Below are 112,824 nucleotides of genomic sequence, written 5' to 3'. Positions count from 1 at the left end.
CGCATGCACCGCTCAACATCCACGCCTCGCTGGAGCGCGTCCTGCGCCTGGCCGAGAGCGAAGGCGGCTGGGCGGTCCGGATCCAGCGCGATTACGACCCCAGCATTCCCGAGTTCGATGGCGATGCCGACCGCCTCACCCAGGCCGTGTGGAACCTGGTCCGCAATGCGATCCAGGCCGGTGCGGGCACCGTCACCCTGCGCACGCGCGTGGAGCACGGCGTGCGCATCACCGATCAGCTGCACCCGCTGGCACTGCGGCTGGAAATCGCCGATGACGGCCGTGGCGTGCCCGAAGACCTGGCCGAGCACCTGTTCCTGCCGCTGGTCAGTGGTCGTGCCGAGGGCACCGGGCTGGGCCTGGCGCTGGCCCAGCAGGTCGCGCGCGAGCATCGTGGCACCCTGACCTACCGCTCGCGCCCGGGCCACACCGTATTCACCGTGCTGCTGCCGATCGGGCAGGGCACCCCCGCCGAGGACACCGCCGCCCATGGCTGACCAGGTCGATACCACCGCCCAGCGCGTCTGGGTGGTCGACGATGACCGCGCGGTGCGCTTCGTGCTGTGCACCGCGCTGCGTGAGGCCGGCTACCGCGTCGAAGGGTTCGACGGCGCGGCGGCCGCCTTGGCGATGCTGTCCGAACAGCCGCCACCGGATCTGCTGTTCACCGATGTCCGCATGCCCGGCGATGACGGGCTGGTTCTGCTGGACAAGCTCAAGGCGGCGCATCCGCAGCTGCCGGTGATCGTGATGTCGGCCTATACCGATGTGGCAAGCACGGCCGGCGCCTTCCGCGGTGGTGCGCAGGAATTCCTGTCCAAGCCGTTCGATCTGGATGATGCGGTCGCGCTGGCGCAGCGGGTGCTGCCCGCGCCGGATGTCACCCTGGCCGAGCCGAGCGAGACCGCCAGCACGCCGCCGCCCGATCAGCGCCCGCAGCTGGTCGGCGATACGCCTGCGATGCGCGCGCTGTTCCGCGCGATCGGGCGCTTGGCGCAGGCACCGCTGTCGGTGCTGATCAATGGCGAGACCGGCACCGGCAAGGAGCTGGTCGCGCATGCGCTGCACCATGAGTCGCCGCGCGTGCAGGGCCCGTTCGTCGCACTCAATACCGCCGCCATTCCGTCCGAACTGCTGGAAAGCGAGTTGTTCGGCCACGAGGCGGGCGCGTTCACCGGTGCCCAGCGCCGCCACATCGGCCGCTTCGAGCAGGCCAACGGCGGCACGCTGTTCCTGGATGAAATCGGCGACATGCCGTTGCCGCTGCAGACGCGACTGCTGCGCGTGCTGGCCGAGGGCGAGTTCTTCCGTGTCGGCGGGCGTGAGCTGATCCGCGTGGATGTGCGCGTGATCGCCGCGACCCACCAGGACCTGGAAACGCTGGTGGCGCAGGGTCGCTTCCGTGCCGACCTGCTGCACCGGCTGGATGTGGTGCGGCTGCGGTTGCCGCCGCTGCGCGAGCGTCGCGACGACATCGCGCAGCTGGCCGAGACCTTCCTCGCGGCCGCGGCACACAAACTGGATACGCCGCCCAAGCGGCTCACTGCCGCCGCGCTGCAGGCGCTGCGCGAACATGACTGGCCCGGCAACGTACGGGAGCTGGAGAACGTGTGCTGGCGCATGGCCGCGCTTGCCGCCGCGGACAGCATCGGCGTGGCCGACGTGGACAGCGCGCTGCACCGCGGTGCCGGTGCGCCGCGCGCGCGCAGTGCTGGCGACCCGGGGCAGTGGGAAACGCTGCTCTCGGCATGGGCGCGCCAGCGACTGGCCGAAGGTGCCGAAGGCCTGCACGCCCAGGTGCGTGACCGGGTCGACCAGGCCCTGCTCGAAGCCGCCCTGCAGATCACCCACGGCCGCCGTGCCGAGGCGGCCGCGCGGCTGGGCATGGGTCGAAACACGCTCACCCGCAAGCTCGGCGCCGGCCGCAGGCGCGGCGGATGAACCGCATGTCCACACCGCGTGTGCGCCATGTCCGGGCCGCTTTCATGGCCTGTGGACGAGCACACGGTTAGTTTGCAATCAAGGAGTCTTCCCATGCGCAGTTCCCATGTCGTCCTCGCTGCGGCGATCGCGGTCGGTCTGGCCGCCTGTGGCAGCACGCCGCCGCCGCGTCCCGCCGCCCCCGTCGTGCCGGTGGTCAGCACCGCGCAGATGGCAGAGGCCAATCTGTCGCCCGCCTCGGCCAGCCTGGTCAGTGGGCGCCTTGCGCTGGTGCCCGATGCACGTGGCGTACACATCACCGGTGTCATCGGTGGCCTGCAGCCGCTGCAGGTGGCCGGGTTCCACGTGCATGAGCGCGGCGACTGCAGTGCGGTCGATGCCAGCAGCGCCGGTGCGCATTTCAATCCAGCCGGGCAGCCGCACGGCCGCAACAGTGCCGGCGCGCACCACGCCGGTGACATGGACAACCTGCGTGCCGATGCGCAGGGACGCGTCAACGTCGACATCCGCCTGCCAGCGGTTACCCTTGGCGGCGGCGCAGCCACCGATATCGCCGGGCGTGCACTGATCGTGCATGCCAATGCCGACGATTACCGCAGCCAGCCGGCCGGCAACGCCGGCGCCCGAATTGCCTGCGGCGTCATCCGGGTCGTGCGCTGATCGCGCCGTCCCACGACGCCGTTTCTTCCAACGCTACCCGCAAGGAGATCCACATGCGCCTGATCCACACCACGCTGTTCGCGGCCATCGCCGCGCTCGGCCTGACCGCCTGCAACAAGCCGGCCGACACCACCCCGGAAGCCACGCCGGCTGCCGAAGCCACCGCGTCCCAGCCGACGGCCGAAGCGACCCCCGAGGCACCGCCGGCGATGACCAGTGAGGCCCATGCCAACCACACTGCCAGTGCCGACCTTGCGCCGACCCAGGGCAATGACGTCAAAGGCAACGTGACCTTCAGCATCGTTGACGGCAAGGTTCATGTGAAAGGCCAGGTCAGCGGCCTGAAGCCGAACAGCGAGCACGGCTTCCACATCCATGAGAAGGGCGATTGCAGCGCGCCGGACGGCGCCAGCGCCGGTGGCCACTTCAATCCGGGCAAGGAAGACCATGGCAGCGTCGCCAGCGAACCGCATCACGGTGGCGACATGCCCAACATCAAGGCTGATGCCCAGGGCAACGCCGTGGTCGATGCCCCGGTCTCGACCAACGTCAACATCGGCAAGGGCGATGATTTCGACATCATTGGCCGCGGCCTGATCGTCCATGCCGACGCGGACGACTACAAGACCCAGCCGACCGGCAATGCCGGCGCACGCCTGGCCTGCGCGGTGATCAAAGCGGCCCCGTAACCCGGGCCGTATCTGACGAAAAACGCCGGCGAACGCCGGCGTTTTTTTTGAACGTTGGTCGAGCCACGCCATGCGTGGCTGCCATGAGCGATATCGATTTTCCCGAGGAGCCGGCCAGCGGCCGGCACTACCGTCAGCGGGCCAGCAGCTCGCGCGCGTCCTGCCCGGCTTCGCAATGTACGAACAGCACCGGCAGGCCGTGCGCTTCCAGCACGGCGGCCATCTGCCGCTGGCGGATCAGGTACTGATCGTAGATGCCCTGCAAGCGATCACAGTCGCCGGTGCCGTGGTTGTAGTACGCGCACCAGCCGGCGGGATCGAACAGCGCCATACGCACTTCGCCGTCAGCGTATCGAAGCAGCGGCTCCGGCGCGGCATCCAGCCACTCTTCCACGTGCGGTGCCATCAGTGCGGTTTCGATCAGCGGCCACAGAATCGCCAGGCCCTGGTTGTCGTACTGCATCGACATCATCGCGGCGAGATCATTCACCGTGAAATAGCGCGCGTGTTCGATCTGCGCGCCGAAGGCGTTCTGGGCCTGCAGCGCGGTATCGGCCTGCGCCATGCCCTGGGCCAGCAGCACGTCTTCCAGCGCCTCGGCCACGGTCTGGGTCTGGGCGACTTCAGTGCCCGTCAGCAGGAACGGGACGACCCGCAGGCCGCCGCCGGTGAGGCTGGCATCAGCCTGGAACGGCAGCGGTACGTCGCCATCGGCGCCGGCACCAAAGGCCAGCACGCGCGGGCCCTGGTTGCGGCCCGGGGCGCGCATCTGCAGTTCTTCCAGGCGCCGGTGCACCGGCCAGCCCGGACGCAGGATTTCCGCCGGATCGAAGTGGGCGCCGGCGAACACGAAGTCCAGCCCGCTCACGCCGGGCACCAGCTTGGCCAGATCGCGGCCGACGCGTTCGGCCAGTTCACCAGCCTGTTCGGAGGACAGCGCGGCATGGCGCGGGGCGTCGCCGCCGGCCAGTTCCAATGCCAGTACGCCAATGGCATTCATGCCGTGGTCGGGTTTGCTCATGGTTTCACGGTTGGCCCATCACAGGGCGGCAGCTACACTTGGCCCCATTATGCCTGCTCCTTCGTGCAGGCCATGTTGCAGACACCCCTCCCATGCCAGGTATCTCCATGCCCAACGCCCGTCCCGTCGCCATCCTCGGCGGCGTCCGCATTCCGTTCTGTCGCCAGAACACGGCTTATTCGGACGTCGGCAATCTCGGTATGTCGGTGCGCACACTCGGTGCGCTGGTCGAGCGCTTCGGCCTGCATGGCCAGCAGCTGGGCGAAGTGGCGATGGGCGCGGTGATCAAGCACTCCAGCGACTGGAACCTGGGCCGCGAAGCCACGCTGTCCTCGGGCCTGTCCCCGCTGACCCCGGGCATCACCATGCAGCGTGCCTGCGGCACCTCGCTGGATACCATCATCGCGGTGGCCAACAAGATCGCGCTGGGCCAGATCGACTCGGGCATCGGTGGCGGCTCGGACACCACCTCCGATGTGCCGATCGTCTACGGCAAGAAGCTGCGTGCGCGCCTGCTGGCGGCCAACCGCGCCAAGAGCACCGGCGACAAGCTCAAGGCACTGACCCGCGGCTTCAAGCTGAGTGAACTCAAGCCGGAATTCCCGGGCGTGGCCGAGCCGCGTACCGGCAAGAGCATGGGCGACCACTGCGAAGACATGGCCAAGGAGTGGAACATCTCCCGCGACTCGCAGGATGAGTGGGCGGTGTCCTCGCACAAGAAGCTGGCCGCCGCGTACGAGCGCGGGTTCTTCAACGACCTGATCGCGCCGTTCCGCGGCGTGGAGCGCGACAACATCCTGCGCGCCGATACCTCGCTGGAAAAACTGGCCACGCTGAAGCCGGCCTTCGACAAGGTCTCCGGCCGCGGCACGCTGACCGCCGCCAACTCCACCCCGCTCACCGACGGCGCCTCGGCGGTGCTGCTGGCCAGCGAAGAGTGGGCGCGCGCGCATGGCCACGAGCCGCTGGCGTACCTGCGTGATTCGCAGGTGGCGGCCGTTGATTTCGTACACGGCGAAGGCCTGCTGATGGCGCCGACCATCGCGGTGCCGGAGATGCTTAAGCGCAATGGCCTGACCCTGCAGGATTTCGATCTCTACGAAATCCACGAGGCCTTCGCTGCACAGGTGCTGTGCACGTTGCGCGCGTGGGAAAGCGAAGACTACTGCCGCAACCGGCTGGGCCTGGAGGCGCCGCTGGGCAAGATCGATCCGGCCAAGATCAATCCGCTGGGCTCCTCGCTGGCCACCGGCCACCCGTTCGCCGCCACCGGCGCCCGCGTGATCGCCACGGCGGCCAAGCAGCTGGCCGAACGCGGCGGTGGCCGCGCGCTGGTCTCGATCTGCACCGCCGGCGGCATGGGCGTGGTGGCGATCGTCGAGCGCTGATCGCCCCGCTGGATGGAACGAAGAAGGCCGCCCAAGGGCGGCCTTCTTTTTTGTATCCGGCGGAGGTGTACACCAGTCGGCTCTGGTCGTGCCGGCCGCTGGCCGGCTCCTCCATACCGTTTCGGGGAGCCTGCCTTTGCGGGGAACCCTCATTCTCCGGGACGCCGCATTCTCAGGGACCCCGCGTTGCCGGCCAGCGGCCGGCACTACCGGGAACCACGCCGCTGTTACGGCAGGCGCGGGTTGCCGAACGCGTCGCGTTCAACGTGCAGGCGATCTTCCTCAGCGTGCATGCGGCCCTGCTCCACGTGCAGGCGATCGTGCACCGTCGCCGGTTCACCCATCAGCGATTGCTCTTCGACGGTGGCGCGCTCGGGGACGATCGGGTCCAGCGGCGTCGCGGTCGAGGCACGGGCCAGCGCCACGCTGTCATCACCGCGCTGCTGGCGCAGCGCATTGGCGAAGCACTGCGAGGCCAGCGCGGTTTCGCCGCGTTCCAGGAACAGCTCGCCCAACGCTTCCCAGGCGGCCGGGCCGGCACCAGCGGCAATCGCGCGGTGCAGGTAATCCTCGGCCAGGGTGTGCTGGCGCTGGCGGGCGGCAATGCGGCCCAGCGCCAGCAGCAAGGCCGGGCTGGAGGGCTGGGTGGTCAACCAGCGCTGCAGGTTGGCCTGGCGCGTGGCCAGCTTCTCCACCGGCATCTGGCCGTAGAGCGTCACCACCGATTCGTCCCAGCGCGTGTCCAGCGCCTGCTCCAGGTTCAGCAGGGCCGGTTCGTCCCAGTCCAGGGCAACCGCCCGCAGGGCATAGGCCGAAACCACGTCCGGATCGCTGCGCAGGGCCTTCGGCGTGGCCTCCCACTGCGCGGCCAGTGCGTTGACATCACCGGCCTCCAGCAACGACTGGGCCGCCAGGCGGATTTCAAGTTCGGCCACGGCGGTGTCCGGCAGCACCTTCTGCTTGCGCAGCGCGCCCAGCTGCCCGTACGCCTCATGCGCGCGATCGGCACGGGCCAGTGCCTCGGTGCGCAGCCACAGGCCGCGCGGCGGCAGCGGCTGGATCGCGGCGATGTCGAGCACGTTGATCGCATCCACCGGACGCTCCTGTGCCAGCAGACGTTCGGCCTGCAGCAGGGCATGGCTGGTGGCGTCTTCGGCGGCCAGGCGCTGCAGATACTGATTGACCGCGGCGTCGTCGTCGCGCGCCTGCGCGCTGCGCACCGCAGTGACCAAGGCGACAGCACTCACTTCCTTGTCTTCGGCGGCGCTGGTCAACAGCTTTTCCGCACGCTGCCAGTGGCCTTGTTCATGGGCCTGCAGGCCCTCGGTCAGGCGCGCACGACCCTGCTTGCGGCGGTAGCGGCCCCAGGCGCGGAACGGCGAGGCCAGCAGGCTCCACAGCAGCCACAGCACCAGCAGACCCACCAGCACCATCAGGGCGACCTGCGGCACGGTGGAGCGGTAGTCGGTGCCGCCGTAGCGGTAGATCACTTCGCCGAACTGCCGCAGCTGTTCGGTGCCGAGCCACTGTGAGGCGATCACGCCCAGGGCGACGGCCAAGAGCAGGACCACCAGAGATTGAAAGGGCTTCATCGATTACCTCCCGTTACGCATCGAGCGCAGTTGCTGCAGGGTGCTGCCCAGTTCGGGCAGCGATGGACGCAGCTCGCAGGCGCGTAGTTGATGCAGTTCAGCACGTTGCTCGCGCAGAGCAGGTGAATCCGGCCACAGCCGCGGCAGCCACAGCGCCACGCGGTCCAGCGCCTGCACGTAGCCGGGTTGATCGCCGCGCTCCACCGCGGCCCGCGCCAGGGTCAGTTCCAGCTGCAGCGAGTCCCACGCGGCCACCCGCTCGGCCTCGGTCAACGGGCCCTGCAGGCGGGTGGGGGTGATGGTCACGAACGGTGCCAGCACCTGGTGCCACCAAGGGCCGCCAACGGCGGTATCGGCCGGGGCGTCGATCTGCTCGGGCAGCGCGGTCAGCGCCTGGGCGAACCGGCCCAGCCGTGCCTGGGTCTGCGCACGCACCCCGGGGCCCAGTGCATCCACGGCATTGCGCTCCTGCATCAGCGCCTGCCGCAGGTTCAGATACTCGCTGCCCTGCACATCGTCCAACGAGGCGGCCGCCAATGCGTACAGGCGTTTGGCGCCGTCGGCGTCATCGGCATAGGCCAGCCGCTGGCTGGCCTGGCTCAGCAACAGCTCGGCCTCTTCCAGCTGCAGCGCCTGGGCACCGTGGCGGGTGCTGTCGGCCAGCTTGGCCAGGTTCTCTTCAAGCAGGGCGTTGCGCTGGCTCAGGCCGAGCATTTCATCGCGCAGCACCCGGTTGGTCGCGGCGGCGTCCTGCACGCGCTGGGAGGTCGAGCGCTGATCGCGGCGCAGCGCCTCGACACTGTCCAGCAGGCCCTGCACCTGCAACTGGGCATTCTCCTCGCGCACACGCTCCTGCGCCTGTCGCGACTGCCACTGCGTCCAGCCCCAGGCACCGCCGCCGGCCAGCACGGCCAACGCCGTGACCGGCACGATCCAGCGCAGGGGGCGGCGCGGAGAGGAAGGCGAAACAGGGTCATTCATACGGGCATCCTTGTCGCGCGCGCCGGGCAATCCGCTTGGCTGGCGAGCGACGTGGCGCACAGCATCGCCCGCCGCCCGAGCCGCCTGCAAGACCGCTCCGGCGCCCTGTTCAGGAAGATGCGGGCGGGATGAGCGCGGCGTGTGCAGCGGCAACCAGCTGCGAAGGCAACGGCCCTGCCGCCAGCTGCACCTGCCCGAAGCCGACCGCGCGCGCCTGCGCGGCCAGCCGCTCGCTGGCGGCCACCACGAGGGCCTCGCGCAGGGGGGCCTGCAGATCGTCCGGCAACTGCGCCAGCAGCAGGGTCAATGCCTCGCCGCTGCTCAGTGCCAGCACCCACGGCGTGGCCGCGTGCCGCAGCCGCTGCAGCATGCGCGGCGCGAGGGGCAGCGCACGGCGGACATAGACGTTGGCCCGCAGCAGCCGGGCACCGCGTTGCTCCAGGGTCTGCGCGATCACCCCGCGCCCGCCGGGCGCGGTCACCAGACCGGCGCGCAGGCCATGCAGATCCGCCAGGGCCGGCAACGCGAGCAGGCCCTCGCTGTCCATCCGCGCCGGCGCGGCGACGCCCTGTGCGCCCTGCCGGTCCAACGCCGCCGCCGTGCCGGCGCCCACCGCAAGCCACTGCCCCGGGTGGGGCGCGGCCAGGTCCACCAGGCGCGCGGCGGCCTTAACCGCCGCCGGGCTGCTGAAGACCACCCGCTCGGCCGCCAGCGCGGCCTCCAGCGCGGCGCGCGTGGCCGTATCAGCGCAGGCCTGCAGCGCCCACGGCGAGAGCGCGATGACGCGCGCCCCGGCGGCAGCGGCCGCACGCCGCAGCGGCGCATGCTGGCCACGCGGGCGCAGCGAGATCAGGGTCCAGGGCGCGACTTTCGTTTCGGTGTTCATTGCGGGCATTATGCGAGCCCTTCGATGTGACGTGATCAACCAGATGTCCGCAACCGATTCCCTGCCGGCGCAGTTGTCCGCGCTGCAGCATGTCCTGGATGCCATGCCGCCGGTGGCGGCCATGCAGATCCGTGTCCACGACTATCGCGACGGCGTCCTGCACATCCATGCCCCGCTGGCGGCCAACGTCAATGACAAGGGCAACGCCTTCGGTGGCAGCCTGGCCTCGGCGCTGACCCTGTCCGGCTGGGCACTGGTGACGCTGCGGCTGCGCCTGGCCGGGTTCGATGCCGATGTCTACGTGGCCGACAGCCACATCCGCTACCTGGCGCCGGTCTACGGCGATCTGGATGCGCAGGCCCAGGCCGATGCGGAAACCGACTGGGACAGCTTCCTGGCCACCTTCGCCCAGCGTGGCAAGGCCCGCATCAGCCTCACCGCCCGGCAGCCGGGCGAGGGCGACAAGGCCGCCGCTGAACTGAGCGGCCGTTTCGTGGCCTTCGCCAGGCGGTAGGATGGGCGCCTTGCCTATTGGGGAATTCGCATGCGTCGTACGCTTCAGATCCTGCTGCTGGCATTGCTCGCGCTGATCAGCGTGAGTGCCCTGGCCGCCGAGCAGAAAACCACCCGGAAGCAGCGCAAGGATCTGGAGGAAACCCAGATCAAGTACGACGCCACGATGCGCTGGGGCACCGTTGAAGACGCGTTGCCGTACCTGGACCCGGAATACACCCGGGTCCACCCGCTGACCGACCTGGAACTGCGCCGCTTCGAGCAGGTGAAGATCTCCAGCTATCGCGCCAGCGACAACGTGCCCATGCCCGATGGCCGGGTAGGGCGCACCGCCGAGGTGCGGGTGATCAACAACAACACCCAGGCCGAGCGCACGGTGCGGGTGCGGGAGATCTGGCGCTGGGACGCCGAAGACAAGCGCTGGCTCCAGGCCAACGGGCTGCCCGACCTCTGGCAGGACCGCTGACGCCCGCCCACACGGGGCTGGACGCCGATTCGCCCGCATGTGCGACAATCGGCGCCCGCTTATCGACCCGTGATCTTAGTGAATTACGAAGAGTTGCTGGCCTTTGCCGGCCGAAACCCGATGTTGTCGATGGCCCTGGTCGGCCTGACCGTGGCCATCATCGTGACCGAAGTCCGCCGTCTGTTCCGTGGCTTCAAATCGCTCAAGCCGGCGGAACTGACCCAGCTGATGAACGCCGGTGGCGCCATCGTGGTCGATCTGTCCTCGAGCAGCGATTTCGAGAAGGGCCATATCGCCGGCAGCCGCAATGTGCAGCCGAGCCAGTTCGGTCCGGAGCACAAGCTGGTCGCCAAGGCCCAGCAGAGCCCGGTCGTGCTGGTCTGCCGCAGCGGCAACGCCTCCGAGACGGCCGCCAAGGCCTTGAAGAAGGCGGGTTTCACCCAGGTCAACGTGCTCGATGGCGGCATCCCGGCGTGGCAGCAGGCCGAGCTGCCGCTGGTCAAGGGCCGCAACTGATCCCCGTCGGATTGCAGCGCACGCCTTGTACGCGGCGCACAGCGCCCCCATCGCAGGGCATGTAACAATCCGTTTTTACAGCATTCATTTTTGGAGCAACAGGAAATGTCCGAAGAGAACACCAACGGCGCCGTCGCGCCGGTCGACGCCGCCACCGGTCCCTCGTTCACCGTCGAGAAGATCTACGTCAAGGACGTTTCGTTCGAATCGCCGAACGCTCCGGCCGTCTTCAATGACGCCGTGCAGCCGGAACTGCAGCTCAACCTGAACCAGCGCGTGCAGCGCCTGGGCGAGAGCGCCTTCGAAGTCGTGCTGGCCGTGACCCTGACCTGCAAGGCCGGCGAGAAGACCGCCTATGTGGCCGAAGTGCAGCAGGCCGGCGTGTTCGGCCTGGTGGGCCTGGACCCGCAGTCGATCGACGTGCTGCTCGGCACCCAGTGCCCGAACATCCTGTTCCCGTACGTGCGTTCGCTGGTGAGCGAGCTGATCCAGGCCGGTGGCTTCCCGCCGTTCTTCCTGCAGCCGATCAACTTCGAAGGCCTCTACGCCGAAACCCTGCGCCAGCGCCAGGAACAGGGCGAGACCTCGCTCGCCGATTCCGAGCCGGCCGGCAACGCCTGATCGGCGCTGCAGTCGTACGGATGAGCAACCACGCAGACAAAATCGCGGTTCTCGGCGCCGGCTCCTGGGGCACTGCCCTGGCCAGCCTGCTCGCGCGGCACGGTCACCCGACCGTGCTGTGGGGGCGCGATGCGGCGATGGTCGAGGCCATCGACCAGCGCCACGAGAACACCCGTTATCTGCCGGGCATTCCGCTGCCCGAGTCGCTGCGCGCGACCACCGACCTGGCCGCTGCCGTCAAGGACGCCGCCTGGATCCTGGTGGTGGTGCCGTCGCACGCCTTCGGTGAAACCGTGCGTGCACTGGCGCCGCTGCGCCCGGCTGATGCCGGCGTGGCGTGGGCGACCAAGGGCTTCGAACCCGGCTCCGGTCGGTTCCTGCACGAAGTGGCGCGTGAGGTCCTCGGGCCGGACGTGCCGCTGGCGGTGGTGACCGGCCCGTCGTTCGCCAAGGAAGTCACCCAGGGCCTGCCGACCGCGATCACCGTCCACGGTGACGCGCCGGACTTCGCCCAGCAGGTGGCCGATGCCATGCACGGCCCGGCGTTCCGCGCCTACACCGGCGATGACATGGTCGGTGCCGAGCTCGGCGGCGCGATGAAGAACGTGCTGGCCGTGGCCACCGGCGTTGCCGATGGCATGCAGCTGGGCCTCAACGCCCGTGCCGGCCTGATCACCCGTGGCCTCAACGAAATGCTGCGGCTCGCCGCGGCGATCGGTGCCAAGCCGGAGACCCTGATGGGGCTGGCCGGCTTGGGCGATCTGGTGCTGACCTGCACCGGCGACCTCTCGCGCAACCGTCGGCTGGGCCTGGCCCTGGGCCGTGGGCAGACGCTGCAGGATGCGGTGCGCGAGATCGGCCAGGTGGTGGAATCGGTGCAGACCGCCGATGAAGTGATGCGCCAGGCGCGGCGTCATGGCATCGACCTGCCCATCTCCGACCGGGTGCGCGCCGTGCTGCACGGTGAGCAGACTCCCGAAGAAGGATTGCGTGCGTTGTTGGCACGCGAGCAGAAGCCGGAGTATCCGGACACGCTGTTCAAGTGAGGCACCCAAAACCCCGGCAGATGCCGGGGTTTTTTTTGGGTCTTCGTCCATCCTTTTCAGGCGCGACGGCGGATGGGTCGGGCGCTGGGCCACGCCAGAACGAAACAACCCGGCACGTGGCCGGGTTGTTTCGTGGCGTACCGACGAGGGTGTCGCCATGCCAACCGCAAAAAAACCGCGACGGCCGTGCAGGTAGAGCCGACCGTTGGTCGGCTGCTGTAAAAGTGAAGCCCGGCGTGAGCCGGGCTTCATGGCGCAGGGGAGAGAGACCGCGCCATCCAACAACGTACCGCGGTGTTGCGTATCGCGTATTACCAGGTGAAGCGCGGACCAACGAACCATTCCTTGTCGCCGCCCTTGGCCAGCTTCACTTCGCCGGCCAGGCCCCAGTTCTGGTTGAGCTTGGCCTGGGCGCCGACGCGGCCGTAGAACTCGCCGTCCGGATTGAGGCCGTGCTTCTTGCTGTAATCCTCGTAACCGGCCATTACGTAGCCTTCGAAGTTCGGGGTGAACGCGCTGCGCACGCCGACTTCGGTGGAGTAGCCGTTGAAGTCCGGGCCGTGCTTCGGGTCGAACTTCTGGTAAGCAACGCGGGCGACCAGATCGGTGGTCGGGGCGATGCCGTAGTTGTAGCCCACACCGACGCGCCACTGGTCGACGTCGTTGCTGCCGCGCTTGGTTTCCTGCGCGTTGTAGTCACCGAAGACATGGAAGTTCGGCGCCACGGCGACCGAGCCCTTCACCGCCCAGCCATCGGCGTCGCCGCCCTTGGCATCGGTGTTCACGTAGCCGCCTTCGACGTAGTTGTACGACAGGCCGTCGGTTGCCGACGCAGCGAACGGCAGTGCAGCGAGCAGACCCAGAGCAAGCAGGGAAGTCTTCATTTTCGGGAACACCTTTTTATTTTTTGGTTTTGTCCGCCAGCAGAGGGAGGGGGAATCGCTGCTGGCGACAGGTGTGAATTATCCGTTAGTCACCCGAATTAGCCCTGAATATCAAACTGAGCAGTACATAAATGAAGCGGCGATATCGGGAACTCTTCGTTCGCTATCTGCTACGCACGCGCACTCCGTCTCATGCGTAACGCGCACACACGACAGGACACCATCGCGATGACGTGCATCGCATGCGTATCGAAGAAAAAAGAGCGCGCGTCCGCAGGCGGACCGGGATCAGTGTTCGCCGTCGCGCAGGTAGTCGAACAGCTCGGCGTCGCCCTTCAGCCCGAGCTTCAACATCGCATCGCCTTTCTGGCGGCTGATGGTGCTGACGCTCTTGTGCAGATGGAGGGCGATCTCCTTGACCGTCATGCCGCTGCCGAGCAGCCGCAGCACTTCCACTTCGCGTGGCGACAAGGGACGGGCTCCGCCTTCCTCGACACTCTCCGTGCCGATTGCGTCAATGCGTTCCTTCAGCGACAGGCTGACGTAGGGCACGCCGCGCTGCACGGTCTGGATCGCCAGCGGCAGCTCATCCATCGAAGAGGTCTTGTCGACCAGGCCAAGCACGCCGGTCGCGACCACCATGCGCAGGATCGCCAGGTTGTTGGACACGCTGAGCATCAGCACCGGCAGCTCGGGAAAACGCCGGCGGATCATGGCGATCATCGCGAAGCCATCGGCCTGCGCGCCGCCGGGCATGGAGTAATCGGTGACCAGCACATCGCACTCGTGGTCGCCCAGTACGGTCATCAGCTCGGCCACGGTACTGGCCTCGGCCACCACCTGGCCAACGCCGCTGGACTCGATCACGGCCTTCGTGCCGATCCGTACGACCGGATGGTCATCGGCGATGATAATGCGCAGGGTCATGGACTAGTATTGCCTGTGAGGCAGCCGTCGGGCCGTGCCGGGATGGGGATGTCATTCTACGGAGATCAGGCAGCATGCGTACCCACGTCATTCGCTGGCTGGTTCTGTTCGTGCTCGCGATGGCGACGGGCATGCAGGTATCCGCAGCTGCGTCACCTCCCTTGCCCCCCCACCAGAGCGAGTGGCTTGGCAGGCACCCTACCATCATCCTGGGCATGTACGACAGCGGTTGGCCGCCGTTCGAGTCCATGCAGAACGGCAAGCCGGTCGGCCTCGGCTACGACTACCTCAGCCTGCTGACCCGGCAGCTGGGAGTGCAGGTGCAGGTGCGGATGTATCGCGACTGGACCGAGGTCCTGGAGGCGGCATGCCGGGGCGAAGTCGATGTGGTGATGAACATCACGCTCACTGCCGATCGCACGCGCTGCATGGTCTACACCCGCCCCTACGCCCAGGCGCCACTGGCGCTGGTGGGCCGCCCCGGCGAAACCCGGGCATCGTCTGATCCTGACCTGCGCGGCCTGCGCGTGGTCACCGAGCGTGAGTTCGTCACCAGCGAAGAAGTACGCTCGCGCTTTCCCGGCGCCCGGCGCGTGACCGCGGCCAGCACCACCGCCGCATTGGCCATGGTCGGCAGCGGCGAGGCCGACGTCTACATCGGCAACGCGTATGTGGCCACGACCCTGATCGCCGAGCGACGGCTGACCGATGTCAGCCTGCTGCGCCCCAGCGACCTACCACCGGAGCGGCTGCACTTTGGTGTGCCCAACGCCAAGCAGCCCTTGGCTGAAGCGCTGGACATGGGCCTGGCCGCGCTCAACGAGGCCGAGCGCGAGCGCCTGGAGCGGCGCTGGCTCCCGACCCCTCGATGGTCGGTGCAGTCCCAGGTGATCCTGGGCAATGCGGAGAGGCGTGTCCTGGCCACCCCCCTGCGCCTGGCTTTCGCGCCGAACGCGTCACCGCTGGCCTTCATCGACAGTGCCGACCGACCCAGCGGTGTCTCGGCCGAGTACCTGCGCCTGCTGCGCACGGTAGGGGCGCAGCTCACGCGGGTGCCGGCGCACGACTGGTTCGATGTGCGCGAGCAGCTGCGCCGCGGCGAGGTCGACGCGATCATGGGCATCCCCAACGATTCGAACTACCTGGGCGACGGCTGGGTGTTCAGCCAGCCCTTCATCACCGTTCCCAACGTCGTGGTGACGGCCAGTGGCAGCGCGTCGGTGCTGGGCGTGCCCGATCTGGATGGCCGCAGCATTCTGCTGTCCGATCCGGAACGGTTGCGCGGGTATGTCCTGCAACAGGCCCCCAATGCGCGCATCGTGCCCGCGCGCAGCGCCGAACTGGCGCTGTCACGGCTGGCCAAGGGAGACGCCGATGCGTACATCGGCAACCTGGCCGTCATCGATCGCATCGTGCGTGATCACTATCCCGCGCAGCTGCACGTGGCAGCGCCGGCGGGATTCAGCGATCGCCTGTCGTTGGCGGTCAAGCGCCAGTACGCACCCCTGGCCACCACGTTCGACCGCCTGCTGGTGAACATGAGCGCGCGCGAGCACGAAGCGATCCGCAGCGACTGGTTGTCGGCCGAGTACCGCAGCGATCTGGACTGGCGCGCGACCGCGCGCTGGGCGGTGCCGCTGGCCCTGGTGCTGCTGACCGCACTGCTCGTCCATGGGTGGGGGCACTGGCGCCTGCGCAGTGAGGTAGCGATGCGCCGCCGTGCCGAGCAGCGCCTGGCCGACGTCACCGACAATCTGCCGGCGATCGTCTACCAGGGCCGTCGCGAACGGGATGGCCGGCTGTCGCTGCCGTACATCGCCGGTGACACCGAAGCGCTGTTCGGGCTCACCGCGGCCGAGGCGATGGCCGATGAAAGCGCGCTGATCGCGCGCATCGACGAGCGTGATCGCGCCAATGTGCGCCAGGCCCTGGAAAGCGCCACGCGGGACTTCGCCCCGGTGGACATGGAATTCCGCACCCGCCCAGGGGGCATGCTGCGCTGGGTGCGTTCGCGCGCGCTGCCCTACGACGCCGAGGACGGGGTGCTGCTGTGGAGCGGCTACTGGATCGATGTGACCGAGGCGCGCGCACAGGCCGACGCGCTGGCGCTGGCCAAGGCGGCCGCCGAGCGCGCCACCGCCGCCAAATCCGAATTCCTGGCCACGATGAGCCACGAGATCCGCACGCCGATGTCCGGCGTGCTGGGCATGGTGGAGGTGCTCTCGCATACCTCGCTGGATGGCGAGCAGCGCCGCATCATCAGCGTGATCGAAGACTCGGCGCAGATGCTGCGGCAGATCCTCGATGACCTGCTGGACTACTCCAAGATCGAGGCCGGCGCGCTGTCCCTGCAACCGCATCCGGTCGCGCTGCGCGCATTGGTTGGCAACGTGCAGCAGCTGCTTGCCCCGCAGGCGGTGGCCAAGGGGCTGGAGCTGCAGATCCAGATCGACGACGCGCTCGCGGCCATGCACCTGGTCGACGGCATGCGCCTGCGGCAGATCGCATTCAACCTGCTCAGCAATGCCATCAAGTTCACGCGCGCCGGCGAAGTCGGCATCGCGCTGGAGGTGCTCGACGGTGATGCCGACGGCGCGCAGCAGCTGCGCCTGACCGTTCGCGATACAGGCATCGGCATCTCGCCCGAGCAGCGCGAACGTCTGTTCGCGCCGTTCGTACAGGCCGACGCGGCGACCAGCCGCCAGTACGGTGGCACGGGGCTGGGGCTGAGCATCTGCCAGCGCCTGGTGGCGATGATGCACGGCACGCTGACGCTGCACAGCGTCCCCGGCGAGGGCACGCGCGTGGAGGTGCTGCTGACCGTACCGGTGGTGCCGGTGGACGAACAGCCCAGTGCCGCCGAAGAACACACGCAGGCGGTGCCGTTGCCGGCCGCATTGCAGCAGCGGCGCATCCTGATCGTGGAGGACCATCCCACCAACCAGGCGCTGATGGGGTGGCGCATGCAACAGCTGGGCCTGCCACACGTGCTGGCCGAGAACGGCGAACAGGCACTGGCGCTGCTGGCGCGCACCCGATTCGACCTGGTGCTGACCGACTGCCGGATGCCGGTCATGGACGGCTATGCCATGACCCGCCGCATCCGCGAGCAGGAGCGTGACCGCGGCGGTGCCCGGCTGCCGGTGATCGCGCTGACCGCCAGCGCGATGGAGGGCGATCTGCAGCGCTGCCGCGAGGCCGGCATGGACGATCTGCTGGCCAAACCGGTGGCACTGGGCGCCTTGCGCCAGGCACTGCTGCAGTGGCTGCCGGACGGGGATGGCCCCCTGGCCGGCGCGGAGCAGGCACCGGGTGCGGATGACGCGCCGCCGGACCGGGCCGCGCTGGTGCGCCGGTTTGGTTCGGAGCATGTGGCCGGCGTGCTGATCGAGAGCCTGTGCACGGCCTCGGCCGAGGATCTGGTGAAGCTGCAGGCAGCCCTGGATGCGCAGGCCGGGCCGGCACTGGTGAATGTGCTGCATCGGCTGGTGGGGGGGCTGGCAACGCTGGGCGCCGACGCGCTGGCGCTGCAGGCGCGCAGCCTGATGGAACGCGTCGACGACGAAGGCGTGGCGGCGCACGCCGAGGCGGTCAGCGCATTCGATGCGGCGTTGCGCGCTTATCTGGTGCAGCTGCAGGCGTCCTGACCGGCGCCCTGCCGGTCATCGCTGCTGCTGCAGATATTCGATCACCTGGCGCCGGCGCTCCGGGTCAGCGGTGGAGTTGACCATGCGCGTGCCCGGCACCGCCTGCGTGGGCGAGCGCAGGAACGCATCCAGGGTCTGTTCGTTCCAGGTCAGCCCTGCATCGCGCATCGCGTTGGAGTATGGATAGCCGGGGACACTGCCGGCACGCCGGCCGATCACGCCATGCAGGTTCGGGCCGAACCGATGCACGCCACCCGGGCTGACGGTGTGGCAACCGGCACAGATCGCAAAGGCGCGCCGCAGGTCCTGCTGATGGGCCTGCTCCGGCGTTTGCGGGGTGCGCGAACACGCCGCCAGCAGCAGGCAGGCCAGTAACGCCAACGTCGATCGGAAAGCAGGGGCCATGGCGCCACGGTCACGTCCAACAGGACGCTCAGGATAGCCAGCGCGGCGGTGCCTGCCGCGCCTGATGGCCTGCGACCGGTGGTCGCAGGCCATGCCGATCACATGCCCGAGTAGTTCGGGCCGCCGCCACCCTGGGGGGTCACCCACACGATGTTCTGGGTCGGGTCCTTGATGTCGCAGGTCTTGCAGTGCACGCAGTTCTGCGCGTTGATCTGCAGCTGTTCGTGCCCATCGCTGCCGACGAACTCGTACACGCCAGCCGGACAGTAGCGCGCTTCGGGACCGGCGTACTCGGCCAGGTTGATCCGCACCGGCACGCTGGCGTCCTTTAGGGTCAGGTGGCTGGGCTGGTCTTCGGCGTGGTTGGTGCTGCTCAGGAACACCGAGCTGAGCCGGTCGAAGGTGAGCACGCCATCCGGCTTGGGATAGTTGATTTTCGCATGCTTGGAGGCTGGCTCCAGGCAGGCGTGGTCCGGGGTGCTGTGGCGCAGCGTCCACGGCGGATTGCGAATGCCCAGCTTGGGCAGCAGCCACTGCTCGATGCCGGTCATCAACGTGGCCACGGTCTGGCCCTTCTTGAACCACTGCTTGAAGTTCTTGGCCTGCTGCAGCTCGGCATGCAGCCAGCTGGTCTCGAACGCCTGCGGATAGGCGCTCAACTCATCGTGCTGGCGATCGGCTACCAGCGCATCGAAGGCGGCATCGGCGGCGAGCATGCCGGTCTTGATCGCGGCATGGCTGCCCTTGATCCGGCTGACGTTGAGATAGCCGGCCTCGCAGCCGACCAGCGCACCACCGGGGAACACCGTCCTGGGCAGCGACATCAGCCCACCGGCGGTGATCGCGCGCGCGCCGTAGCCGATGCGCTTGCCCCCTTCCAGGTGCTTGCGGATGTCCGGGTGTGTCTTGAAGCGCTGGAACTCTTCGAACGGGCTCAGCCACGGGTTCTTGTAATCCAGGCCGACCACATAACCGATCGAGACCTTGCCGCCCTCGGCGTGATACAGGAACGCGCCGCCGTAGGTGTCGTTGTCCAACGGCCAGCCGGCGGCGTGCACCACCAGGCCCGGCTCATGCTTGGCCGGATCGATCTGCCACAACTCCTTGATGCCGATGCCATAGGCCTGCGGATCCTTGCCGGCATCGAGCTGGAAGCGTGCGATCAACTGGCGGCCGAGATGGCCGCGCGAGCCTTCGGCGAAGATCGTGTACTTGGCATGCAGCGCCATGCCGCGCTCGAACGCGGGGCCGGGCTGACCGTTCTTCTCGATGCCCATGTCGCCGGTGGCCACGCCGATCACCGCACCGTCCTCGCTGTACAGCACCTCCGCCGCGGGGAAGCCGGGGAAGATCGCCACTTCCAGCGCCTCGGCCTGCTGCGCCAGCCAGCGGGTGACCTCGCCGAGGCTGACGATGTAGTTGCCTTCGTTGTGGAAGCACTCCGGCAGCAGCGCGTTGGGCGTGCTGCGCGAGCCGGTTTCATTGAGGAACAGGAATTCGTCGCGGGTGACCTTCTGCTTCAGCGGTGCGCCGCGCTCGGCCCAGTCCGGGAACAGTTCGCTCAGTGCCCGCGGATCCATCACCGCACCGGAGAGGATGTGCGCACCGGGTTCAGAGCCTTTCTCCAGGATGCACACCGACAGCTCGCGGCCGGCTTCGATGGCGCGCTGGCGCAGCCGGATCGCCGTGGCCAGGCCAGCGGGACCGCCACCGACGATCACCACATCGAATTCCATCACTTCACGCGGGGGCAGGACGTTGATTTCTTCGCTCATGGGGCTGCGTAACTCGTGGGTAGTGCCGCGGGTTGAACGGCGGCGGTTGCCTGGGAATCGCGCGTGTCACACCACGGCGAAACGGTGGATCAGTGCGCCAGAGTACCGGCACGGCGCATTTAAGCCTAGATCGCCGACGATGACAGCGGTGTCGCCGCGCGTTCGATACCAGGATGCTGCGGCGCAGCATCCGTGCTGCCCCGCCGTCCCTTGGCCGCTTCGCGCACAACGACCACAATGGGAGCCTGTTCCACCGCCACCTGCCGGGATGCCATGTCACTGAATCCGTTCGATCTGTTCGATATCCGTTCGCTGCTCAGCGAGGAGGAGCGCGCGGTGCAGGCGACGGTGGCGCGTTTCACCGATACGCGGGTGCTGCCGATCATCGGCGATGCGTTCGACGACGGGCGCTTCCCGGACGAATTGATTCCCGAGATCGCCGCGCTCGGCCTGCTCGGCTCCAGCCTGCCCGAGCAGTACGGCGGCGGCGGGCTCAATGCGGTGAGCTACGGCTTGATCTGCCAGGAACTGGAGCGCGGCGATTCGGGACTGCGCAGCTTCGTTTCGGTGCAGAGCTCGCTGTGCATGTACCCCATCCATGCCTACGGCAGCGAAGAACAGCGGCTGCGCTGGTTGCCGGACATGGCCACCGGCAAGGTGATCGGCTGCTTCGGGCTGACCGAGGCGCATGGCGGCTCCGATCCGGCGGCGATGAAGACCCGCGCGGTGCGCGATGGCGGTGACTGGCTGATCAACGGCAGCAAGATGTGGATCACCAGCGGACCGGTGGCCGACATCGCGATCGTGTGGGCGCATACCGACGATGGCATCCAGGGCTTCGTGCTGGAAAAGGGCATGGCCGGGTTCACCACGCAGGAGATCAAGCACAAGATGAGCCTGCGCGCCTCGCTGACCGGTGCGCTGTTCTTCGACAACGTGCGCGTGCCCGACCGCAACCGCCTGCCGAACGTGCAGGGGCTGAAGGGGCCGCTGGGCTGCTTGAACCAGGCGCGCTACGGGATCAGCTGGGGTCCGATCGGCGCTGCGGTGGCCTGCCTGGATGAAGCCCTGGGCTATACCAAGCAGCGGGTGCTGTTCGGCCGGCCGGTGGCGGCCACGCAGAGTGCGCAGATCAAGCTGGCCGACATGGCGCGGCGGATCACCACCGCGCAGCTGCTGGCCCTGCAGCTGGGGCGCCTGAAGGACGCCGGCCAACTGCAGCCGCAGCAGGTCAGCCTGGCCAAGTGGAACAACTGCCGCATGGCCATCGACATCGCGCGCGAATGTCGCGACCTGCTCGGCGGCGCGGGCATCACCACCGAGCACGTGGCGATCCGGCATGCACTCAATCTGGAATCGGTGATCACCTACGAGGGCACCGAGACCGTGCACCAGCTGGTGATCGGCCGCGAGCTGACGGGCATCAATGCGTTCTGAGGTCACCTGACCAACGGTCAGGTGCTACACAACGGTCAGGTGCTACACCAACGGTCAGGTGCTACACGGCCGGCAGGTGCCTGTGTCTCCGGTAGGTGCCGACCGTTGGTCGGCACGGCATCTTATTCCCCGCCGGCAAACCCGTTCTGGCGCCATGCCTCGTACATCACCACGGCGACCGTGTTGGACAGGTTGAGGCTGCGGTTGTCCGGTCGCATCGGCAGGCGCAGGCGGCGGCCGTGGGGCAGGCTGTCGAGCAGGTCCTGGGGCAGGCCGCGGGTTTCCGGGCCGAACAGGAAGGCATCGCCGTCTTCGAACTGCTGGGTGTCGTAACGCACGCTGCCGCGGGTACTCAGCGCGAACAGGCGCTTGGGCGCAATGACCTGCAGGGCGGTGTCCAGATCAGGATGGACCTGCAGCCGAGCGTATTCGTGATAGTCCAGGCCGGCGCGCTTGAGCTGCTTGTCGCTCAGGTCGAAACCGAGCGGCTCGATCAGGTGCAGCCGCGCGCCGGTGTTGGCGCAGAGGCGGATCACATTGCCGGTGTTCGGCGGGATTTCGGGTTGGAACAGGACGACATGGAACGTGGGCGTGGCAGTCATCGGCGAAGTGTACGCCGTGGCTGCGGAAGACCGCAGCTGCGGCTTACTGGCGGATCAGGGTCGTGGCGGCGGCGGCGGCGGTTTCCAGGGCCAGGGCCTGCAGGTCGGCAGCCGACGGACGCACCTGCAGGGTCGGCAGGTTGATGATCACTTCGTTGGCCACGGCAGTGGCGGCAGCGGTGAAGGTGGCGACGTAGCCGCGGTCGTTGGTCTGTTCGGCAGCCAGGGCCTGGCGCTGTTCGGCGGTCGGACGCACTTCCACGGCGGCCAGGGTGGTGACGCGGCGGTTGGCGGCCAGTTCGGCGCGGTACTCGGCGATCAGGCCAGCGGTCGGACGGACTTCCACGACGGCCAGGGTCGGGATGTTGCTGGCGCGCTCAACCTCGGCCTGGGCGATCTGGTCGGCCGAGGGGCGGACCTGCACGGTGTCCAGGGTGACGATGGCGGGGGCGGCCTGCACCGACGAAGCAAACGCGGAACCGGCGGCAAAGGCGATGGCGATGGCGAGAGTCTTGGTGTTCATGGCGAGGTCCTGTTTAGTGTTGGTGAGCAGTGGTGTGGTAGTAAGGTAGTACACCGATTCGGGGCGTGCAAGAACAATTTCACTATTCTTGTTGTTGTTCAGCATCCAGTCAGTTTCGGCTTGATCCTTGTTTCCCTTGCCATGTACCAAGCAGGTCGCGTGCCAACTTTTACGCATTGATTTCAAAGGGTTTTTTGCGAAGTAGCGGTGTCCGATGTCCGGACACGTGTCCGCCGCAGGGCCGCGGACCGTCCGCCCGGCCGCGTGCGGCCACGCTCGGATGTGCGGTTCGTGGCGGATCCGCCGCCATCGGCAGGTCAATGACTGTTGGCCGATGCCTTTTGCCCGGGCGGCGCGCTAGCATCCGGCTTCACTTTCATGACCAAGGAACCGGAATGACCGTCCAACTTCGACCGCGTGCCGCGCTGCTGGCTGTAGCGCTTTCCGCCGCCCTGGGCTCGTTCGCGCCGGCACCGGTCCTGGCCAAGCCGGCCACGGCGGCCAAGGTCGACATTCCGTTCGAACAGTTCACCCTGCCCAATGGCCTGCGCGTGGTGGTGCACACCGACCGCAAGGCGCCGATCGTGGCGGTGAACATCTGGTACCACGTGGGCAGCAAGGACGAACCCGCCGGCCGCACCGGCTTCGCGCACCTGTTCGAACACCTGATGTTCCAGGGCAGCGAGAACCACGACGGCGAATACTTCGAGCCCTTCAAGCAGGTTGGCGTGACCGGGCAGAACGGCACCACCAATACCGACCGCACCAATTACTTCGAGAACGTGCCGACCACCGCGCTGGACATGGCGCTGTGGATGGAGTCCGACCGCATGGGGCATCTGCTCGGGGCGATCGACCAGGCGGCGCTGGACGAGCAGCGCGGCGTGGTCCAGAACGAGAAGCGCCAGGGCGAGAACCAGCCCTATGGCCAGGTCTGGGAAAAGCTGACCCGCGCGATGTATCCGGCCGGCCACCCGTACCACCACAGCGTGATCGGCTCGATGAACGATCTCAACGCCGCCTCGCTGGACGACGTGAAGACCTGGTTCCGCACCTGGTACGGCCCGAACAATGCGGTGCTGGTGCTGGCCGGTGATATCGACGTGGCCACCGCGAAGGAAAAGGTCGCCCAGTACTTCGGCGACATCCCGGCCGGCCCGAGCATGGCCCAGCCCAAGGTGGACGTGGCCAAGCGCGAGAAGAGCACGCGCGAAGTGATGACCGACAAGGTGCCGCAGGCGCGCATCTACCGCGCCTGGAACGTCGCCCAGGTCGGCACCACCGACATCGACCAGCTGCAGCTGTTCGCGCAGGTCCTTGGCGGTGCGAAGTCCTCGCGCCTGGACCAGCGCCTGCTGCACCAGGACAAGCTGGTGGACAACATCAGTGCCGGCGCCTACAGCTCGCAGCTGGGCTCGAACTTCGTGATCATGGCCAGCGTCAAGCAGGGCGTGGACCCGGCCAAGGTCGAGGCGATCATCGATGAGGAAGTGAAGCGACTGGCCAAGGACGGTCCGACCGCCGACGAGCTGAGCCGCGGCAAGACCGCCTTCCGCGCCGGCTTCATCCGCGGCATCGAGCGCATTGGTGGCTTCGGCGGCAAGGCCGACGCGCTGGCCGAGTGCACCGTGTACGAAGGTGACCCGGGCTGCTTCCGCAAGTCGCTGGCCACCATCGATGGGGCCACGGCCGCGCAGGTGCGCGATGTCGGCGCCAAGTGGCTGGGCGTTGGCGATCACACCATCGTGGTCGAGCCGGGCGCGCGCGTTGCCCTGGCCGAACTGCCGTCGGAAACGCCCAAGCCGTTCACCGTGCCCGCCGTGGATCCGCGCTTCACCACGCTGCCCAAGCAGGTCGACCGCAGCACCGGCGTGCCGCAGACCAAGACCTTCCCGGACCTGAAATTCCCCGAACTGCGCCGCGCCACGCTCAAGAACGGCACCCAGGTGATCCTGGCCGAGCGCCATGACATCCCGGTCGTGCAGTTCAGCTATGAATTCCCGGGTGGCTTCACCGCCGACCAGGGCCGCAAGTCCGGCACGGCCAACTTCACCATGGGCCTGCTCACCGAAGGGGCCGGCAAGCTCGGCGCGCTGCCGTTCGCCGATGCGGCCGATGCACTGGGCGCCAAGCTCGATGCCTCCGCCTCGCTGGACAGCACCAGCGTGTACCTGTCCGCATTGAAGGAAAACCTGGCCCCGTCGCTGGCCCTGTATGCGGACATGCTGCGCCAGCCGCGCTTCGACCAGACCGAGATCGACCGGGTCAAGGCGACCTGGATCGCCGGCATCCAGCAGGAGAAGGTCAACCCCAGCGCGGTGGCGATGCGGGTGATGCCGACCCTGCTGTACGGCGCGGGCCATCCGTATGCGATCCCGTTCACCGGCAGTGGCAATGAAGTGGACATCCAGTCCATGACCCGCGGAGACCTGGTCGACTTCCACCGTGACTGGCTGCGCCCGGAGCAGGGCACGCTGATCGTGGTGGGTGACACCACGCTGAAGGAAATCGTGCCGCTGCTGGAGCGCCAGCTCGGCAACTGGAAGGCCGAAGGTCCGGCGCCGGAGGTCAAGGCGCCGGTGGATGTGGCCCGTCCGGCGCATGCCCGCGTGTACCTGATCGACCAGCCGGGCGCGGTGCAGGCCAATCTGTTCGCCAGCCAGGTGGTGCCCTCGTCCAGGGACCCGGGTTCGACCCGCTTCGATATCGCCAACGGCGTGCTCGGCGGCGACTTCACCTCGCGCCTGAACATGAACCTGCGTGAGCAGAAGCACTGGTCCTACGGGGCCGGCAGCAGCGCCAGCAACACCCTGGGCCAGCGCCCGTGGGGCGCCCGCGCGCCGGTGCAGATCGACAAGACCGCCGAGGCGATGCAGGAGATGCAGAAGGAAATCGCCGAGTTCGCCAGCGGCGCCAAGCCGGCCACCCCGGCCGAAGTGGCGCGTATCCGCAACATCCAGAACCTGAGCCTGCCCGGCGCCTATGAGACCGCCAGCGCGGTGATGGGCACCATCAGCGGGATCGTGCGTTACCAGCGCCCGGACGACTACGTGGTCCAGCGCAAGGCCGAGATCGAAGCGATGACCCCGGCCCAGGTGCAGCAGGCCGCGGCCACGCTGGACCCGAACGCGCTGACCTGGGTGGTGGTGGGCGACCTCAAGCAGACCGAGGCCCCGGTGCGTGCGCTCAAGCTTGGCCAGGTGCAGGTCATCGATGCCGAAGGCAAGGTGGTCGACGCCCCGGCCACTCCGGCCACTCCGGCCACGCCGGCTGCCGCGGCACCAAAGGCCCGGTGACGCCCAACGCTGGCCGGCCACCGCGCCCGCCAGCCGCTCAGGTGCCGGGGACCCACCCGGCACCTGATCACCCCCGATTCAGTTGTTTCCCGCACACTCCCTTACGTATTCCAGCCAGGCCTTGCCCATGCGCATTCTGCTTCTGTCCGCCCTGATCCTCAGCGTTTCCGCCTGCACCTGGGTGCCGATCGAATCCTCCGGCAAGACGGTCCGCGTGCTGCCGGCCGGTGCGGTTCCCAGCGGCTGCCAGAGCAAGGGCGAAGTGGTGGTGACCGTGAAGAGCAAGGTGGGCTTCTACAACCGCAACCCGCTGCGCGTGCAGGAAGAGCTGGAAACCCTGGCCCGCAACGAGGCGCCCAGCGCCGGTGCCAATGCCGTGCAGGCCTCGGGCCTGCCCGCCGATGGCAGCCAGCGTTTCCTGGCCTTCCAATGCCCGCCACGCTGAACCCTTCACCCCACGCCCGGACCATACGCCCGGGCGTGAATTCGTAAAGGTGCGGTGAAACCCGTGCCGGCTTACAATAGCGCCCCCTTCGCCTGAGCCTTGGCGCTAACTGATGCTCTTCAAGAATGTCTCGATCGCCGGCCTGGCGCACATCGACGCGCCGCACACGCTGACGTCCAAGGAAATCAACGAGCGGCTGAAGCCGACGCTGGATCGCCTTGGCATCCGTACCGATGTGCTCGGCGATATCGCGGGCATCCACGCCCGCCGCCTGTGGGATGCCGACATGCTGGCCTCCGACGCCGCCACGCTGGCCGCTCGCAAAGCCCTGGAAGACGCCGGGATCGGCGCCGACAAGATCGGCCTGCTGGTCAACACCTCGGTCAGCCGCGACTATCTGGAGCCGTCCACGGCCAGCATCGTCTCGGGCAACCTGGGCGTGGGCGACGAATGCATGACCTTCGACGTCGCCAATGCCTGCCTGGCCTTCATCAATGGCATGGACATCGCCGCCCGCATGCTCGAACGCGGCGAGATCGACTACGCGCTGATCGTCGACGGTGAAACCGCCAACCTGGTGTACGAGAAGACCCTCGAGCGCATGGCCCTGCCGGGCGTGACCGCCGATGACTTCCGCAACGAGATGGCCGCCCTGACCCTGGGCTGCGGTGCCGCGGCGATGGTCATGGCGCGCACCGAGCTGGTGCCCGATGCCCCGCGTTACCGCGGTGGCGTGACCCGCTCGGCGACCGAGTGGAACCAGCTGTGCCGCGGCAACCTGGACCGCATGGTCACCGACACCCGCATGCTGCTGATCGAAGGCATCAAGCTGGCGCAGAAGACCTTCGTCGCCGCCCGCGAAGCACTGGGCTGGGCCGTGGAGGAACTGGACCAGTTCGTGATCCACCAGGTCAGCCAGCCGCACACCGCCGCCTTCATCAAGAACTTCGGGATCGACCCGAAGAAGGTGATGACGATCTTCGGCGAGCACGGCAACATCGGCCCGGCCTCGGTGCCGATCGTGCTGAGCAAGCTCAAGCAGCTGGGCAAGCTGAAGAAGGGCGATCGCATCGCGCTGCTCGGCATCGGCTCGGGCCTGAACTGCTCGATGGCCGAAGTGGTCTGGTAACCCATTGGCCGCAGCCTGCTGCGGCGTTGCTTCCGGGGCCGTGTCTGCTGCGCCGGAATTGAACATCGAGGGCCGGTTCTGCCGGCCCTTTTCACAGGTGCGATTGAATGCCCCAGCTGCCCGGTTACCCCGCCCATCCGCACCGCTTCCAGGTGCGCCCCGGCCTGTCGATGAGCTATCTCGACGAAGGCCCGCGCGATGGCGAGGTGGTGGTGATGGTCCACGGCAACCCGTCGTGGAGCTATTACTGGCGCACCCTGGTGGCCGGCCTGTCGGACAAGTACCGCTGCATCGTGCCGGACCATATCGGCATGGGCCTGTCGGACAAGCCCGATGATGCGCACTACGACTACACCCTGCAGTCGCGCGTGGATGACCTGGACGCGCTGCTCGCGCACCTGGGCATCACCGGCCCGGTGACCCTGGCCGTGCACGACTGGGGCGGCATGATCGGCTTTGGCTGGGCGCTGTCGCACCACGCGCAGGTCAAGCGCCTGGTGGTGCTCAACACCGCCGCCTTCCCGATGCCGGCCGCGAAGAAGATGCCGTGGCAGATCGCGCTGGGTCGCCACTGGAAGATCGGCGAGTGGCTCATCCGCACCTTCAACGCCTTCTCCTCCGGTGCTTCGTGGCTGGGCGTGGAACGGAAGATGCCGGCGGACGTGCGCCGCGCGTACGTGTCGCCGTACAACAGCTACGCCAACCGCATCAGCACCATCCGCTTCATGCAGGACATCCCGCTGTCACCGGCCGACAAGGCCTGGTCGCTGCTGGAGCGTTCCGGCCAGACCCTGCCCAGCTACGCCGACCGCCCGGCGTTCATCGGCTGGGGCCTGCGCGACTTCGTGTTCGACCATCACTTCCTGAAGGGTTTCCAGGCCGCGCTGCCGCAGGCGCAGGTGCACGCCTTCGAGGATGCCGGGCATTACGTGCTGGAGGACAAGCACGAGGTCCTGGTGCCGAAGATCCGCGCCTTCCTGGACGCGAATCCGATCTGATCGGCTGCCCCATCCCCGGTAGAGCCGACCGTTGGTCGGCTGCTTCCGCCCCCGCGCCCTGACCCCGGCGCCCCCAACTACGCCGCGATCGGCGCCTGCGGGGCCGGCGAATTGCCGTTGTCATCGGGATGATCATCATCATTGCCCGCCTCGTCCCGCCAGCGCCAGTCGGCCAGGGTCAGCGCCGGCATGCCGTGCGCGATGCGCGCCTTGTCGCACTGCGGGCTGGCCTTGCCGTACTCCCACGAGGCGTCCACCTCACGGCACACGCTGGGGCGGTTGGGGTGGATGCTGCAGCGCGAATACACCCCGATCTCCGCATCCAGCGCCACGCAGTAGACCGGCTTGGACAGGGTGCCGCGCATGCACAGCCGGTGCGGGTCCAGCACCTGGGTGAGCTCGTGCGGGACGCCCCCCGGGGTGACCTCGTCCGATTCCATCCAGTGGAAGGCCACACGGTACTGGGTGCAGCAGGCGCCGCAGGTGAGGCAGGGATGGGGCATGGGGCACCGGCCTTGGGCGGCAGCGAAGCAGGAGGGAAGGGCGCGAATTTTCCACGCCAACGGCCGGCGCGCAAGAATTTTCTGCAGCGGCGACAATGAACGGATGAACAGCGCCATCAATATCGCCGCGCGCCTGCCCGAGCTGGCCCGTGAACGCCCCGACCAGATCGCCATCCGCTGCCCCGGCACGCCCGGGCCCGGCGGCATGGCGCGCTACGACGTCACCCTGGATTACCGCACCCTCAACGCCCGCAGCGACGCGATGGCGGCCGGTCTGGCCGCGCACGGCATCGGCCGCGGCGTGCGCGCGGTGGTGATGGTGCGGCCCTCGCCGGAGTTCTTCCTGCTGATGTTCGCGCTGTTCAAGAACGGCGCGGTGCCGGTGCTGGTCGACCCGGGCATCGACAAGCGCGCGCTGAAACAATGCCTGGACGAGGCCCAGCCGGAGGCCTTCATCGGCATCGGCCTGGCCCACGTGGCGCGCCTGGCGCTGCGCTGGTGCCGCTCCGCACGCCTGCTGGTGACCGTCGGCCGCCGCTGGGGCTGGGGTGGCACCACCCTGGCCCGGCTAGAAGCCCAGGGCGCCACGGTGGCGCCTGCGCTGGCCCCGACCGATGGGGAGGACGTCGCCGCGATCCTGTTCACCAGCGGCTCCACCGGCGTGCCCAAGGGCGTGGTCTACCGCCACCGTCATTTCGTGGGCCAGATCGAACTGCTGCGCGCCGCCTTCGGGATGGAGCCGGGTGGGGTCGACCTGCCGACCTTCCCGCCGTTCGCGCTGTTCGATCCGGCACTGGGGCTGACCTCGGTGATCCCGGACATGGATCCGACCCGGCCGGCCCAGGCGGACCCGCGCAAGCTGCATGACGCCATCAACCGCTTCGGCGTCACCCAGCTGTTCGGTTCACCGGCGCTGATGCGGGTCCTGGCCGATCACGGCCAGCCGCTGCCGAGCGTGCGCCGGGTGACCTCGGCCGGGGCACCGGTGCCGCCGGACGTGGTCGCGCGGATCCGCCGCCTGCTGCCCGACGACGCCCAGTTCTGGACCCCCTACGGCGCCACCGAGTGCCTGCCGGTGGCGGTGATCGAAGGTCGAGAGCTGGAGAACACCCGCCAGGCCACCGAGGCCGGCGCCGGGACCTGCGTCGGCCGCGTGGTCGCGCCGAACCAGGTGCGCATCATCGCCATCGATGACGCGCCGCTGCCGGGCTGGTCGCAGGCCCGTGTGCTGGCCGCCGGCGAGGTCGGCGAGATCACCGTGGCCGGTCCGACCGCCACCGACAGCTACTTCAACCGCCCGCAGGCCACCGCGGCGGCGAAGATCACCGAGACTCTGGCCGACGGCGGCACGCGCGTCGTACACCGGATGGGCGACGTCGGCTATTTCGATGCGCAGGGCCGGCTGTGGTTCTGCGGCCGCAAGACCCAGCGCGTGGAAACCGCGCACGGCCCGCTGTACACCGAACAGGTCGAGCCGGTGTTCAACGCACTGGACGGCATCGCCCGCACCGCGCTGGTCGGCGTCGGCGCGCCGGGCCGCCAGCGGCCGGTGCTGTGCTACGAACTGCAGCCCGGCACCGTCGATTCGCCCGCCCTGGTCGAGCGCCTGCGCCGGGAAGCGGCGGCACACGCACACACCGCACGCATCGCCCATTTCCTGCTGCACCCGGCCTTCCCGGTCGACATCCGCCACAACGCCAAGATCGGCCGCGAGAAGCTCGCGGTCTGGGCCACCGCGCAACTGGAGCAGCACGCATGAAGATCCTCGTTACCGGTGGCGGCGGCTTCCTTGGCCAGGCCCTGTGCAAGGGGTTGGTCGCGCGCGGCCACCAGGTGCTGGCGTTCAACCGCGGCCATTACCCTGCGCTGCAGGCGATGGGCGTGGGCCAGATCCGCGGCGACCTGGCCGATGCGCAGGCGGTGATGCACGCGGTGGCCGGGGTCGATGCGGTCTTCCACAATGGCGCCAAGGCCGGTGCCTGGGGCAGCTATGACAGCTACCACCAGGCCAACGTGGTCGGCACCGACAACGTCATCGCGGCCTGCCGCGCGCACGGCGTGGGCAAGCTGGTCTACACCTCCACGCCCAGCGTGACCCATCGCGCCACCCATCCGGTCGAGGGCCTGGGCGCCGATGAGGTGCCCTATGGCGAGAACTTCCAAGCGCCGTATGCGGCCACCAAGGCCATCGCCGAGCAACGCGTGCTGGCCGCCAACGATGCGCAGCTGGCTACCGTGGCGTTGCGGCCCCGGCTGATCTGGGGCCCGGGCGACCAGCAGCTGGTGCCGCGCCTGGCCGAGCGCGCCCGTGCCGGCCGCCTGCGCTTCGTCGGCGATGGGCAGAACAAGGTCGATACCACCTACATCGACAACGCCGCACTGGCCCACTTCCTCGCCCTGGAGCACCTGGCCCCGGGCGCGGCCTGCGCCGGCAAGGCGTACTTCATCTCCAACGGCGAGCCGCTGCCGATGCGCGAGCTGCTCAACAAGCTGCTGGCCGCCGTGGACGCCCCGCCGGTGACCCGGTCGATCAGCTTCAGGACCGCCTACCGGATCGGTGCGGTCTGCGAGCGGTTGTGGCCGCTGCTGCGCCTGCGCGGCGAACCGCCGATGACCCGCTTCCTGGCCGAGCAGCTGTGCACGCCGCACTGGTACAGCATGGAACCGGCGCGCCGGGACTTCGGCTATGTGCCCCGGGTCAGCATCGAAGAAGGGCTGCTGCGGCTGGCATCTTCATCGAACGCACAGGAATCCATCACTCCCTGAACACCGCGGGTTGGTGAACATGGACCCACGCCAACTCCGGCACGCATCAACGCGAGGGTCGACATGCTGCATTACGCCGTCATCTTTTTTGTCATCGCCATCATCGCGGCGGTACTTGGTTTCTCGGGCATTGCCGGCGCTGCCAGCAACGTCGCCTGGATCCTGTTCGTCGTCTTCCTGATCCTGGCGGTGGTGTCGATGTTCCGCAAGCGGACCTAGTGTCCGGCGCGTCCCACGCCACCTCTCTCCGGCGTGGGACGCGCTGCGGAAACCACGACGGCCTGACATCGGCGACGATGATCAGGCCGTCGTTGCGATGGAGCTGCGCAGATCGCGCTCGTGGGCATGCCGGGCCATCGCCAGTTCCAGCAGCCGCGTGATCAATGCGGTGTAATCCAGCCCGCTGGCGGCCCACAACTTCGGGTACATGCTGATGCGGGTGAAGCCGGGTAGCGTGTTGATCTCATTGATCACCACTTCCCCAGCCGGGGTCAGGAATACATCCACCCGGGCCAGGCCCGCACAGTCCAGCGCCTGGTAGGCCCGCACCGCGATCTCCCGGATACGGGACTGCTCGGCATCGGTGATGGCCGCCGGCACCACGATGTCCGCACCGCTTTCGCTGATGTACTTGGTGTCGTAGGAATAGAAATCATCGTGCACGACCACCTCGCCACAGACGCTGGCCTCGGGGTGTTCATTGCCCAGCACGGCGCACTCGATCTCGCGGCCGTCGATCGCCGCTTCCACCAGCGCCTTGTGATCGAACGACAGCGCCAGCGCCAAGGCAGTATGGAAGTCCGCCGCGTTGCGCACCTTGCTCACGCCCACCGAGGAGCCCTGGTTGGCCGGCTTCACGAACAGCGGTGTGCCCAGCTCGGCGACCAGCGTGGCGTAATCGGCCCCGGCCGCGCTGACCCGGTTGAAGCAGGCGAACGGCGCCACCGCCAGCCCGGCATCGCGCAGCAGGCGCTTGGCCACGTCCTTGTCCATCGCCACTGCCGAGCCCAGCACGCCGGAGCCGACGAAGGGCAGGTTGGCCATGCGCAGCAGGCCCTGCAGCGAGCCATCCTCGCCCAGCGTGCCGTGCACGATCGGGAACACCACGTCGATCTGCTCCAGCGCGGTGGCCGGATCGGTCGGGACCAGCTGCTGCCGCTCCAGGCCGGGCCGCACTGCCACCGCATTGCCCGAGCGGTGCAGCGCGATCCGTGCCGGGTCGCTGGCGTTGAGCAGGAAGTCGCGCGGGTCGCTCACATGCCATTGGCCCTGCTTGTCGATCCCGATCAGGCTGACCTCGAACCGGTCCTTGTCCAGCGCATCGAGAATGTTCTTCGCCGATTGCAGCGAAACCTCGTGCTCGGCCGACCGGCCGCCGAAGATGATGCCTACCCGGGTCTTGCCCATGCCTGTTGCCGCTCCTGTCGCTGTGTTGGGAAGCCATAGCATGAACCGAGTCGGCGCCCGCGAAAACGCGTGTCCGGTGTCGATGTGGTGGGCACCTGGCGCGTGGCCAGGCGTGATGCCAGCGGACGCCCGCCGTTCAAGGGCGCGCGGTAGAATGCGGTGATGGCCCGTTCCCTGCTCTCTTCCCTCAAGCCGCTGGCTGGCAATGCGCTGCAGCTCACGCTCAACCGCGCACTGGCGCTGGACCCGGACACCCGCAGCGCGCTGGCCGCGCTGGATGGCCGCCACATCGCCCTGACCCTGGAATCGCCCGCGCTGGCGATGCGGATCGGGGTGGACGGTGAGCGGCTCACGGTCGGCCCGGTCGATCCGCAGCAGGAGCCGGACCTGGCCGTGCGCAGCACGCTGGGCGGGGTGCTGGCCCAGCTGCCGTTCCTGGCCAACGCCCGCCGTGGCGGTGATGCGCCGGCCGGGCGGGTCAAGGTCTCCGGTGATGCCGAACTGGCCCGCCGCCTGCAGCAGCTGGCGACCCGTTTCGATCCGGACTGGCAGCAGCCGTTCGTGCGTGTGTTCGGCGAGGTGATGGGCGTGCAGATCGCCAACACCCTGCGCTCGGCACTGCAGCACGCGCGCCGCGGCGCGTCCGACCTGGCGCACAGCGCCGCTGAATTTGTCACCGAGGAGTCGCGCGACGTGGTACCCCGAGCAGAACTGGATGCCTTCCACGACGATGTGGACGTGATGCGCGACGACGTTGAACGCATGGCCGTGCGCGTCCAGCGCCTGCGGCAGGTGGGCGCATGAAGGCGATCTTCCGGGCCAGCCGCATCGGCCGCATCATCCTGCGCTACCGCCTCGACGATCTGCTCCAGGGCACCCCGGCCGAACGCTGGCTGCGCCTGGCAAAACCGTTCGTGCCACGCGCCTCGGCCGACATCGCCGCACAGTCGCGCGGCGCGCGCCTGCGCCTGGCGCTGCAGGACCTCGGCCCGATCTTCGTCAAGTTCGGCCAGATCCTCTCCACCCGCCGCGACCTGATCCCGGCCGATGTCGCCAACGAGCTCACCCTGCTGCAGGACCGGGTCAAGCCGTTCGATGGCGCCACCGCGCAGGCGATCGTCGAACGTGCGCTCGGCCGCCCGGTCAGCGAAGCATTCGCCAGCTTCGATCTGCAGCCGCTGGCTTCGGCCTCGATCGCGCAGGTGCACGCGGCCACGCTGGCCGATGGACGCCAGGTGGTGGTCAAGGTGCTGCGCCCGGACATCGAAAAGCAGATCGACGCGGACATCGCGCTGCTGAAATCGGCCGCCGCGCTGATCGAACGCGCGCACCCGCGCGCCGACAAGATCCGCCCGCGCGAAGTGGTCGCCGAAGTCGAAAACACCCTGGCCGCCGAGCTGGATCTGCAGCGCGAAGGCGCCAATGCCAGCGTGCTGCGCCGCAACTGGATCGACTCGGACGATCTGTACGTACCGGAAGTGATCTGGAGCCACACCGCCGAACGCGCGCTGACCCTGGAGCGCGTGTGGGGCATCCCGTCCGATGACATCGTCGCGCTGGACAAGGCCGGCATCGACCGCAAGGCCCTGGCCGCCAAGGGCGTGCGGGTGTTCTACACCCAGGTGTTCCGCGACAATTTCTTCCACGCCGATGCGCACGCCGGCAACATCTGGGTCGACACCGATCCGGCGCGCCGGGACAACCCGCGCTTCATCGCGCTGGATTTCGGCATCATGGGCCAGCTCTCCGAAGAAGATCAGTACTACCTGGCCGAGAACTTCATGGCCATCTTCAACAAGGATTACCGGCGCATGGCCGCGCTGCATGTCGAAGCCGGCTGGATGCCCAACAACGTGCGCATCGATGAGCTGGAAGCGGCCGCGCGCTCGGTGTGCGAACCCTATTTCACCCGCCCGCTGTCGCAGATCTCGCTGGCCGAGGTGCTGATCAAGCTGTTCCGGGTGGCCCAGCGTTACGAGCTCACGTTGCAGCCGCAGCTGATCCTGCTGCAGAAGACCCTGCTCAACATCGAAGGCGTCGGCCGTCAGCTCGATCCGGAACTGGATATCTGGGCGGTCGCACGGCCGGTGCTCGAACGCATCCTGCGCGAGCGCTACAGCCCGCGCCGCGTGCTCAAGGAAGTGCGCAAGCGCCTGCCTGAAATCATGACGCATACCCCGGACATGCCGCGCCTGGTCCATGCCTGGCTGCGCCAGCAGGTGGAAGGCGACCACGAACTGTCGATGCGCTCGCGCGATCTGGCGGCGTTGAACGTCAGCGTGCAGAAGCTGCAGAAGCGCGCGGTGGCCGCAATCGCCGGTGTCGGCCTGATGATCGTCGCTGCGGTGCTGTATGGCCTGCAGCCGGGCGGCTGGTACTTCGGCGATGCCCCGGTGTGGAGCTGGGTGACCGGCGCGGCGGGCGTGTTCTCGCTGGCCAGTGCCTGGTGGCGCCGATGAGCGCGATCGAGCTGCAGGCCGAGGCCATCGCCGAGGTGCCGGCGGCGCTTCCGCCCCTGCAGCTGCTGCACCTGGACGACCAGCTCGCCGTGGTCAACAAGCCCGCCGGGCTGATGGTCCATGACAGCAAGCTTGCCCGGGGCGAAGACGACTTCCTCGCCGACCGCCTGCGCGAACAACTCGGCAAGCCGATCTTCCTGGTCCATCGCCTGGACCGCGCCACCAGCGGCTGCCTGCTGCTCGCCTTTGATCGCGAAAGCGCCAGCGTGCTCGGCAAATCGCTGATGGGTGGCGACGTCACCAAGGATTACCTCGCGATCTGCCGCGGCTGGCCGGCCGACGAGGCCTTTACCGTCGACCATGACCTGGATGGCGGCCCCGGCAAGCCGGTCAAGAAGCAGGCGATCACCCACTTCCAGCGCGTGGCCGTGGGCGAGATCGCCATTCCGATGGGCGGGTTCGAGACCTCACGTTACGCCCTGCTGCGCTGCCAGCCGCAGACCGGCCGGTTCCGCCAGATCCGCCGCCACCTCAAGCACCTCTCGCATCACCTGATCGGCGACACCAGCCACGGCGACGGTCGCCACAACCGCAGCTTCCGCATGCAGGGCATCCACCGCATGCTGCTGCACGCCGAGCGCCTGCGCTTCCCGCATCCGGACGGCACGCCGATGGACATCAGCGCGCCGGTGGACGGGGAATTCCGCAAGGCGATGGATCTGTTTGGCTGGGACGTGCGATAGCCGACCAACGGTCGGCTCTACTTCACGACAGCCGACCAACGGTCGGCTCTACCGGTTATTTTTTTGCTGGCGCCGGTTCATTGACGATCGCTTCCAGGTCCTTCTGCAGGTCCACGAACAGCGGCTGCATCTTGGCCTGGATCGCCACCATCACGTTCTGCATCAGCGCCGGGGTCTTGTCCAACAGGCTCTGCCCGGCCGAGCTCTCATAGAACTCGGCCATCGCCAGCACGTCTTCCTTGCTGAAGGTCTGCTTGTACAGATCCACGTACATCGGCCGCAGTTCCTTCCACGACAACGCCTGGCGCACCGTCTGGCTGGTCCGCTGCTCGATCCGCTGCAGCTGGGCCTGCTGTGTCGCATCCAGCTGACGCTGCTGGGCCACCTGCTGGAACTGCTGGCGCTGCATCGCCTCGATCTGCGGCAGCATCGTATCGAGCATGCTCTGCGCGCGCGAGGCGGCCAGCAGGCGGTTGATGTCGGCATCCGACGGCGGCGCGGCCAGGGCCGGCGCGATCGCGGCCAGGCCCAGCGCGAGGGCCAGGGTGAAGCGGGTCAGGCCGCGGCGGGCCAGCGGGCGGATCAGTGACATGGCGGAGCATCCTGCGTTGCGTGGAGTCCGGAGAATACCTGCGATGGCGTCATCAGGCCGTAATTGAGGACGTTATCGGCGACATCCACGCACGTTGCAGTCACCCGGCCGGCGGGTCCTCCCCTTACAATGCCGCCCATGGGCAACGGGCCAGTCACCATCAGCGCGCACCTGACGATTCCGGAGACGGAACTCGTCGAGCGCTTCGTGCGCGCCAGCGGTGCCGGTGGCCAGAACGTCAACAAGGTCTCCACCGCCGTCGAACTGCGCTTCGACGTGGCCGGCTCGCCTTCGTTGCCCGAGCCGTTGCGCGCGCGCCTGCTGGCCCGCCGCGACCGGCGCATGACCGGCGAAGGCGTGCTGGTCATCGATGCACAGCGTTTCCGTACCCAGGACCGTAACCGCGAGGACGCGCGCGATCGACTGGCCGCCTTCATCCAGGCGGGGCTGAGCGTGCCCAAGGCGCGCGTGGCCACCAAGCCGACCTACGGGTCGAAACTGCGTCGTCTGGACGCCAAAAAGGGGCGCGCGCAGATCAAGCGCGGGCGCACCACACGCAATTGGGAGTGATTGCTTGAACAACCGAAGTCCGCTGTTGCCGGTGGTTCCGCCGAACATGCCGCAGGTCAAACCGAACCGCTTCCTCCGCTGGCTGGCCCGCTGCACGCTGCGCCTGGGCGGCTGGAAAGTGACCGGCACCCTGCCGGACGTACCCAAGCTGGTCTTCATCATCGCCCCGCATTCGTCCAACTGGGACGGCTTCTGGGGCATGGCGGCGAAGATCGCACTGGGCATGCAGGTCAAGGTGCTGGGCAAGGCCTCGCTGTTCTGGTGGCCGCTGGGGCCGCTGCTGCGCAAGCTGGGCGTCATCCCGCTGGACCGCAGCTCGCCGCAGGGCACCGTGGAGCAGGCGGTCAGCCTGATCCGGGGCTCGGACCGCCTGTGGTACGCGATCACCCCGGAAGGCACGCGCAAAGCGGTGCAGCACTGGAAGGCCGGCTTCCTCAAGATCGCGCGCATGGCCGACGTGCCGGTGCTGGCCGCGTACTTCCACTACCCCGAGAAGACCATCGGAATCGGCCCGTTGTTCCATCCCACCGGCAACGACGTGGCCGACATGGCTGCGATCCGCGAGTACTACCGCCCCTGGCAGGGCAAGACCCGCGGCACCGTCTGAACGCCGCCAGGCGGGTCGGGCGGGGTAGCCCCCACGGCCCGCACAGCCACGCGCCACGACCGGCACATGCCGCCTGCGGCCTTTGGGAGTAGGGTGACCGGCTGTGGGATTTTCCGTCCCGCGCCCTCATCCAAGGAGCCCGTTTCATGTCGCGTACCGTAGTTTTGGCCGCTGCCATCAGCCTGGCGCTGGCGGCCTGTTCCGGCAAGGAGTCCACCCCCGTGACCGATACCCAGCCCGCCCCGACCCAGCAGCCGGCCGACGCCTCGGCCAACCCGCTGTTGAGCGCCAGCACGCTGCCGTTCCAGGCGCCGCCGTTCGACAAGATCAAGGACAGCGACTACCTGCCGGCCTTCAACGAGGGCATGAAGCAGCACCTGGCCGAAGTCCGCAAGATCGCCGACAACCCCGAGCCGGCCACCTTCGACAACACCATCGAAGCGCTGGAGCGCAGCGGCGAGACCCTGACCCGCGTGTCGCGCATCTTCTTCGGCCTGGTCCAGGCCGACACCAACGATGCACGCCAGAAGGTGCAGGAAGAAGTCGCCCCGAAGCTGGCCGAGCACCAGGACGAGATCAACCTCGACCCGAAGCTGTTCGCCCGCATCAAGACCATCTACGACCAGCGCGACGCGCTGGGCCTGGACCCGGTGCAGAAGCGCCTGGTCGAGCGTGACTACCAGGAGTTCGTGCGCGCCGGCGCGCAGTTGAACGATGCCGACAAGGCCTCGCTGCGCAAGCTCAACGTGGAAGAAACCACGCTGGCCACGCAGTTCCACACCCGTCTGGTGGCTGCGACCGCCGCCGGTGCCGTGGTGGTCGATGACAAGGCCAAGCTGGCCGGCCTGGACGAGGATGCGATCAACACCGCCGCCGCCGATGCCAAGGCCCGCAACCTCGATGGCAAGTACCTGCTGCCGCTGCAGAACACCACCCAGCAGCCGGTGCTCGGCTCGCTGAGCGACCGCGAGCAGCGCGCCGCCGTGCTCAAGGCGTCGGAAACCCGTGCTGAAAAGGGCGACGCCAACGACACGCGCGAGACCATCCAGCGCCTGGCCCAGCTGCGCGCGCAGAAGGCCAAACTGCTCGGCTTCGAGAACTACGCCGCCTACAGCCTGGCCGACCAGATGGCCAAGACCCCGGCCGCCGCGCTCAAGCTGCTGACCGACACCGTGCCTGCCGCGACCGCCAAGGCGCGTGGCGAGATCAGCGAAATGCAGAAGGTGATCGACGCACAGAAGGGCGGTTTCAAGCTTGCTGCCTCCGATTGGGACTTCTACGCCGAACAGGTGCGCAAGGCGCAGTACGACCTGGACGAATCGCAGATCAAGCCGTACTTCGAGATGGACAACGTGCTGCAGAACGGCGTCTTCTACGCCGCCACGCAGCTGTACGGCATCACCTTCAAGCCGCGTACCGATATCCCCACCTACCATCCGGACATGAAGGTCTATGAAGTGTTCGACAAGGACGGCACCTCGCTGGCCCTGTTCTACACCGACTACTTCAAGCGTGACAGCAAGTCCGGCGGCGCCTGGATGGACGTGTTCGTCGAACAGGACGGCCTGACCGGTGCCAAGCCGGTGGTCTACAACGTGTGCAACTTCACCAAGCCCGCCGCCGGCCAGCCCGCGCTGCTGAGCTTCGATGACGTGACCACGATGTTCCATGAGTTCGGGCACGCGCTGCACGGCATGTTCTCGAAGGTGAAGTACCCGTCCATCGCCGGTACCAGCACCTCGCGCGACTTCGTCGAGTTCCCCTCGCAGTTCAACGAGCATTGGGCGCTGGACCCGAAGGTCTTCGCCAACTACGCCAAGAACTACAAGACCGGCGAGCCGATGCCGCAGGCGCTGGTCGACAAGATCCTCAAGGCCCGCACCTTCAACCAGGGCTATGCGACCACCGAGTACCTCTCGGCGGCCCTGCTCGACCTGGCCTGGCACACCCAGCCGGCCGACGCCAAGCTGCAGGACGTGGCGCCGTTTGAAGCGGCCGCGTTGAAGAAGTTCAAGGTCGACCTGCCGCAGGTGCCGCCGCGCTACCGCACCAGCTACTTCGACCACATCTGGGGCGGCGGTTATTCGTCCGGCTACTACGCCTACTTCTGGGCCGAAGTGCTCGACCATGACGCCTTCGAGTGGTTCAAGGAGAACGGCGGCCTGACCCCGGAGAACGGCCAGGTGTTCCGCGACAAGATCCTCTCGCGCGGCAACAGCGTGGAGCTGGCGGATCTGTACCGCGAGTTCCGCGGCAAGGATCCGTCGGTGGAGCCGCTGCTGGTCAATCGTGGCCTGAAGTAATCGCGGCATCCCGGTAGGTACCGACCGTTGGTCGGTACGCTTGCCACCGGTACACGCTGAAACGAAAACGGCAGGGGAAAACCCTGCCGTTTTTTTTGGGTTGCTGCTCCGCTGGGCCGGGTCGCTGGGGCGGGCACTGGGCCCCTATACCCTTTCCGGCGAATGTCCTCCGGCGTCGGCCTGCGGCCGCCCCCTCCCCCTTTATTTCGCCTCCAAGGGCATAGGGGCCCAGCGCCCGCCCCACCGACCCCGCGCCTCACGTCCCCACGTGCACGCCTTCGGCGATCTCACTGCACCCCAGGTGATCCAGCGCGATCTCCAGCGCGTGCATGTAACTCTGCGCGCAGTAGCCGCGCGCCACGCCGATGCGCTGGCCCACATCCGCTGGCAGGCACGCCTCCGGTGCGCGCGCATCGTCGTCGTGCACTTCCACGTAGGCGTTGTGCAGATGCGGCAGCAGGCGCTGCAGGCGCGCGCTGTCCACGCATGCACCGGGATCGAGCAGGGTGACTTCGCCGCGGCTGTGATCGGCCACGCGCAGGGCGTCCAGCAACTCCTGCTCCGAGCCGCACGCGCGGATCGCCACCGTGGTGCCCGCATCGATCGCGCGGTGCACCAGGGATTTCAGGACCAGCGCCGGCAGCGGCTGCGCGGTACGGATCAGCTGCCCGGCCGCTTCCGGCCCGCGGATGATGAAGATCGACATGGCTCAGCCCTCCACGGCCTGCAGGCGATGGGCGGCGATCGCCAGCGACAGGCGACACGCATCCTGGCGGCCGCTGCTGCACACCACCCGCGCGGCCGGGGCGTGCTGCGGATGCAGGTGCTCGTCCAACGCATCGTCGTCGTTGCTGGCCATCTCGATATACGGCGCCGGCAGGTCCTCCAGCGCGGTGCGCAGCGCCTGGCCGTAGCGGGCCCACTGCGGTGCATCGACCGCCGCGGTGGCGATCAGGACCAGCGCCGGGCGGCTGCGCTGGGCACGCTGCAGACAGCGCACCAGGGCCGGCAGGGAGTCGCAGTCGCGGCAGGCCAGGCGGTGCCCGGCGACCCGCGCAGGCAGCGGCGACGCGTCCGGCGCGACGTTCGACGGTGTGTGCCGGATCAGCAGGATGGTCATGGAGCGTCTCTTCGAAGCGCCCTTCGGCGCGGTGTCGCCACGATGCGGCCGCGCCCCGTAAAACCGCGATGCCGACCGGGCGGCCCCTGCGTAAACAGTGCGTAGCTTTTTCAGCGCGGGGCAGGGAACTTGCCCGCCGTCCATTCGGTCACAGCCACACACTTCCTGGAGCGCCCGTATGGACACCCCCGCCGCCGCTGCCCCCACCGACCACCGCCTGCTGCGCTGGCTCAAGAAAGAAGCGCTGCCGCTGCTGGTCATGCTCGGCCTGCTCGCCGCGGCGCGCGACACCCTGGCCAACCACTACCAGGTGCCCAGCGGCTCGATGCAGCACACGCTGATGCCGGGCGACCGGGTGGTGGTGGACATGCGCGCCTACGGCGTGCGCCTGCCGTTCACCTCGGTGGAGCTGCTGCACACCGGCCAGCCGCAGCGCGGTGACGTGGCGGTGTTTGATTCCCCGCAGGACGGCACCCGCCTGATCAAGCGCATTGCGGCGGTCGGCGGGGATCGGGTCGAGCTGCACGACGGCCACCTGAGCATCAACGGCCGTCCGCTGGCCCAGGCCGGGGTGGGTGAGATCGAGGACTTCGGCCAGCATCTGGCGCAGCTGGATCTGGGCCAGGGCGGTGGCCCGGACATCACCGGCCTGACCGTACCCGCCGGGCAGGTGCTGATGCTCGGCGACCACCGCGGCAACAGTGCCGACGGCCGCTTCTTCGGCCTGGTCCAGGCCAGCGCGCTGTACGGCAAGGCCTCGCATGTTTACTACCGGCGCGGCGAAGGCTTGACCTGGCAGACGCTGTAATCCGGGTCGCGAACTGAATCGATATATGAAACGTCTCGATTCAGACCTATCAGGTTATGGATCGACCTGCCGGTGCTGCCTATCCTGAGCGCTGACTCCTCGCTCCGGCCCACGTACGCGGGCCTTACCGGCATGAATGGCGACACCGCAGCGGTCCCCGACCGCAGCCCCCCGGCCACCACCAGCGCAGCGGCGGCCGGCGATCAGATCCAGCAGGGCACCCCGGCCTTCCGGCGCACGGCGGCCGCGCTGTTCCTGGCCGGCTTCTCCACCTTCGGGCTGCTCTACACAGTGCAGCCGCTGCTGCCCGAATTCAGTCGCCACTTCGGCGTCTCCGCAGCCAACAGCGCGCTGACCCTGTCGCTGAGCACCGGTCTGCTCGCGGTCTCGATGCTGATCGCGGGATTGATCTCCGACCGCATCGGGCGCCGCAGCGTGATGGTCGCGGCGCTGCTGGCGTCCAGCGTGTTGTCCGTCGCCACGGCGATGGTGGATGACTGGACCACGCTGCTGGTGCTGCGCACGCTGCTCGGCATCGCGCTCAGTGGCGTACCGGCGGTGGGCATGACCTACCTCGCCGAAGAAATGGACAGCCGCGCGCTGGGCCTGGCGATGGGCCTGTACATCGGCGGCAACGCGATCGGCGGCATGAGCGGTCGTCTCATCGCGGGTATCGTGGCCGACCATTGGGGCTGGCGCTGGGGCATCGGCGTGGTGTCGCTGATCGCGCTGCTCAGTACCGTGCTGCTATGGATCCAGCTGCCGCCATCGCGCCACTTCCAGAGCCGCCGTGGCGGCCTGCGCGAACTGCCCGCGCGCTGGCGCAGTCTGTTCGGCGATCCCGGTCTGCCGTGGTTGTTCGCCACCGCCTTCGTGTTGATGGGCGTGTTCGTCACCCTCTACAACTACCTCGGTTTCCACCTGCTGGCACCCCCGTATGGCCTCAGCCAGACCGTGGTCGGTTTGATCTTCAGCGTGTATCTGGTCGGCACCTTCAGCTCGGCCTGGATGGGGCAGCAGGCCAACCGCCATGGCCGCAGCCGCGTGCTGGCGATCTGCTACGGATTGATCGCGCTGGGCATCGTGCTGCTGGCGATGCCGTGGCTGGGCTGCATGGCGGCCGGCATCGCGCTGGTGACGTTCGGCTTCTTCGGCGGCCACTCGGTGGCCAGCAGCTGGGTTGGCAGCCGCGCCGGTGCGATGCGCGCCGAAGCATCCGCGCTGTATCTGTTCGCCTACTACCTGGGCTCCAGCGTGGCCGGCGTGCTCGGCGGCGTGTTCTACACCCGCTGGGACTGGCTGGGCGTGTGCGGCTTCGTCGGCGTACTGACCGTGGCCGGTGGCGCGATTGCCTGGCGCCTGGGCCAGCGCGTGCAACCGGGTACCGCGACGCTCGCGCTCAGCCGCTGACACCCTGCAGCAGCCGGGTGAAGTGACCGATCAGCGGCGACGCCGCACCGCGTCGGCAGGCGACGTGCACTTCGGAACTGGCCGCGCGATCACTGAGTGCGACGAAGCGCGCGCCGTCCACCTGGATATGGCAGCACGAGGCAGGCAGTACCGTTACCCCCAGCCCCGAGGCCGCCAGGCTGATGAGTGTCGAGGCTTCCCCTGCCTCCTGCACGATGCGTGGGGTGAACCCCGCGCTGCGGCACAGCGCGATGACATGATCGTGGATGCCCGCACCCACCTCGCGCAGGAAACCGACGAACGGCTCATGCGCGAACAGCCGCAGCGCCACCGCCGCATCGGCCGGCAACCCACGCACCAGCGGATGCTGGTCGTGCACCACCAGCGCAAGTGGATCACTGAAGAGCTTGCGTGACATCAGCGGCGCGGGCAGGGCACGTTTGCGGATCAACCCGACATCCAGCTCGCCGGCCATCAGCGCATCGATCTGCTGCAGGGTATTCATCTCGCGCAGCTTCAACTGCACCTGCGGGAATTGCTGACGGTAGGCGAAGATCGCGCGCGGAATCTGCGTGGACAGCGGTGTGGCCCGGGTCAGCCCGATGCGCAGCTCACCGGTTTCCCCTCGCTGCGCGCGCTGGGTCAGATCGATCGCGGTATCCACCCGCGCCAGCACCTCACGCGCCTGCTCCTGTAGCACGCGACCGGCGTCGGTCAGTTCCACGCGGCGGTTCGCACGCAGGAACAACCGCGCGCCAAGCAGCGTTTCCAGCTGGCGGATCTGCTGGCTGAGCGGCGGCTGCGACATGCCCAGCCGCTCGGCCGCGCGGCCGAAGTGCAGCGTCTCGGCGACGGCCAGGAAGTAGCGCAGGTGGCGGAGTTCGATGGACATGGGGCGTACGTCAGCGCTCGGAATGACCACTTTCATCATAGCTGCGCGGACTGAACAGGTCCGGCTGGATCAGCTCGATGAACGCCCGTGCCTGCGGTGACAGAAACCGCCCGCGCCGCACAATCACGCCATAACTCCGCTCCGGGAACCACGCACTCATCGAGCGCGTCACCAGCTTCTCGCGGTCGGCATCGTGCAGGCAGAGCGCCGGCACGATCGAGATGCCCATGCCCATCGCCACGTATTGCTTGATCACTTCCCAGCCGCCGACCTCGAGCGCGACGGTGTAGGGCAGCCGATGCCGCTGGAACACCTGGTCCACCAGCCGGTACGTGATCTGGCGTTTGGGCGGCAGCACCAGCGGGTACTGCGAGATCGCCTCCAGGCTCAGCTCGCCATGCGCCAGCGGGTGCTCGGGCGGGGCGATCAGCACCTGTTCGAAGCGGTAGGCCGGGGCGTAGCTGAGGTCGGCCGGCACGTCGGTCATCGAGCCCACCGCCAGGTCGGCCGCATCGCTGCGCAGCAGGTCGGTGCCGTCGGCGCTGATCGCGTTGTGCAGGGTCAGGCGGACATCCGGGTGGCGCTGGCGGAAGCGCTCCACGATGCGCGGCAGCAGGTACAGGATGGTCGAGCTGTTGGCCGCGATGTTGAGCTCGCCGGCATCCAGCCCCTTCACCTTGTCGCGGAAGCTGGCCTCGAGCCCGTCCAGGTTCTCCACCAGCGGCAGCGCCATTTCATACAGCAGCTGCCCTTCGCGGCTGGGCACCAGGCGGCGGCCGCTGCGCTCGAACAGGCTGACGCCCAACTCGCGCTCCAGCGCCTGCAGCTGCTGGCTGATGGCCGGCTGGCTGACGAACAGCGCCTCAGCTGCCCGTGAGACTGAGCCGAGGCGGACCGTCTGGCAGAACGCCCGCAGCGGCTTGAGCCGGTCGGATTTGTAGGAAAACCGGGGACTTGGCGTGCGCGGCGTGGTCATGGCGTCATGAGTATAAGCACGCCTTATGTAAGCCATTGCAATAACTGCTTTGTCAAATATCGGCATGGCGGCGCACGGTGGAGCTCAACCGCACCGCAGGAGCCCGCCATGTCCGCCGTCGCTTACGCCACCGCCCAGCCCCCCCCCGCCGATGCACCGGCCACCCCCGGCATTGCCCTCACCACCCAGCTGGCTGGCCAGTCCGCCCTGCTGCCGGCGGGGGGACTGGCGCTGCTGGTGTCGCTGCACCGGGCGGTGGAGCCGGAGCGTCAGCGCCGGCTGCAGGCGAGGGTGGCCCGCCAAGCGTTCTTCGATGGCGGCGGCCTGCCGGACTTCCGTGCCGATACCGCCGAGATCCGCGCCAGCGACTGGCACGTCGCCCCGCTGCCGGAGGCACTGCAGGACCGCCGGGTGGAGATCACCGGCCCGACCGACCCGAAGATGGTCATCAACGCGCTGAACTCCGGCGCCAAGGTCTTCATGGCCGACTTCGAGGATTCCACCGCCCCGGCCTGGCGCAACCTGCTGGCCGGACAGCAGGCGCTGATCGGCGCGGTGCGGGGCGATCTGACCTACACCGGCCCGTCCGTCGATGGGAAGCCGGGCAAGCAGTACAGCCTGCGTCCGTTCAACGAGCAGGCCGTGCTGATCGTCCGCCCGCGGGGCTGGCACCTGGACGAGAAGCACGTGCGCATCGATGGCCAGCCGATCGCCGGTGGCCTGTTCGATGCGGCGGTGTTCGCCTTCCACAACGCCCGCACCCTGATGTGCAGGCAGCGGGGGCCGTACTTCTACCTGCCCAAGCTGCAGAGCATGGAAGAGGCGGCGCTGTGGGAGACCGCGCTGTCGCACATCGAGGGCATGCTCGGGCTGCCGCATGGGCAGATCAAGGTCACCGTGCTGATCGAAACGCTGCCGGCGGTGTTCGAGATGGATGAGATCCTGCACGCGCTGCGCGACCGCATCGTCGGCCTGAACTGTGGCCGCTGGGACTACATTTTTTCCTACATCAAGACCTTCCGCCGGCACGCCGACAAGGTGCTGCCCGAGCGCGGCCAGGTGACGATGACCCAGCCGTTCCTGAAGGCCTATTCGGAGCTGCTGATCCGCACCTGCCACCGCCGCGGCGCACATGCGATGGGTGGCATGGCCGCGCAGATTCCGATCAACCACGACGCGGCCGCCAACGAGCAGGCGATGGCGCGGGTGCGGGCGGACAAGCTGCGCGAAGTCACCGCCGGCCATGACGGCACCTGGGTCGCCCATCCCGCGCTGATCCCGGTCGCGCAGGCGATCTTCGACGAACACATGCCCGGGCCGAACCAGCATCGCGTGCTGCGCAATGATGTGCAGGTGGGCCGCGATGATCTGATCGCCGCGCCGACCGGCACCATCACCCGCGCCGGTTTCGAGGGCAACGTCGAGGTCTGCGTGCGCTACCTGGCCGCCTGGCTGGACGGCAACGGCTGCGTGCCGATCCACCACCTGATGGAAGACGCGGCCACCGCCGAGATCAGCCGCAGCCAGCTGTGGCAGTGGCTGCATACCCCCGGCCAGCACCTGGACGACGGCACCGCCATCGACCTGGCCCTGCTCGACGCCACCCTGGCCCAGCTGCCGGCGCGGCTGGGCGATACCGCCGCGCTGCCCGGCAGCGCCCGCATCCCCGAGTCCATCGCGCTGCTGGCCGACCTCAGCCGCCGCGATGAGCTCACCGACTTCCTGACCCTGCCGGCCTACGACCGCCTCGACTGACCACCCGCCATCCACCTGCTGTTACCGCATCCGTTCCCTTTGGAGATTCGACATGAGCACCCTGCAGACCGCCGAACAGATCCAGCACGCTTGGAACACCGACCCGCGCTGGGCCGGGATCACCCGCAACTACACCGCCGCCGACGTGGTGCGCCTGCGTGGCACCGTGCACGTGGAGCACTCGCTGGCGCGGCTGGGCGCGGAGAAGCTGTGGACGTACCTGCAGGAAAAGGACTTCGTCAACGCGCTGGGCGCGCTGACCGGCAACCAGGCCATGCAGCAGGTCAAGGCCGGCCTGAACGCGATCTACCTGTCCGGCTGGCAGGTCGCCGCCGATGCCAACCTGGCCGGCCAGATGTACCCGGACCAGTCGCTGTACCCGGCCGATTCGGTGCCGGCGGTGGTCAAGCGCATCAACAACACCCTGCTGCGCGCCGACCAGCTGCACCATGCCGAGGGCAAGGATGACATCGACTTCCTGCAGCCGATCGTGGCCGATGCCGAAGCCGGGTTTGGCGGCGTGCTCAACGCCTTCGAGCTGATGAAGGCGATGATCGAGGCCGGCGCGGCCGGCGTGCACTTCGAGGACCAGCTGGCCTCGGTCAAGAAGTGCGGGCACATGGGCGGCAAGGTGCTGGTGCCGACCCGCGAGGCGATCGAAAAGCTCAACGCCGCCCGCCTGGCCGCCGACGTGCTGGGCGTCCCGACCCTGCTGGTGGCGCGTACCGATGCCGAGGCGGCCGACCTGCTGACCAGCGATGTGGATGGCAACGACCAGCCGTTCACCACCGGCGAGCGCACCGTGGAAGGCTTCTACAAGACCCGCAACGGCCTGGACCAGGCCATCAGCCGCGGCCTGGCTTATGCCCCCTACGCCGACCTGATCTGGTGCGAGACCGGCAAGCCGGACCTGGAGTTCGCGCGCAGGTTCGCCGAGGCCATCCACGCCAAGTTCCCGGGCAAGCTGCTGGCCTATAACTGCTCGCCCAGCTTCAACTGGAAGAAGAACCTGGACGACGCCACCATCGCGACCTTCCAGAAGGAGATCGCCACATATGGCTACAAGTTCCAGTTCATCACCCTGGCCGGCTTCCACGCCCTGAACTACTCGATGTTCAACCTGGCCCACGGCTACGCCCGCCGCCAGATGAGCGCCTTCGTGGAGCTGCAGGAAGCCGAGTTCGCCGCCGCCGACCGCGGCTTCACGGCGGTCAAGCACCAGCGCGAGGTCGGCACCGGCTACTTCGACGCGGTGACCCAGGCGATCCAGCAGGGCCAGTCCTCGACCACCGCCCTGAGCGGGTCCACCGAGGAGGAGCAGTTCAACGCCGAACGCGCGGCCTGACCCAGCAAGGGCGGCCAGGGTAGGCCCACAGGGCGGCCGGTCGGGGGACCTGCCGCCCTGTGTCGTCTCCGGACCCGGCTCTTCACATCGTCACACGCGGTAGAACGCGCGTGTTTTCACGATCTTGGGGGGTAAAAGTCGGAAATGGGATAGGGCGCACAGTTTTGAGGAGTGCTATCCTCCATCGCTCACCAGGGGGACGCTGAAAAGCGGGTGTTCGGAAATGACCGGCAAGGGTGCGGCGGCGATCATGTGCGAACAGGAACCAGACATCGACCGAAAGGCGATGGCTGAGATCGTGCACGCCATCCTGAGCAACGGCGAGTCCGCATTGTTCTCCGAATTCGGCCGGCAACGCAAGCTGCCCTCAGGCACCCATCTGTTCCATCGTGGCCACGCCGGCAACACGATGTACGTGATCGTCAGCGGCTGCATCGAACTGGACTTCGGCGAAGACCTCGTCGTGAAGTCACTCGGTCCCAATGAATTCTTCGGCGAGCTGGGCCTGCTGATCGGCGACCACCAGCGCACGGCCGGCGCGCGTGCGGTCCAGGACAGCATCGTGCTGGAACTGGACCACGACGATTTCCAGCGTCTGGTCGACCGCGACCCTGGCTTGCTGGCCTACTTCCTGCGCCGCACGATCATGCGGGTGGTGAGCAACGAGCAGGTGCTGATCCGCCAGCTGCGCCGCCGCAACCACGATCTCGAAACCGCGCTGGACAACCTCTACGTCACCACCCACCAGCTCACCCACACCCGCGAGCTGGTGCGCACCGACGAGCTGACCGGCCTGCACAACCGGCGCGGCCTGGCGCTCTACCTGCAGGACTGCCGTGCGCAGGAAGGCAGCGCGCCGCAGGGCCTGCTGCTGATCGACTGCGACCAGTTCAAGCAGGTCAACGATGTGCACGGCCACCAGGCCGGCGACCGCGTGCTGCAGAGCGTGGCCAACATCCTGCGCTCGGTGGCCACCGAGCCGGACGTGGCCTGCCGGCTGGGCGGCGACGAATTCTGCCTGCTGCTGCGCAGCGCCGACCAGGACAGCCTGCAGCACGCCGCCGAGTTCATTCTCAGCGCGGTGCATGGCCTGATCGGCCGCGCCCACGGCGTGCCGCACGTGTGCCCGGTCAGCATCGGGGTCTGCCTGATCGACCCGCAGACCGATTGGAGCGAGTGGTACGCTCGCGCCGACAATGCGCTGTACCAGGCCAAACGGCTGGGCGGCAACCGATTGCACTGGTCGCGATCAGCGACCGCCACCCCCTGATCGGGAGATCGGCATGAACGGCGACAACGGAACGTCGACCCAGGCCCCGCAGATGCGGGCGCTGCTGTTCACCGATCTGTGCGACTCGTTGATCCTGGTGGAGCGCATCGGTGACGCGGCGGCGGCGGAACTGTTCCAGCAGCACGACCGGTTGGTGTTGACGCTGCAGCAGCAGTGGAATGGTCATCAGATCGACCGCTCCGACGGGCTGTTCCTGCTGTTCGATCGTGCGATCGATGCGCTGGGGTTTGCGCTGGATTACCAACGCGGCCTGCAGGAGATCGGCAAGCAACGCAACATCGTGCTGCGCGCGCGCGCAGGCCTGCATGTGGGCGAAGTGCTGACGTGGGAGAACAGTCCCGAAGCGATCAAGGTGGGCGCCAAGTCGCTGGAGGTGGAGGGCCTGGCCAAGCCGATGGCCGCTCGGCTCATGACCTTGGCGCGGCCAGGACAGATACTGCTCTCGGCGGTGGCCGAATCATTGACCCATCGCGCCACCGGTGAACTGGGCGAGCGCGGTGAACAGCTGCTGTGGAGGTCGCACGGCCGCTGGCGGTTCAAGGGGGTGCCGGCCAGGCAAGAGGTGTTCGAGGTAGGTGAAATCGGGTTCGCACCGCTGCGGATGCCACGCGGTAATGCGAAGGCGCGGCGCGACCTTCCATTGTGGCGGCAGCCGGCGGCTTTGGCTGCCGAGGTACTGTTGGTGGTCGTGGCCGGTGTGGGTGGCTGGATGCTGCTGCGTCCGGAGCCGGCCATCGCCTTTGCCGAACGGGATTGGGTGGTCATCGGCGACGTGCGCAACCTGACGGGCAATGTGGTTCTGGATGATTCGTTGCAGCAGGCATTCCGGATCAGCCTGGAACAGTCCCGGCACGTCAACGTGCTGAGTGACATGAAGGCGCGCGGCATCATGGAGTTGATGCGTCGGCAGCCAGGCGCACCACTGGATGCGACCTCTGCATCCGAAGTCGCGCTGCGCGCGGGCGCCCAGCTGGTCCTGCTGCCGACCGTCAGCGAGATGGGCGGGCGCGCGCGGATCAGCGTAGAGGTGCTTGAACCGCATTCACAGCAAACCCTGGCGGTTGCCTCTGCCGACGGTGAAGGTGTGCAGTCGCTTCTTGGTTCGATCGACCAGGTCACGACACGGCTGCGCGATCAGTTGGGAGAAGGCAAAGCCAGGCTCAAGGTCGACTCGATGCCGTTGCCGCTGGTCACCACCTCGAGCCTGGATGCATTGCGTGCGTACGCGCTTGGCCAGCGCCGTTACGGCGAGGGAGACTACCGGGGGGCCCTGGCCATGTATGAGCGGTCTGTCCAGCTGGATCCGAATTTCGCCCTTGCATGGATGGGCCAGGTGCGTGCGCGCGTTGCCGACGTCGACAAGCCTGGCGCCCTGGCAGTGGTGCGTCGCCTGAAGTCGCTGTCGTACAGACTGCCGGCTCGCGAAGAGCTGTATCTGGACGCATGGTTCACCACGTTGACCGATCAGTCCAAGGCCGCCGATGCCTGGATGCAGCTGGCGAGCCTTTATCCGGATTATTTCTCGGCGCAGCACAATGCCGCTATCTGGCTATATACCGACAATCGCTACGCAGAGGCGTTCACCTATGCCAGCCGCGCAGCGGACAGCCGTTTTGAGCTGTCCAATATCGCCTACGACCAACTGGGGCGCATCGCCTTGGCCAACGGCGACCAGGCTGGCGCGCGACGCGCGCTGGAAACGGCTGTTGCTGGTGGCCGTACCGCCAGCCATCGCTATCTCGCTGCTGTTGCGGCGAGCGAGCGCAACTATGCTGAAGCAGATAAGCACCTGGCCCAATCCACCCACAACCGGCACGCGGGTGTGGAGCGGATTTCCATTGCGGCGGATCGCGGCCAGTGGCAACGTGCCGAAGCAGAGGCGGCTGCGGGCGTCAGTGCGATGGCGGGCGAAACAGGTTTTGATCGCCAGTTGTATCTGCTGCCACAGGCGACGGTGCAATGGGCGGCTGGCAACCGCGAAGCTGCGCTGAAGAGTGTGCGCGCAGCAGCGGACAGTGCATTGAAGCGATTGGCTGACAAGGGCAATCCGGACGCCAGCGAAGATGCCATGATGGCCATGGGCACGGCATTGTTGGCTGCCCGCATGGGCGACATGGACACCAGCAGCCGCGTGCTGGGCGTGATCCACAGCGGCCGTGATGCCGGTGGTGCGACTGCACTGGACGAAATGCGGGCAGTGGTCGCCGCCGAACGCCTCCGCCTGACCGGCGACGCGCCTGCGGCCATGCAGAAGCTACGGCCTTTCCTGCGCGATACGTCCAGATTCCAGACACGCGTCGCGGCGATGAATACGCTGCGTGCATTGGGGAGGAACAGCGAGGCCCTGGCACAGGCGGATTTTCTCCGCAGCAATCGTGGCATGGCGTATGCCGAACTGGATTGCGGGTATTGCATGCAGGCGATGAACGTTACCGACAGCAATGCCGCCAGCCGTATTGCGGCAGAGTTGCGCGGTGGCAAGCGTGTTGCCGGGCTTGCCGTCGCGGACCTGCTTACGGACCCTTGAGCGTGTGGCTGCCTGCCGGGTTGGCGTCCAGTGCCGGAACGGTCTGATTCTGCAACGACGTGAACATGTCCTGCAGCTCCTGTTTGGCCGCCAGAATGTCGCTCTTGGCGGCAAGCTCATTGACTTCGCAGCAGACACCGAGCGCCGCAGCGTCTGCGGTGGACATGCCGATCTCCACCAGCGCGGCGGCGGGATCGGAGGCGAACAGTGCACGGAACGTGTCATCGGTTCCCAGGCGGCAAATCAAGGCCAGGGCGATGGCAGGTTCCAGGGGCGGCAACGACATGTCTACTTCCTTCAATCGAATCGGTTTGGGAGCCGCGAGAGCACGGATCAGAGAGCAACATCGACCGCGATCGACCAGGCTTTAGCACTCGTTGAGTCGGTACAGATTGGACGTCCCGTGCCGATATGGCAGGACGACGGCGCGGTGCCGGTGAAGTCGGAGAGTCCCACAGTGCGGATACGTCGCTGCGAAGTCGTGTTGTTCGAGCCACGCGAAACAGTGGAGTTCCAGTTGCAGAGTCTGCTCAGCGGCGGCAATGGAATGGTTCGCAGCCTGGGGTGGATGGCTTTGGCCCCGCACTTGGATGGACCGGTGCCGGTCAGCCCCCGTCAGCGCGATCTGCTGGGCGTGCTCGGTCCGAGCCAATGGGTCTGGGCCGACAGCATCGGGATGCACGGTGATGAGCAGGCTGCCTTGGTCGACGCCGGGCTGGTGCTGCTCGAGCAATCGGAAACCGACAGTACCGCGGCAGTGCATTTGGCCAATGACCAGCGCCTGCGCGACAGTCACTGGCATCCCTTGGCGGCCATCCTGCACGCATTCACCCGCTGGGATGCCGTGGATGCGGTCAAGAACACCGTGGATGGCGGTACCGATACGGCCAAGGGAATGCGCGAGGTACTTGGTCCGCCGCCAGCGAACACCGCGACACGCGGTGAAGTCGAGGCGATCGTGTTGCCGCACACCGAGCCGACGGAGTTCGATGCGCTGCTGCTGCGGCGCGCAACCTGCAGGAACTTCGACGATTCCCGCGTCCTGCCGTTACCCATGTTCACCCGGATGCTGGCAAGAGTATTTGGCGCCCAGTCACAGGTAAGAGTGGGACCGGACCTGGTGTTCCACAAGAAGAACAGCCCCTCCGGCGGGGGCCTCCACCCCATCGAGGCCTATCTGGTCGTGCAGAACGTGGACGGCGTGCGTCCCGGCCTCTACCGGTACCGTGCCGATAGCCACGACCTGGTGCCCCTGCCGGACCCGGAACGGCCACTGCGCGACTTCATCATGGAGAGCGTCGGCCAGCAGCACTGGTTTGCCAATGCACATTGCTTGGTCACCCTGGTCCCACGCTTCGATCGAACGTTCTGGAAGTACCGCCGCCACGCCAAGGGATACCGGGTCGTGACGCTGGAGGCGGGGCACCTGTCGCAGACGCTGTACCTATCTGCGACCGACCTGGGCCTGGGGGCGTTCATCACCGGTGCGATCAATGAAAAGCACCTCGAGCGCGGCTTTGGCCTGGATCCTATCCGGCAGGGAGCGCTGGCGGTCTGCGGGTTCGGCTGGCGCGGCCAGCACATGCAGACAGCCGAGCTTGATCCACTGGAGCAGGTCTGGCAGCGGGTTGGCTGAGCGGACGAGCGGGGCTCAGGCCCCGTCCGCCTCGAAATCCACCAGCACCGCCCCATCGCCCACCTGGTCTCCGGCTTTCACCCGGTAGCCCTGCACGGTGCCATCGGCCGGCGCCTGTAGCGTGTGCTCCATCTTCATCGCCTCCAGCACCAGCAGCGGCGCGCCGCGTTTGACCGCCGTGCCCGGTGCCACCAGCGTGGCCACGATACGGCCCGGCATCGGTGCGACCAGGCTGCCGGCATCGGCAACGGACTGGTCCGCTTCGCTGACCGGATCATGCAGGGTGAAGCGCTGCACGCCTTCGCTGCCGAACAGGTACAGCTCGTTGCCGTCGCGGATGACGGCGGCGCGGTGCAGCTGCTCGCCGATCTGTACGCGCAGTGCATCACCGGCCAGGCGGCCGCTGCCCTGCAGCGCGTTGCCGTCCACCTGGACGGTCCACTGTTCGCCCGCGCCCTGCACGGTCACGCTGCGCTGGGCACCCCGGTGCTCCAGCGTCAGCGCGCGTGCGGCGGCCGCGCCCAGGCGCCAGCCATCCTGGGCCTGCCACGGCGAGTGCGGGTCACGCGCATCACGGCTGGCAGCCTCGCTGGTGGCCACGCCGGCGATCGCGGCGAGCGCCCAGAGTGCCGGACCGCTGTCGTTGTCGTTGGGGGCCAGGGCGGCCTGCTCGCGCTCGATCAGCGCGGTGTCCAGCTTGGCCTGGGTAAACGAATCGGTCATCACCAGCCGGCGCAGGAAGGCGGCATTGGTGGTCACGCCAACCACTTCGCATTCGGCCAACGCCTGCTGCATGCGGCGCAGCGCGGCGTCGCGGTCGACATCCCAGACGATCAGCTTGGCGATCATCGGGTCGTAGAACGGGGTGATCGCATCGCCCTGTTCGACACCGGCGTCCACGCGCACGTGCGCGGTGTTGGCCGGCAGGCGCAGGTGGTGCAGGGTGCCGGTGGACGGCAGGAAACCGCGGTCGGCGTCTTCGGCGTACAGGCGGGCTTCCAGTGCGTGCCCGCGGATCTGCAGTTGATCCTGCTGAAGCGGCAGCGGCTCACCGCTGGCCACGCGCAGCTGCCATTCCACCAGGTCGGTGCCGGTGATGCACTCGGTGACCGGGTGCTCCACCTGCAGGCGGGTGTTCATTTCCATGAAGTAGAAATCGCCATCGGGGCCGGCGATGAACTCCACCGTGCCCGCGCCGACGTAGTTGACCGCGCGCGCGGCATCGACGGCGGCCTTGCCCATCGCGGCGCGGCGCTCGGGCGTCATGCCGGGGGCAGGCGCTTCTTCGAGCACCTTCTGATGGCGGCGCTGCACCGAGCAGTCGCGCTCGAACAGGTACACCACGTTGCCGTGGCTGTCGCCGAACACCTGGATCTCGATATGGCGCGGGCGCTCGACATACTTCTCCACCAGCACGTGTGCGTTGCCGAACGCCGACTGCGCCTCACGCTGGCAGCTGGCCAGCGCCTCGGTGAAGGTCGCGCTGTCGTCCACGCGGCGCATGCCCTTGCCACCGCCGCCGGCGCTGGCCTTGATCAGCACCGGATAGCCGATGCTGTCGGCCTGCTTGCGCAGGAACTCGGGGATCTGCTCGTCGCCGTGGTAGCCCGGGGTCAGCGGCACGCCGGCCTGCTGCATCAGCGCCTTGGCCGCGCTCTTGTCGCCCATCGCGCGGATCGCCGCGGCGGAAGGGCCGATGAACACGATGCCCGCCTCGGCGCAGGCCTGCGCGAAACCGGCGTTCTCCGAGAGGAAGCCGTAGCCGGGATGGATCGCCTGCGCGCCGGTGCGGCGGGCGGCGGCCAGGATGGCGTCGCCGCGCAGGTAGCTCTCACGCGCCGGTGCCGGGCCGATCGCGATGGCCTCGTCGGCCAGGCGCACGTGGCGCGCGTTGCGGTCGGCGTCGGAGTACACCGCCACGGTGGCGATGCCCAGGCGTTGGCAGGTAGCGATGACGCGGCAGGCGATTTCGCCACGGTTGGCGATCAGGATCTTGGTGAACATGGTGGTCTCGTTGCGCGGGCCAGGGGCGGCGGTGCCAGGCGGCACCGCCCGTGCATTACATGCGGAACACGCCGAAGTCGGTCTTCTTCGCCGGGGCGTTGAGGCTGGCCGACAGCGCCAGGCCCAGCACACGACGGGTGTCGGCCGGATCGATCACGCCGTCATCCCAGAGCCGGGCGCTGGCGTAGTACGGGTGGCCCTGCGATTCGAACTGCTCGCGGATCGGTGATTTGAAGCCGTCTTCTTCCTCGGCCGACCACTGCCCGCCCTTGGCTTCGATGCCGTCGCGCTTGACCGTGGCCAGCACGCTGGCGGCCTGCTCGCCGCCCATCACGCCGATGCGTGCGTTCGGCCACATCCACAGGAAGTTGGGCGAGTAGGCGCGGCCGCACATGCCGTAGTTGCCGGCGCCGAACGAGCCGCCGATCACCACGGTGAACTTGGGCACCTTCGCGCAGGCCACGGCCATCACCAGCTTGGCCCCGTCCTTGGCGATGCCGCCGTGCTCGTACTTGCGGCCGACCATGAAGCCGGTGATGTTCTGCAGGAACACCAGCGGTATGCCGCGCTGCGTGCACAGTTCGATGAAGTGCGCGCCCTTCAGCGCGGACTCGGAGAACAGGATGCCGTTGTTGGCGATGATGCCCACCGGGTAGCCGTGCAGGTGCGCAAAGCCGGTGACCAGGGTGTTGCCGTAGCGCGGCTTGAACTCATCGAAGCGCGAATCGTCGACCAGGCGCAGGATCACTTCGCGCACGTCGTACGGCTTGCGCGTGTCGGCCGGAATCACGCCGTACAGCTCGTGGGCCGGATGCCGCGGTTCCACCGGGGCCTGCACCGCCAGCGCCGGCTCGGGCTTGCGCCAGTTGAGCTGGGCGATGATCGCGCGGACCCGGGCCAGCGCCTGCAGGTCGTTGTCGGCCATGTGGTCGGCCACGCCGGAAATGCGCGTGTGCACATCGGCACCGCCCAGTTCTTCGGCCGTGACCACTTCACCGGTGGCCGCTTTCACCAGCGGCGGGCCGCCGAGGAAGATGGTGCCCTGCTCGCGCACGATCACCGTTTCATCGCTCATCGCCGGCACATAGGCGCCACCGGCAGTGCAGCTTCCCATCACGCAGGCGATCTGCGGGATGCCCTGCGCGGACAGGTTGGCCTGGTTGTAAAAGATGCGGCCGAAATGGTCGCGGTCCGGGAACACCTCGTCCTGCAGCGGCAGGAATGCGCCACCCGAATCCACCAGGTAGATGCAGGGCAGGCGGTTCTGCTCGGCCACCTCCTGCGCGCGAAGGTGCTTCTTGACCGTCATCGGGTAGTAGGTGCCACCTTTGACGGTGGCATCGTTGGCCACGATCACGCACTCCACGCCCGAGACCCGGCCGATGCCGGCAACCACGCCGGCGCTGGGGATCGGATCGCCATACATGCCGTGCGCGGCCAGCGGGGCGATTTCCAGGAAGGCGCTGCCCGGGTCGAGCAGGGCATCGATGCGGTCGCGCACCAGCAGCTTGCCGCGTGCGGTGTGCTTGGCGCGTGCCGCTTCGCTGCCGCCCAGCGCGGTCTGCGCCAGGGTGGCGCGGAGGTCGTCGACGACCGCCTGCAGCGCGGCGCGGTTGGCCTCGAAGGTGTCGCTGCCCGGTTGCAGCTGGGTGCTCAATACGGTCATGGCAGGGCCCTTACTTGGTGCGCTGGAACAGTTCGCGGCCGATCAGCATGCGGCGGATCTCCGAGGTGCCGGCGCCGATTTCATACAGCTTGGCATCGCACCACAAACGACCGGTCGGGTACTCGTTGATGTAGCCGTTGCCGCCCAGGATCTGGATCGCCTGGCCGGTCAGCCAGGTGGCCTTCTCGGCCGAATACAGGATCGCGCCGGCCGCGTCCTGGCGCGTGGTGCGGCCCTGGTCGCAGGCGCGGGCCACCGCGTAGACATAGGCGCGGCAGGCGTTGAGGCCCACGTACATGTCGGCCAGCTTGGCCTGGATCAGCTGGAAGGTGCCGATCGCCTCGCCGAACTGCTTGCGCTCGTGCACGTACGGCATCACCACGTCCATGGCCGCAGCCATCAGGCCGAGCGGGCCACCGGACAGCACCACGCGCTCATAGTCCAGGCCGGACATCAGCACCTTGACGCCACCGCCGACCACGCCAAGCACGTTGGCTTCGGGCACTTCGCAATCCTCGAACACCAGCTCGCAGGTGTTGGAGCCGCGCATGCCGAGCTTGTCCAGCTTCTGCGCGGTGGAGAAGCCCTTCATGCCCTTCTCGATCAGGAACGCGGTGATGCCCTTGGCACCCGCATCCGGATCGGTCTTGGCGTAGACCACCAGCACATCGGCATCCGGGCCGTTGGTGATCCACATCTTGTTGCCGTTGAGCACGTAGTGATCGCCACGCTTGTCCGCGCGCAGCTTCATCGAGACCACGTCCGAGCCGGCGCCCGGCTCGCTCATCGCCAGCGCGCCGACCAGCTCGCCGCTGCACAGGCCGGGCAGGTAGCGCTGCTTCTGGTCTTCGTTGCCGTTCTTGCGCAGCTGGTTCACGCACAGGTTGGAGTGCGCACCGTAGGACAGCGCGATGCCACCGGAGGCACGCGAGATCTCTTCCATCGCCACCACGTGCGCGAGGTAGCCCATGCCGCTGCCGCCGTATTCCTCTTCCACGGTCAGGCCGAGCAGACCCTGCTCGCCGAGCTTGCGCCACAGCGCATTGGGGAACAGATTCTCTTCGTCGGCCTTGGCCGCCAGCGGGGCGATTTCAGCGGAGGCAAAATGGGCCACGCTCTGGCGCAGCAGGTCGATCTCTTCGCCGAGATCGAAGTTCATGGTCGGGACGTGCATGGGCGACTCCGCAACAACAAGGGATGGGACGCGCCGGGAGGGATGGACGGGCTGACAGGGCCGTCCCGCGGGCGATGTACCCCCAGCGTAGCCGGGTTCGACAAAGAAGTGAACACAAATTCAAAAATTGAACATAGAATCAAAAAATGGCCTATAAACGCTCCGCCCTGATGGAAGAACGCCTTGCCGGCGCCCGTGAACGCATCCTGCTGGCGACCCGTGCGCTGGTGGCCGCCGGCGGCTACCGCAATGCGCCGGTGACCGCCGTGGCGGCCGAGGCCGGGGTGTCCACCGGGCTGATCTATCGGCACTTTCCTTCCAAGGCCGAGCTGTTCGTGGAGGTGCTGACGGCCGCGGTGGACCACGAGCTGCGCATCTTCGAGGCGATCGCGGCAGAGCCGTTGCCCGCGCCCGAGCGCCTGCGCCGGGCGATCACCGCCTTCGTGCGCCGCGCGCTGGCCGGCCCCGGGCTGGCCTATGCCTTCATCGCCGAGCCGGTGGATCCGGAAGTGGAAGCCGAGCGCATCCGCTGCCGGCGTCTGTTCGGCGACGTGTTCCGGCGCATCGTGGCCGATGGCGTGGAGGCAGGCACCTTCCCGCCGCAGGACACCCATGTGGCCGCAGCCTGCATCGTGGGCGCCTTCACCGAGGCGCTGGTCGGCCCGACCGCACTCAGCCGCGACGCGCACGGCGATGAAGATGCGCTGGTCGAGTCGATCTGTGTTTTCTGCCTGCGTGCCGCCGGCGCCTGAGTCGCGCCGATGCTGCATTGCGACACCCGGCGGTCGCTTGCGCAGCGCCGCCGACGATGGTCATACTCGGCCGACAAGCCGTGGTCCAACGACTACCAGCCAGGGGTATAGAGAGTGCGGAATTACGACCTCGAGTTCCTGAAACGCTTCTCCATGGTCATCGCGCTGCTGATGGCCATCACACTTGGCCTCATCATCTTCGCGGCCTACCTGCATACCAGCATCCCCCCTGAAGTCTCGCCGATGGCGGCCAAACGCACGGAACAGCGCATCGCGCCGGCCGGTGCGGTCTACGCCGGCAGCACCGGTGCCGCCGCGCAGGCTGCCGCCCAGGCCGCCGCGCTGGTCAAAGCCGCCTCGCAGGTCGCCTACGGCGGCACCACCGACGGCAAGGTGATCTTCGACAACCTCTGCACCGCCTGCCATACCAATGGCGTCGGCAATGCGCCGACCCTGGACCACAGCCATTGGGATGCGCGCATCGCCCAGGGCAAGGACACGCTCTACAAGCACGCGGTGGAGGGCTATACCGGCCCGGACGGTGGCATCATGCCGCCCAAGGGCGGTAATCCGGCGCTGACCGAAGAGCAGATCCATGCCACGGTCGACTGGATGCTGGCCAACCTGAAATAGCGGCTTTGCCGGATCAGGTCACCGACGCCGCCGAAGGGCGGCGTTTCACTTTATATGGTTAGCCTTGTCGCACTTCCCTGGAGTCCTGCTTTCGATGCGCCGTACCCCCCTCGTGTTCGCTCTCGCGCTGGCGTTGTCCGGCGCGGTCCATGCCGCCCAGCCGCAGCCCGCCACCTCGCCGCAGGTGCGCCCGGCGCCGACCCCGTCGGCCACGGTCACCCTGACCACGCCGCCCACCGACTGGCGCACGCTGGATGGCCAGCAGGTCCGCATCGCCGCGCCGCTGACCCTGGCCGGCACCGATGGCCTGTCGCGCTTCGGTGAGCTGACCGTGGCCTTCGGCGGCCGCCTCTGGCAGCCGAGCGAAGTGGCCGCGCCCGGCACTGCGGGGCACGCGCAGGTGGTGGCCGACAACCTGCACCGCCGGCTGGTGCTCGACGATGGCAGCGACGCCCGCGACCCCGGCCCGGTGGCCTACCTGCCGGCGGCGGCGAACCTGCGCACCGGCATGGTCCTGCGCAATGTGGATGGCGTCGTCCGTATCGATCCCAAAGGCAACGCCCGCCTGCAGGTGACCCGCCCCCTGAACCTGCCCGCGCTGGAGCGCCCGGCGGTACCGGTGGTGGCCGGTGCCCTGCATGTGGCGGCGTTCAATCTGGAGAACTTCTTCAATGGCGACGGGCAGGGCGGTGGTTACCCGACCCTGCGTGGTGCGCGCACCCTGGCCGAACACCAGGCGCAGAAAGCCAAGCTGGTCGCCACCATCAACGCCCTGGGTGCCGATGTCGCCGCGCTGATGGAACTGGAGAACGACGGCTACGGCCCGCAGTCGGCGATCGCCCAGCTGGTCGATGCGCTCAATGCGGACCGGGGCCAGGGTGCCGACTGGCGTTTCATCAACGCGAAGCAGGGCCCCGGTGACAACCCGATCCGGGTCGGCATCATCTACCGCGCCACGCGCGTGACCCCGGTCGGCGCCCCCGCCGTGCTGGAGAAGGAGCCCTTCGGCGAGCGCAGCCGCGTGCCGCTGGCGCAGGCCTTCCGTGCGGGCAAGGGCGCGCCGTTCGTGGTCGTGGCCAATCATTTCAAATCCAAGGGTTGCTCGGACGCGACCGGCGCCGATGCCGATCAGAAGGACGGCCAGGCCTGCTGGAATGCCACCCGGGTCGCCTCGGCCACGCTGCTGGACCAGTGGCTGGCGACCGACCCGACCGGTGCGGGCACCCGCGATGCGGTGCTGCTGGGCGACTTCAACGCCTACGCCATGGAAGATCCGATCCGCACCCTGCACGCCGCCGGCTGGCGCGATGCGTTCGCCGTGGCGAAGGTCGAACGGCCTTACAGCTACGTCTACAACGGCATGACCGGCCGGTTGGACCATGCGCTGTTGAGCCCGGGCATGGCCAAGCGCCTGCGCGCGGCCGCGGAGTGGCACATCAACGCCGATGAGGCCGACGATGTCGGCTACCGCGACCGCAATGAAGCGGGTCCGTGGCGCAGCTCGGACCATGATCCGCTGCTGCTGGGGTTTGATCGCTGATACCGCGCGGGTGCGCCGGCACGCCCGGCCACCGTCGCGTTGCCCGGGGTAGTGCCGGCCGCTGGCCGGCACCGCATCAACGAGTTACCACGTGCCCCACGCGATCAGCCCGATCGCCACCACGGCCAACGCCAGGCCCACCCGGTTCCACACACTGGTGCGCTCGCCGAAACCGACGATGCCCACCAGCGCGCCCAGCACCACCACGCCGATGTTCATGCCGGCGAACACCACTGCCGGGCTGTCCGGCAGGTGCTGGTGGGCACGCACGTAGAACAGGATATTGCCGAAGTTGAGCAGGCCCAGCAGGGCGCCGCCGACCCCGTTGCGCCACTGCAGGCGGGCGATGCCGCGCAGGTGGCGCCACAACTGCAGCAGGAACATCAGCACGAAGGCCATGCTGAAACTGGCCAGCAGTGCCGCCATCGAGGGCGTGCCCGACAACGCCACCTTCTTGAGCAGGACGTCGACCAGGGCATAGCCCACCCACACCGCCAGCAGCCATGGCCAGGCCCGCCCACCGGAGGGCTCGGCCGCACCGGCGCGCGGACGCACGCTGATGCCCAGGATCGCCAGCAGGCCCAGCCCCAGGCCGGCCAGCTTCCAGCCGTTGGCGCTCTCCCCGAACACCAGGAACGCGGCCAGCAGCGAAAGCAGGAGTGACAACCGCTGGGCCACGTCGCTGCGCACGATCCCGGCGCGGGTCACCGCGCGGGCCATCATCAGGAAGATCGCCGGCAGCGCCACGGCCAGGCAGAGCAGGGCCGCCCACGGTGCATGCGGGGCCTGCAGCGAAGCCAGCGAGGGCTGAAGCAGCACCGCGCTGAGCACGCTGGCGACCAGGTAATTCCAGGTCACCACCTGCGGCATGTCCAGCTGCTGGCGCGGCGCCAGCTTCAGCAGGACCGAGACCAGCACGCTGCAGAAAACACTGAAAACCAGATAGTGCATGTACGGATCCGGCGGGGGCGGCGGTGAAGCACGCGGAGGGACGGTATTATGACGCCATGCACAATCCCCCATTTCCCCAAGAAAGCGGTGCGCTGACGCTGGACGGACCGGTCGGTCCGCTGGATGTCGTGGTTGATCTGCCCGAGGCCGGTGTCGCGGTGCAGCCGGTGGTGGCGATCGTCTGCCATCCGCTGTCCACCGAGGGCGGCAGCATGCACAACAAGGTGGTGACCATGGCCGCGCGCTCGCTGCGCGACCTGGGCATCGCCACCGTGCGCTTCAACTTCCGCAGCGTCGGCGACTCGGCCGGCACGTTCGACAATGGCGTGGGCGAGCAGGACGACCTCAAGGCCGTCGCCGCCTGGGTCCGTGCGCAGCGGCCGGGCCAGGACCTGTGGCTGGCCGGTTTCAGCTTCGGCGCCTACGTCTCGCTGCGCGCGGCGGGCGACCTGCAGCCGACCACCCTGATCTCGATCGCGCCGCCCGCCGGGCGCTGGGATTTCGAGGGCATGCAGCCGCCGGCCCAGTGGCTGGTGATCCAGGGCGAGGAAGACGAGATCGTCGATCCGCAGGCGGTCTATGACTGGCTGGACGGCCTGGATGCACCGCACGAACTGGTGCGCATGCCCGATACCAGCCACTTCTTCCACCGCAAGATCGTCGACCTGCGCGGCGCGCTCATCCATGGCGTCAAGCAGTGGCTGCCGGTTCCCGCGCCCGACGCGGCCCCCGACGCGGCATGAGCGACACCGTGATGACCCCGTCGCAGCGCTACGCCGATGGCGTGGCCCGGGGCGAATGGCAGAACGACCCGGCCCAGCACGCCGCCCTGGCCGAGCTGGACCGCATCCATATCGCGCTGGTCGACAGCGCGCAGGATGGCTGGCTGGATCGCCTTTCCGCATTCTGGAAGAAGCCCGAACCGGTCAAGGGCCTGTACTTCTGGGGCGGGGTGGGGCGCGGCAAGACCTTCCTGGTCGACCTGTTCTATGACGGCCTGCCGATCGAGCAGAAGTACCGCACCCACTTCCATCGCTTCATGCGCGGCATCCACGAGCGCCTGCGCGAGCACCAGGGGCAAAGCGATCCGCTGGCGAAGATCGCCCAGGAATGGCGCAGCAAACTGCGCGTGCTGGTGCTGGACGAGTTCTTCGTCACCGATATCGGCGATGCGATGCTGCTGGCGCGCCTGCTCGAGCGCATGTTCGCCGAGGGCGTGACCCTGGTGACCACCTCCAACACCGCGGTGGAAAACCTGTACCTCAACGGCCTGCAGCGCGACAGCTTCCTGCCCGCGATCGGGCTGCTGCAGACCTACTGCGTGGAACTGTACGCCGAAGGTACCGAGGACTACCGCATGCGCGCGCTGACCCGCTCGCCGGTGTACCAGGCCCCGATCGATGCCGGCAGCGATGCCTGGCTGGCCGGCCGCTGGGCCGAGCTCAGCGGTGGGCAACCGGCCAAGGCGGGCAACATCGAGATCGAAGCGCGCAAGATTCCGGTGCGCGGCCGCGGCAAGAGCATCGTCTGGTTCGATTTCAAAGCGCTGTGCGAGGGCCCGCGCGGCCCGTCGGACTACATCGAGATCGCGCACGAGTTCAACACCGTGCTGCTGGGCGACATTCCGCACTTCGACAAGCTGAATGAAGATGCTGCGCGCCGCTTCGTCAACCTGATCGACGAGCTCTACGACCGCCACGTCAACCTGGTCTGCACCGCCACCGATTCACCGGTCGGGCTGTATTCGGGCGTCCGGCTGCAGGGCGCGTTCGAACGTACCGCCTCGCGCCTGATTGAAATGCAGAGCGCCGAGTATCTGGGCACCCCGCACCGCGCGTAGCTCCACGCCGGGCCTGGATAGGCCGTGAGGTAGATCCACGCCATGCGTGGATGTTCTCTACAACGGCGGTAACACCAACGCGTCCCCGCGCGGCTGTTCGTGCGCGATCGGCGCGGTCGCGTCCTCGTCGCGGTCCATCACCATCATCGCCAGCGGCTTGCCCTGGTAGCGCACCTCCAGCGACTGCTGGATCGCATCCAGTGCCAGCACCTGGGTGCACAGCGACCGGGCCTGCGCCTCAAGCACCTGCCCGCGCGCCTCCATGCGGCGCTCCAGGTCGGCCTCCATCTTCTCGGCGCGCGCCTCGATCCGATCCGAGCCGCCGGTCAGCATCGTCCACATCACCCCGCGGGCAAGCGAGGCCGACATCGACTCGGCCGCCTGCTCGATGCGCGCCTCGAACTGTTCGCCGAACAGATCCTGCTCCCAGATCCCGCGGCCCAGCGTACGGCCAACGTAATCGTGGGCATCCCTGCGCAGCCCCTCCACCTCGCGCGCCTTCCGGCGGCTGCCGGTCATGATCTCCACCGTGGCCCCCAGCGCATCGAAGGCGATGTCCGTGGCCTCCCCGGCGACTCCGGCCACCGCAGGCACCAGCTGGCGGGTGCCCCACTCGAGCTGGCGCAGGCGCTGGGCATCGGCGTCGCTGACCGGGATCGGCTGGCGGTCGATGTTCAGTTCGCCATCGTGGAAGAAGATCTCCGCCGGCACCTGCTCGCGGTTGCGCAGCCAGATCCCGCCACTGTCCACCAGCACGTTGTAAGGGGTGCTTACCCCGCACTGGCGCGAGGACAGTTCCGGCCTCTTGCTCTCGCCGGCAGCGGTGGTGCCAGCCAAGGTCAGGCCCAACATCAGACAGCCGAACAGGGGCAGGCGCATGGTCGCGTTCATATAAAGGAGACGCATCGCAGCGTGGCACCCCGGGGCGTCCCCGGCGCGGGTCGGAAGTCACCCTGACCGGCGGCCATTCGTTAGGGTCGCGTGAGGCCCGCTGTTCCGTTTTTCGTGCCCCTGCGTCGCATCCCGGATCGGCGTTTCGGCCTTGACTGCGCACTCGCTTTCGACAGGTCCAGACCGTTCGTCGGACGCCTTCCCGGCCCGGTCCTTGCGCCGCAAGGGATTAGGGAAATTCACTACATTTGGCGTTGACGACACCTGGTACCCCCACTATCTTGTGGCCGTCGGTACCGCCGACCACAAGTCGACGGGCGTATCGCCTTCACGCCGATGGCCTGAAGACCTACTGACAACCGCACGAAGTACAGCGTGTGGTGCCGGTCGCAGGATTCTCCGGGGGGAGAGGACCGGTGACGCAGGGGAACCGCCCGCAGGCTTGCCTGCCCGGGTCGCGGCTCCTGCGACGCCGCTAGTCCACCCTGAGCATCTCTGCATCGGTTCCGGCGCCTGCCAGGCAGACCCACGCTGTACCACCCCAAATCACGCCAAGAGGAAAACGCCGTGAGCACCGAAACCAGCGCAGCTATCGATAAGGAAAGCGAATTCCTGCTGACCTCGCCGCCCACGGCGACCGCCATGAGCGTGACCAAGCGCAATGGCACGACCGAACTGGTGGACCTGAACAAGATCGTGCGCGCCGTACAGCGCTGCTGCGAAGGTCTGCATGCGGTGGATCCGATGCGCGTTGCGACCCGCACCATCTCCGGCCTGTACAACGGCGCGACCACCCAGGAGCTGGACGAGCTGTCCATCCGCACCTCGGCGCTGCTGATCGGTGAAGAACCCGAATACGGCCGCCTCGCCGCGCGCCTGCTGGCCAACTTCATCGCCAAGGAAGTGTCCGGCCAGGAAATCCATGCGTTCTCGCAGTCGGTTGGCCGCGGCCACGAAGTGGGCCTGATCAACGCGCGCCTGCTGGAGTTCGTGCAGGTCAACGCCCGCAAGCTCAACGACGCGATCGATCCGTCGCTGGACCTGCATTTCGATTACTTCGGCCTGCGTACCCTGTACGACCGTTACCTGCTGCGCCATCCGCACACCCGCAAGGTGATCGAGACCCCGCAGCAGTTCTTCCTGCGCATCGCCAGCGCGCTGAGCGAAGACGTGCCGGAAACCCTGGCGCTGTACAAGCGCATGGGCAACCTGGATTACCTGCCGTCCAGCCCGACGCTGTTCAACTCCGGCACCACGCATGAGCAGCTGTCCTCGTGCTTCCTGCTGGATTCGCCGCAGGATTCGCTGGAGTCGATCTACGCCAAGTACGGCGACATCGCCCAGCTCTCCAAGTTCAGCGGCGGCATCGGCGTCAGCTACAGCCGCGTGCGTTCGCGCGGTTCGCTGATCAAGTCCACCAACGGCCATTCCAACGGCATCGTGCCGTGGCTGAAGACCATGGATTCCTCGGTCGCCGCAGTGAACCAGGGCGGCAAGCGCAAGGGCGCGGCCTGCGTGTACCTGGAAACCTGGCACGCCGACGTCGAGGACTTCCTCGAACTGCGTGACAATACCGGTGACGAATCGCGCCGTGCGCACAACCTGAACCTGGCCAACTGGGTGCCGGACCTGTTCATGCAGCGCGTGGAGGCCGACCAGGAATGGTCGCTGTTCGATCCGAGCGTGGTGCCCGAGTTCACCGATCTGTTCGGCGAAGCCTTCGAGCAGGCCTACCTGCAGGCCGAAGCCCAGGGCAAGGCCCAGCGCACGATCTCCGCCCGCAAGCTGTACTCGCGGATGATGCGTACCCTGGCCGAGACCGGCAACGGCTGGATGACCTTCAAGGACAAGTGCAACCGCGCCAGCAACCAGACGCTGCGCCCGGGCAACGTGATCCACCTGTCCAACCTGTGCACCGAAATCCTGGAAATCACCTCGGCCGAAGAGACCGCGGTGTGCAACCTGGGCTCGATCAACCTGGGCAATCATTTCGACGGCCACGGCGAGTTCGATTTCGACAAGCTGGCCGACACCGTGCGCCTGGCCGTGCGTCAGCTCGACCGCGTGATCGACCTGAACTTCTACCCGATCGAAACCGCCCGCCGCGGCAACCTGCGCTGGCGTCCGGTCGGCCTGGGCTGCATGGGCCTGCAGGACGTGTTCTTCCGCAAGCGCCTGGCCTTCGACAGTGCCGAAGCCCGTACGCTGTCGAAGAAGATCGCCGAGACGATCTACTTCCACGCGCTGGAAACCTCGTGCGAGCTGGCCCAGGAACGCGGCAAGCACCCGTCCTTCGCCGACACCCGTGCCGCCAGCGGCGAGCTGCAGTTCGATGCCTGGAACGTGGTGCCCGAAGACACCGCGCGTTGGGATGCCCTGCGTGAGCGCATCAAGGAACACGGCCTGCGCAACTCGCTGTTGATCGCGATCGCCCCGACCGCGACCATCGCCTCGATTGCCGGTTGCTACGAGTGCGTCGAGCCGCAGGTGTCCAACCTGTTCAAGCGCGAAACGCTGTCCGGCGACTTCCTGCAGGTCAACCGTTACCTGGTGAACGAGCTCAAGAAGCTCGGCCACTGGACCCCGGAAATGCGCGACGCGATCAAGCTGGCCGAAGGCTCGATCCAGGGCATCACCCAGATCCCGGAAACCCTGCGCCACGTGTACCGCACCGCCTGGGAACTGCCGATGCGTTCGCTGATCGACATGGCCGCCGACCGCGGCGCATTCATCGACCAGTCCGCCTCGCTCAACCTGTTCATGGAAAGCCCGAGCATCGGCGCGATGTCCTCCATGTACATGTACGCCTGGAAGCAGGGCATCAAGACCACGTACTACCTGCGTTCGCGCCCGGCGACCAAGATCGCCAAGACGACCGTCAGCAGCTACACCCCGGTCGAAGCCGTCGCCTGCTCGCTGGAAAACCCGGAAAGCTGCGAGGCGTGCCAGTAAACAAAGGCGTGCCGGCCCACCGGGCCGGCACCGCCGGGTGCACCGACCAACGTCGGCGCCTATCCGGGAACACCGGTTCCGCCGGAAAAATCACACATCCGGTAGTGACCGACCGTTGGTCGGTCGTTGCCAAGAAGGACGAAACACCATGGCCGACAAGCCTCGTCAAATGCTGCTCGATCCAGGTTTCGAACTGACGTTGCGCCCGATGCGCTACCCGCAGTTCTATGACATGTATCGCAACGCCATCAAGAACACCTGGACGGTCGAGGAAATCAATTTCCAGATCGACATCAGCGACCTGCACGGCAAGATGTCGCCGGGCGAGCGCCACCTGATCCACCGCCTGGTCGCGTTCTTCGCCACCGGCGATTCGATCGTGTCCAACAATCTGGTGCTGAACCTGTATCAGCACCTGAATGCGCCGGAAGCGCGCATGTACCTGTCGCGCCAGCTGTACGAAGAGGCGCTGCACGTGCAGTTCTACCTGACCCTGCTCGACAACTACCTGCCCGATCCGGACGAGCGCGCCAAGGCGTTCGACGCGGTGGAGAACATCGACTCGATCAAGAAGAAGGCGGACTTCTGCTTCAAGTGGATCGACTCGATCCAGAACCTGAAGCGCATCGAGACCCGTGACGAGCGTCGCCAGTTCCTGCTCAACCAGATCTGCTTTGCGGCGTGCATCGAGGGCCTGTTCTTCTTCGCGGCCTTCGCCTACGTCTACTACTTCCGTTCGCGTGGCCTGCTCAACGGTCTGGCCTCGGGTACCAACTGGGTGTTCCGCGACGAGAGCGCGCACATGGAGTTCGCCTTCGAGTGCGTGGACGTGATCCGCGAGGAAGAGCCGGACCTGTTCGACGATGCGATGAAGCAGCAAGTGTATGACATGCTGGCCGAGGCGATCGAGTGCGAAGTGCAGTTCGCCGAGGACGTGCTGTCGGGCGGCGTGGCAGGCATTTCGACGCGTGACATGCGCCAGTATCTGCAGCATTGCGCGGACAATCATTTCCATCGCCTGGGCATGGAGAAGAAGTACAACGTGCGCAATCCGCTGAGCTTCATGGAGCTGCAGGACGTGCAGGAGTTGACCAACTTCTTCGAGCGCCGTTCGTCGGCCTACCAGGTGGGCGTGAAGGGCGAAGTGTCGTTCGACATGTCGTTCTGATCTGACGCTCGCGTCGTGATTCCCAAGAGCCCCGGACCTGTTCCGGGGCTTTTTCGTCTGCGCTCTACGCGACCCATCCACCCCCCTGTCGTATCATCCGCGCCACCCCACCATTCCCGGCCCCCGCCATGACCCCCATCCCCGAGACCATCCCGCCCATCGAAGTCCGCATGGCCGAGATCGTGTTCCCCAACCACACCAACCACCTGGGCACTCTGTTCGGTGGCCAGGCACTGGCCTGGATGGACAAGGCGGCGTTCCTGGCCGCGGCCCGCTACTCGCGCCGCACCGTGGTCACCGCGCGCTCGGACCAGGTCGATTTCAAGCTGCCGATCCGCATCGGCCAGATGGTGGAAACCGTCGGCCGCATCGTCGAAGTCGGCCGCAGCTCGATGAAGGTAGAAGTAGAACTGATCGCCGAAGATCTCCACACCGGCGAGCGCAAGCTGTGCACGCGCGGGCACTTCGTGATGATCGCGCTGGATGCCGACGGCCACCCGACCAGCGTCCCGTCGCTGCCGGGTGACATCCCGGGCCCGTAAGCGGCTCCCGATCTCCGGATTGCCTCACCCCCCTGCGCCCCCATCTGCTGTCCATGAGCACACCTCTCGCCGAGTTCATCGACCGCGCCCAGCGCCTGTTCGTGCTGACCGGCGCGGGTTGCAGCACCGATTCGGGCATCCCGGATTACCGCGATGCCGATGGCCAGTGGAAGCGGACGCCACCGGTCACCTATCAGGCATTCATGGGTGAGCTGGCCACGCGCCAGCGCTATTGGGCGCGCAGCCTGCTGGGCTGGCCGCGGTTCGGTTGGGCCCAGCCGAACGGCACGCATGCCGCGCTCGCCGCGCTGGAAGCGCGTGGCCAGGTCGAGCTGCTGCTCACCCAGAATGTCGATCGCCTGCATCAGCGGGCGGGCAGCGAGGCGGTGATCGATCTGCATGGGCGGCTGGACCAGGTGCGCTGCATGGGCTGTGAAGCGCGTACGCCGCGCGAGGCGTTCCAGCACCGGCTGTTGGCGCTCAACCCGGGCTGGGAGCACCTGGAGGCCGCACAGGCGCCAGACGGCGATGCTGATCTGGACATGGATTTCTCGTCCTTCCAGGTGCCGGCCTGCCCGGCCTGCGGCGGCGTGCTCAAGCCGGATGTCGTGTTCTTCGGTGAAAGCGTGCCGCGTGAGCGCGTGGCCACCGTTCACGACCATCTGCAGCGCGCCGATGCGGTGCTGGTGGTCGGCTCCTCGCTGATGGTCTATTCCGGCTTCCGCTTCGTGCAGGCCGCGGCCCAGGCCGGGTTGCCGATCGCCGCGCTCAACCGCGGGCTTACCCGCGCCGATGCGCTGCTGAGCCTGAAGGTAGACGAGTCCTGCGCCGACGCGCTGGCCTTCCTGCTGCCGGGGACCGCCACCGCCTGAGCCGCTGCGAAACACTGATCCACTGGCACGGTTGCCTCCGCCGCCGCACAGGAGTGCAATGGCGCCCGGTTCCATTTCCTCTTCCCGAGTTCCCCCCCTTGAGCCAGCTCTTTTCCTCCATTTCCTTCGGCCCGCTGTCCCTGCCCAACCGCATCGTGATCGCGCCGATGTGCCAGTACTCCTGCACCGACGGCCTGGCCAATGACTGGCACCGCATCCACCTCGGGCAGCTGTCGCAGTCCGGCGCCGGCCTGCTGATCCTGGAAGCCACCGCCGTGCTGCCGGAAGGCCGCATCAGCTGGGCCGATCTGGGCCTGTGGGATGACGCTACCGAAGCCGCGCTGGCCTCGGTCGTGGCCTCGGTCAGGCAGTGGTCGCCGATGCCGCTGGGCGTGCAGTTGGGCCATGCGGGCCGCAAGGCCTCGGTCAACAAGCCGTGGGAAGGCGGCGGCGCGATGGACCCGTCCGATCCGCGCGCGTGGCCCACGGTCGCGCCGTCCGCGCTGCCGTTCGCCAAGACCGATCCGACCCCGACCGAACTGGATCTGGCCGGCATCGATGCCATCGTGGACGCCTTCGCGGCGGCGGCACGTCGCGCCGAACGGGTAGGCATGGACCTGATCGAACTGCATGCCGCGCACGGTTATCTGCTGCACCAGTTCCTGTCGCCGCTGAGCAACCGCCGCGAGGACGAATACGGCGGTTCGCTGGAGAACCGCATGCGCCTGCTGGTGCGGGTGTTCGATGCGGTGCGCGAAGCGGTGTCCGATCGCATTGCCGTCGGTGTGCGCATCTCCGCCAGCGACTGGGTGGCCGGCGGCTGGGACATCGAGCAGAGCACGACCCTGGCGCACGTGCTGGACGCGCGCGGGTGCCAGTTCCTGCACGTCTCCAGTGGCGGCAATGACCCGCGCCAGCAGATCCCGCTGTCGCCGGGCTACCAAGTGCCGTTCGCGCAGGCGATCAAGGCGCACAAGCTGCGCATGCCGGTCATCGCGGTGGGCCTGATCACCGAGCCCTCGCAGGCCGAATCGATCCTGCGCCACGGCCACGCCGATGCGATCGCGCTGGCCCGCGGCATCCTCTACGACCCGCGCTGGCCGTGGCATGCCGCCGCCGCACTCGGCGATTCGGTGGCACCGGCACCGCAGTACCTGCGCTGCGAACCGCGCGAAGCCCGCGGTGTGTTCATCGCCCCGGAACGCTGACCCGCGAAAGGTCGTGCCGGCCGCTGGCCGGCATCCCGGGTGGCCCTGCGCTCAGCCGGCGTCCACCCGCCATGCGGGCGGCAGCCCCTCGATGATGTGCTGCATCAGCGCCCGCACCTTCGGGGTCAGATCGCGGCGATCGCTGACGCACAGGAACAACCGCATCGGCTCCGGTGAGGCCTGCGTGCTCTGCGCATCGCCGGGCTCGAACAGCGCCTGCAGCTCACCGCGCGCGAGATAGGGCGCGGCGACGAACGCGGCCAGCCGGGTGATGCCGCCGCCGGCCACTGCCATCGCGGCCAGCGCATCGATGTCGTCGCTGACCAGCGCCGGGGCGACCTCGGCATCGAAACGCATGCCGTCGCGCACGAAGCCCCACGGCAGATAGCGCCCGTCCAGCGGGTAGCGCAGCAGCAGACAGCGGTGCTCGCGCAGTGCCTCCGGCGTCAGCGGAATGCCGGCCCGCGCGAGATAGGACGGGGCCGCGCAGAACACGAACGGCACCTGCGCGATCGGGCGCGCCACCAGGCCTTCCTCCAACTGCGGCTCGATCCGGATGCTCACGTCCACGTCTTCGTGGGCGTGGTCCACGCTGCGGTCGGTGAGCAGCAGTTCGATCGCCAGGCGCCGGAAGCGCGCCTGCAGCGAGGGCAGCAGCGGCGCCAGCGCGTGCCGGCCGAAGGCGGTGCTGCTGGCGATCCGCAGGCGCCCTTCGGGCGTGGCGTCCAGATCGGTCACGGCAGCCTGGGCGCGCTGCAGGTCGCGCTCGATATGGCGCACCTGGGCCAGGTACAGCGCGCCGCGCTCGGTCAGGGCCAGGGTGCGGGTGGTGCGGTTGAGCAGGCGCACGCCCAGATGCGCCTCCAGCCGGGCGATGTTCTGCCCGACCGCCGCCGGACTGACCCCCAGCGTCCGCGCGGCCGCGGCCAGGCTGCCGGCATCGGCGGTCCGGATGAAGCTGCGGATTGACTGGAGAATGTTCATGCTGGCCGCCATTCTCGCGCTCCATTGGAAAGAATTTCTTTATAAAGCGCCAAGCCCATCCGGTCTACCCGCCCCGCTGGGGCCTGCTTATCGTGCCTGTCCCGCAACCGCCAGGTTGCCTGCTCGCCCGGCTCCGCAGCCTGGGCGACGCCGCTTCCGCGTTGTGCCGCCCCCGCTGCCGTCGCGTCCTGCGCACGGCCTGGCAGCCTTCCCCGGAGATGGACATGAACCCAGCGCTCGCCCCCCTCGATACCGACCCGCAGGAAACCCAGGAATGGCGTGAGTCGCTGGAGGCGGTCATCCACGCCGCCGGCCGCCAGCGCGCGCATTACCTGATGGACCAGCTGACCGAGCTGGACACGGCCCGCCATGGCGACCTGCATGGCCGCGTGTGGACCGCCTACACCAACACCATTCCCGTGGAACGCCAGCCGGCCTACCCGGGCGACCTCGGCATCGAGCGCCGGCTCAACGCGATGATCCGCTGGAACGCGATGGTGATGGTGCTGCGCGCCGGCAAGCACTCCAACGTGGGCGGCCACATCGCCACGTATCAGTCCGCAGCGGTGCTGTACGACGTCGGCTTCGATCACTTCTTCCGCGGCCGCACCGACACATTCGACGGCGACATGATCTACATCCAGGGCCACTCGGCGCCGGGCATCTACGGCCGTGCGTTCGTCGAAGGCCGCATCGCACCGGAACGGATGGACAACTTCCGCCGCGAATCCGATCGCGACGGCCTGTCCTCGTATCCGCACCCGCGCCTGATGCCGGACTTCTGGCAGTTCCCCACGGTCTCGATGGGGCTGGGGCCGCTCACCGCCGCCTACCAGGCGCGCTACATGCGGTATCTGGAATACCGCGGGTTGAAGGAGCACCAGGGCCGCAAGGTCTGGGCCTTCCTGGGTGATGGCGAAATGGACCAGCCCGAATCGCTGGCCGCCATTTCCGTGGCCGGGCGCGAACGCCTGGACAACCTGGTGTTCGTGGTGAACTGCAATCTGCAGCGGCTGGACGGCCCGGTGCGCGGCAACGCCAAGGTGATCCAGGAACTGGAAGGCACCTTCCGCGCCGCCGGCTGGAACGTCATCAAGGTGATCTGGGGCGGTGGCTGGGACGCGCTGCTGGCCAAGGACAGCACCGGCCTGCTGCGCCAGCGGATGATGGAATGCGTGGATGGCGACTACCAGACCTTCAAGTCGCAGAACGGTGCCTATGTGCGCGAGCATTTCTTCGGCAAGTATCCCGAGTTGCTGGCGCTGGTCGCGGACCTGAGCGATGACGAGATCTGGGCGCTCGCGCGCGGCGGTCACGATCCGCAGAAGGTCTACGCCGCCTACGCGCAGGCGGTCGCCGGCAACGGCCGGCCAAGCGTGATCCTGGCCAAGACGGTCAAGGGCTTCGGCATGGGCGAGGCCGGTGAAGGCCAGAACATCAACCACCAGCTCAAGAAGATGAGCGCCGATGCCGTGCGTGCGTTCCGTGATCGGTTTGATCTGCCGGTCAGTGACGACCAGCTGGAGGAGATGCCCTACCTGCGCCCGGCGCCGGGCAGCGCCGAAGCGCGTTACTTCGCGCAGCGCCGCCAGGCCCAGGGCGGCCAGCTGCCGGCGCGCCTGACCCACGTCGATCCGTTGCCGGTGCCGGCGCTGTCGGCCTTCGCCACCCAGCTGCAGGGTAGTGGCGAACGCGGCCAGTCCACCACGATGGGCTTCGTGCGCATCCTCACCACGCTGCTCAAGGACCCCGAACTGGGCAAGCTGATCATTCCCATCGTGCCCGATGAATCACGCACGTTCGGCATGGAAGGCCTGTTCCGCCAGATCGGCATCCACTCCTACCTCGGCCAGTTGTACACCCCGCAGGACGCCGGCCAGTTGAGCTACTACAAGGAAGCCAAGGACGGCCAGATCCTGCAGGAAGGCATCAACGAATCCGGTGCGATCTGCTCATGGATCGCCGCCGGCACGGCCTACAGCAACCACGGCCTGGCCACGATTCCGTTCTACATCTTCTATTCGATGTTCGGCCTGCAGCGCGTGGGCGACCTGGCCTGGGCGGCTGCCGATGCGCGCACCCGCGGCTTCCTGCTCGGTGCCACCTCCGGGCGTACCACGCTGATGGGCGAGGGGCTGCAGCACGACGACGGCCACAGCCATGTGCTGTCCTCGGTGATCCCCAGCTGCGTCTCCTTCGATCCCACCTACAACTTCGAACTGGCGGTGATCATCCAGGACGGCCTGCGCCGGATGTACGTGGACCAGGAAGACATCTACTACTACATCACCGTGCTCAACGAGGCCTATCCGCACCCGGCACTGCCCGAAGGCAGTGAAGCGGGCATCCTCAAGGGCCTGTACCTGCTGCACCCCGCCGCCGCCGACAGCGACCCTGCGCTGCGCGTGCAGCTGATGGGCAGCGGCGCGATCCTGCGCGAAGTGGAAGCGGCGGCGTCGCTGCTGCAGCAGGACTTCGGCATCGCCAGCGACGTGTGGAGCGCCACCAGCCTCACCGAGCTGCGCCGCGATGGCCTGGCGGTCGAGCGCTGGAACCTGCTGCATCCGGTGCAGGAACCGCGGGTGCCGTACGTGCAACAGTGCCTGGCCGCGCACCCCGGCCCGGTGATCGTGGCCACCGACTACATGAAGATCGTCGGCGACCAGATCCGTCCCTTCATCGACGGCCGCCGCTTCACCGCCTTGGGCACTGATGGCTTCGGCCGCTCGGACACGCGCGAATCGCTGCGCACCTTCTTCGAGGTCGACCGCCACTTCATCGTGCTTGCCGCGCTCAAGTCGCTGGCCGATGACGGGCGGATCGAACGCGGCCAGCTGCAGGTGGCGATCGACCGGTACGGGATCGATGTGGAAAAGGTGGACCCGACGGCGGTGTAACTGCTGGCACGGGCACCCTTGGTTGCATCTGAGAGCATCGACCGCAGCCCGGCGGTGCTCGCTTACACTGGCCGGATGCGCCCCGATTCCATCCTCACCCTGTCATGCCCGGACCGTACCGGGATCGTCTACCGTGTGTCCGGCCTGTTGTTCGAGCTGGGCTGCAACATCCTCGATGCCCAGCAGTTCGGCGACGATGAGAGCGGCCGGTTCTTCCTGCGCGTGCACTTCGATCGGGCCGCCGATCAGTCACTGGGCGACGTGGAAGCCCGCATGGCCACGCTGGCCGCCGAGTTCGGCATGGACTGGCAGCTGCATGATGCCCGCCGCCGGGCACGGCTGCTGGTGCTGGTGAGCAGGCAGGGGCATTGCCTCAATGACCTGCTGTTCCGTGCGCACAGCCGGCAGCTGCAGGTGGACATCGCGGCGGTGGCCTCCAATCACGAGGACTTCGCCGCGCTGGCCGGCTCGTACGGCGTGCCGTTCCATCATCTGCCGGTCAACGCGGACAACCGCGCCGTGCAGGAGCAGCAGATCATCGACCTGGTCGAGCGCGAGCAGATCGACCTGGTGGTGCTGGCGCGCTACATGCAGATTCTGTCGCCGCGCCTGTGCGAGGCGCTGGCCGGGCGGGCGATCAACATCCACCACAGCTTCCTGCCCAGCTTCAAGGGCGCGCAGCCGTACCACCAGGCGCACGCGCGCGGGGTCAAGATCATCGGGGCGACCGCGCACTACGTGACGCCGGATCTGGACGAAGGCCCGATCATCGAGCAGGACGTGGCGCGCGTGGACCATGCGATGACGCCGCGCGATCTGGTGCGGCTGGGCAGCGATACCGAATCGCAGGTGCTGGCACGCGCGGTACGCCGGCATGTGGAGCACCGCATCCTGCGCAACGGACATCGCACCGTCGTGTTCCGCTGAACTGCGGCGCCGGCGCCGGTGCCGGTGCCGGTGCCGCCCGTCAGACCACCGCGATCTTCGCCTTCGCCAACGTCTCGCGCACCATCCCATCGTTGGCGTCGGTCACCGGCCGGGTCAGGTCCCAATGGAATTTGACCCGGAAGCCGGACTTCACCGCGTCCTGGGCGCTCCACAGCACGCAGTAATCGCGCGCCAGGCCGCACACATGCACCTCGCGGATGCCGCGCTCATGCAGCCAGCCGGCCAGGCCGGTGGCCGGGCGGGTCCCGTCGGGACCGTGGTTTTCACGGAAGGCACTGTACGAGTCCACCGCGCGGCGGGTGCCCTTGCGCAGGATCAGGTCAGCCACCGTCCAGTCCACGCCCGGGTGCAGCGCGGCACCGGCGCTGCCCTGCACGCAGTGGTCCGGCCACAGGGTCTGCGGCTGCGCGTGCAGCAGGATCGCCTCGAACGGGAGGTGGCCCGGGTGCTGGCTGGCGAAGGAGGCGTGGTCGGCCGGGTGCCAGTCCTGGGTCGCCACCACGGTGCCGTAACGGCGCTCGGCCAGCAGCGCCGCAATGTCCGGCACGATCGCATCGCCGTCCACGCAGGCCAGCGCACCACCGGGCATGAAATCCGGCTGCAGGTCGATCACGACCAGGGCGACATCGGCGGGGTAACGGCTCATGGCGGCTTCACAACGGTGGGGGCGCCCAGTCTAGCCGACGCCCCCGCAGCGGTCAGTCGGCGTCGCCCTGCCGGGAGGTGCCATCGCCGTAGTACAGCACGCCCAGTTTGATGCGCTCGCGGCCGGTCTCGCGGCGGTGGCGGTTGGCGTCGCGCAGCGAGTACACGCAGCCGCAGTACTCCTGCTGGTAGAACTGCTCGCGCTTGCTGATCTCCACCATCCGCGCGGCACCGCCGCCCTTGCGCCAGTTGTAGTCCCAGTACTGGATACCCGGATAGTGTGCGGCGGCGCGGTGGCCGCAGTCGTTGATCTGGTTCATGTCCTTCCAGCGCGAGATGCCCAGCGAGCTGCTGATCACCGCAAAGCCGTTCTCATGCGCGTACAGCGCGGTGCGCACGAAGCGCATGTCGAAGCACATCGTGCAGCGGATGCCGCGCTCGGGCTCGTTCTCCATGCCGCGCGCACGCGAGAACCAGTTGTCGGTGTCGTAGTCGGCGTCGACGAACGGCACGCCATGTTTCTCGGCGAAGCGGATGTTCTCCTGCTTGCGCAGTTCGTATTCCTTTACCGGGTGGATGTTGGGGTTGTAGAAGAAGATCGTGTAATCGATGCCGGAAGCGGTGATCGCTTCCATCACCTCGCCCGAGCACGGTGCGCAGCACGAATGCAGCAGCAGTCTGGTGTGCCCGTCGGGCAGGGACAGGGTGGGCCGGTCGATCGGTGTCAGGTCATGCAGGTTCATGCGTTTCTCGTCGACCCCACCGCCGGCAACGGCGGCGATGGGGTCCTTGGGGCGGTCTACAAAGAGGCGATCACGCGGCGTTGGCGTCTGCCGTTTCCTCGCGCAGTTCACGTGCGGCGGCCACCAGCGCTTCCAGCGCCGCGCGGGTTTCCGGCCAGCCACGGGTCTTCAGGCCGCAGTCCGGGTTGACCCAGATCTGCTCCGGGCGCAGCACTTCGGCGGCCTTGCGCAGCAGGGCCAGCATCTCGGCCTTGTCCGGTACGCGCGGGGAGTGGATGTCATACACGCCCGGGCCGATCTCGTTGGGATACTGGAAGCGCACGAAGGCATCGAGCAGTTCCATGCGCGAGCGCGAGGTCTCGATCGAGATCACGTCCGCATCCATGGCGGCCACCGAGTGGATGATGTCGTTGAACTCGGAGTAGCACATGTGGGTGTGGATCTGGGTCGCATCGCGCACCCCGCTGGCACTGATCCGGAACGCTTCCACCGCCCAGTCCAGGTAGTCGCGCCACTGCGCACGACGCAGCGGCAGGCCTTCGCGGATCGCCGGCTCGTCGATCTGGATCACGCCGATGCCGGCGGCCTCCAGGTCGGTCACTTCATCGCGCAGGGCCAGCGCGATCTGCCGGCAGGTGTCCGCACGGGACTGGTCATCGCGCACGAACGACCACTGCAGCACCGTCACCGGGCCGGTCAGCATGCCCTTCATCGGCCGCTGGGTGAGCGACTGCGCGTACTGCGACCAGCGCACGGTCATCGGCTGCGGGCGCGTCACATCGCCGAAGATCACCGGTGGCTTCACGCAGCGCGAGCCGTAGCTCTGCACCCAACCATTCTTGGTGAAGGCGAAGCCATCGAGCTGCTCGCCGAAGTACTCGACCATGTCGTTGCGCTCGAACTCGCCGTGCACCAGCACGTCCAGCCCGATCTGCTCCTGCACGCGCACACAGTGTTCGGTCTGGGTGGCCAGGAACGCATCGTAATCCGCATCGGACAGCTTGCCGGACTTGTTGCGGGCACGCGCCTCACGTACTTCCAGTGTCTGCGGGAACGAACCGATGGTGGTGGTCGGGAAGCGCGGCAGCTTCAGCGCCGCGGCCTGGGCCAGGTGGCGCTGCGGATAGCGGCTGTGGCGCTGCGCATCGGCCGGGGTCAGCGCGGCCAGGCGGGCGGCGACGGCCGGGTTGTGCACGCGTGGCGAACGACGGCGCGATTCGATGCACTCGCGCGAATGGGCGAGCGGCGCTTCGGCACGCGCCGGTGCATCGATCGCATCGGCCAGCACGCGCAGCTCGCCGAGCTTCTGCCTGGAGAACGCCAGCCAGCTGCGCAGTTCGTCGTCCAGCTTCTTTTCGTGGTCCAGATCGACCGGGGTGTGCAGCAGCGAACACGATGGCGCCAGCCACAGCGCATCGCTGCCTACATGGCCGTGGGCGTAGCGCGCCAGCACCAGCGCGTTGTCCAGGTGGGTGCGCCAGATGTTGCGGCCGTTGACCAGGCCGGCCGAGAGCACGCGGCCGGCCGGCAGCGCCTTGATCACCGCATCGAGCTGTTCCGGTGCGCGCACCAGGTCCACATGCAGGCCATCGACCGGCAACGCCGCGGCCAGCGCGAGGTTGTCCTCCAGCGCACCAAAGTAGGTCGCCACCAGCACCTTGGGGCGCGCGGCCTGCGCCAGTACCGCATAGGCATGTTCGAACGCGGCGCGCGTGGCCTCGTCCAGGTCCTGCACCAGCAGTGGCTCATCCAGCTGCACCCACGCCGCGCCGGCCGCCTTGAGTTCGCCCAGCAGCTGCACGTACACCGGCAGCAGCGCATCGAGCAGATCCAGCGCGTTGCTGCCATCGGTGGTCTTGGACAACCGCAGGAAGGTGACCGGCCCGATCAGAACCGGCCGGGTTTCGATCCCCAGCGCCTTGGCCTGGCGGTATTCGGCCAGCGGCTTGTCGCCGCGCACCGTGAAGGCCTGGCCGGCCTGCAGTTCCGGCACCAGGTAGTGGTAGTTGGTGTCGAACCACTTGGTCATTTCCAGCGCATGCAGGTCGATGCCATCGCGCTGCAGCCCACGCGCCATCGCGAAGTAGCCGCTCAGCGGTTCGGCATCGGCGAGCGCGCGATAACGGGACGGGATCGCATCGAACAGGAAGGCGGCATCGAGCACCTGGTCATACAGGCTGAAATCGTTGCTCGGTGGCACATCCACGCCGGCCTCGCGCTGCAGCTGCCAGTGGCGCTCGCGCAGCTCGGCCGCGGTGTCCTGCAGCGACGCGGCGCTGCTCTCGCCGGACCAGAAGGCTTCGAGCGCGCGCTTGAGTTCGCGCTTGGCGCCGATGCGCGGGAAACCCAGGTTGGTAACAGTGGTCATTGGAACGTGTCCTCATTGCGTAGGGGCATTGAGGAACGAAGGAACCGCGCGCCGTCCGGGGCCTTGCAGCCCGTTCCGCCCCGCCAGCGACCTTCGCCCCCGCGGGCGAACCGGATGCCGTGAAGCGGACGCACGGGGGCAGCGCCATGCAGACGGCAGGGCGGCAGGCCCCGGCAACCTCCCCGCGGACGTTCCAGGTCGAATCAGGGGACGGTCGTGTCCCCCGGCCAGGGCCGGTATTCGGGCTGATGGACACGGGCGCGGGCGCCCACCTACTCCCTGCCGCTTCCCAGGCCCAGGGGCCCAGTGCTGTTGGCAGGTGTCGTTTCCATTCACCGCTGCGGGGCAGCTCCGGAATGGGCGCGCAAGGCGCCTTCACCGGATTCCCGTTTAAATCCATCCCTTCATCTGCATGAAGAGATGGATACCTTCGGCGAGCACAAGGTAGGCCGAAGCGGAGCGATGGTCAAGTCGTCTGCGCGATACGCCCACTGCATCCAAACCACCGCCGCCTGCGTATCTCCCTGCAAGCCCGCCCGTTTGGACCTCCATGCGCCAGCCCTTGCCCTGCCTGATCCTGCTGCTGTCGGTGATCGCCGCCCCCGTAAGTGCCGCCGATCAGACCGTGCAGCGCCAGGAAGGCCGCGCGTACGCCACTGCCGATGGCCGCCTGCTGTATCGCGAGACCCATTGGCTGCAGGGGCCGGCGAGCGCACAGTCGCGCCTTGTGCTGTACCGCTGCAGCGACGGGCGCCCGTTTGCGCGCAAGTGGATGACCCCGCAGGGCAGCCCGCAGACGCCGGATTTCACCTTGGACGATGGTCGCGACGGATATCAGGAAGGCGTGCGCGGCCGTGCCGCCGACCGCCAGGTATCGGTCCGCGCCAGCGCCCAGGCACCCACTTTCAGCCGCGCCATCACCCTTCCTTCGGGGGCGGTGGTGGATGCCGGTTTCGATGCGGCGGTGCGCAGCCATTGGGCCGCGCTGCAGGCCGGGCAGAGCGTGGCCTTCCAGTTCCTGCTGCCCAGCCGGCAGCGCCTGGTGCCGTTGAAACTCCAGCGCACCGGCGCGGTCAGCTGGCAGGGCGAGCCGGCCGAGCAACTGCAGATGAAGCTCGACGCCTGGTTCGGCTTCGCGGTGCCGGCGGTCACGCTGGTCTACGCCACCGCCGACCAGCGCCTGCTGCAGTTCACCGGCACCGGCAACGTCCGTGACGAGAAGGGCAGGTACCCGCAGGTGCGGGTCGAGTTTCCGGCGGCACCGGTTGCCACGCCTGCGGCCGAGTTGTCCGCCGCGCGGACGCAGCCGCTGGTGAAGACATGCGGTGCCTGACCGCCCCCTTGCAGACGGCGCCGGGAGCAACGAGGATGCCGATACGCCCGTTATCGACATTGAGCCTGCAATGCCCGAGCTGGACGCCGCCGCCGCATCACACCGCCTGGATGAACTGCTTGACCGGGTCGCCGGCGGGGATCGCCAGGCGTTCGAATCGGTCTATCAGCTGGCCTCCGGCCGCCTGTTCGCCATCTGCCTGCATGTGCTGCGCGACCGCGGGGATGCCGAAGAGGTCCTGCAGGAGGTCTTCACCGCGGTCTGGAACAAGGCGGCGCAGTTCGACCGCGCCAAGGCGGCGGCCATGACCTGGCTGTCGATGCTGGCCCGCAACCGCGCGATCGACCGTCTCCGCGCCGCGCCGCCGCGCGCGCTGGATGATCTGTCCGTCGCCGAGGAACTGCCCGATGTCGCGCCGCAGCCGGCCCAGGTGGCCGAACAGGCGTCGGATCACGAGCGCCTGCAGGACTGCCTGGATACGCTGGAGCCGCGCCGCCGCTCCCTGATCCGGCTGGCCTTCCTGGAAGGCGCCAGCTATGAAGAACTGGCGCGCCGCATCGGCTCGCCGCTGGGCTCGGTGAAAAGCTGGATCCGCCGCGGGCTGGGCCAACTTCGCGTGTGCCTGGAACGATGAACGTCCGCGACCTCCATGATCTGCATGACGACGGCGAGCCGCCGAGCGCCGACATCCTGGCCGGCGAGTACGTGCTTGGGGTGCTCGATGCCGCCCAGCGCGCCGGCGCCGAACGGCGCATCGCCAGCGATCCCGGCTTTGCACGGTTGGTGACGCAGTGGGAGAACCGCCTCGCGCCCCTGCTCGCATCGCTCGGCAGTGAACCGGTGCCTGCGCATCTGTGGCCACGCATCCGCACCTCGCTGGGCTGGCCTGCCGCATCGGCCGGCTCCCCGCGCCTCTGGCAGCGCACCGGGTTCTGGCAGGGCATGACCGCGTTGGCGGCCGCGCTTGCACTGGTGGCAGTGTTCAGCCGCCGTGACCTGGCGCCGACCGCACCGGTGTCCACGCCGGTGGCGGTCACGCCGGCCACGCCGACGGCACCGGCCGAGCCGGAGCAGGCCACCAGGCCGGTCACGCCGCTGCTCCACGACGATGGCACCCCGGGCTGGCTGGCCTCGGTCGACAAGACCCAGGGCAAGGTGCTGATGGTGCCGGTGCCGGCCGCGGCCGATGCCGCCGGACGCGCGCCGGAGCTGTGGCTGATCCCGGCCGGAGGCGCACCGCGCTCGCTCGGTCTGGTCTCCATCGATCGCGCGCACACGGTTGCCGTTCCGGACGCGCTGCGTGATGCGCTTGTGAACGGCTCGGTGCTGGCGATCACGCTCGAGCCGGCCACCGGTGCGCCACAGGGCATTCCGACCGGCCCCATCATCGCCAAGGGCGACATCGCGAACCTGTAACCGCGCACGTCCGGAATTATTTTCCGGATCCGTGCATCCAAACGCCGCCGGCTCCCGTATCTCCTGATAACGCCTCAGGAGAAGCGATTCATGTCGGTCAGCCCCACCCCCGACGCAGGACGCACCGCACAGCGACGCCGCTGGGCCACGCTGTGGCGTTGGTTCGATACCAGCGCCGATGCAGCCGCCGCGGTGGACCAGCCGCAGCGCGTGGACTGGGTGCGGGCGATCCCCTTCGCGGCGATGCACCTGGCCTGTCTGGCGGTGATCTGGGTAGGTGTCTCCTGGGTCGCGGTGGGCGTGGCGCTGGCCCTCTACGCGGTCCGGATGTTCGCGATCACCGCGTTCTACCATCGCTACTTCTCGCACCGCACGTTCCGCACGTCGCGCACCGTGCAGTTCATCTTCGCGCTGATCGGCGCCTCCAGCGTGCAGCGTGGGCCGCTGTGGTGGGCCGCGCATCATCGCAACCATCACCGTCACACCGACACCGCCGCTGATCCGCACTCGCCCTCGGTGCATGGGTTCTGGTGGAGCCACATGGGCTGGTTCCTCACCGTGGAAGGCTTCCGCACCGACTGGTCGCGCATTCCGGACCTGGCCAAGTACCCCGAGCTGCGCTGGCTGGACCGCTTCGACACGCTGGTGCCGATCGCACTGGCCGCAGCCCTGTTTGGCCTCGGTGCCCTGCTCGAGCGCATCGCGCCGTCCTGGGGCACCAGCGGCGGGCAGATGCTGGTGTGGGGCTTCTTCATGTCCACCGTGGTGCTGTTCCATGCCACGGTGACGATCAACTCGCTGGCGCACCGCTTCGGCCGCCAGCGCTTCAACACCGGTGATGACAGCCGCAACAACCTATGGCTCGCCCTGCTGACGTTCGGCGAAGGCTGGCACAACAATCACCATTTCTTCCCGGGCACCGCGCGCCAGGGCTTCTACTGGTGGGAAGTGGATGTCACCTGGTATGGCCTGCGGGCGATGGCTGCGCTGGGCCTGGTGCGCGATCTCAAACCCGTGCCGGCCTGGGTGCTGGCCAAGGCGGAGCACTGACATGCGTATCGCCGTGATCGGATCGGGCATCGCCGGCCTCTCCAGTGCGTGGTGGCTGAGCCAGCAACACGAAGTAACGCTTTTCGAGGCCAACGACTACCTGGGGGGGCACACCCACACGCATGAGGTGGAGGTCGACGGCCGCACGCACGCGGTGGACACCGGCTTCATCGTGTTCAACCCCGCGCACTATCCGCTGCTCACCGGGCTCTTCGAGGAACTGGGCGTCGCCTCGCAGCCGACCACCATGAGTTTCTCGGTGCACAGCGAGCGCACTGGGCTGGAGTACAACGCCACCTCGCTGGATACGCTGTTCTGCCAGCGCCGCAATCTGGTTTCGCCGCGCTTCTGGGGGATGCTGCGCGATCTGCGCCGGTTCTACCGTGAAGCACCGGCGCTGCTCGAGCGTGACGATGACGGCCCCTCGCTGGGCGAATTCCTGGCCAAGGGCCGCTACGGCCGCACCTTCATCGACGAACACCTGCTGCCGATGGCCTCGGCGCTGTGGTCCTCACCCACGGCAAGCCTGGCCGCCTTCCCCGCACGCTACCTGGTGCAGTTCATGGCCAACCACCAGATGCTGCAGATGACCGGGCGCGCGCCGTGGCGGGTGGTGCAGGGCGGCTCGGCACGGTACATCGATGCGCTGCGCAGCCGCTGGCAGGTCCGCGAGCGGCTGGAGTGTCCCGTGTTCGGGGTGGAGCGCCACGAGCATGGCGTGCGCGTGCACAGCGCTGCCGGGCTGGAAGGCTTCGACCAGCTGGTGCTGGCCTGCCACAGCGACCAGGCCCTGGCCTTGCTGTCCGATGCCGATCTCACCGAGCGCGCGGTACTGGGTGCGATCCGCTACCAGCCCAACGAGGTGGTGCTGCATACCGATGCAAGTCTGCTGCCGCGTGACCACAAGGCCTGGGCGGCCTGGAATGCGCATGTGCCGCGCGATCCGCTGGCGCCGTGCACGGTCAGCTACTGCATGAACCTGCTGCAGGGCATCGATACGCCCACGCCGCTGGTGGTCACGCTCAACCGCAGCAACGCGATCGATCCCGCGAGCGTGCTGCGCCGCCTGCAGTACGCGCACCCGGTGCACGACCACGCGATGGTGCGCGCACAGCAGCGTTGGGCCGAGATCCAGGGCCATCGCCGTACCTGGTTCGCTGGAGCCTACTGGGGCTGGGGTTTCCACGAGGATGGCATCCGTAGCGCCCGCCGTGTGGTCGATGCGCTGCAGGCGCTGGATGCCGAGTCCTACTGGCCGCTGGCCGAGGCACTGCCGGCATGAGCGCCAGTGCGATCTATCGCGGCTGGATGCGCCATCGGCGGCACACGCCGCACCCGCACGCGTTCGGCTACCCGATCGCGCAGCTGCTGCTGGATCTGGACGAACTGCCGCGTCTGTTCGAGGGTCGCTGGCTATGGTCGGTGGGCCGCCGCAACGTGGTGGAGTTCCGCCGCAGTGATTATCTCGGCGCACCCGGGCAACCGCTGGCCGAGGCCGTGCGCGAACGCATCACCCAGGCCCTGGGCCGCGCGCCGCAGGGCCCGATCCGCCTGCTGACGCATCCGCGGTATGCCGGCCACGTGTTCAATCCGGTGAGCTTCTATTACTGCTACGCCGCCGACGGCACGACGCTGGACAGCATCGTGGCGGAGATCACCAACACGCCCTGGAAGGAGCGCCACGCCTACGTGCTGCCGGTGGCGCAGGCCGATGCCCAGGGCCGCGCGCTGTGCTGGTCGTTCGACAAGCAGTTCCACGTCTCGCCCTTCATGCAGATGGACTGCGAGTACCGCTGGCGCTTCACCGCGCCGGGCGATGACCTGCACGTGCACATGCAGGTGTGGCGCGAGGGCGTGTGCCAGTTCGATGCCGATCTGGTGATGCGGCGCCATCCGTTCACCGGTCGTGGCCTGGCGGGCGTGCTGCTGCGTTACCCGCTGATGACCCTCAAGGTGGTGGCCGCGATCCACTGGCAGGCGCTGCGCCTGTGGCTCAAGCGCAACCCCGTCCATGACCACCCTTCTCTTGCCGGAAAATCCCCATGAACGACATGACCCGTGCGGTGGCCCTGCCGCAGCCGTCCGCCCTTGAAGGGTTCCTGCGTGGGCGCCTGTTGGCTCAGCTCGCCCCGCTGCGTGGCGGCCATCTGCGCCTGCGCGATGCGCTCGGTGATGTAGTGATCGGTGATCCACAGGCCACGCCACAGGTGACGGTCTGGGTGGATGACCCGGCCTTCTATCGCGCAGTGGCCGCGCAGGGCAGTGTGGGCGCAGGCGAGGCGTACATCCGTGGCGACTGGCGCTGCGATGATCTGGTCGCGCTGGTGCGGCTGCTGGTGCGCAACCGGGATCTGCTCGATGGCATGGAGGGCGGGCCGGCGCGTGTCGGTGGCTGGTTGCTGAAGGGCTGGAACCGGCTGCGCCGCAATACGCGCGAAGGCAGCCGCCGCAACATCGCGGCGCACTACGATCTGGGCAATCCGTTTTTCTCGCTGTTCCTGTCTCCGGACCTGATGTACTCCTCGGCGCTGTATGCGAGCCCGGACGACACGCTGGAGGCGGCCTCCGAGCGCAAACTCGCGCGCATCTGCGAGCAGCTGCAGCTCACCGCCACCGATCGCGTGGTCGAGATCGGCACCGGCTGGGGCGGCTTCGCGCTGTACGCGGCGCGGCACATCGGTTGCCACGTCACCACCACCACCATCTCGGTCGAGCAGTACACGCTGGCCCGGCAGCGGGTGGAGGCGGCCGGCCTGCAGGACAAGGTGACCCTGCTGCTCAAGGACTACCGCGATATGGAGGGCCAGTACGACAAGCTGGTCTCCATCGAGATGATCGAGGCGATCGGCGCGCAGTACCTGGACACCTACTTCGCCACGCTCACCCGGTTGCTCAAGGACGATGGCCTGGCGCTGCTGCAGGCCATCACCATCGAAGACCAGCGCTACGAGCAGGCCCGGCGCAGCGTCGACTACATCAAGCGCTTCGTGTTTCCCGGCAGTTTCATTCCGTCGATCAACGCGATCGTCGCCGCCAAGACCCGCAGCAGCGACCTGCAATTGATCGGCCAGCATGATTTCGGCCCGTCCTATGCGCTGACCCTGCGTGCCTGGCGCCAGCGCTTCCTGGCCCAGTTGCCCGCGGTACGCGCACAGGGCTTCGATGCATCCTTCATCCGCCTGTGGGAGTTCTATCTGGCCTACTGCGAGGGGGGCTTCCTGGAGCGCTCCATCGGCGTCTCGCACCTGCTGATGGCGCGTCCGGGCTACCGGCCCGCGCTGATTGCCGGGGAAGGCTGAAGTGACACGATTCTGGGCCAACGTGATCGGCAACCAGCTGGTGTGGCTGTGCGCCGTGATCGGTGCCGGCCACGGTCTGCGCTGGCCGGCGTTGGTGGCGGCTGCTGCCTACGTGGGCAGCCAGCTGGCGTTGTCGGCGCAGCCGTCGGTGGAGCTCAGGCTCATGCTGGTGGCGATCGGGTGCGGCCTGCTCGTGGATGGGCTGGCGGGTGCGTCCGGGTGGGTGACCTACGCGGCTGCCAATGAGCGCGCGTGGATCGCACCGGTCTGGATTCTGGCCCTGTGGGCCGCCTTCGCGATGACGCTGACGGTGTCGTTCGCGGTGCTGCAGCGGCATCTCATTGCCGCCGCGCTGGTCGGCCTGATGCTGGCGCCGCTGGCGTATCTGTCCGCTGCGCGCGGTTGGTCCTCGGTGGTGTTCGCCACACCGCAGTGGCACGGCGTGCTGCTGCTCGGCCTCGGCTGGGCGGTCGCGCTGCCGCTGCTGGCCGCCTGCGCCCGCCATTGGCAGGGCCGCACGGCCCCCTTGACCACACTCGCTCCTGGAGAGACACGATGAAGATGCTGTGGGTGGTGTGGCTGTATGCCGCCGTGATCATGACCTGGGGCTGGTGGTGGCAACGCCGGCACCAGAACATCGGCGTGGTCGATGTGCTCTGGGCCAAGGGCGTCGGCGCGTCGGCCCTGTTGCTGGCCCTGCTCGGCGATGGTGCGGCGATGCCACGGATCGCACTGGCGGTACTGGGTGGCCTGTGGGGATCACGCCTGGCGCTGCACCTGTGGCACCGCGTGCGCAGCGAACCCGAGGATGGCCGCTACCAGCACCTGCGCAGGCACTGGAACGGCCACCAGGGAAAGATCTTCGGCTTCTTCCAGTTCCAGGCCCTGCTGATCGTGCTGTTCGCGCTGCCGTTCGTGGCCGTGTCGGTCAATCCGCAACCGCAGGGCTGGGGCTGGCTGATCGCGGCAATGGCGATGTGGCTGCTGAGCGTGGGCGGTGAATCCATCGCCGACCGCCAGCTGGCGCGCTTCCGCGCGAATCCCGCGAACAAGGGCAAGACCTGTCGTGACGGTCTGTGGCGCTACTCGCGGCACCCCAACTATTTCTTCGAGTGGCTGCACTGGTTCACTTACGTGCTGCTGGCCGTGCAGTCGCCGCTGTGGTGGCTGGCGTGGTCGGGCCCGTTGGTAATGTACGTGTTCCTGCGCTGGGTCAGCGGCATTCCCTTCACCGAGGCGCAGGCGCTGCGCTCGCGCGGTGAGGATTACCGCGAGTACCAGCGCACCACGCCGATGCTGTTCCCGTGGTTCCCCTCCCGTTCGTCGCATGCCCGCAAGGAGTCTTCACCGTGAATGTCGCCAGTGACCAACTGCCCCTGCCGGACTACGCATCGGGCCTGACCGGCCTGGCCGAACGTGGGCTGGTGCCCGATGCGCTGTTGCGGCTGGGCATCCGCCGCCAGTGCGAGCAGCGCCTGCGCGAAGAGCTTGCCGGTGGCCAGCAGGTCCAGTCGCAGCGCTTTGCTGCGCGTATTGCCGGGCTGGCCAGCAGCGCGGTGGCGCTGCACGTGGATGCGGCCAATCGCCAGCACTACGAAGTGCCGGCCGCGTTCTTCCATCGCTGCCTGGGCAAGCGCCTGAAGTACAGCAGCTGCTATTACGCCACGGGCAGCGAAACGCTGGACGAGGCCGAAGAGGCGATGCTCGCGTTGTACGGTGAGCGCGCGCAGCTGGCCGATGGACAGCACATCCTGGAACTGGGCTGCGGCTGGGGGTCGCTGACGCTGTGGATGGCCGAGCGCTACCCGAACGCGCAGATCACCGCTGTCTCCAACTCCAACAGCCAGCGCGAGTACATCCTGGGCCAGTGCCGCGCGCGTGGCCTGATCAACGTCACCGTGCTGACCCGTGACGTGAACCATCTGATGCTGGATGCGGAAACCTTCGACCGCTGTGTCTCCATCGAGATGTTCGAGCACATGCGCAACTATCCGCAGCTGCTGCAGCGCATCCACCGCTGGCTGCGCCCCGAGGGCAAGCTGTTCGTGCATATCTTCGTGCACCGCACGCTGATGTACCCGTTCGAAACCGAGGGCGATGACAACTGGATGGGCCGCCATTTCTTCACTGGTGGCCTGATGCCTGCGGCCGATACGCTGCTGTTCTTCCAGCAGCACCTGCAGCTGCAGCAGCGCTGGCTGCTCGATGGCACCCATTACGAGCGCACCGCCAATCACTGGCTGGCCAACCAGGATCGCGAGAAAGAGGCGGTGATGGCCGTGCTGCGCCAGACCTACGGCGATGCTTCGGCCGCACTGTGGCACCAGCGCTGGCGCATGTTCTGGATGGCCTGCGCGGAACTGTTCGGCTATCAGCAGGGCCAGCAGTGGCAGGTCGCCCATTACCTGTTCAACCGTCCGTGATCACCCCACGTTCCTGGAGGAAGCCGTCATGTCGATCCGCGCTCTCATTCCCCTGCTGGCTGTCGGCATGATGCTCGGCGGCTGCAGTGGCAACACCCGTCCGATCCCGCCGGTGGCGCACGTGGACGTGCCGCGCTTCATGGGCGACTGGTATGTGATCGCCCATATCCCCAGCCGGCCCGAGCGCGAGGCGTTCGACGCAGTGGAATCCTACGCACTGCGTCCGGATGGCCGCATCCAGACCACCTTCCGCTATCGCAAGGGCAGCTTCCAGGCGCCGGTCAAGACCATGCACCCGGTCGGGACGGTCAAGGACGGCACGGGCGGCGCGGTCTGGGGCATGCAGTTCATCTGGCCGATCCAGGCCGAGTACGTGATCGTCTACCTGGACGCGGAGTACCAGCAGACCATCGTCGGCCGCAGCAAGCGCGACTACATGTGGCTGATGGCCCGCACCCCGACCATCTCCGACGCGGACTACCAGGCGGCGATGACCCGGGTCGCCGCGCTGGGCTATGACCTCTCCCAGGTGCGGCGCGTGCCGCAGTCCGGCAAGGCCGAATAGGCCGTTCCGTGCCGCGCTTCTCAGGCCCTGAGAAGCGCACGGGCGATACTGTCGCCATCGACCTCTTTGGCCCCTGCATCGTTGCGGGGGCAGGCGGGGAGGGTGTGCGGATCGGCCGCGCACGGGCGGACAGAGGACGGCAACGTGGCGGACAAGTACTGCGATCTGGTCATGAAGGGCGGCATCACCAGCGGCATCGTGTATCCCAACGCGGTGCTGTCGCTGGCCCGCGAGTACCGCTTCAAGAGCATCGGCGGCACCTCGGCCGGCGCCATTGCCGCTGCCGTGGCCGCTGCCGCGGCGCTGGGTGACCGGCGACGCCAGGCCGGTGAGCGGGTGGCCGCGGCGGTAGGCTTTCCGGGGCTGGCCGGGGTATCGGCGCAGCTGTCCCGGCAGGGCTTCATCCACAGCCTGTTCCAGCCGGCGTATGGCGCGCGTACCGCGTACCGCCTGCTGGTGATGCTGACCGGCAAGGCTGGCCTGCTGCGCAAGATTGCCTGCCTGCTCGCCGCGGTATTCGCGATCGCGCCGCTGGAACTGCTGGTCTCACTGGCGGGCCTGCTCGGCATCGGTTACCTCGCCGGGGGCATCGACGGCATCTGGGCGACGCTGCTGCCGTCGTTGCTGTGCGCCTACGGCGCTGGCGTGCTGGCCTCGGCACTGCGCGTGGCGCGCGTGGCACGACGTAACCTGCTTGGCCTGTGCAATGGCAGCACCCAGCCGAACGCTTCCGCACCGGCGCTGACGGATTGGCTGCACACCCAGCTGCAGGCATTGGCCGGCAAGCCGGACGAACAGCCATTGACCTTCGGCGACCTGCATGCCGCACCACGTTATCCCGGCGAGCCCAGTGGCGCGCACGCGATCACGCTGCAGATGATCACCACCTGCGTCTCCCACACCGAACCGCGCACGCTGCCGTTCAACGCGGCGCACTTCTGGTTCCTGCGCGAGGAGTTCGCGCAGTTGTTCCCGGCCAGCGTGGTCGACTGGCTGGTCGCGCGCGCCGGCACTCCCGAACACGTCGAGGGGCGCGACTACTACCGCCTGGTCGATGGCGAGGACCTGCCGGTGCTGGTGGCCACGCGCATGAGCCTGAGCTTCCCACTACTCATCAGCGCAGTGCCGCTGCACGAGCCGGCCCGGCGCGAGCGTCGCTGCGAGCCGGTCGCCGATGCCGAGCCCCGACGCGACAACACCAACGTCGCCGACAGCATGGAAGGGCTCACCAGTGGTGGCCAGAGCTGTGGTGCGGTGATCGCCGCGTTCCGTGTGTGCTGGTTCTCCGATGGCGGGATCAGCAGCAACTTTCCGATCCACCTGTTCGACGCCGCGCTGCCGCGCTGGCCGACCTTCGGCATCAATCTGGTGTATCCGCGTCACGCCGAGGCGATCAGCGTGCTGGCTCACGGCGATGCGCATGCGCGGGCGGAGCAGGCGGTTTTCCTGCCGACCGAGAACCGCCATGGCTGGCAGCGCACCTACCATTCCATCGCGCAGCCGCTGGCCGCCGCGGAAATGTCCGGCTTTCTCTTTTCGATCGTCTCGACCATGCAGAACTGGCGCGATGTGCTGCAGGCCCGCGCGCCGGGCTACCGTGACCGCATCGTGCACGTGGCGCTGGAGGGCGACGAGGGCGGCATGAACCTGGACATGCCACAGGCCGTGCTCAACCGTATCGCCGACAAGGGCAGCATCGCCGGCGAGCGCTTCTGCGATTTCTCCTTCGCCAACCATTACTGGATCCGCTGGCGCAACCTGGCCTCGGCCTACCAGCGCTACACGCTGGATGTCGCGCGCACCGATGACCCCGCGCAGCGGGTGGCAGCGTACTCGGATGCGTACCAGAGCGTTGCCACGGGAACGCCGGTGCCGCCGTCCTACCGCTTGAGCTCGGAAGACAAGCGCCGCGAATCGCAGCAGCTGTGGCGGCACATGGTCGAGCAGGGCCAGATCTGGGAAGACCTGGGGCCGGACCTCACCGACGGTGCGCCCCGGCCGCTGCCGCAGATGAAAGTGACGCCGATCTATTGAGCCGGAGATGGACCGCGTCGTGAACCGCAATGCCGGCAATTGGTCGGCTGCCCATGACACGTCACATGACCGGTAGAGCCGACCGTTGGTCGGCGGCTCTTCGCGACGGGTCAGCCATTCTGGGCACCGAGGCAAGTCGACCAACGGTCGACGCTACCCACGTCCCGGCAGCTGTGGGAACGCGCGCTGCATGCAGTCTTCGCGCGGGCACACCCGGCAGCCCGGGCCGATCGAGACCGAGTTGCCCGGGCTCTGGATATCCAGACCGCGTGTGTAGATCAACCGCTCGGCATGCTGCAGGTCGCAGCCCAGTGCCACCGCGAAGGTCTTGCGCGGCTGGCCGTGCCCGATCGGGCCGCTGCTCACCTGCCGCGCCAGCCAGAAGTGGCGGCGCCCGTCCGGCATGCGCGCGGTCTGGGTCAGCACGCGGCCTGGCTGGTTGAAGGCTTCGTACACGATCCACAGCGGGCACGAGCCGCCCACCTGTGAGAAGTGGAAGTCGGTGGCCGAGTGCCGCTTGGAGACATTGCCGGCGCGGTCCACGCGGATGAAGAAGAACGGCAGGCCGGGCGCGCTGCGCCGGGCCAGCGTGCTCAAGCGATGGCAGACCGCCTCGAAGCCGACGCCGAAGCGATGGGCAAGCGCATCGATGTCATACGCGCTGTGCTCGGCGGCACGCAGGAACTGCGCGTACGGCATCACCAGCGCGCCGGCGAAGTAGTTGGACATGCCGATCCGCGCCTGGGCGATCTGCTCCGCTTCGCCGAAGCCCGCGCGTGCGATCACCGCATCGATCTGCGCGGCGTAGCCAAGCAGGGCGAGTTCGGCGGCCATCTGGAACGCCTGCTGGCCCGGTTCAAGGTAATCGGGCAGCCACAGGGTGCGGCTGCCGCCATCGTAGACGCGCTTCTCGCGGCCAGCCTGCAGCGGTCCCACTTCCACCAGCACGCCATGGCGGTCGGCCAGCAACTGGCGCAGGCGCGGCGCGACATGCCCGGCCACCAGCCCCCATTCGCTGAACAGCTGCTCGGCCAGGTCGTCCAGCTCGGGGATGTGGTTGTGCATGCGGTTGAAGAAGTCACGTACCTGGTCGCCTGCGGGCAGCGCCTGCCCGGCATGTACATCGCCCAGCTGGAACTCCAGCGCGGCGGCATGCTCGCGCAGCATCAGGTGGCGGCGGTGCAGGTCGAGCAGGGCGCGGCTGATCTGCGGCAGGTTGCCGGCCATGGCGCGCAGCTCGGTGCTGCTGACATCGGCCAGGCCCAGATCGCGCAGGGTCTCGCCCAGCGACTCCTGCAGCGCGCCGGGATCATCGACCTCGAACAGTTCACTGACGTCACCCAGCACCTCGCGCAGCTTGCCCTGCACCGCCGGGGTCAACGGCCGCTTGTTCCGCTCGATCTGGTTCAGGTAGCTGGCCGACAGCCCCAGGGCCTTGGCCAGCGCGAGCTGGCTGTAGCCCCGCTGCTCGCGCAGCTTGAGCAGGCGCAGGCCGATCTGGCGTTGGACGGGCTGGCTATTCACAGAATTCACAAGAATCGTAGCGGACATTGGCCAGATTAAGCGCATACAGCCCGGAAATCGAGGGTGGCACTGTGAATAATGCCAACAACTTTCGACCCGCCGGGATTGTCCATGACTGTTGCAGCGCCCCGTATCCGCATGTTGATCGATGGCCAGTTCATCGAATCGGCCAGCTCGCATTGGCAGAACGTGGTCAATCCGGCCACCCAGGACGTCCTGGCCCAGGTCCCGTTTGCCACCCCCGGCGAAGTCGACGCCGCCGTCGCCTCGGCCAAGGAAGCGTTCAAGACCTGGCGCAAGACCCCGATCGGCACCCGTGCGCGCATCTTCCTGAAGTACCAGCAGCTGATCCGCGAGAACATGAGCGAGCTGGCCCACATCCTCAGCGCCGAGCAGGGCAAGACCGTGCCGGATGCCGAAGGTGATGTGTTCCGCGGCCTGGAAGTGGTCGAGCACGCCGCCGCGATCGGCAACCTGCAGCTGGGCGAGCTGGCCAACAACGTGGCCAACGGCGTGGACACCTACACCCTGCTGCAGCCGCTGGGTGTCTGCGCGGGCATCACCCCGTTCAACTTCCCGGCGATGATTCCGCTGTGGATGTTCCCGATGGCGATCGCCACCGGCAATACCTTCATCCTCAAGCCGTCCGAACAGGACCCGATGGTCACCATGCGCCTGGTTGAACTGGCGCTGGAAGCCGGCATCCCCAAGGGCGTGCTGAATGTCGTGCACGGTGGCGAAGACGTGGTCAACGCGATCTGCGATCACCCGGACATCAAGGCCGTTTCGTTCGTCGGTTCCACCCGCGTCGGCACCCACGTGTACAACCGTGCCTCGCTGGCCGGCAAGCGCGTGCAGTGCATGATGGGCGCCAAGAACCACGCCGTGGTGCTGCCGGACGCCAACAAGGAACAGAGCCTCAACGCGATGGTCGGTGCCGCCTTTGGTGCGGCCGGCCAGCGCTGCATGGCCGCCTCCACCCTGGTGCTGGTCGGCGAAGCGCGCGATTGGGTGCCGGACCTGGTGGCCAAGGCCAAGACGCTGAAGGTCAGCGGTGGCAGCGTGGCCGGTACCGATGTCGGCCCGGTGATCTCCTGCGCCGCGCGTGAGCGTGTCGAAGGCCTGATCGCCTCGGGCGTGGAGCAGGGCGCCAAGCTGGTGCTCGACGGCCGCAATCCGCAGGTCGATGGGTTCGAGAAGGGCAACTTCGTTGGCCCGACCATCTTCGCCGGCGTCAAGCCGGGCATGCGCGTGTACGACGAGGAAATCTTCGGGCCGGTGCTGGTGATCCTGGAAGCGGACACGCTGGAAGACGCCATCGAACTGATCAACGCCAACCCGAACGGCAACGGCACCGCGCTGTTCACCCAGTCCGGCGCGGCCGCCCGCAAGTTCCAGGAAGACATCGACGTCGGCCAGGTCGGCATCAACGTGCCGATCCCGGTGCCGGTGCCGCTGTTCTCGTTCACCGGCTCGCGCGCTTCCAAGCTCGGCGACCTGGGCCCGTACGGCAAGCAGGTGGTGATGTTCTACACCCAGACCAAGACGATCACCTCGCGCTGGTTCGATGACGAGACGCTGGGTCATGGCGTCAACACCACCATCAGCCTGAAGTAAGCACCAGCAACAACGGAGTTCGACCATGAGCCACTCGATGACGACGGAACTCGACGAAGCGCAGCAGGCCTATAGAGAGGCAGCGCGTGACTTCGCCCAGGCCGAACTGGCGCCGCACGCCGCGCGATGGGATGCGGAGGGCATCTTTCCGCGCGAGGCGATCGCCAAGGCAGGGGAACTCGGGTTCTGTGGGTTGTACATGGACCCCGAGGTCGGCGGCAGCGGCTTGAGCCGTCTGGACGCCGCCGTCGTCATCGAGGAGCTCGCCAATGTGGACCCGTCCACGGCGGCCTATGTCAGCATCCACAACATGGCGTCGTGGATGGTGGCCAAATGGGGCCAGGAGAGCCTGCGTGCCGAATGGGGCGCAGACTTGTCGTCCGGCATCAAGCTGGCCTCGTACTGCCTGACCGAGCCGGGGGCCGGCTCGGACGCGGCCTCGCTGAAGACCAGCGCGGTGCGTGATGGCGACCACTACGTGCTCAACGGTTCCAAGGCCTTCATCTCCGGCGCCGGTGCCACCGAGCTGCTGGTGGTGATGGCGCGCACCGGCGGCGCCGGGGCCGGTGGTATCAGCGCGATCGCGGTGCCGGCCGATCTGCCCGGCATCAGCTATGGCCGCAAGGAAGAGAAGATGGGCTGGAACAGCCAGCCGACCCGTGGCATCACGTTCGAGAATGTACGCGTGCCGGTCAGCCATCTGCTCGGCGAGGAAGGCAGTGGCTTCAAGCTGGCCATGAAGGGCCTGGACGGCGGCCGCATCAACATCGCCGCGTGCTCGCTGGGCGCGGCCCAGGGCGCCGTGGATGCCGCCCGCCGCTATATGGGCGAGCGCCGCCAGTTCGGCAAGGCGCTGTCCGAGTTCCAGGCGCTGCAGTTCAAGCTGGCCGACATGGCCACCCAGCTGGTCGCCGCACGGCAGATGGTGCACACCGCCGCGCGCAAGCTCGACGCCGGCGCCAGCGATGCCAATGTGTGGTGCGCGATGGCCAAGCGCTTCGCCACCGATGCCGGTTTCAACATCTGCAACGACGCGCTGCAGATCCACGGCGGCTACGGCTATATCCGTGAATACCCGATCGAACGGCTGCTGCGCGATTCGCGCGTGCACCAGATCCTGGAGGGCACCAACGAGATCATGCGTGTGATCGTGGCCCGCCACCTGCTCAACACTGAAGAGGAACTGCGATGATGGAGTGGCGCCAGCATGATCACGTCGGCCTGAAGGTCGAGGCCGATGGCCACGTCGCGGTCATCACCCTCGATAACCCGCCGGCGCATACCTGGACCGTGCACAGCCTCTCGGCGCTGCGCGATCTGGTCGGTGCGCTCAATGCGGACCGCGATATCTACGCGCTGGTGATCACCGGCGATGGCGAGAAGTTTTTCTCGGCCGGTGCCGACCTCAAGCAGTTCGCCTCCGGCGACAAGGCCGCCGCACGCGAAGCCGCACGTCGCTTCGGCGAAGCCTTTGAAGCGCTGTCCGGTTTCCGTGGTGTCTCCATCGCGGCGATCAACGGCTACGCGATGGGCGGCGGTCTGGAATGCGCGCTGGCCTGCGACCTGCGCATCATCGAAGAACACGCCCAGGTGGCCCTGCCGGAGGCCACCGTCGGCCTGCTGCCGTGCGCCGGCGGCACCCAGAACCTGCCGCGCCTGGTGGGCGAAGGCTGGGCCAAGCGCATGATATTGCTGGGCGAGCGCATCGATGCGGACACCGCACTGCGTATCGGCCTGGTGGAAGAAAAGGTCGCCAAGGGCGAAGCCAAGGCACTGGCGCTGGCGTGGGCGCACAAGGCGGGCAAGCAGAGCCCGACCAGCATCGCCGCGTGCAAGACGCTGGTGCAGGCCACCCGCACCGGCACCCACGCCTCGGCGCTGGTGGCCGAGCGCGAGGCCTTCGTTGATCTGTTCGACAGCGCCGACCAGGCCGAAGGCGTGAATGCCTTCCTGGAAAAGCGCGCCGCGCAGTGGAAGAACGCATGAGCACCGCCGTCGTCAACGACGAGGCGCCGGTGCTGTTCGAAGAGCGCGCCGCCGCCAACGGCACGCGCATCGGCATCGCCACGCTCAATGCCCCGCGCACGCTCAACGGGTTCTCGCTGCCGATGGCGCACCTGCTGCGCGAGCGGCTGGAGGCCTGGGCCGTTGATGACGGCATCGCGCTGGTCGTGCTGCAGGGCGCCGGCGAAAAAGCCTTCTGCGCCGGCGGCGACCTGCACAGCCTGTATCGCAGCATGGTCGAGTACCGCGACAGCGGGAAGACCGATATCCGCGACAACGCCTACGCGGCCGAATTCTTCGACGTCGAGTACCGCGTCGACTACGCGATCCACACCTATCCCAAGCCGATCCTGTGCTGGGGCCATGGCATCGTGATGGGCGGTGGCATCGGCCTGATGTCCGGGGCCAGCCACCGGGTGGTCAGCGAGCGCTCCAGGCTGGCGTTCCCGGAGATCACCGTGGGCCTGTTCCCGGACGTGGGCGGCAGCTGGCTGCTGCCGCGCGTACCCGGCCACGGCGGGCTGTTCTTGGCCCTGACCGGTGCGCCGCTCAACGCCGGCGATGCGATCTATGCCGGCCTGGCCGATATCCACATCGCCGAGGCACAGCGCGAGACTGTGTTCAACGCGCTGGCGGACGTGCACTGGAGCCGCGAGGCCAAGCGCAACCATGAGCAACTGACCGCGCTGCTGCAGCAGCATGCCAGCGACGCTGCCACCGGCCCGCTGCTGCGCAATGCCACCACCGTGGACGCGCTGTGCGCCGGTGACGACGTTGGTGCGATCGTCGAGGCGATTCTTGCGCTGGAAACGGACGATGCCTGGCTGAGCACTGCGAAAGCCACACTTGCCGCCGGTGCGCCCGGCTCGGCGCGGCTCGCGTTCGAGCTGCAGCGCCTGGCCGAGGGTGCCTCGCTGGCCGAGGTCTACCGCATCGAATACATCGCAGCCCTGCATGCGGCCGCCCATGGCGACTTCGCCGAAGGCATCCGCGCACTGCTGATCGACAAGGACCGCACCCCGCAGTGGCAGCCGCGCACGCTGGCCGAAGCCACGGCCGAGTGGGCCCGCACCTTCTTCGTTTCGCCGTGGTCCGATGCCGCGCATCCGCTGGCCGACCTCGGTGCCACCGTCCCTGAAAGGAGCCACGCATGAGCCGTATTGCATTCATCGGGTTGGGCAACATGGGTGGCCCGATGGCCGCCAACCTGGCCAAGGCCGGCCACGCGGTGCGGGTGTTCGACCTGGTGCCCGCCGCCGTGCAGGCCGCCGTCGATGCCGGCGCCACCGCCGCCAGCTCGGCACTGGATACGCTGACCGGGGCCGAGATCGTCATCTCGATGCTGCCGGCCAGCCGCCACGTCGAAGGCGTCTACCTCGGTGACGACGGCCTGCTGGCCGATATCCCCGGCGGCGCGCTGGTCATCGACTGCAGCACCATCGCGCCGGCCACCGCCCGCAAGGTCGCAGAAGCGGCCGCGGCACGTGGCCTGCAGATGCTGGACGCCCCGGTCTCCGGCGGCACTGCCGGTGCCCAGGCCGGCACCCTGACCTTCATCGTCGGTGGTGAAGCCGAGGCCCTGGAGCGCGCGCGCCCGCTGCTGCAGGCGATGGGCAAGAACATCTTCCATGTCGGCGCGAGCGGTGCCGGCCAGGTCGCCAAGCTGTGCAACAACATGGCGCTGGGCGTGATCATGGCGGTGACCGGTGAGTCGATAGCGCTGGGCGTCGCGCACGGGCTGGACCCGAAGGTGCTCTCGCAGATGATGGCGGTCAGTACGGGCCGCAGCTGGGCGACCGAAATGTGCAACCCGTGGCCCGGCGTGCTCGAAAACGCCCCGGCTTCGCGCGGCTACAGCGGCGGCTTCGGCAGCGACCTGATGCTCAAGGACATGGGCCTGGCGGTGGAAGCGGCGATGAGCGTCGGCGCCTCGATCCCGCTGGGCGAGCTGGCCCGCAACCTGTATTCGATGAATCACCAGGCCGGTCGCGGCAAGCTGGATTTCTCCAGCGTGGTGCAGCTGATCACGCACGACAAGTAGCGGGTAGTGCCGGCCGCTGGCCGGCAACGTCACTATCGACACCGGCGACATCCGGCTTCACCGGTATGCAACGACCGTTGGTCTTTGCAACAGAACAAGATGCATCCCATGGGTACGCCCACGGGATCCACCGCGGTGGGATGGGCGGTTGCCAGACGATCAAGTCAGGCAGCCGCCCATTTTTTTTCAGACCACCGTCAGCGTCACGTCGATGTTGCCGCGGGTCGCGTTGGAGTACGGGCACACGATGTGGGCCTTCTGCACCAGTTCTTCGACCTGCTCGCGCGGCAGGCCCGGAACCGAGATCTCCAGCGCCACTTCGATGCCGAAGCCGGTCGGGATCTGGCCGATGCCGACCTTGCCGGTGATCTGCGTTTCAGCCGGCAGAGCGACCTTGGCCTGGCCGGCCACATACTTCAGCGCGCCCAGGAAGCAGGCCGAGTAACCGGCGGCGAACAGCTGTTCCGGGTTGGTGCCCGGGCCGCCCGCACCGCCCAGCTCGCGCGGGGTGGAGAGCTGGATGTCCAGCACGTTGTCGGAAGAGACGGCGCGGCCGTCGCGGCCGCCGTTGGCAGTGGCCTGGGCGGTGTACAGAACGTTGGCAATGGACATGGGAATCTCCTGCGGAGTGAAAGGGGTGGGCCAGATGGCAGGTGTACTTTGCGCGCCTGAGCCGTACTTATGGCAACATTTCGTCCAGAAAACTTGATCTGGAGTCCGCCATGGTCGACCGACTGCAATCCCTGCTGGACCGTTTCGCGGTCTCTGCCGAAGTCTTCCACGCCGGCGCGCTGTGCGGCATCAACGATTTGCCGGGCGATGGCGAGCGTGGCCAGCTGCATCTGATCCGCGAGGGCGATGTGCGCGTCGAGCACCCGGACGGCAGCACGCTGCAGATCACCACGCCCAGCGTACTGCTGTACCCGCGCCCGCTCGCGCACCGCTTCGTCACCGATGCCACCCGGGGGGCCGACTTTGCCTGCGCCAACCTGCAGTTCGAAGGCGGCGCCAACAATCCGGTCGCCGCTGCACTGCCGCCGGTCGTCTGCCTGCCGCTGGACGGCCTGTATGGCGGCCAGCCGGTGCTGTCGCTGTTGTTCGAAGAAGCCTTCGCGCAGCGCTGTGGCCGCCAGGCGCTGCTGGATCGCCTGTTTGAAGTGGTGGTGATCCAGATCCTGCGCGCGCTGATGGAGAGTGGCCAGATCCGCGTCGGCCTGCTGGCCGGCATGGCCCATCCGCGCCTGCGCCACGCGCTGGTGGCCATGCATGAAGCACCCGCCGACGAGTGGACGCTGGAGTCGCTCGCGCAGCGCGCCGGCATGTCACGCAGCGCCTTCGCCGACAGCTTCCGCGACACCATCGGCAGCACGCCCGGGCACTATCTGCAGGGCTGGCGCACTCGCCTGGTACAGCAGGCGCTACGCCGCGGCCATCCGCTCAAGCGCATCGCCATCGATGTGGGCTACGGTAGCGAAGCCGCGTTGTCGCGCGCGTTCAAGGCGCAGACCGGGCAGTCGCCACGGCAGTGGAAGCAGGGCAGTGTGGCCACCGAGCGATAACGCGACGCACGCCGGTCCCGCTCAGATCGCCCACTCCCGATCCGTGGTGAACATGATGGTCAGCCAGCGGTCCGGCGACTCCTCACCCAGCGCCTCGCCGATCTCGTCGCGCAACCGGTCCCACTCGATCAGCGCCCGCGGCGGATCATCGGCGCGCACCACGAAGAACAGTTCGATCTGCTCACCGCGCCCGACCTTGGCCACGTAGCTGCGGTACTCCAGGAAACCGTGCCGGGCCACGATATCGCGCGCAACCTCATCGACATGCGTCTGCAGATCCAGCGGCGTGATCAGCAGAATGTCCGACAGTGCCTGCCGCACCGTGCCCATCGGCGCCACCACTACGAACAGGCAGACCACCAGCAGGATCGCCGGATCGATGTACGGCACCAGCCACGCCCACGGCGTGCCGCCCAGCACATAGCCGCCGACGAAGGCGACCAGATACGCCGCCGACATGCTGGCTGCGACGACCCAGTTCTTCGCATCCAGGGCAATGAAGTCCGAGCCGATCGACCGGTTCGCCCGGCGCACGAACAGCGCCAGGCCGGTTTCGGCCACGATCGAAATCACCGCGAACAGGATCGCCGGCCCCAGCGCGATCTCACGCCCGCCGGACATCAGGGCATCCACCGCATTGACCGCGGCATACAGCGCCGCGCCGATCATCAACGTGCCGCTGACCCCGAGCACGATCGGTTCCAGGTGCCAGAAGCCCATGGTGAAGCGCTGGTTCAAGCGCGACTGCAGGGTATCGACGTGGGTCGACAGGCTGATCAGGCGCACCACCAGCAGCGACAGCCAGGTCATCACGACGTCGATCAGCCCGTAGATGCCATCGAAGATGATCAGCGAGGAGTTGGCCAACAGCCCGAACGCCACGGCCGCGGCGGCCATCGCCAGGGAGGCGGCGATCGACAGGCGCAGGACGCCTTGCTCGGTGGTGGGGTCGAAACTGGGCAGACGGAGTGCGGGCATGGATGCCTGGGAGGGACGTGCAGGGCTGCATTGTCTACCGCCGTCGTTGCAGGCGGGTACTCCGCGCGCGATCCGGCCGCCGGCTGCACTCTCGGGCAGCGTTCATGGGAAGGGGGTAAACTATTGATTGCGCTGGCATTGCCAGTGAATCCAGACAGCCCCGCGCCCCATGACCCAGCCGATCACCGACGCCGCCGCGCGTTACGCCGCCTCCCTGCGCCTGTCCGTCGCCCCGATGATGGACTGGACGGACCGCCACTGCCGGTACTTCCATCGGTTGCTGGCACCGGGCGCACGGCTGTACACCGAGATGGTGCACGCCAACGCCGTGATCCATGGCGACCGCGAGCGCCTGCTCGGCTTCGACGGCAGCGAGCATCCGCTGGCCCTGCAGCTGGGCGGCAGCGATCCGGCCCTGCTGGCCCAGGCGGCGCGTATCGCGCAGGAATGGGGCTACGACGAGGTCAACCTCAACTGCGGCTGCCCGTCCGACCGCGTGCAGGCCGGCCGCTTCGGTGCCTGCCTGATGCGCGAACCGGCGCTGGTCGCCGAGTGCGTGGGCGCGATGGTTGCCGCGGTGGACATTCCGGTCACGGTGAAATGTCGCTTGGGCGTAGATGACGACAACGACTACGAAAACTTCGTCAACTTCGTCGATCAGTCGGCCAACGCCGGGAGTGCGATGTTCGTGGTACATGCCCGCAACGCGTGGCTGAAGGGCCTGTCGCCGAAGGAAAACCGCGAAGTGCCGCCGCTGCGGTACGACTGGGCGCACCGCCTCAAGACCGACCGCCCGCAGCTGCAGATCGTCCTCAACGGCGGCTTGGCCACGGTCGAGGCAGCGCAGGCCCAGCTGCCGGCCCTGGACGGGGTGATGCTGGGCCGTGCGGCCTACCACGATCCCTACGTGCTGCATCAGCTCGAGGCCGCCCAGACCGGCGCCGCGCTGCAACCTCGCGAAGCCCTGCTGCGCGCGATGCAGCCCTACATCGAGGCCCGGCTGGCCAGCGGGCTGGCGCTCAAGCACATCACCCGCCACCTGCTGGGCCTATTCCACGGGCAGCCCGGTGGGCGCGCCTTCCGCCAGATCCTGAGCGAGGGCTCACACCGGGTCGGGGCCGACTGGAGCCTGATCGAGCAGGCGCTGGCAGTGACCCGGGCGCAGGCCGAACGCGTCGCCGCGTGAGCCGCGTCACCTTGTCGGCTTGACAAGCATCCCGCTTTGACCGCCAATGTTCACTTATATGAACGGCGCGGGGAGGCAGCTGGAAAAGTTCAGATCGGATTCACTGGCTAAAACCAAGAATTCGCTAAAGATTCGTAAAGCGCCGGCCCAGGCTGGCGGTTGCCGATTCACAACTTTTGAACGTTTAGCCGCGCTCCGCTAGGATCAGACCGATGTTCTCCGTGACCCGCCACCGCCGCATTGCCGCCTTCGCCCTGTTGGCGACGGGCGCCGCTGCCTCCAGCAGTGCGTGGGCACAGATGCCACCGCCGGAAGCGGCCCGTGCCGAGATGATGCGCACGGCCGAACGTGGTGGCCCGCAGGAGCGCTCGCTGTCCGACGCGGTGCGTCGGGTGCAACGTACTACCGGTGGACACATCCTCGGCGCCGAACGCGTGCCCTTCGATGGGCGCGATATCAACCGGGTGAAGTACATGGACGATCGCGGTCGCGTCCGCTATATGGACGATCCGGCGACATCGCGTTCACAGCCCCGCACGCCGCGCTCGGATATGTCATCACTACGCGGCGATAACCCCTGAACAGGGATAGTTGTCCGCAGTCATCTGCATTACCCACTGGCCCCATGGGGCCATACCCAGGACACTAGGGAGAGTTCATGCGTATCCTTCTGGTCGAAGACGAAGCCCCGCTGCGGGAAACACTGGCAGCCCGGCTCAAGCGCGAAGGCTTTGCCGTCGATGCTGCGCAGGACGGTGAGGAAGGTCTGTACATGGGCCGCGAAGTACCGTTCGACGTCGGCATCATCGATCTGGGCCTGCCCAAGATGTCGGGCATGGAACTGATCAAGGCGCTGCGCGACGAGGGCAAGAAGTTCCCCGTGCTCATCCTGACCGCGCGCTCAAGCTGGCAGGACAAGGTCGAGGGCCTCAAGCAGGGCGCCGACGATTACCTGGTCAAGCCGTTCCACGTGGAAGAGCTGCTGGCCCGCGTCAATGCGCTGCTGCGCCGCGCTGCCGGCTGGAGCAAGCCGACGCTGGAATGCGGCCCGGTCGCGCTGGATCTTGCCGCGCAGACGGTCAGCGTCAACGGCAGCAATGTGGACCTCACCAGCTACGAGTACAAAGTGCTCGAGTACCTGATGATGCATGCCGGTGAACTGGTCTCCAAGGCCGATCTCACCGAACACATCTACCAGCAGGATTTCGACCGCGACTCGAACGTGCTGGAGGTCTTCATCGGCCGCCTGCGCAAGAAGCTCGATGCCGACGGCGAACTCAAGCCGATCGAAACCGTGCGTGGCCGCGGTTACCGCTTCGCCATTCCGCGCAACGAAGGCTGAGCTGCGGCTGGCGATAGATGATGTCCGGCCGTCTGTGGTTCTTTAAACGCTGGCGGCCGCGCTCACTGCAGGCGCGCCAGCTGCTGGCCGCCTCGGTGGGCCTGGTGGCCTTCCTGGCCCTGGCCGGCTACGCGCTGGACGCCGCCTTCGCCGATACCGCGAAGGCCAACCTGCGCGAGCGCCTCAAGAACTACGCCACCGCCTACGCGGCCGGCATCGACTTCACCCGCGACCGCTCGCTGTACATCCGCGAGCAGCCACCGGATCCGCGCTTTGATGTTCCCGGCAGCGGCCTCTATCTGCAGGTCGTGATGCCCGACGGCAAGGGCAACTCCATGTCCGCCGAAGGCCCCATGCTGCCCACCGTGGGCGGCGGCATGCTGGCCCCGCGCCAGGAAGTCTTCGAAGGCCCGTTGCCGATGATCCAGATCGACGGCAGCGAGGGCTCGGCCTACCGCTATGGCATGGGCCTGGTCTGGGATGCCGACGCCGACCCAGCCACCGAATTCCCGTACACGATCTACGTGCTCGAAGACTCGCGCGCGCTCGGCGCGCAGCTGCGCGTGTTCCGCGGGCGGGTGTGGTTCTACCTGGGTGGCATCGGTCTGATCCTGCTGTTGCTGCAGACCGTGATTCTGCAATGGAGCCTGCGCCCGATGCGGCGCGTGATCAACGAACTGACCAAGGTCCAGCGCGGCGAAACCGAGCGCATGAGCGAACGCCATCCGCGCGAGCTGGAGCCGCTGACCGACAGCATCAACGCCTTCATCGAGAGCGAGCGCGAGAACCTCGAGCGCCAGCGCAACACCCTGGCCGATCTCGCGCACAGCCTGAAGACACCGCTCGCGGTGTTGCGCACGCAGCTCGACAGTGGCGCGCGCGATGAGGATCTGCGCGAAGAATTCGACGTGCAGCTGCGGCGCATGAACAACCTGGTGTCCTACCAGCTGGCGCGCGCGGCGTCGTCCGGCCACAAGCTGTTCTCCGCGCCGTTGCCGATCGAATCCAACGCCGAAGAAATCGTGCGTGGCCTGGAGAAGGTGTATGCCTCGAAGGGCGTGCTGTGCGAATTCGACATCGATCCGGCCGCGCGTTTCCATGGCGAGCCTGGTGACCTGCAGGAGCTGCTCGGCAACCTGCTGGAGAACGCCTTCAAGTGGGCCAAGCGCCGCGTGCTGCTGACCGCGCATCCGTTGCCGGCGCCCGGTGCGCGTCGCGCAGGCCTGGTGCTTTCGGTGGACGATGATGGCCCGGGCATCGCACCGGAAGACATCGCCAAGGTGCTGCAGCGTGGCGTGCGTGGCGATGAGCGCGTGCAGGGCCACGGCATCGGCCTGTCGATCGTGCAGGACCTGATCAAGGATTACCGTGGCGAACTGCAGGTGACGCGTTCGCCGGAACTGGGTGGCGCGCGCTTTGAAGTGAAGCTGCCGCCTGGGCCGTAACGGCCGTACCGACCAGCGGTCGGTACCTACCCGTGGTCTGCAGGGTGCATCATCGATCTGGATCGCCCGGCATTTCCAAGGCGCTGGCAGCCCACGACCGTTGGTCGTGGCGCGCCTCACCGCATCAGCGGTGACGGTCCATAGAACCGCTGCAGATGCCCGGCCACCGCCGGCATCTCACGCGCCAGCAGCGCCGGTGCGGAGAAGTGGTACTCGCTGACCACCGCGAAGAATTCTTCCGGCGCCTCGGACGCGTAGGGGTCGATCAACGTCTGCCGACCACTGTCCACCTCGGCGCAGAACGTGTCGTAGGCCTGCTGGAAATCCGCTGCCCATTGCGTCTGCCACGCCCGCGGCAACGGCGGCGTGCCGTCGATCGCCCCGTCCAGCGCATCGATCTTGTGCGCCATCTCATGCACCGCCACGCAGAACCCGGCCTCGGGATCGGCGATGTCGGCCTGGATGTCGGCCCAGGAGAGAATCAGCGGACCGCTGTCCCAGGATTCCCCGATCAGTGCGTCGTCCCATTCGTGCAGCACGCCGGCGGCATCCACATGGCTGCGGTGCACGCGGAACGCGTCGGGATAGACGATCAGCTGCGACCAGCCACGCAGGCCGATTTCGCCCAGTTCCAGCAACGGCAGGCAGCACAGCGCGGCCAACAGCACGCCGTCGGCCTCATCGAGCTGCAGTTCGGCGGCCGGGCTGATCGTCTTCTCGTGCAGGAAGCGGGCGGCGAGGGCGCGCAGGCGCTCGCGGCGGGCTGGGTCCAGCTGCTGCAGCCACGCGGCGCGGCGGCAGGTGCGGTCCCAGAGGGTGGGGTCGATCTCGCGTGGCGTGCGGCGCAGCCAGCCCAACAGTCGTTCGATCAGCGGAACATACCCGGCAGGAAGCTGTGCCATTTCGGCGCACGCAGGCGCGGCAGTACGTCGTCATCGCCACCGCCGCCGGTGCTGGTACCGCTGCTGGCGCTGGGCTTGACGGTGGCCGGGGCGGCGGCCGCCGAGGCCGACGCGGGCGCACTGCGCTCGTTCTCGCTGCCCGAATAGACACACGCGCCGCGGCCCGCCGTGGTGAGCGCATCGGAAGCGTGCGCGGCCAGCGGGGCCATCAGGAGGAGCAGGCAATGGGCGAACGGGCGCATCGTCAACATCCACAGGGCGGGTCAAGTTCTCGATTCTAGCCCGATTCGCCCAAGGGATTGGAAGGCCTCCGGTGGGCGCTGGCGGCGGCTTTCCCGCATACTTTTCCCGTTTACCCGATGGAAGCTGCCGTGGACGACCGCCAACTGCTGGCCAAACTGGGCGCCGGGCGCCTGTCCGGCGACGCGCTGGCGCGCGAACTGGGCCAGACCCGCGCCGCGATTTGGAAGCGGATTCAAGGACTTAGAGCCGCCGGGGTCGATATCGACGGCCGTGCCGGTGACGGCTACCAGCTGCAGCAGCCATTGGACCTGCTGGAGGCTGATGCCATCCAGGCTGCGCTGCCGGGCCCGGTGTCCGCGGAACTGGCCTCGCTGGAGATCGCCTGGTCGGTGGCGTCAACAAACAGTGAATTGTTGCGTTGCAGCGCGCCGGAGCGCGGGGTGGCGGTGCTCCTGGCCGAGCGCCAGACCCGTGGCCGCGGGCGGCGGGGGCGGGTGTGGGCCTCGCCGTTGGCGGCGCATGTCTACCTCTCAGTATTACGCGGCTTTGCCGGTGGCCTGTCGCGGCTGGGCGGGCTCAGCCTGGTCGCCGGTGTCGCGGTGGCCGAAGCACTGCGCGAGGCAGGCTTCGGCGGTGTCGCGCTGAAGTGGCCGAATGACCTGGTCGTCGACGGCCACAAACTCGGTGGCCTGCTGATCGAAGGCGGCGGTGAATTCGCCGGCCCTGCGCGGGCCGTGATCGGGCTTGGCGTCAACGTACGCATGCCGGCCACCTTCGCGGCGGAGATCACCCAGCCGTGGACCGATCTGGACACGCTGTGTGGCGAACAGACCTCGCGCAATGCCGTGGTCGCCCGCATCCTGGCCGCGCTGCTGCCGGCACTGGACGCGTTCGAGCAGCAGGGCCTGGCGCCGTTCCTGGCCCGCTACGCCGCGCTGGACAGCCTGGCCGGGCGCGAGGTGCAGGTGGAAGAAGGCGGCGTCCTGTTTGCCGGCACGGCACTGGGACTGGCCGACGACGGAGCACTGCGCGTGCGTATCGACGGCAGCGAACGGGTTTTCCATGCGGGCGAAGTCAGCGTGAGGGCGCAATGAGCGACTGGTTGTTTGACCTGGGCAATTCGCGCTTCAAGTTCGCGCCACTGCAGGGCGTGCGCGCCGGTGACGTGCAGGCATGGCCGCATGGCGCCGAAGCAATGCCTGCGGTGGCACTGGAGGCGCTGCCCTCGGGCGATACCGCGTATGTCGCCAGCGTCGCAGCGCCGTCGCTGACGGCCGCCATGCTGGATGTGCTGCAGGCCCGCTTCCGCCACGTCCGTGTCGCGCGTACCGAGGCCGAGTACGCCGGTGTGCGGATCGCCTACGCCGACCCCAACCGCTTCGGCGTGGACCGCTACCTGGCACTGCTGGCCGTGGCGGCGCGGGGCCAGGCCGTGCTGATCGCCGGGGTGGGCACCGCGCTCACCATCGATCTGCTCGACGCCGATGGCCAGCATCACGGCGGGCGCATTGCCGCCTCGCCGACCACCATGCGCGAAGCGCTGCATGCGCGCGCCGTGCAGTTGCCGGCCGCAGGCGGTGACTACAGTGAGTTCGCCAACGACACCGCCGATGCGCTGGCCTCCGGCTGTGATGGTGCGGCGGTGGCCTTGATTGAACGCAGCCGCATGCAGGGCGGTGAACGCCTCGGCGCGCTGCCGCATCTGCTGGTGCACGGGGGCGGCGCACCGGCGCTGCTGCCGCTGCTCGGCGATGCCGAGTTCCAGCCCTCGCTGGTGCTTGATGGGCTGGCCCGCTGGGCCGTGCACCAACCGCCGTCGGCAGGCTAGGATCAGCCGATGCTTACCCGTGCCCTGATCGTCGTCCTGGTCATCCTCAACCTCGGTGTCGCGCTGTGGTGGCTGCTGCGCGGTGAACCGGTCAGCGCGCCGCCAGCTTCGCCGGTCGGTGTGGCCCAGCTGGAAGTGCTGCCGGCCACGCAGGCGCCGCCGGCTGCCGCAACGCCGCTGGACGCCGCGCCGGCACTGCAGGACGTCACGCCCGCTTCCGCGCCGGTGGCCCAGCCGCCGGTGCCCACGGCCGCGCCGGCCACCGCCGAGCCAGCCGCCGCCGTGGCTGACACGCCTGCACCGGCGCCCGCCACCAGCGTGCCTGCACCGGCCCCGGTCGCGGCAGCTCCGGTACCGGCATCCACACCCGCTCCGATCACCGCAAGCCCCACGCCCGCCCAATGCGTGAGCCTGGGGCCGTTCGCTGACCGTGCTGCCGCCCAGGCCGCCCAGTCACGCGCCGGGGGAGCCCTGCGTGGGGCCAGGCTGCGCGAGGTCGCCGATGCCGGCGCCACCCGTTACCGCGTCCTGCTGCCGCCCGCTGCCAGTCGTGAAGAAGCGCAGGCCACGGTCAAACGCATCGTCGCGGCCGGGGTGAGTGATTACTACATCATTGCCCAGGGCGAAGAGGCCAATGCCATCGCGCTGGGCCAGTACCGCAACCGGGAAGGTGCGGACCGCCGCCTGGCGGCCCTGAGCGCGGCCGGCTTCAAGGCGACCATGGTCGCCAGCGGGGGCGATGGCAGCGCACAGTGGTGGCTGGATGCGACCCTGGCCGATGGCACCGGCGCCGCCGCGGTCCGCCAGCGCACCGGTGCGGCCCAGCAACGCTCGCTGGAATGCGCGCGCTTGCGCTAGAATCCCGGCTCCGCGACGGTCCTCCCGCCGCGATGCCCATGCCGGCATAGCTCAGTTGGTAGAGCAACCGCCTTGTAAGCGGTAGGTCCCCAGTTCGAATCCGGGTGCCGGCACCATTGATGCACAGTCGATGACGACTGCTGCAGCGCCGCGAGTCGTATCACGCCGCGCTGGCTATGCTGGTCCTCTTTGCAATGGAGGCAACAGCGATGGCGATGTATTCCCCGGTGTCCCTGATTGGCGTGCCCACCGATATCGGTGCGGGCCACCGTGGCGCAGGACTGGGACCGGACGCCCTGCGCATCGCGGGCCTGGGTGACGCGCTCACCGCGCGCGGCGTGGAGGTGCGCGACCTCGGCAACCTGGATGGCCCGCGCAACCCGTGGACGGCGCCGGTGCAGGGCTACCGCCATCTGGACGAGGTGGTGGCCTGGAACCGCGCGCTGATGGAGGCGACCTACACCGAACTGCAGGCCGGCCGCATGCCGATCATGCTCGGTGGCGACCACTGCCTGGGGATCGGTTCGATCACCGCGGTCGCGCGCTGGTGCCGCGAGCAGGGCAAGGACCTGCGCGTGCTGTGGCTGGATGCGCATTCGGATTTCAACACCAGCGAGGTCACGCCCTCGGGCAACGTGCACGGCATGCCGGTGGCCTGCCTGTGCGGGCTGGGCCCGGACGCGCTGACCCGCCTCGGTGGTGATGCCCCGGCGATCCGCCCGCAGCAGGTACACCAGATCGGCATCCGCTCGGTGGACCAGGAAGAGAAGCGGCTGATCAAGCAGCACCAGGTGGATGTCTACGACATGCGCTACATCGACGAAGCCGGCATGAAGCGCACCATGGAGGCGGCGCTGGCCGGCATCGATGCCAACACGCACCTGCACGTCAGCTTCGACGTGGACTTCCTGGACCCCAGCATCGCGCCGGGCGTGGGCACGACGGTGCCGGGCGGGGTCAACTACCGCGAAGCGCAGCTGGTGATGGAGATGATCGCCGACACCGGGCGCATGGGCTCGCTGGACATCGTCGAGCTGAATCCGCTGCTGGACAACCGCAACGCCACCGCCGAACTGGCCGTCGATCTGGTCGAAAGCCTGTTCGGAAAATCGACGCTGATGCGCGATTGAGCAAGGCTGGCTGAACCGTATTTGCGTGCATTCACATCCGCTGCACGCCTCTCCCGCCAGATTGCACTTCACGCGGCGCCGTGTGGTTGAACCCACGGCACTGCAGGTCGGGAAGGGGAGCTGCGCTGGCGTGCTCTTCTGACAGGCGGGACCGGATTTCGGTATTGAATTTGAACAACCAGGAGAACCCCATGAAGCGTGTTATCGCACTGATGCTGTTGTCGATGTTCTCGGTGGCCATGCTGTCCGGCTGCAACACCGTTGCCGGTGCCGGCAAGGACGTGCAGAAGGCCGGTGAAACGGTCGAAGGCGCTGCCAAGGGCAACTGATCCAACCGATCAGTCGTCAACGAAAAAGGCCGGGATTTCCCGGCCTTTTTCATGTCCGCCAAATGGCGGCGCAACGCGTGCAGTGGTGAATCATTCAAGCTCGTGAGCGTGCGTTTCATCGCTGCTTGACCGCGCGGCAACGCGACCACGCGCATTCTGGACCTACGGCGAGATGGCCGTTGCAATCAAGGATGCGAACCCATGAACAAAGACATCATTTCCGGCAAGTGGACGCAGCTCAAGGGCAAGGCGCAGGCCAAGTGGGGCGACCTGACCGACGACGATTTCAAGGTGGCCGAAGGCAATGCCGAGTACCTGGCAGGGCGCCTGCAGGAACGCTATGGCTGGGCACGCGACCGTGCTGAAACCGAAGTCCGCGACTTCGAAGCGGCCATGCGCAAGGATTATCCGGATTACCACTGAGTGGTGATCCATGACGACGGCGCCGCCGTCGGGGGTTGAAACCGGAACGGGCCGCGAAAGCGGCCCGTTTTCTGTGAGGCACCTGCGCGATCAGCGGCGGCGCTGCGGCGGGGGATCGGGCACGTATTGGCCCGGGAAGGCCTGCGGCTCGTCGCGCACCGGCGCGCGTGACCTTGGAATGATCCCGCGTGCCACCAGATTGCGCTCGCTGTCGTAACGCACCTGCACCTGCTGCGTCGGAAAGGCCGTGTCGCGTTCGAACGCGGTGTTGCGGACCCGCGACGGCTCGCGCTGGCCGTGGCCGGTGCCCAGTTGCGGTGCCGGGGCGGTGGAACCGGTCACCCGCACACGCTCCGTCGTCGAGGAGCGTGCCTGTGGGCGTGCCCTGGCATCGGCGGAGTCGGCCACGGCGGGGGGGG

Annotated in this window: 104 protein-coding genes, 1 tRNA gene, 1 pseudogene and 1 riboswitch (1 of these 107 cut by a window edge); of the genes and pseudogenes, 73 read left to right on the top strand and 33 right to left on the bottom strand. The window is 67.8% G+C overall.

The genetic code is table 11. From position 1 onward, the window contains the following. The 4 genes from OC373_RS14080 to OC373_RS14065 all read left to right on the top strand — a co-directional run. Positions 1–497: the 3' portion of an ATP-binding protein gene (locus OC373_RS14080; protein ID WP_070426365.1), read on the top strand. It extends 562 nt beyond the left edge of the window; only the last 497 of its 1,059 coding nucleotides appear in the window; its start codon lies off the left edge, out of view; it ends in the stop codon at positions 495–497. Continuing rightward, entirely contained in the window at positions 490–1,941 is a 1,452-nt protein-coding gene (gene ntrC, locus OC373_RS14075) for a nitrogen regulation protein NR(I) (protein ID WP_261997886.1), read from the top strand. The genes OC373_RS14080 and ntrC overlap by 8 nt, the downstream gene beginning before the upstream one ends. A gap of 93 nt (positions 1,942–2,034) precedes the next feature. Further along, the gene (locus tag OC373_RS14070; RefSeq protein WP_019184901.1) at positions 2,035–2,601 is read left to right on the top strand and encodes a superoxide dismutase family protein; all 567 of its coding nucleotides are present in this window, start codon (positions 2,035–2,037) and stop codon (positions 2,599–2,601) included. Positions 2,602–2,654: 53 nt separating this feature from the next. Further along, entirely contained in the window at positions 2,655–3,290 is a 636-nt protein-coding gene (locus tag OC373_RS14065; RefSeq protein WP_046273863.1) for a superoxide dismutase family protein, read from the top strand. Positions 3,291–3,423: 133 nt separating this feature from the next. Here the strand turns inward: OC373_RS14065 and OC373_RS14060 are convergent, their stop codons facing one another. Next, positions 3,424–4,311, bottom strand: a complete 888-nt coding sequence (locus tag OC373_RS14060) for a hypothetical protein (RefSeq protein WP_261997885.1) — start codon at positions 4,309–4,311, stop codon at positions 3,424–3,426. Positions 4,312–4,403: 92 nt separating this feature from the next. Between OC373_RS14060 and OC373_RS14055 the strand changes: the two genes are divergently transcribed. Further along, positions 4,404–5,699, top strand: a complete 1,296-nt coding sequence (locus OC373_RS14055) for an acetyl-CoA C-acetyltransferase (RefSeq protein ID WP_026070059.1) — start codon at positions 4,404–4,406, stop codon at positions 5,697–5,699. Between the two features lie 227 nt (positions 5,700–5,926). On the opposite strand, the gene OC373_RS14050 is transcribed toward OC373_RS14055, so the two are convergent. The 3 genes from OC373_RS14050 to OC373_RS14040 all read right to left on the bottom strand — a co-directional run bounded on the left by OC373_RS14050 (position 5,927) and on the right by OC373_RS14040 (position 9,158). After that, a complete protein-coding gene (locus OC373_RS14050; protein WP_070426370.1) occupies positions 5,927–7,291 on the bottom strand; it encodes a heme biosynthesis HemY N-terminal domain-containing protein in 1,365 nt (454 codons plus the stop codon). A gap of 3 nt (positions 7,292–7,294) precedes the next feature. Next, the gene (locus OC373_RS14045; RefSeq protein WP_070426371.1) at positions 7,295–8,272 is read right to left on the bottom strand and encodes a uroporphyrinogen-III C-methyltransferase; all 978 of its coding nucleotides are present in this window, start codon (positions 8,270–8,272) and stop codon (positions 7,295–7,297) included. 109 nt (positions 8,273–8,381) lie between these two features. Continuing rightward, positions 8,382–9,158 carry a uroporphyrinogen-III synthase gene (locus OC373_RS14040; RefSeq protein WP_083279836.1) on the bottom strand — a complete coding sequence of 259 codons (777 nt, stop codon included), beginning with the start codon at positions 9,156–9,158 and terminating at the stop codon, positions 8,382–8,384. 43 nt (positions 9,159–9,201) lie between these two features. On the opposite strand from OC373_RS14040, the gene OC373_RS14035 reads away from it, so the two are divergent. From OC373_RS14035 to OC373_RS14015, 5 genes are all read left to right on the top strand, one after another. Then, positions 9,202–9,672, top strand: coding sequence for a YiiD C-terminal domain-containing protein (locus tag OC373_RS14035; protein WP_070427500.1), 471 nt, complete (start codon positions 9,202–9,204; stop codon positions 9,670–9,672). A gap of 30 nt (positions 9,673–9,702) precedes the next feature. Continuing rightward, a complete protein-coding gene (locus OC373_RS14030) occupies positions 9,703–10,137 on the top strand; it encodes a hypothetical protein (RefSeq protein ID WP_070426373.1) in 435 nt (144 codons plus the stop codon). A 78-nt stretch (positions 10,138–10,215) separates the two neighbouring features. After that, entirely contained in the window at positions 10,216–10,653 is a 438-nt protein-coding gene (locus OC373_RS14025) for a rhodanese-like domain-containing protein (protein WP_019184892.1), read from the top strand. Positions 10,654–10,758: 105 nt separating this feature from the next. Further along, positions 10,759–11,274 carry a protein-export chaperone SecB gene (gene secB, locus OC373_RS14020; protein ID WP_019184891.1) on the top strand — a complete coding sequence of 172 codons (516 nt, stop codon included), beginning with the start codon at positions 10,759–10,761 and terminating at the stop codon, positions 11,272–11,274. A 20-nt stretch (positions 11,275–11,294) separates the two neighbouring features. Then, positions 11,295–12,320 carry an NAD(P)H-dependent glycerol-3-phosphate dehydrogenase gene (locus OC373_RS14015; protein ID WP_070426374.1) on the top strand — a complete coding sequence of 342 codons (1,026 nt, stop codon included), beginning with the start codon at positions 11,295–11,297 and terminating at the stop codon, positions 12,318–12,320. Between the two features lie 311 nt (positions 12,321–12,631). Here OC373_RS14015 and OC373_RS14010 read toward each other — a convergent pair whose 3' ends face one another. Together OC373_RS14010 and OC373_RS14005 are read right to left on the bottom strand one after the other, a co-directional pair. Then, positions 12,632–13,204: an Ax21 family protein gene (locus OC373_RS14010; protein ID WP_261997884.1), complete on the bottom strand. Its 573-nt coding sequence runs from the start codon at positions 13,202–13,204 to the stop codon at positions 12,632–12,634. 288 nt (positions 13,205–13,492) lie between these two features. Further along, positions 13,493–14,131, bottom strand: coding sequence for a response regulator transcription factor (locus OC373_RS14005; protein ID WP_261997883.1), 639 nt, complete (start codon positions 14,129–14,131; stop codon positions 13,493–13,495). 74 nt (positions 14,132–14,205) lie between these two features. On the opposite strand from OC373_RS14005, the gene OC373_RS14000 reads away from it, so the two are divergent. Further along, positions 14,206–17,778 carry a transporter substrate-binding domain-containing protein gene (locus OC373_RS14000; RefSeq protein WP_070426375.1) on the top strand — a complete coding sequence of 1,191 codons (3,573 nt, stop codon included), beginning with the start codon at positions 14,206–14,208 and terminating at the stop codon, positions 17,776–17,778. A gap of 15 nt (positions 17,779–17,793) precedes the next feature. On the opposite strand, the gene OC373_RS13995 is transcribed toward OC373_RS14000, so the two are convergent. After that, complete coding sequence (locus tag OC373_RS13995) at positions 17,794–18,183, bottom strand: c-type cytochrome (RefSeq protein ID WP_070426376.1); 390 nt, start codon at positions 18,181–18,183, stop codon at positions 17,794–17,796. A gap of 98 nt (positions 18,184–18,281) precedes the next feature. After that, complete coding sequence (locus OC373_RS13990; RefSeq protein ID WP_070426377.1) at positions 18,282–19,958, bottom strand: electron transfer flavoprotein-ubiquinone oxidoreductase; 1,677 nt, start codon at positions 19,956–19,958, stop codon at positions 18,282–18,284. 273 nt (positions 19,959–20,231) lie between these two features. Between OC373_RS13990 and OC373_RS13985 the strand changes: the two genes are divergently transcribed. Further along, entirely contained in the window at positions 20,232–21,395 is a 1,164-nt protein-coding gene (locus tag OC373_RS13985; RefSeq protein ID WP_070426378.1) for an acyl-CoA dehydrogenase family protein, read from the top strand. A 122-nt stretch (positions 21,396–21,517) separates the two neighbouring features. On the opposite strand, the gene trmL is transcribed toward OC373_RS13985, so the two are convergent. Continuing rightward, positions 21,518–21,997, bottom strand: a complete 480-nt coding sequence (gene trmL / locus OC373_RS13980; protein ID WP_070426379.1) for a tRNA (uridine(34)/cytosine(34)/5-carboxymethylaminomethyluridine(34)-2'-O)-methyltransferase TrmL — start codon at positions 21,995–21,997, stop codon at positions 21,518–21,520. 43 nt (positions 21,998–22,040) lie between these two features. After that, positions 22,041–22,520, bottom strand: coding sequence for a hypothetical protein (locus OC373_RS13975; RefSeq protein ID WP_261997882.1), 480 nt, complete (start codon positions 22,518–22,520; stop codon positions 22,041–22,043). Positions 22,521–22,915: 395 nt separating this feature from the next. Between OC373_RS13975 and OC373_RS13970 the strand changes: the two genes are divergently transcribed. From OC373_RS13970 to OC373_RS13955, 4 genes are all read left to right on the top strand, one after another. Further along, entirely contained in the window at positions 22,916–25,816 is a 2,901-nt protein-coding gene (locus OC373_RS13970) for a pitrilysin family protein (RefSeq protein WP_261997881.1), read from the top strand. A gap of 127 nt (positions 25,817–25,943) precedes the next feature. Further along, complete coding sequence (locus tag OC373_RS13965; protein ID WP_046272272.1) at positions 25,944–26,261, top strand: DUF4156 domain-containing protein; 318 nt, start codon at positions 25,944–25,946, stop codon at positions 26,259–26,261. A 112-nt stretch (positions 26,262–26,373) separates the two neighbouring features. After that, the gene (locus OC373_RS13960) at positions 26,374–27,390 is read left to right on the top strand and encodes a 3-oxoacyl-ACP synthase III (protein ID WP_019184878.1); all 1,017 of its coding nucleotides are present in this window, start codon (positions 26,374–26,376) and stop codon (positions 27,388–27,390) included. 107 nt (positions 27,391–27,497) lie between these two features. Then, a complete protein-coding gene (locus OC373_RS13955) occupies positions 27,498–28,388 on the top strand; it encodes an alpha/beta fold hydrolase (protein ID WP_070426382.1) in 891 nt (296 codons plus the stop codon). Positions 28,389–28,465: 77 nt separating this feature from the next. Here OC373_RS13955 and OC373_RS13950 read toward each other — a convergent pair whose 3' ends face one another. After that, complete coding sequence (locus OC373_RS13950; RefSeq protein WP_019184876.1) at positions 28,466–28,891, bottom strand: YkgJ family cysteine cluster protein; 426 nt, start codon at positions 28,889–28,891, stop codon at positions 28,466–28,468. Between the two features lie 103 nt (positions 28,892–28,994). Here OC373_RS13950 and oleC point away from each other — a divergent pair, with 103 nt between their 5' ends. From oleC to OC373_RS13935, 3 genes are all read left to right on the top strand, one after another. Then, the gene (oleC, locus tag OC373_RS13945; protein ID WP_070426383.1) at positions 28,995–30,650 is read left to right on the top strand and encodes an olefin beta-lactone synthetase; all 1,656 of its coding nucleotides are present in this window, start codon (positions 28,995–28,997) and stop codon (positions 30,648–30,650) included. Then, entirely contained in the window at positions 30,647–31,657 is a 1,011-nt protein-coding gene (gene oleD, locus OC373_RS13940; protein WP_070426384.1) for a 2-alkyl-3-oxoalkanoate reductase, read from the top strand. Before oleC ends, oleD begins: the two co-directional genes overlap by 4 nt. Positions 31,658–31,720: 63 nt before the next feature. Next, the gene (locus OC373_RS13935; RefSeq protein ID WP_019184873.1) at positions 31,721–31,876 is read left to right on the top strand and encodes a DUF1328 domain-containing protein; all 156 of its coding nucleotides are present in this window, start codon (positions 31,721–31,723) and stop codon (positions 31,874–31,876) included. An 81-nt stretch (positions 31,877–31,957) separates the two neighbouring features. On the opposite strand, the gene ddlA is transcribed toward OC373_RS13935, so the two are convergent. Then, positions 31,958–33,064 (bottom strand): D-alanine--D-alanine ligase, encoded by a 1,107-nt coding sequence (gene ddlA, locus OC373_RS13930; RefSeq protein ID WP_070426385.1) that lies wholly within the window; start codon positions 33,062–33,064, stop codon positions 31,958–31,960. A 162-nt stretch (positions 33,065–33,226) separates the two neighbouring features. Between ddlA and OC373_RS13925 the strand changes: the two genes are divergently transcribed. The 3 genes from OC373_RS13925 to OC373_RS13915 are packed head-to-tail and all read left to right on the top strand — an operon-like array spanning position 33,227 to position 36,266. Further along, positions 33,227–33,868 carry an SCP2 sterol-binding domain-containing protein gene (locus OC373_RS13925; protein ID WP_019184871.1) on the top strand — a complete coding sequence of 214 codons (642 nt, stop codon included), beginning with the start codon at positions 33,227–33,229 and terminating at the stop codon, positions 33,866–33,868. Beyond that, a complete protein-coding gene (ubiB, locus tag OC373_RS13920) occupies positions 33,865–35,523 on the top strand; it encodes a ubiquinone biosynthesis regulatory protein kinase UbiB (RefSeq protein ID WP_019184870.1) in 1,659 nt (552 codons plus the stop codon). The genes OC373_RS13925 and ubiB overlap by 4 nt, the downstream gene beginning before the upstream one ends. After that, positions 35,520–36,266, top strand: a complete 747-nt coding sequence (locus OC373_RS13915; protein ID WP_046272360.1) for a pseudouridine synthase — start codon at positions 35,520–35,522, stop codon at positions 36,264–36,266. The genes ubiB and OC373_RS13915 overlap by 4 nt, the downstream gene beginning before the upstream one ends. A gap of 55 nt (positions 36,267–36,321) precedes the next feature. Here OC373_RS13915 and OC373_RS13910 read toward each other — a convergent pair whose 3' ends face one another. Further along, positions 36,322–36,858, bottom strand: a complete 537-nt coding sequence (locus tag OC373_RS13910) for a DUF2059 domain-containing protein (protein ID WP_019184868.1) — start codon at positions 36,856–36,858, stop codon at positions 36,322–36,324. Between the two features lie 138 nt (positions 36,859–36,996). Between OC373_RS13910 and arfB the strand changes: the two genes are divergently transcribed. The 3 genes from arfB (at position 36,997) to dcp (ending at position 40,338) form a co-directional block, all read left to right on the top strand. After that, positions 36,997–37,428 (top strand): alternative ribosome rescue aminoacyl-tRNA hydrolase ArfB, encoded by a 432-nt coding sequence (gene arfB, locus OC373_RS13905; RefSeq protein ID WP_019184867.1) that lies wholly within the window; start codon positions 36,997–36,999, stop codon positions 37,426–37,428. A 46-nt stretch (positions 37,429–37,474) separates the two neighbouring features. Further along, the gene (locus OC373_RS13900; RefSeq protein WP_235318846.1) at positions 37,475–38,035 is read left to right on the top strand and encodes a lysophospholipid acyltransferase family protein; all 561 of its coding nucleotides are present in this window, start codon (positions 37,475–37,477) and stop codon (positions 38,033–38,035) included. A 146-nt stretch (positions 38,036–38,181) separates the two neighbouring features. Further along, positions 38,182–40,338, top strand: coding sequence for a peptidyl-dipeptidase Dcp (gene dcp, locus OC373_RS13895; RefSeq protein WP_046272277.1), 2,157 nt, complete (start codon positions 38,182–38,184; stop codon positions 40,336–40,338). A gap of 256 nt (positions 40,339–40,594) precedes the next feature. Here the strand turns inward: dcp and OC373_RS13890 are convergent, their stop codons facing one another. Both OC373_RS13890 and OC373_RS13885 read right to left on the bottom strand, forming a co-directional pair. After that, positions 40,595–41,044 (bottom strand): 3-dehydroquinate dehydratase, encoded by a 450-nt coding sequence (locus OC373_RS13890; RefSeq protein WP_046272278.1) that lies wholly within the window; start codon positions 41,042–41,044, stop codon positions 40,595–40,597. A gap of 3 nt (positions 41,045–41,047) precedes the next feature. Next, entirely contained in the window at positions 41,048–41,458 is a 411-nt protein-coding gene (locus OC373_RS13885) for a hypothetical protein (protein ID WP_261997880.1), read from the bottom strand. 178 nt (positions 41,459–41,636) lie between these two features. On the opposite strand from OC373_RS13885, the gene lepB reads away from it, so the two are divergent. Together lepB and OC373_RS13875 are read left to right on the top strand one after the other, a co-directional pair. Then, positions 41,637–42,266 (top strand): signal peptidase I, encoded by a 630-nt coding sequence (lepB, locus tag OC373_RS13880; protein ID WP_261997879.1) that lies wholly within the window; start codon positions 41,637–41,639, stop codon positions 42,264–42,266. A gap of 132 nt (positions 42,267–42,398) precedes the next feature. Next, on the top strand, positions 42,399–43,676 hold the full coding sequence (locus OC373_RS13875) for an MFS transporter (RefSeq protein ID WP_070474271.1): 1,278 nt from the start codon (positions 42,399–42,401) through the stop codon (positions 43,674–43,676). Here OC373_RS13875 and OC373_RS13870 read toward each other — a convergent pair. Further along, positions 43,666–44,568 carry a LysR substrate-binding domain-containing protein gene (locus OC373_RS13870; RefSeq protein WP_019184860.1) on the bottom strand — a complete coding sequence of 301 codons (903 nt, stop codon included), beginning with the start codon at positions 44,566–44,568 and terminating at the stop codon, positions 43,666–43,668. The genes OC373_RS13875 and OC373_RS13870 overlap by 11 nt on opposite strands. Before the next feature lie 10 nt (positions 44,569–44,578). Further along, on the bottom strand, positions 44,579–45,544 hold the full coding sequence (locus OC373_RS13865) for a LysR substrate-binding domain-containing protein (protein ID WP_046272285.1): 966 nt from the start codon (positions 45,542–45,544) through the stop codon (positions 44,579–44,581). Between the two features lie 108 nt (positions 45,545–45,652). Between OC373_RS13865 and aceB the strand changes: the two genes are divergently transcribed. From aceB to OC373_RS13845, 4 genes are all read left to right on the top strand, one after another. Then, positions 45,653–47,299, top strand: coding sequence for a malate synthase A (gene aceB, locus OC373_RS13860; RefSeq protein WP_261997878.1), 1,647 nt, complete (start codon positions 45,653–45,655; stop codon positions 47,297–47,299). 52 nt (positions 47,300–47,351) lie between these two features. Continuing rightward, positions 47,352–48,644, top strand: coding sequence for an isocitrate lyase (gene aceA / locus OC373_RS13855; protein ID WP_046272287.1), 1,293 nt, complete (start codon positions 47,352–47,354; stop codon positions 48,642–48,644). Between the two features lie 223 nt (positions 48,645–48,867). After that, positions 48,868–49,914, top strand: coding sequence for a GGDEF domain-containing protein (locus OC373_RS13850; RefSeq protein ID WP_261997877.1), 1,047 nt, complete (start codon positions 48,868–48,870; stop codon positions 49,912–49,914). Positions 49,915–49,927: 13 nt separating this feature from the next. Next, positions 49,928–52,462 (top strand): putative peptide modification system cyclase, encoded by a 2,535-nt coding sequence (locus OC373_RS13845; RefSeq protein ID WP_261997876.1) that lies wholly within the window; start codon positions 49,928–49,930, stop codon positions 52,460–52,462. Here OC373_RS13845 and OC373_RS13840 read toward each other — a convergent pair. Continuing rightward, positions 52,449–52,748, bottom strand: a complete 300-nt coding sequence (locus OC373_RS13840; RefSeq protein ID WP_019184854.1) for an NHLP-related RiPP peptide — start codon at positions 52,746–52,748, stop codon at positions 52,449–52,451. The genes OC373_RS13845 and OC373_RS13840 overlap by 14 nt on opposite strands. A 171-nt stretch (positions 52,749–52,919) precedes the next feature. Between OC373_RS13840 and OC373_RS13835 the strand changes: the two genes are divergently transcribed. Beyond that, entirely contained in the window at positions 52,920–54,098 is a 1,179-nt protein-coding gene (locus tag OC373_RS13835; RefSeq protein ID WP_261997951.1) for a putative peptide maturation dehydrogenase, read from the top strand. Positions 54,099–54,113: 15 nt separating this feature from the next. Here the strand turns inward: OC373_RS13835 and OC373_RS13830 are convergent, their stop codons facing one another. The 3 genes from OC373_RS13830 to OC373_RS13820 are packed head-to-tail and all read right to left on the bottom strand — an operon-like array spanning position 54,114 to position 58,942. Beyond that, complete coding sequence (locus tag OC373_RS13830; RefSeq protein ID WP_261997875.1) at positions 54,114–56,102, bottom strand: acetyl/propionyl/methylcrotonyl-CoA carboxylase subunit alpha; 1,989 nt, start codon at positions 56,100–56,102, stop codon at positions 54,114–54,116. Positions 56,103–56,157: 55 nt separating this feature from the next. Continuing rightward, a complete protein-coding gene (locus OC373_RS13825) occupies positions 56,158–57,768 on the bottom strand; it encodes a carboxyl transferase domain-containing protein (protein ID WP_070474306.1) in 1,611 nt (536 codons plus the stop codon). Between the two features lie 10 nt (positions 57,769–57,778). Then, a complete protein-coding gene (locus OC373_RS13820; RefSeq protein WP_261997874.1) occupies positions 57,779–58,942 on the bottom strand; it encodes an isovaleryl-CoA dehydrogenase in 1,164 nt (387 codons plus the stop codon). Between the two features lie 146 nt (positions 58,943–59,088). On the opposite strand from OC373_RS13820, the gene OC373_RS13815 reads away from it, so the two are divergent. The 3 genes from OC373_RS13815 (at position 59,089) to OC373_RS13805 (ending at position 61,867) form a co-directional block, all read left to right on the top strand. Further along, on the top strand, positions 59,089–59,694 hold the full coding sequence (locus OC373_RS13815; RefSeq protein ID WP_046272289.1) for a TetR/AcrR family transcriptional regulator: 606 nt from the start codon (positions 59,089–59,091) through the stop codon (positions 59,692–59,694). A 114-nt stretch (positions 59,695–59,808) separates the two neighbouring features. Further along, a complete protein-coding gene (locus OC373_RS13810; protein WP_261997873.1) occupies positions 59,809–60,327 on the top strand; it encodes a c-type cytochrome in 519 nt (172 codons plus the stop codon). Between the two features lie 94 nt (positions 60,328–60,421). Beyond that, complete coding sequence (locus OC373_RS13805; protein ID WP_261997872.1) at positions 60,422–61,867, top strand: ExeM/NucH family extracellular endonuclease; 1,446 nt, start codon at positions 60,422–60,424, stop codon at positions 61,865–61,867. A gap of 84 nt (positions 61,868–61,951) precedes the next feature. Here OC373_RS13805 and OC373_RS13800 read toward each other — a convergent pair whose 3' ends face one another. Next, positions 61,952–62,818 (bottom strand): EamA family transporter, encoded by an 867-nt coding sequence (locus OC373_RS13800; protein ID WP_261997871.1) that lies wholly within the window; start codon positions 62,816–62,818, stop codon positions 61,952–61,954. Positions 62,819–62,874: 56 nt separating this feature from the next. Here OC373_RS13800 and OC373_RS13795 point away from each other — a divergent pair, with 56 nt between their 5' ends. Next, positions 62,875–63,561 (top strand): CocE/NonD family hydrolase, encoded by a 687-nt coding sequence (locus OC373_RS13795; RefSeq protein ID WP_070474322.1) that lies wholly within the window; start codon positions 62,875–62,877, stop codon positions 63,559–63,561. Beyond that, on the top strand, positions 63,558–64,658 hold the full coding sequence (gene zapE, locus OC373_RS13790; protein WP_046272294.1) for a cell division protein ZapE: 1,101 nt from the start codon (positions 63,558–63,560) through the stop codon (positions 64,656–64,658). The genes OC373_RS13795 and zapE overlap by 4 nt, the downstream gene beginning before the upstream one ends. Before the next feature lie 57 nt (positions 64,659–64,715). Here zapE and OC373_RS13785 read toward each other — a convergent pair whose 3' ends face one another. After that, entirely contained in the window at positions 64,716–65,537 is an 822-nt protein-coding gene (locus OC373_RS13785; protein ID WP_261997870.1) for a YggN family protein, read from the bottom strand. 579 nt (positions 65,538–66,116) lie between these two features. On the opposite strand from OC373_RS13785, the gene OC373_RS13780 reads away from it, so the two are divergent. The 5 genes from OC373_RS13780 to OC373_RS13760 all read left to right on the top strand — a co-directional run bounded on the left by OC373_RS13780 (position 66,117) and on the right by OC373_RS13760 (position 72,291). Further along, complete coding sequence (locus OC373_RS13780; RefSeq protein ID WP_070426398.1) at positions 66,117–68,501, top strand: ribonucleoside-diphosphate reductase subunit alpha; 2,385 nt, start codon at positions 66,117–66,119, stop codon at positions 68,499–68,501. Positions 68,502–68,649: 148 nt separating this feature from the next. Next, positions 68,650–69,669 carry a ribonucleotide-diphosphate reductase subunit beta gene (locus OC373_RS13775; protein WP_019184840.1) on the top strand — a complete coding sequence of 340 codons (1,020 nt, stop codon included), beginning with the start codon at positions 68,650–68,652 and terminating at the stop codon, positions 69,667–69,669. Between the two features lie 128 nt (positions 69,670–69,797). Then, a complete protein-coding gene (locus OC373_RS13770) occupies positions 69,798–70,211 on the top strand; it encodes an acyl-CoA thioesterase (protein ID WP_019184839.1) in 414 nt (137 codons plus the stop codon). A gap of 53 nt (positions 70,212–70,264) precedes the next feature. Beyond that, on the top strand, positions 70,265–71,083 hold the full coding sequence (locus tag OC373_RS13765) for an NAD-dependent protein deacetylase (RefSeq protein WP_261997869.1): 819 nt from the start codon (positions 70,265–70,267) through the stop codon (positions 71,081–71,083). 98 nt (positions 71,084–71,181) lie between these two features. Continuing rightward, complete coding sequence (locus tag OC373_RS13760) at positions 71,182–72,291, top strand: NADH:flavin oxidoreductase/NADH oxidase (protein WP_019184837.1); 1,110 nt, start codon at positions 71,182–71,184, stop codon at positions 72,289–72,291. 51 nt (positions 72,292–72,342) lie between these two features. Here OC373_RS13760 and OC373_RS13755 read toward each other — a convergent pair whose 3' ends face one another. After that, a complete protein-coding gene (locus tag OC373_RS13755; protein WP_261997868.1) occupies positions 72,343–73,275 on the bottom strand; it encodes a LysR substrate-binding domain-containing protein in 933 nt (310 codons plus the stop codon). A 224-nt stretch (positions 73,276–73,499) separates the two neighbouring features. Here OC373_RS13755 and aceE point away from each other — a divergent pair, with 224 nt between their 5' ends. Both aceE and purU read left to right on the top strand, forming a co-directional pair. Then, positions 73,500–76,172: a pyruvate dehydrogenase (acetyl-transferring), homodimeric type gene (aceE, locus tag OC373_RS13750; protein ID WP_261997867.1), complete on the top strand. Its 2,673-nt coding sequence runs from the start codon at positions 73,500–73,502 to the stop codon at positions 76,170–76,172. Positions 76,173–76,247: 75 nt separating this feature from the next. Continuing rightward, positions 76,248–77,099, top strand: a complete 852-nt coding sequence (gene purU / locus OC373_RS13745; RefSeq protein WP_019184834.1) for a formyltetrahydrofolate deformylase — start codon at positions 76,248–76,250, stop codon at positions 77,097–77,099. Between the two features lie 40 nt (positions 77,100–77,139). Here the strand turns inward: purU and pncA are convergent, their stop codons facing one another. From pncA to metE, 3 genes are all read right to left on the bottom strand, one after another. After that, positions 77,140–77,766: a bifunctional nicotinamidase/pyrazinamidase gene (gene pncA, locus OC373_RS13740; RefSeq protein WP_261997866.1), complete on the bottom strand. Its 627-nt coding sequence runs from the start codon at positions 77,764–77,766 to the stop codon at positions 77,140–77,142. A 52-nt stretch (positions 77,767–77,818) separates the two neighbouring features. Further along, the gene (locus tag OC373_RS13735) at positions 77,819–78,508 is read right to left on the bottom strand and encodes an epoxyqueuosine reductase QueH (RefSeq protein ID WP_019184832.1); all 690 of its coding nucleotides are present in this window, start codon (positions 78,506–78,508) and stop codon (positions 77,819–77,821) included. Positions 78,509–78,578: 70 nt separating this feature from the next. After that, positions 78,579–80,876, bottom strand: a complete 2,298-nt coding sequence (gene metE, locus OC373_RS13730; RefSeq protein WP_070426405.1) for a 5-methyltetrahydropteroyltriglutamate--homocysteine S-methyltransferase — start codon at positions 80,874–80,876, stop codon at positions 78,579–78,581. 213 nt (positions 80,877–81,089) lie between these two features. After that, a riboswitch (cobalamin riboswitch) is annotated at positions 81,090–81,323 on the bottom strand. A 103-nt stretch (positions 81,324–81,426) separates the two neighbouring features. Between metE and OC373_RS13725 the strand changes: the two genes are divergently transcribed. From OC373_RS13725 to OC373_RS13670, 12 genes are all read left to right on the top strand, one after another. Beyond that, on the top strand, positions 81,427–82,209 hold the full coding sequence (locus tag OC373_RS13725; protein WP_080341449.1) for a hypothetical protein: 783 nt from the start codon (positions 81,427–81,429) through the stop codon (positions 82,207–82,209). A 70-nt stretch (positions 82,210–82,279) separates the two neighbouring features. After that, complete coding sequence (locus tag OC373_RS13720; RefSeq protein WP_261997865.1) at positions 82,280–82,843, top strand: sigma-70 family RNA polymerase sigma factor; 564 nt, start codon at positions 82,280–82,282, stop codon at positions 82,841–82,843. Continuing rightward, positions 82,840–83,625, top strand: a complete 786-nt coding sequence (locus tag OC373_RS13715; protein WP_261997864.1) for an anti-sigma factor — start codon at positions 82,840–82,842, stop codon at positions 83,623–83,625. The genes OC373_RS13720 and OC373_RS13715 overlap by 4 nt, the downstream gene beginning before the upstream one ends. A 90-nt stretch (positions 83,626–83,715) precedes the next feature. Continuing rightward, on the top strand, positions 83,716–84,675 hold the full coding sequence (locus OC373_RS13710; protein WP_070426408.1) for an acyl-CoA desaturase: 960 nt from the start codon (positions 83,716–83,718) through the stop codon (positions 84,673–84,675). A gap of 1 nt (position 84,676) precedes the next feature. Beyond that, positions 84,677–85,957 carry an FAD-dependent oxidoreductase gene (locus OC373_RS13705; RefSeq protein ID WP_261997863.1) on the top strand — a complete coding sequence of 427 codons (1,281 nt, stop codon included), beginning with the start codon at positions 84,677–84,679 and terminating at the stop codon, positions 85,955–85,957. Continuing rightward, entirely contained in the window at positions 85,954–86,721 is a 768-nt protein-coding gene (locus OC373_RS13700; protein ID WP_070426410.1) for a DUF1365 domain-containing protein, read from the top strand. Before OC373_RS13705 ends, OC373_RS13700 begins: the two co-directional genes overlap by 4 nt. Continuing rightward, positions 86,718–87,974: a cyclopropane-fatty-acyl-phospholipid synthase family protein gene (locus OC373_RS13695; RefSeq protein WP_070474357.1), complete on the top strand. Its 1,257-nt coding sequence runs from the start codon at positions 86,718–86,720 to the stop codon at positions 87,972–87,974. Before OC373_RS13700 ends, OC373_RS13695 begins: the two co-directional genes overlap by 4 nt. A 1-nt stretch (position 87,975) precedes the next feature. Beyond that, positions 87,976–88,533 (top strand): DUF2878 domain-containing protein, encoded by a 558-nt coding sequence (locus OC373_RS13690; RefSeq protein ID WP_261997862.1) that lies wholly within the window; start codon positions 87,976–87,978, stop codon positions 88,531–88,533. Next, complete coding sequence (locus tag OC373_RS13685; RefSeq protein WP_261997861.1) at positions 88,530–89,327, top strand: DUF1295 domain-containing protein; 798 nt, start codon at positions 88,530–88,532, stop codon at positions 89,325–89,327. The genes OC373_RS13690 and OC373_RS13685 overlap by 4 nt, the downstream gene beginning before the upstream one ends. Then, positions 89,324–90,397: a class I SAM-dependent methyltransferase gene (locus tag OC373_RS13680; protein WP_261997860.1), complete on the top strand. Its 1,074-nt coding sequence runs from the start codon at positions 89,324–89,326 to the stop codon at positions 90,395–90,397. Before OC373_RS13685 ends, OC373_RS13680 begins: the two co-directional genes overlap by 4 nt. Positions 90,398–90,425: 28 nt before the next feature. Continuing rightward, entirely contained in the window at positions 90,426–90,962 is a 537-nt protein-coding gene (locus OC373_RS13675; protein WP_070474369.1) for a lipocalin family protein, read from the top strand. 144 nt (positions 90,963–91,106) lie between these two features. Next, positions 91,107–92,996, top strand: a complete 1,890-nt coding sequence (locus OC373_RS13670) for a patatin-like phospholipase family protein (protein ID WP_315985462.1) — start codon at positions 91,107–91,109, stop codon at positions 92,994–92,996. 153 nt (positions 92,997–93,149) lie between these two features. On the opposite strand, the gene OC373_RS13665 is transcribed toward OC373_RS13670, so the two are convergent. Continuing rightward, entirely contained in the window at positions 93,150–94,520 is a 1,371-nt protein-coding gene (locus OC373_RS13665) for a short-chain fatty acyl-CoA regulator family protein (protein WP_261997949.1), read from the bottom strand. Positions 94,521–94,631: 111 nt separating this feature from the next. On the opposite strand from OC373_RS13665, the gene OC373_RS13660 reads away from it, so the two are divergent. From OC373_RS13660 to mmsB, 5 genes are read left to right on the top strand one after another with little or no spacing between them, the layout of a single operon-like run. Beyond that, positions 94,632–96,137 carry a CoA-acylating methylmalonate-semialdehyde dehydrogenase gene (locus OC373_RS13660; protein ID WP_261997859.1) on the top strand — a complete coding sequence of 502 codons (1,506 nt, stop codon included), beginning with the start codon at positions 94,632–94,634 and terminating at the stop codon, positions 96,135–96,137. A gap of 25 nt (positions 96,138–96,162) precedes the next feature. Beyond that, a complete protein-coding gene (locus OC373_RS13655) occupies positions 96,163–97,329 on the top strand; it encodes an acyl-CoA dehydrogenase family protein (protein WP_019185505.1) in 1,167 nt (388 codons plus the stop codon). Further along, the gene (locus tag OC373_RS13650; protein ID WP_019185506.1) at positions 97,326–98,123 is read left to right on the top strand and encodes an enoyl-CoA hydratase; all 798 of its coding nucleotides are present in this window, start codon (positions 97,326–97,328) and stop codon (positions 98,121–98,123) included. The genes OC373_RS13655 and OC373_RS13650 overlap by 4 nt, the downstream gene beginning before the upstream one ends. Continuing rightward, a complete protein-coding gene (locus OC373_RS13645) occupies positions 98,120–99,295 on the top strand; it encodes an enoyl-CoA hydratase/isomerase family protein (RefSeq protein WP_261997858.1) in 1,176 nt (391 codons plus the stop codon). The genes OC373_RS13650 and OC373_RS13645 overlap by 4 nt, the downstream gene beginning before the upstream one ends. Beyond that, positions 99,292–100,182 (top strand): 3-hydroxyisobutyrate dehydrogenase, encoded by an 891-nt coding sequence (gene mmsB, locus OC373_RS13640; protein ID WP_261997857.1) that lies wholly within the window; start codon positions 99,292–99,294, stop codon positions 100,180–100,182. The genes OC373_RS13645 and mmsB overlap by 4 nt, the downstream gene beginning before the upstream one ends. Positions 100,183–100,368: 186 nt before the next feature. Here the strand turns inward: mmsB and OC373_RS13635 are convergent, their stop codons facing one another. Continuing rightward, a complete protein-coding gene (locus OC373_RS13635; protein ID WP_019185509.1) occupies positions 100,369–100,794 on the bottom strand; it encodes an organic hydroperoxide resistance protein in 426 nt (141 codons plus the stop codon). A 110-nt stretch (positions 100,795–100,904) separates the two neighbouring features. Between OC373_RS13635 and OC373_RS13630 the strand changes: the two genes are divergently transcribed. Then, on the top strand, positions 100,905–101,741 hold the full coding sequence (locus OC373_RS13630; protein ID WP_261997856.1) for an AraC family transcriptional regulator: 837 nt from the start codon (positions 100,905–100,907) through the stop codon (positions 101,739–101,741). Between the two features lie 21 nt (positions 101,742–101,762). Here OC373_RS13630 and OC373_RS13625 read toward each other — a convergent pair whose 3' ends face one another. Beyond that, positions 101,763–102,719 (bottom strand): cation transporter, encoded by a 957-nt coding sequence (locus OC373_RS13625; protein WP_070426418.1) that lies wholly within the window; start codon positions 102,717–102,719, stop codon positions 101,763–101,765. A gap of 169 nt (positions 102,720–102,888) precedes the next feature. Between OC373_RS13625 and dusA the strand changes: the two genes are divergently transcribed. From dusA to OC373_RS13605, 4 genes are all read left to right on the top strand, one after another. Then, entirely contained in the window at positions 102,889–103,905 is a 1,017-nt protein-coding gene (gene dusA, locus OC373_RS13620; protein ID WP_070426419.1) for a tRNA dihydrouridine(20/20a) synthase DusA, read from the top strand. A 212-nt stretch (positions 103,906–104,117) separates the two neighbouring features. Then, a complete protein-coding gene (locus tag OC373_RS13615; protein ID WP_046272358.1) occupies positions 104,118–104,486 on the top strand; it encodes a hypothetical protein in 369 nt (122 codons plus the stop codon). A gap of 77 nt (positions 104,487–104,563) precedes the next feature. Further along, positions 104,564–105,247 carry a response regulator transcription factor gene (locus tag OC373_RS13610; RefSeq protein ID WP_019185514.1) on the top strand — a complete coding sequence of 228 codons (684 nt, stop codon included), beginning with the start codon at positions 104,564–104,566 and terminating at the stop codon, positions 105,245–105,247. A gap of 20 nt (positions 105,248–105,267) precedes the next feature. Continuing rightward, the gene (locus tag OC373_RS13605; RefSeq protein WP_019185515.1) at positions 105,268–106,692 is read left to right on the top strand and encodes a sensor histidine kinase; all 1,425 of its coding nucleotides are present in this window, start codon (positions 105,268–105,270) and stop codon (positions 106,690–106,692) included. Positions 106,693–106,808: 116 nt separating this feature from the next. Here OC373_RS13605 and OC373_RS13600 read toward each other — a convergent pair whose 3' ends face one another. After that, positions 106,809–107,594, bottom strand: a complete 786-nt coding sequence (locus OC373_RS13600; protein WP_019185516.1) for a M90 family metallopeptidase — start codon at positions 107,592–107,594, stop codon at positions 106,809–106,811. Beyond that, the gene (locus OC373_RS13595) at positions 107,561–107,836 is read right to left on the bottom strand and encodes a hypothetical protein (RefSeq protein ID WP_026070147.1); all 276 of its coding nucleotides are present in this window, start codon (positions 107,834–107,836) and stop codon (positions 107,561–107,563) included. The genes OC373_RS13600 and OC373_RS13595 overlap by 34 nt, the downstream gene beginning before the upstream one ends. A gap of 129 nt (positions 107,837–107,965) precedes the next feature. On the opposite strand from OC373_RS13595, the gene birA reads away from it, so the two are divergent. From birA to OC373_RS13560, 7 genes are all read left to right on the top strand, one after another. Beyond that, positions 107,966–108,931 carry a bifunctional biotin--[acetyl-CoA-carboxylase] ligase/biotin operon repressor BirA gene (gene birA, locus OC373_RS13590; RefSeq protein ID WP_026070148.1) on the top strand — a complete coding sequence of 322 codons (966 nt, stop codon included), beginning with the start codon at positions 107,966–107,968 and terminating at the stop codon, positions 108,929–108,931. Further along, positions 108,928–109,665, top strand: a complete 738-nt coding sequence (locus tag OC373_RS13585; protein WP_261997855.1) for a type III pantothenate kinase — start codon at positions 108,928–108,930, stop codon at positions 109,663–109,665. Before birA ends, OC373_RS13585 begins: the two co-directional genes overlap by 4 nt. A gap of 9 nt (positions 109,666–109,674) precedes the next feature. Then, the gene (locus OC373_RS13580; protein ID WP_261997854.1) at positions 109,675–110,523 is read left to right on the top strand and encodes an SPOR domain-containing protein; all 849 of its coding nucleotides are present in this window, start codon (positions 109,675–109,677) and stop codon (positions 110,521–110,523) included. Between the two features lie 40 nt (positions 110,524–110,563). After that, a tRNA-Thr gene (locus OC373_RS13575) sits at positions 110,564–110,639 on the top strand. 93 nt (positions 110,640–110,732) lie between these two features. Further along, on the top strand, positions 110,733–111,653 hold the full coding sequence (rocF, locus tag OC373_RS13570) for an arginase (RefSeq protein ID WP_019185521.1): 921 nt from the start codon (positions 110,733–110,735) through the stop codon (positions 111,651–111,653). 191 nt (positions 111,654–111,844) lie between these two features. Then, positions 111,845–111,982 (top strand): entericidin A/B family lipoprotein, encoded by a 138-nt coding sequence (locus OC373_RS13565; RefSeq protein ID WP_019185522.1) that lies wholly within the window; start codon positions 111,845–111,847, stop codon positions 111,980–111,982. A 201-nt stretch (positions 111,983–112,183) separates the two neighbouring features. Continuing rightward, positions 112,184–112,405: a CsbD family protein gene (locus OC373_RS13560; RefSeq protein WP_019185523.1), complete on the top strand. Its 222-nt coding sequence runs from the start codon at positions 112,184–112,186 to the stop codon at positions 112,403–112,405. Positions 112,406–112,495: 90 nt separating this feature from the next. On the opposite strand, the pseudogene OC373_RS13555 reads toward OC373_RS13560, so the two are convergent. Further along, positions 112,496–112,824, bottom strand: a pseudogene (locus OC373_RS13555) (hypothetical protein); the annotation flags it as partial.

The sequence above is a fragment of the Stenotrophomonas sp. Ste96 genome, assembly GCF_024519495.1.
GTDB lineage: Bacteria > Pseudomonadota > Gammaproteobacteria > Xanthomonadales > Xanthomonadaceae > Stenotrophomonas > Stenotrophomonas bentonitica_A.
The sequence above is the reverse complement of the archived record's forward strand: the minus strand, read 5'-3'. Positions and strand labels throughout refer to the sequence as shown.

What these genes read in the sequence shown, in the direction of transcription:
- OC373_RS14070 (WP_019184901.1), top strand. Translation starts at nt 2,035, where the DNA reads ATGCGCAGTTCCCATGTCGTCCTCGCTGCGGCGATCGCGGTCGGTCTG.
- OC373_RS13885 (WP_261997880.1), bottom strand. Translation starts at nt 41,458, where the DNA reads ATGACCATCCTGCTGATCCGGCACACACCGTCGAACGTCGCGCCGGAC.
- OC373_RS13805 (WP_261997872.1), top strand. Translation starts at nt 60,422, where the DNA reads ATGCGCCGTACCCCCCTCGTGTTCGCTCTCGCGCTGGCGTTGTCCGGC.
- OC373_RS13910 (WP_019184868.1), bottom strand. Translation starts at nt 36,858, where the DNA reads ATGTCACTGATCCGCCCGCTGGCCCGCCGCGGCCTGACCCGCTTCACC.
- rocF (WP_019185521.1), top strand. Translation starts at nt 110,733, where the DNA reads ATGGCGATGTATTCCCCGGTGTCCCTGATTGGCGTGCCCACCGATATC.
- aceA (WP_046272287.1), top strand. Translation starts at nt 47,352, where the DNA reads ATGAGCACCCTGCAGACCGCCGAACAGATCCAGCACGCTTGGAACACC.
- OC373_RS13815 (WP_046272289.1), top strand. Translation starts at nt 59,089, where the DNA reads ATGGCCTATAAACGCTCCGCCCTGATGGAAGAACGCCTTGCCGGCGCC.
- OC373_RS13865 (WP_046272285.1), bottom strand. Translation starts at nt 45,544, where the DNA reads ATGACCACGCCGCGCACGCCAAGTCCCCGGTTTTCCTACAAATCCGAC.
- OC373_RS13720 (WP_261997865.1), top strand. Translation starts at nt 82,280, where the DNA reads ATGCCCGAGCTGGACGCCGCCGCCGCATCACACCGCCTGGATGAACTG.
- OC373_RS13635 (WP_019185509.1), bottom strand. Translation starts at nt 100,794, where the DNA reads ATGTCCATTGCCAACGTTCTGTACACCGCCCAGGCCACTGCCAACGGC.
- OC373_RS13875 (WP_070474271.1), top strand. Translation starts at nt 42,399, where the DNA reads ATGAATGGCGACACCGCAGCGGTCCCCGACCGCAGCCCCCCGGCCACC.
- OC373_RS13700 (WP_070426410.1), top strand. Translation starts at nt 85,954, where the DNA reads ATGAGCGCCAGTGCGATCTATCGCGGCTGGATGCGCCATCGGCGGCAC.
- ddlA (WP_070426385.1), bottom strand. Translation starts at nt 33,064, where the DNA reads ATGGGCAAGACCCGGGTAGGCATCATCTTCGGCGGCCGGTCGGCCGAG.
- OC373_RS13715 (WP_261997864.1), top strand. Translation starts at nt 82,840, where the DNA reads ATGAACGTCCGCGACCTCCATGATCTGCATGACGACGGCGAGCCGCCG.
- dcp (WP_046272277.1), top strand. Translation starts at nt 38,182, where the DNA reads ATGTCGCGTACCGTAGTTTTGGCCGCTGCCATCAGCCTGGCGCTGGCG.
- OC373_RS13605 (WP_019185515.1), top strand. Translation starts at nt 105,268, where the DNA reads ATGTCCGGCCGTCTGTGGTTCTTTAAACGCTGGCGGCCGCGCTCACTG.
- OC373_RS13915 (WP_046272360.1), top strand. Translation starts at nt 35,520, where the DNA reads ATGAGCGCGATCGAGCTGCAGGCCGAGGCCATCGCCGAGGTGCCGGCG.
- secB (WP_019184891.1), top strand. Translation starts at nt 10,759, where the DNA reads ATGTCCGAAGAGAACACCAACGGCGCCGTCGCGCCGGTCGACGCCGCC.
- OC373_RS13610 (WP_019185514.1), top strand. Translation starts at nt 104,564, where the DNA reads ATGCGTATCCTTCTGGTCGAAGACGAAGCCCCGCTGCGGGAAACACTG.
- OC373_RS13800 (WP_261997871.1), bottom strand. Translation starts at nt 62,818, where the DNA reads ATGCACTATCTGGTTTTCAGTGTTTTCTGCAGCGTGCTGGTCTCGGTC.
- OC373_RS14055 (WP_026070059.1), top strand. Translation starts at nt 4,404, where the DNA reads ATGCCAGGTATCTCCATGCCCAACGCCCGTCCCGTCGCCATCCTCGGC.
- OC373_RS14060 (WP_261997885.1), bottom strand. Translation starts at nt 4,311, where the DNA reads ATGAGCAAACCCGACCACGGCATGAATGCCATTGGCGTACTGGCATTG.
- OC373_RS13775 (WP_019184840.1), top strand. Translation starts at nt 68,650, where the DNA reads ATGGCCGACAAGCCTCGTCAAATGCTGCTCGATCCAGGTTTCGAACTG.
- OC373_RS13650 (WP_019185506.1), top strand. Translation starts at nt 97,326, where the DNA reads ATGATGGAGTGGCGCCAGCATGATCACGTCGGCCTGAAGGTCGAGGCC.
- OC373_RS13710 (WP_070426408.1), top strand. Translation starts at nt 83,716, where the DNA reads ATGTCGGTCAGCCCCACCCCCGACGCAGGACGCACCGCACAGCGACGC.
- lepB (WP_261997879.1), top strand. Translation starts at nt 41,637, where the DNA reads ATGGACACCCCCGCCGCCGCTGCCCCCACCGACCACCGCCTGCTGCGC.
- OC373_RS14010 (WP_261997884.1), bottom strand. Translation starts at nt 13,204, where the DNA reads ATGAAGACTTCCCTGCTTGCTCTGGGTCTGCTCGCTGCACTGCCGTTC.
- OC373_RS13615 (WP_046272358.1), top strand. Translation starts at nt 104,118, where the DNA reads ATGTTCTCCGTGACCCGCCACCGCCGCATTGCCGCCTTCGCCCTGTTG.
- metE (WP_070426405.1), bottom strand. Translation starts at nt 80,876, where the DNA reads ATGACCACTGTTACCAACCTGGGTTTCCCGCGCATCGGCGCCAAGCGC.
- OC373_RS14045 (WP_070426371.1), bottom strand. Translation starts at nt 8,272, where the DNA reads ATGAATGACCCTGTTTCGCCTTCCTCTCCGCGCCGCCCCCTGCGCTGG.
- OC373_RS14065 (WP_046273863.1), top strand. Translation starts at nt 2,655, where the DNA reads ATGCGCCTGATCCACACCACGCTGTTCGCGGCCATCGCCGCGCTCGGC.
- OC373_RS13705 (WP_261997863.1), top strand. Translation starts at nt 84,677, where the DNA reads ATGCGTATCGCCGTGATCGGATCGGGCATCGCCGGCCTCTCCAGTGCG.
- OC373_RS14005 (WP_261997883.1), bottom strand. Translation starts at nt 14,131, where the DNA reads ATGACCCTGCGCATTATCATCGCCGATGACCATCCGGTCGTACGGATC.
- OC373_RS13935 (WP_019184873.1), top strand. Translation starts at nt 31,721, where the DNA reads ATGCTGCATTACGCCGTCATCTTTTTTGTCATCGCCATCATCGCGGCG.
- OC373_RS13660 (WP_261997859.1), top strand. Translation starts at nt 94,632, where the DNA reads ATGACTGTTGCAGCGCCCCGTATCCGCATGTTGATCGATGGCCAGTTC.
- OC373_RS13820 (WP_261997874.1), bottom strand. Translation starts at nt 58,942, where the DNA reads ATGCACGTCCCGACCATGAACTTCGATCTCGGCGAAGAGATCGACCTG.
- OC373_RS13785 (WP_261997870.1), bottom strand. Translation starts at nt 65,537, where the DNA reads ATGCGCCTGCCCCTGTTCGGCTGTCTGATGTTGGGCCTGACCTTGGCT.
- ntrC (WP_261997886.1), top strand. Translation starts at nt 490, where the DNA reads ATGGCTGACCAGGTCGATACCACCGCCCAGCGCGTCTGGGTGGTCGAC.
- dusA (WP_070426419.1), top strand. Translation starts at nt 102,889, where the DNA reads ATGACCCAGCCGATCACCGACGCCGCCGCGCGTTACGCCGCCTCCCTG.
- OC373_RS13850 (WP_261997877.1), top strand. Translation starts at nt 48,868, where the DNA reads ATGACCGGCAAGGGTGCGGCGGCGATCATGTGCGAACAGGAACCAGAC.
- OC373_RS13765 (WP_261997869.1), top strand. Translation starts at nt 70,265, where the DNA reads ATGAGCACACCTCTCGCCGAGTTCATCGACCGCGCCCAGCGCCTGTTC.
- OC373_RS14015 (WP_070426374.1), top strand. Translation starts at nt 11,295, where the DNA reads ATGAGCAACCACGCAGACAAAATCGCGGTTCTCGGCGCCGGCTCCTGG.
- OC373_RS13900 (WP_235318846.1), top strand. Translation starts at nt 37,475, where the DNA reads ATGCCGCAGGTCAAACCGAACCGCTTCCTCCGCTGGCTGGCCCGCTGC.
- OC373_RS13630 (WP_261997856.1), top strand. Translation starts at nt 100,905, where the DNA reads ATGGTCGACCGACTGCAATCCCTGCTGGACCGTTTCGCGGTCTCTGCC.
- OC373_RS13845 (WP_261997876.1), top strand. Translation starts at nt 49,928, where the DNA reads ATGAACGGCGACAACGGAACGTCGACCCAGGCCCCGCAGATGCGGGCG.
- OC373_RS13735 (WP_019184832.1), bottom strand. Translation starts at nt 78,508, where the DNA reads ATGAACCTGCATGACCTGACACCGATCGACCGGCCCACCCTGTCCCTG.
- OC373_RS13985 (WP_070426378.1), top strand. Translation starts at nt 20,232, where the DNA reads ATGTCACTGAATCCGTTCGATCTGTTCGATATCCGTTCGCTGCTCAGC.
- OC373_RS13830 (WP_261997875.1), bottom strand. Translation starts at nt 56,102, where the DNA reads ATGTTCACCAAGATCCTGATCGCCAACCGTGGCGAAATCGCCTGCCGC.
- OC373_RS14050 (WP_070426370.1), bottom strand. Translation starts at nt 7,291, where the DNA reads ATGAAGCCCTTTCAATCTCTGGTGGTCCTGCTCTTGGCCGTCGCCCTG.
- OC373_RS14000 (WP_070426375.1), top strand. Translation starts at nt 14,206, where the DNA reads ATGCGTACCCACGTCATTCGCTGGCTGGTTCTGTTCGTGCTCGCGATG.
- OC373_RS14030 (WP_070426373.1), top strand. Translation starts at nt 9,703, where the DNA reads ATGCGTCGTACGCTTCAGATCCTGCTGCTGGCATTGCTCGCGCTGATC.
- oleD (WP_070426384.1), top strand. Translation starts at nt 30,647, where the DNA reads ATGAAGATCCTCGTTACCGGTGGCGGCGGCTTCCTTGGCCAGGCCCTG.
- OC373_RS13755 (WP_261997868.1), bottom strand. Translation starts at nt 73,275, where the DNA reads ATGAACATTCTCCAGTCAATCCGCAGCTTCATCCGGACCGCCGATGCC.
- OC373_RS13675 (WP_070474369.1), top strand. Translation starts at nt 90,426, where the DNA reads ATGTCGATCCGCGCTCTCATTCCCCTGCTGGCTGTCGGCATGATGCTC.
- OC373_RS13970 (WP_261997881.1), top strand. Translation starts at nt 22,916, where the DNA reads ATGACCGTCCAACTTCGACCGCGTGCCGCGCTGCTGGCTGTAGCGCTT.
- trmL (WP_070426379.1), bottom strand. Translation starts at nt 21,997, where the DNA reads ATGACTGCCACGCCCACGTTCCATGTCGTCCTGTTCCAACCCGAAATC.
- OC373_RS13695 (WP_070474357.1), top strand. Translation starts at nt 86,718, where the DNA reads ATGAACGACATGACCCGTGCGGTGGCCCTGCCGCAGCCGTCCGCCCTT.
- ubiB (WP_019184870.1), top strand. Translation starts at nt 33,865, where the DNA reads ATGAAGGCGATCTTCCGGGCCAGCCGCATCGGCCGCATCATCCTGCGC.
- OC373_RS13795 (WP_070474322.1), top strand. Translation starts at nt 62,875, where the DNA reads ATGCACAATCCCCCATTTCCCCAAGAAAGCGGTGCGCTGACGCTGGAC.
- OC373_RS13950 (WP_019184876.1), bottom strand. Translation starts at nt 28,891, where the DNA reads ATGCCCCATCCCTGCCTCACCTGCGGCGCCTGCTGCACCCAGTACCGT.
- mmsB (WP_261997857.1), top strand. Translation starts at nt 99,292, where the DNA reads ATGAGCCGTATTGCATTCATCGGGTTGGGCAACATGGGTGGCCCGATG.
- OC373_RS13825 (WP_070474306.1), bottom strand. Translation starts at nt 57,768, where the DNA reads ATGACCGTATTGAGCACCCAGCTGCAACCGGGCAGCGACACCTTCGAG.
- OC373_RS13995 (WP_070426376.1), bottom strand. Translation starts at nt 18,183, where the DNA reads ATGGCCCCTGCTTTCCGATCGACGTTGGCGTTACTGGCCTGCCTGCTG.
- OC373_RS13560 (WP_019185523.1), top strand. Translation starts at nt 112,184, where the DNA reads ATGAACAAAGACATCATTTCCGGCAAGTGGACGCAGCTCAAGGGCAAG.
- OC373_RS13965 (WP_046272272.1), top strand. Translation starts at nt 25,944, where the DNA reads ATGCGCATTCTGCTTCTGTCCGCCCTGATCCTCAGCGTTTCCGCCTGC.
- aceE (WP_261997867.1), top strand. Translation starts at nt 73,500, where the DNA reads ATGAACCCAGCGCTCGCCCCCCTCGATACCGACCCGCAGGAAACCCAG.
- OC373_RS13770 (WP_019184839.1), top strand. Translation starts at nt 69,798, where the DNA reads ATGACCCCCATCCCCGAGACCATCCCGCCCATCGAAGTCCGCATGGCC.
- zapE (WP_046272294.1), top strand. Translation starts at nt 63,558, where the DNA reads ATGAGCGACACCGTGATGACCCCGTCGCAGCGCTACGCCGATGGCGTG.
- OC373_RS13975 (WP_261997882.1), bottom strand. Translation starts at nt 22,520, where the DNA reads ATGAACACCAAGACTCTCGCCATCGCCATCGCCTTTGCCGCCGGTTCC.
- OC373_RS14040 (WP_083279836.1), bottom strand. Translation starts at nt 9,158, where the DNA reads ATGAACACCGAAACGAAAGTCGCGCCCTGGACCCTGATCTCGCTGCGC.
- OC373_RS13585 (WP_261997855.1), top strand. Translation starts at nt 108,928, where the DNA reads ATGAGCGACTGGTTGTTTGACCTGGGCAATTCGCGCTTCAAGTTCGCG.
- OC373_RS13870 (WP_019184860.1), bottom strand. Translation starts at nt 44,568, where the DNA reads ATGTCCATCGAACTCCGCCACCTGCGCTACTTCCTGGCCGTCGCCGAG.
- OC373_RS13595 (WP_026070147.1), bottom strand. Translation starts at nt 107,836, where the DNA reads ATGCGCCCGTTCGCCCATTGCCTGCTCCTCCTGATGGCCCCGCTGGCC.
- OC373_RS13645 (WP_261997858.1), top strand. Translation starts at nt 98,120, where the DNA reads ATGAGCACCGCCGTCGTCAACGACGAGGCGCCGGTGCTGTTCGAAGAG.
- OC373_RS13955 (WP_070426382.1), top strand. Translation starts at nt 27,498, where the DNA reads ATGCCCCAGCTGCCCGGTTACCCCGCCCATCCGCACCGCTTCCAGGTG.
- OC373_RS13840 (WP_019184854.1), bottom strand. Translation starts at nt 52,748, where the DNA reads ATGTCGTTGCCGCCCCTGGAACCTGCCATCGCCCTGGCCTTGATTTGC.
- aceB (WP_261997878.1), top strand. Translation starts at nt 45,653, where the DNA reads ATGTCCGCCGTCGCTTACGCCACCGCCCAGCCCCCCCCCGCCGATGCA.
- OC373_RS13565 (WP_019185522.1), top strand. Translation starts at nt 111,845, where the DNA reads ATGAAGCGTGTTATCGCACTGATGCTGTTGTCGATGTTCTCGGTGGCC.
- pncA (WP_261997866.1), bottom strand. Translation starts at nt 77,766, where the DNA reads ATGAGCCGTTACCCCGCCGATGTCGCCCTGGTCGTGATCGACCTGCAG.
- OC373_RS13925 (WP_019184871.1), top strand. Translation starts at nt 33,227, where the DNA reads ATGGCCCGTTCCCTGCTCTCTTCCCTCAAGCCGCTGGCTGGCAATGCG.
- OC373_RS13685 (WP_261997861.1), top strand. Translation starts at nt 88,530, where the DNA reads ATGAAGATGCTGTGGGTGGTGTGGCTGTATGCCGCCGTGATCATGACC.
- OC373_RS13580 (WP_261997854.1), top strand. Translation starts at nt 109,675, where the DNA reads ATGCTTACCCGTGCCCTGATCGTCGTCCTGGTCATCCTCAACCTCGGT.
- OC373_RS13600 (WP_019185516.1), bottom strand. Translation starts at nt 107,594, where the DNA reads ATGGCACAGCTTCCTGCCGGGTATGTTCCGCTGATCGAACGACTGTTG.
- OC373_RS13890 (WP_046272278.1), bottom strand. Translation starts at nt 41,044, where the DNA reads ATGTCGATCTTCATCATCCGCGGGCCGGAAGCGGCCGGGCAGCTGATC.
- OC373_RS13625 (WP_070426418.1), bottom strand. Translation starts at nt 102,719, where the DNA reads ATGCCCGCACTCCGTCTGCCCAGTTTCGACCCCACCACCGAGCAAGGC.
- OC373_RS13655 (WP_019185505.1), top strand. Translation starts at nt 96,163, where the DNA reads ATGAGCCACTCGATGACGACGGAACTCGACGAAGCGCAGCAGGCCTAT.
- oleC (WP_070426383.1), top strand. Translation starts at nt 28,995, where the DNA reads ATGAACAGCGCCATCAATATCGCCGCGCGCCTGCCCGAGCTGGCCCGT.
- OC373_RS13725 (WP_080341449.1), top strand. Translation starts at nt 81,427, where the DNA reads ATGCGCCAGCCCTTGCCCTGCCTGATCCTGCTGCTGTCGGTGATCGCC.
- OC373_RS13960 (WP_019184878.1), top strand. Translation starts at nt 26,374, where the DNA reads ATGCTCTTCAAGAATGTCTCGATCGCCGGCCTGGCGCACATCGACGCG.
- OC373_RS14035 (WP_070427500.1), top strand. Translation starts at nt 9,202, where the DNA reads ATGTCCGCAACCGATTCCCTGCCGGCGCAGTTGTCCGCGCTGCAGCAT.
- arfB (WP_019184867.1), top strand. Translation starts at nt 36,997, where the DNA reads ATGGGCAACGGGCCAGTCACCATCAGCGCGCACCTGACGATTCCGGAG.
- purU (WP_019184834.1), top strand. Translation starts at nt 76,248, where the DNA reads ATGCGCCCCGATTCCATCCTCACCCTGTCATGCCCGGACCGTACCGGG.
- OC373_RS13990 (WP_070426377.1), bottom strand. Translation starts at nt 19,958, where the DNA reads ATGAGCGAAGAAATCAACGTCCTGCCCCCGCGTGAAGTGATGGAATTC.